Here is a 111349-nt window from a genome sequence, read left to right as displayed (position 1 = left end):
GTCGGCGCGGGCGTTGATCATCTGCTTGTCGTCGACCTCGATACGCGCCGCTCCCATCTCGAGTTCCTCGAGACCGGCTGCCACGTCGAGCTCCTCGAGCGACTTGCGGGCCCGCGCCAGGCGGTCGCTTTCAGCCACCTTGTAGCTGCCGCTGCTCTCCTTCACTTCCTCGACCGGGGCAGGCGCGGGCTGAGGCTTGACGGCGGGGGCCGGCGCGGCCTTGGCCGGCTGCTCGGCAACGGAAGTCTCGTCCTCGTGGAATTCGTCCCAGTTCAGCATGGCGTCACCTAATCTTGGCGAGATCCGGGTATCGTCGGATCAGAAAAAATGTTCTCGCTGCGTACGAAGCCGAGCGCAGCCAGCTTGTTAACCTACTGGCAGGCCTCGCAGCCCAGGTCGTCTATCTCACTGGCACTCGGCGCGCGAGAGCCGCTGCCCGCCTTGCCGGTGAGGAAATCCTCAACGCCGCGGGGCTCGCGTGTCGTTGGGGCGGGTTGCGCCTGGGGTGCAGGCGCACCGCCTGATGCCTGGTTACTCACCGCGTTGAGCGTGCCGCGGTCGACGGTGGACTTTTCCACCGAAGTGGCACCCAGGGCGCGCAGGTAGTAGGTGGTCTTGAGCCCGCGGAACCACGCCATGCGATAGGTCACGTCGAGCTTCTTGCCGGACACGCCCTTGATGTAGAGGTTCAGCGACTGGGCCTGGTCGATCCACTTCTGGCGCCGTGCGGCGGCCTCCACCAGCCACTTCGGCTCTGTCTCGAAGGCGGTGGCATACTTTGCCCGGAGGTCTTCCGGCACCCGCTCGATGGGCTGCACGCTGCCGTCGTAGTACTTGAGGTCGTTGATCATTACCTCGTCCCACAGGCCGCGAGCCTTCAGGTCGTGGACCAGGTAGGCATTGACCACGGTGAATTCGCCGGAGAGGTTCGACTTCACGTAGAGGTTCTGATAAGTCGGCTCGATCGACTGCGATATACCGCAAATGTTGGAGATCGTTGCGGTGGGGGCGATGGCCATCACGTTGGAGTTGCGCATGCCCTGGTCGGCGATCTTCCGGCGGATGCGCTGCCAGTCCTGAGTGGCAGAAGTATCGACCTCGATGTACTTCTCGCCGCGCTCGGTCTTCAGCTTCTCGATGGAGTCGATGGGCAGCACGCCCTGGCTCCACAGCGAGCCCTCGAAGCTCTGGTAGCGGCCGCGTTCGGCGGCCAGGTCGCTGGAGGCCTCAATGGCGTGGTAACTGACCAGTTCCATCGAGCGATCGGCGAACGCCACCGCCTCTTCGGAGGCGTAGGCGATATCCTGGGCGTAGAGCGCATCCTGGAAGCCCATGATGCCGAGCCCCACCGGGCGATGCTTGAAGTTGGAGTTCCTGGCCTGGGGCACCGCGTAGTAGTTGATGTCAATGACGTTGTCGAGCATGCGCACGGCGGTGCGCACGGTCTTCTTCAGCTTGTCGTCGTCGAGCTTGCCGTCGGTCACGTGCTGGGCCAGGTTGACCGAACCCAAGTTGCACACCGCGATTTCATCGACGCTGGTGTTGAGCGTGATCTCGGTGCACAGGTTGGAGGAGTGCACCACGCCGGCGTGCTGCTGTGGGCTACGCAGGTTGCACGGATCCTTGAAGGTGATCCACGGGTGGCCGGTCTCGAACAGCATCGAGAGCATCTTGCGCCACAGGTCCTTGGCGCGTACGCGCTTGAACAGCTTGAGCTGCCCAGAGCGGGTCATCGCTTCGTACTCCTCGTAGCGCTTCTCGAAGGCGGCGCCGTAGAGGTCGTGCAGGTCGGGACAGGTGGCGGGCGAGAAAAGCGTCCACTCCTTGTCATCGAATACGCGCTTCATGAACAGGTCGGGCACCCAGTTGGCGGTGTTCATGTCATGGGTGCGGCGGCGGTCGTCGCCGGTGTTCTTGCGCAGCTCGAAGAATTCCTCGACATCGAGGTGCCAGGTCTCGAGATAGGCGCACACCGCCCCCTTGCGCTTGCCGCCCTGGTTCACCGCCACCGCGGTATCGTTGACCACCTTGAGGAACGGCACCACACCCTGGCTCTTGCCATTGGTGCCCTTGATGTAGGAGCCCAGCGCGCGTACCGGGGTCCAGTCGTTGCCAAGGCCCCCGGCCCACTTGGAGAGCAGGGCGTTATCGCGGATGGCACTGTAGATACCGTCGAGCTCGTCGGGCACGGTGGTGAGATAGCAGCTGGAAAGCTGGCTGCGCACGGTGCCGGAATTGAACAGCGTCGGCGTAGAAGCCATGTAGTCGAAGCTGGAGAGCAGCTCATAGAACTCGATGGCTCGCGCCTCACGGTCGTCCTCGTTCAATGCCAGGCCCATGGCCACGCGCATGAACATGACCTGGGGCAGCTCGTAACGCACGTCGTCGCGGTGGATGAAGTAGCGGTCGTAGAGCGTCTGCAGGCCCAGGTAGGTGAAGGCGTTGTCACGGGAATGATCGAGGGCGTCGCCCAGCCGCTCAAGGTCGAACTCGGCGAGTACCGGATCGAGCTGTTCGAATTCGATACCCTTGGCCACATAGGCCTGGAAGGCCGGTTTGTAGAATTCGGCCATATCGCCGAAGGTGGCCTCCTCGGCGATGCCGAGGAACGTCAGCGCCTCGCGGCGCAGGCTGTCCTGCAGCAGGCGGGCGGTGACGTAGGTGTAGTTGGGTTCCTTCTCCACCAGGGTGCGCGCGGTCATCGTCAGCGCCTGGGAGACGCCATCCACCGAGACGCCGTCGTAGAGATTCTTCAGCGATTCCTCGACGATACGGTTGGGGTCGACGTTCTCGAGTTCCGCGCAGGCATCGAATACCAGCGTCTCGATGCGGCCGAGATCCAGCGGGCGGCGGCTACCGTCGGCCAGGGTAACGTTGAGCGTGGGGTGCGGCTTCTCGATCTCGGCACCGGCCGCGGCGCGAGCACGCGCGTGCTCCTCGCGGTAAAGTACGTAGGCGCGGGCGACCTTCTGCTCGCCGGCGCGCATCAGCGCCAGCTCTACCTGATCCTGGATGTCCTCGATGTGGACGGTGCCGCCGTCCGGCATGCGGCGCAGGAAGGCACGAGCGATGGCCTGGCTGGCCTGTTCCACGAAGTCGCGGACCCGCGAGGAGGCACTGACGTTGTCGCCCTCCACGGCAATGAAGGCCTTGCGCATGGCGACGGCGATCTTGCCGGCGTCGAAGGGCGCCACATCACCGTTGCGCTTGATGACGCGCAGGGCTTGCGGAGCCGTTAGCGACAGGTCGGTCGGGTCGGGGGTCTGGAGTTCCATGTGCCGGTAATCCCTTCTGCGTGGGGATGATGTCGGGAGCGACGAAGGCATTGACAGCCGAAGTAAGGCTTGGTAAATGCACATCATCTTGTGTCTTTCTCTTTTGAGAACACAAGATAGTGTGCTTTGCCGCCGCCTTCAAGTGGATAACCTGTGGGTGAGCTGTGACTCGTCGGGGGGCATCTTTTGGGTTGTTGCGTAAGTCCGGGCTATGCTTCGCTGGCAAGCTGCAAGGACTCGAAATGTATGAAAGGCAGGCGAAAGAACCTATTTCGGGTATCCTTGGTCTGTAATTTGGCGGGACAGGGTGTCCCGAGTGATAACCAAGCCCAGCACGGGGATGACTAGGATGGATGACAACCTGGAAAGCAGCGACATGGAACACGTGCTGATTATCGAGGATGACGTGCGCCTGGCCGAGCTCACCCGCGATTATCTCGAATCCAACGGATTCAAGGTCACGGTGGAGGCCGAAGGCTCACGAGGCGTCGAACAGATACTGACACTGCAGCCGGACCTGGTGATCCTCGATCTGATGCTGCCCGGAGAGGATGGATTGTCGATCTGTCGCCGGGCCAGGCCCGACTATGCAGGGCCGATCCTGATGCTGACCGCCCGCACCGATGACATGGACCAGGTGCTGGGTCTGGAAATGGGGGCCGACGACTACGTGCCCAAGCCGGTCCAGCCCCGGGTGCTGCTGGCACGCATGCGAGCGTTGCTGAGGCGAGCGGAGAACGCCGAGCACTCCGGTGAGGCCCGACTCGCGTTCGGCAACCTCGAGATCGACAGCGCCACTCGTGAAGCCTGGTTGCAAGGTGAACGCATCGACCTGACCAGCGCCGAGTTCGATCTGCTGTGGCTATTGGCCAGCAACGCCGGCCGGGTACTCACACGTGAGGAGATCTTCAGCGATCTGCGCGGCATCAAGTACGACGGCCAGGACCGTTCCATCGATGTCCGGGTCTCACGGATTCGCCCCAAGATCGGCGACGACCCCAATCATCCGCACCGGATAAAAACGGTACGCAGCAAGGGCTACCTGTTCGTCAAGGATGCCTGAGTCATGCAGCGGTTGCTGGCCGATGGCTCCTTCCTGCGTGTCTATCTGGCCTTGGCCCTGGCGCTGCTGCTGACTTTCGGCCTGGCCCTGATGGGCCTGGCTCTGGTCGACCGGGTGCGGATCGAACAGTATCGCGAACAACTGGCCGAAGCCCCGCTAAAGCTGCTCACCTGGCGGGTGGCGGCTTTGCCTGCCCACGAGCGTGGCGGTTGGCTGACCCAGCAATCGGATCTGCTCAACATCCGCTTGTCGCTGCGTGAGCCGGCGGACACCGAGCTTGGCTGGTTCGATCGGCGGCGGCTGGAGCGTGGCCGAGTGCTGGTAAAGGTGCACGAAGAGGAGGGCTGGCGGCTCTACCGGCGCCTGCCGCGCGAGGAGCGCATCCTGGAGGCTCGCCTCTCGGGACTCAACGAGCGTCAGCTGCGCGGCCTGGCCCAGATGCTGGGGGATTGGCTGGCCAAAGTGGATGGCGATAGTCGCCGTCGGCGCCTCGAGGGCGTGGCCAGCGAGGCCTTGCCGGTACGCCTCAATGATCTGGCTCCCGAAGGACTCGACAGCCATCAGCTCACCCGCCTGCGCGACGGTGAACTGGTGATTCGACTGATGCCGGGGCACTGGGCGCTGACCATTCACCTTGCCGTACCGGCTGCCGACGACTCCCGCCAATGGCTGTCGATCGGCCCTGTCTCGGCGCTGAAACCCACCCCCATTTCGCTGCTGCTGCTGGTGCTGGTGATCATGCTCGGTGTGCTGGCCGCCATCATCTACCTGATCGTGCGTGGCGTGGAGGCGCGTCTGGCGCGGCTCGAGCTGGCCGCAGGGCGCATTGCCAGCGGTCGCCTCGATACCCGAGTCAAGGTCGATGCGGGAGGTTTCATCGGCCGCGTGGGCATGGCCTTCAACGCCATGGCGGCCCAAGTGCAGTCGCTGCTGCGCTCGCAGCAGGAGATGATCCGTGCGGTCTCCCATGAGTTGCGCACGCCGGTGGCGCGCATACGCTTCGCTATGCAAATGGTCGAGGACATGACCGACGACCCTGCCGTTCACCGCCAACTGCATGGCATCGACAGCGATATCGAGGAACTCGACCAGCTCATCGACGAGATCCTGACCTATGCGCGGCTCGACAGCGGAATCGTCAACGGGGCCGAGCTGGAGCGCACCCAGGTCGATTGCCGCGCCGTCGCCGAGCGGGTCATCGAGACGCTGACACCGCTGCACGCCCACCTGCGCCTGGAGCTGGCACCGGGACCCGAGGTGGAAGTGCAGGCCGACCCACGCTACTTGCAGCGAGCGCTGCAGAACCTGGTGGCCAATGCCTGTCGCCATGCCCAGTCGCGGGTACAGGTGCGGCTCTCGCTCGAGTCTCGCCTGGTCCGCCTGGATATCGAGGATGACGGCCCCGGCGTGCCGGCTGGCGAACGCCAGGCCATCTTCAAACCTTTCGCCCGGCTTGACGACAGCCGCACCCGGCGCAGCGGGGGCTATGGGTTGGGGCTCTCCATCGTGCAGAAGATCATGACCTGGCACGGCGGCAGCGTAGTGGTCGACGACAGCCAGGAGCTGGGCGGTGCGCGCTTCTCGTTGCTGCTGCCGCGGGGCTTGCCGGCCAGCAAGGCCAAGCTGCCGGTCAAGCCGGCTTGATGCCCTCAAGCACGGCGAAGGATGTCTCGCGGGCCGTGCGCAGGAAGTCCTCCATCCACGGCTGTTCCCGGCTCTCGTCGCGAATGGCCGCGTAGAGCGTGCTCCACATGCCCGTCTCGCCTAGACCAACCGCCTTCACGTAATCGCGCTCCAGATACTCCGTCAGTGCCCAGTTGGGTAGCGCGCAGACGCCTCGGCCGCTGGCCACCAACTGCATCATCATGATCGTGAGTTCGGCGGTACGTATCTCGCGAGGGCGTACGCCAGCGGGGTCGAGGAACTGGGTGAAGACGTCCAGGCGCGCCCGCTCCACGGGGTAGGTGATCAGGGTTTCCTCGGCCAGCTCCTCGGGCTCGATGAAGGCGTGGTCCGCCAGGTGGTGCTGGCGAGCGACGGCCAGCAGGCCTTCATAGCGGAACAGCGGCTCGTAGTAGACGCCGGCCAGCGGCTGCGGATCGGCGGTGATGACGAGGTCGAGCTGCTCGCGGGCCAGTGCCGGCAGAGGATCGAAGTGATGTCCACCGGGAATGTCGATCTCTACTTCCGGCCAGTGATCGCGGAAGTAGTCGATGGTCGGCATCAGCCACTGGAAGCAGCTGTGGCACTCGATCGCCATGTGCAGCCGCCCCGGCTCGTGGCCGATCAGTCGGGCCACGTCGCGCTCGGCCATGCGCACCAGCGGCAGAACCTGCTCGGCCAGGGTGAGCAGGCGCTGGCCGGCACGGGTGAATTCCACCGGTCGCGACTTGCGCACGAACAGTGCGGTCCCCAGCCGTTCTTCGAGGTCCTTGATCTGGTGCGACAAGGCCGACTGGGTCAGGTGAACCCGCTCGGCGGCTTCCACCAGCGAGCCGGCATCGCGCAGGGCTACCAGGGTCCGCAGATGACGAAGTTCTATCATGAGATTTATTCAAGTTTGAAGTTAATATATTTAGTTTGATTCACGACCGGGCGGCGGCGAGACTCTGCGACATCATTCATGCGTAGAGGGACTTATCATGACATTAGCTCATGTGCTTGGCTATCCGCGAATCGGCGCCGCCCGCGAACTGAAGCATGCCGTCGAAGCCTACTGGCGCGGCGAACTCGACCGCGACGGCCTCGAGGCCTGCGGCCGCGAGCTGCGCGCGAGCCACTGGCAGGCACAGCGCCAAGCCGGCCTCGACCTGGTCACCGTGGGGGATTTCGCCTTCTACGATCAGGTGCTCAACGTCACCACCCTGGTGGGTGCCGTGCCGTCGCGTTTCGCTGCCGGGAAGGAGGTTGCCTGCGGCGAGGTCGATCTCGATACCCAGTTCCGCATGGCCCGCGGACGTGCCCCCAGTGGCGCGTCGGCCGCCGCCTGCGAGATGACCAAGTATTTCGATACCAACTATCATTACCTGGTCCCGGAACTGCACGAAGGGCAGCAGTTCAACCTTGCCAGCTCGCGATTGTTCGACGAGGTGGCCGAGGCGCGTGCGGCGGGGCATCCGGTCAAGGTGGCGCTCACCGGGCCGCTGACCTGGCTGTGGCTGGGCAAGGGGCGCGAGGCCGAGTTCGACCGCCTGAGCCTGCTCGAGGCGCTGCTGCCGGTTTATGCCGAGATCCTGGCGCGCCTGGCCAAGCAAGGCGTGGAGTGGGTCCAGCTCGACGAGCCGGCGCTGGTGCAGGACCTGCCGGCGGAGTGGCGCAACGCCTTCGAATTCGCCTACAACGCCCTGCGTTCGGCACCGGTCAAGCTGCTGTTGGCCACCTACTTCGGTGAGTTGGGGGACAACCTGCAACTGGCCGTGAGCCTGCCGGTGGATGGCCTGCATATCGACACCGTGCGCGCCCCCGAACAGTTGACCTCGGTACTCGACAATCTGCCCGGCTACAAGGTGCTGTCGGTAGGTGCCATCGATGGGCGCAACGTCTGGCGTGCCGATCTGGGCGCCCTGCACGAACGTCTGGCCAACGCCCGTATGCGTCTCGGCGAACGGCTGTGGATAGCACCCTCCTGCTCGTTGCTCCACGTACCGGTAGATCTAGATGCCGAGAATAAGCTCGACGAGGTGCTCAAGAGTTGGTTCTCCTTCGCGCGCCAGAAGCTCGACGAGACGGTCACCCTGGCGCGGCTGCTGGATAACCGTGGCCTGGACGAGGATCGCGCTCGGGTTGCCGCCGCTACGGCAGCGCTGGACGCCCGGCGTGCCTCGCCATGGCTGCACCGACCCGAGGTAGCCCAGCGCCTGGCCAGCATCGGTGACGCCGAACAGTCCCGCGACAATCCCTACCCGGTCAGGGCTCGGGCTCAGCATCGTTCCCTGGATTTGCCGTTGTTTCCTACCACCACCATTGGCTCCTTCCCGCAGACCTCGGAGATTCGTGCCGCCCGCCGCGCACACAAGAGCGGTGAGCTGGGGCGCGATGCCTACGAGGCGCAGATGCGCGACGAGATCGCCGCTGCTGTTCGCCGCCAGGAGGCGCTGGGGCTCGACATGCTGGTGCACGGAGAGGCCGAGCGCAACGACATGGTCGAGTACTTTGGCGAGCAGCTCGACGGCTACGTCTTTACCCGCAATGGCTGGGTGCAGAGCTACGGTTCACGCTGCGTCAAGCCGCCGGTCATCGTCGGCGACGTGATTCGGCCGGCGGCGATGACGGTGGCCTGGAGCCGCTATGCCCAGTCGCTGACCGAGCGACCGATGAAGGGAATGCTCACCGGGCCCGTGACCATGCTGCAGTGGTCCTTCGTGCGCGACGACCAACCGCGGGAAGTGACCTGCCGGCAGATTGCCTTGGCCCTGCGCGACGAGGTTGCCGATCTAGAGGCAGCCGGCATCCCGGCGATCCAGATCGACGAGCCGGCGCTACGCGAGGGATTGCCGCTGCGCCAGGGCGAGTGGCAGCGCTATCTCGACTGGGCCGTGGAGTGCTTTCGCCTGACCGCTTCGGTGGCTCGCGACGCTACCCAGGTCCACACACACATGTGCTACTCGGAGTTCAACGACATCATCGCGGCCATCGCGGCGCTGGATGCCGATGTTATCACCATCGAAACCTCACGCTCGAACATGGAACTGCTCGACGCCTTCCAGGACTTCGCCTATCCCAATGAGATCGGCCCGGGCGTCTATGACATTCATTCGCCCAACGTACCCGAGGTGGCATGGATGGTACAGCTGATGGAGAAGGCCTCCGAGCGCATTCCCGTCGAACGGCTGTGGGTCAACCCGGATTGCGGCCTCAAGACCCGCGGCTGGGCCGAAGTGGAGCCGGCCCTGGCCAACATGGCCGAGGCAGCACGGGAGCTGCGCCGCCGCTACGGTTGAGGCCGATGGTGGGCTGCGCTCGCGGCGCGTGTAACGGGCACCGGGCCGGGAGGCGCCGGTGCCTGATATGCTGTGGCCGTTCGAACACTTCAAGGAACCACCATGTCGCTTCGCTTCCTCTCTACTTTCCGCCCGACGCTGCTCGTCGCCGGCTCTTTGCTACTGAGCGGTTGTGCCACGGCAACGCTCGACGGGGCGCGGCCCGACGCCGACAAGCTTGCCAGCGCGGCGCCGCTGCTACCTTCGAAGCTGTTTCCCGGTGGCGCCGAACGCTTCGAGGCCTGGCGCTGCACGCCGCAGCAGGATCTGGTCACCGCCTTCGGCGAGCGCGAGCTGCGGTTGTGGTCGGCCCACGGCGCCTACCGCCTGTCGCCAGCGGTGGTAGCCAGTGGTGCCCGTTACCAACAGGGCGATCTCAGTTTCTGGAACAAGGGCGGGGAGGCCGTGGTGGAGAGCGCCAACGGCCAGCTGGATTGCAGCGCCGCCATGGCTCGCCCGGCGCTGACTCGCGAGCAGCGCCCCGGTGTGATGTTCCATGGCCGCGGTAATGAGCCGGGCTGGAACGTCAACCTGGCCCACGACGCGCCCAAGCTGACCTTGGTGCTCGATTACGGCGCACGAGAAATGACGCTGCCCTATCGCGTTACCGGGATGGACAATGCCAATGGTCGAGTGATGCTTGCCAGCGCGCAAACCGCTCAGCCCTTCGAGCTGCGCCTGGAGGCGCGCGCCTGCTTCGACGATATGAGCGGCGAACCGTTCCCGGCCCGGGTAACGCTGACAATAGACGGGCAGACCTATAACGGCTGCGGACAGGGTATCGCTCCCTAGAGCCTAACCCTTGTCGATGCGGTAGACGCAGCGTCGCGCGCCGGCTAGCACATGGTCGGTGCGCTCGACGTGGACGTCATCTCCCAGTACGGCGCGAAAGACCTCCAGCTCGGCACGGCAGAAGTCCGGACAGGTGCGGGCGGCCTGGCAGATCGGGCAGTGGTTCTCGATCAGCAGCAGGCTGCCGTCCTCCTCGCGTTGCCACTCCGCCATGTAGCCCTCACGGGTGCGGATCTCGGCCAGGCGTTCGACGCGAACCTCGAGGCTCGTGGCGTCGGCCAAGGCCTGACGATACAGCGCCAGCGTTTCGCCCTGGCGCGCTTCGACCAGTCGCGCCAGCGCCTCATCGCCCAGCGTGTCGCGTACGCTGAGGATCAGCCGTGATGCCAGTTCGGCATGGCCATCGGGAAAGCGGGCATGGCCGGCTTCGCTGAGACGCCACTCGATCACTGGCCGGCCCACGCCACCCGGTAGTGGGCGCTGGGTCACCAGCCCCTGCCGGGCCAGTTTCTTGAGCTGCTGGCGGGCATTCTCACCGCTGGTGCCGAGCCACTCGCCCAGGGCAGCGGCGGAGTGAGGGCCACGCGTCTTGAGCAGGTGCAGCAGCTTTTCGGCGCTATCCGCTGGGCTGCCGGCGGCTTTTCCATCGCTATTGCTTGACATAAGGGTGGCTGGAATTAATCTAGTGGTTTCTTGGAAAATAGCGGCGGGACACTCACAAGGCAAGTCGGGAGCCATCGGATCTGTCTTGAACGAGCCCCGCCACCTCACCGTGAAGAGCAAGGAGCCACAATAATGGCCTTCGAACTGCCGGCACTGCCGTACGAAAAAAACGCCCTCGAGCCGCACATCTCCGCCGAGACCCTGGAATATCATTACGGCAAGCACCACCAGGCCTACGTCAACAAGCTCAATGAGTTGACCGAAGGTAGCGACGACGCCAACAAGTCCCTTGAGGAGATCATCCAGTCCTCCTCCGGCGGCCTGTTCAACCAGGCGGCGCAGGTGTGGAACCACACCTTCTACTGGCACTGCCTGGCGCCCAACGGCGGCGGAGAGCCCACGGGCGCACTGGCCGAGGCGATCAATGCCAAGTTCGGCTCCTTCGCCAAGTTCAAGGAGACCTTCAACGCCAACGCCGTGGCCAACTTCGGCTCCGGCTGGACCTGGCTGATCAAGACCGCCGACGGCGGCGTCGACATCGTCAATACCAGCAACGCCGATACGCCCATTGCCCACGGCCAGACTCCGCTGCTGACCATCGACGTATGGGAGCATGCCTACTACATCGACTACCGCAACGCGCGCCCGAAGTATCTCGAGAACGTGTGGAACGTGCTGAACTGGGACTTCGTCGCCCAGAATTTCGCCTGACCGAGAAGGCTGCGATACCGGCCCCGCCATTAGGCGGGGCTTTTTTGTTGCGACTATTTTCGTTTTTACCGAAAGATAAGCGCGAAACTATGCGCTTTTAGTGTGAAAAAATACACGTAACATGGCGAACATACACCAGACCCAACCAGGGAGAACGTCATGGCTACTCGTATTCTTCTCATTACTTCATCCATTCTCGGCGAGCACGGCCAATCCAATGCCTTGGCCAGCCATCTGCGCGAGCGCATAGAGACACTTGACGACTTGATCTTGACTCACCGCGACCTGGCCGTCGACTCGTTGCCGCACCTGGGAATCGAGGAGCTTTCCAGCTGGCAGGTCGCGGCTGACGAACGTTCCGCCGAGCAGCAGATCCTGGCCGAGCGCTCCGACAGCCTGATCGAGGAGCTGCAGTCCCACGACGTGCTGGTATTGGCGGTGCCGATGTACAACTTCGGCATTCCCTCCCAGCTCAAGGCCTGGTTCGACCGGGTGATGCGAGCTGGCACGACCTTCCGCTACACCGAGCAGGGACCCGAGGGGCTGGTGAAGGGCAAGCGGGCGGTGATCCTGGCAGCCCGTGGCGGGCAGTATGCCGGCACCGAGCTCGACAGCCAGACGCCGCACCTGAAGGCCATGCTGGGGATGATCGGCATCAGCAACGTATCGGTAGTGTTTGCCGAAGGACTTGCCATGGGCGAAGGGCGGCGCGACGCTGCGCTAAAGGAGGCCCGGCAAGCCATCGACACGCTAGTCGCCAAGCTCTGACGCTCGGCTCGCCTGCCCTCAGCAGACGGGAGGCACCGCTTCGACCCAGCTCTTGGCAGCGAAGTCACTGGTGCATAGCGGCGTCTCGGGATTGAGGATTCTGGCTCCCAGCCGACCCAGGGTCCCCAGATCGGCGCGGGAGCCGTCAGCTACCAACTCGGTGACTTCCAGCGGCTGCCACGTCTCACCCTCGCGAATTGCCAATGCATAGCTGAAGGCGAAGAAACCCGGGAAGCCCAGCCGCAGATCGGTGGCAACCAGGGTGTCCCGGCCGTTCAGTTCGCGGCTCTCATAGCGCAGATACGGCCCGGCGAACCAATCCAGGCGCCGGCCTTTTTCGAGCGACAAGGCCAGTGGCTCGTACTCGGCACCGCGCTGGTAGGTTTCCAGCAGTGGCCGAGTATCGCCATCCAGCAGGCCCACCAGGATTTCATGGTGACGGTCGCCATCGATCACAGTCGCCCGCCACAGCAGTGTATTGAACGGGGCGGGCTGAACCAGTCGCGGCGCGTCCTCGAGCCCATTGTCGGCCAGCACCGGAGCCAGCCGCTGCTCTACCACGCCCTTCGCGGCCATGGCGAAGACCAGGTAGGTACAGGAGAGTGCCAGGCCCCAGACGGGGCCACGGGAGCCGTTGCCGGTAACCAGTGCGAAACCGACGCCCACCAGCAGCGGCAGCGTGTAGAGCGGGTCGATGATGAACACCACCGGCCAGGCGCTGGGTCGCCCGCCGAGTGGCCACCAGAGCTGTGTACCGTAGGTAGTCAGCGCGTCGAGCAGTGGATGGGTGACGAGGCACAGCAGGAAGAAGGCCCACCAGCGGCCGAGGGTGATGCCGCGGGCCGGGGCGAATCGTCTGACGAGCAAGGCCAGCAGCGTCCCCAGCCCGGTCAGCACTAACAGCGAGTGACTGAAGCCGCGATGTTCGGTGACGTTGGCCACGGCATCGCCATAGTCGAGAAATACGTCGAGATCGGGCAGGGTGCCCAGCGCCGCGCCGATCAACACCGCCTTGCGCCCCAGGCGACGGCCCAGCACCGTGCCGCCCACCGCTGCGCCCAGCGCTGCCTGCGTCAGGGTATCCATGCGCTTGATCTCCTTGCGCCGATGAACGGGCTTTCAGGCCGAGCGCCAAGCGGGGCGACAGGCGAGAATGCGCTGATGGACCGGACAGTCGTCGCGGTGGGCACCTGGCAGGTAGCCGGTGCTCATCAGGAACTCGCCTACGATTTCGGGGCCGGTGAAGCGAAAGGTCCGGCGGAACAGCTTGACCCAGTCGGCCAACGGCAACGGATGGTGGTAGTCGAGCCAGCCGGCGAAGCTGCCGTGCTGATCGCGCAGCGCCTGGATCACGCCGGCGTTGTGAATCGTCGCCTCGACCTTGAGCCGGTTGCGGATGATGCCGGCGTCGTCCAGCAGGCTGGCGCGCTCCGCATCGCCGAAAGCCGCGACCCGGTCGATAGCGAAACCGGCGAAGGCGTGGCGAAACGCGTCTCGCTTCTTCAGCACGGTCAGCCACGAGAGGCCGGCCTGGTTGATCTCCAGCACGAGGCGCTCGAACAGCGCCGTGTCGTCTTCAACCGGGAAGCCGTACTCATCCTCGTGGTAGGGTCCATGCCAAGGATGGCCTGGGGCAATATCGCAATAGTGCGCCATTTCTGCTCTCTTTTCCTTGTGTGAGGTCTTGGCAAGCCAATGGCGGCTTGTCAAGATCCCATCCATTATGGCGTCGCAACGCATCAGGAGCCGTTGATATGAAGATCCTACCCGCAATACGCAAGGCCCGAAAGAAGACGCTGCTCTCCACCCTGGGGGGAGGGTTGCTGGCCACTTATGCCATCGTGGCCTCTATCACTGCTTCGCAGGCCGCGCCCCTGGTCGAAATGTACCAGGACCCCAATTGCGGCTGCTGCTCGGCCTGGGCCGAACATCTCGAGGAAGAGGGCTTCGAGGTGCGCCAGCACCAGACCAGCGACATGCGCGCGGTAAAGATCGAGCACGGCATTACGCCGGAACTCGCTTCCTGCCACACGGCGCTGGTCGAAGGCTACGTGATCGAGGGTCACGTGCCCGCCGCCGATATCAAGCGGCTGCTCGAGGAAAAGCCCGATGTGGCGGGACTGACCGTGCCTGGAATGCCTCACGGCTCGCCGGGCATGGAGACAGGCCGCTACGATGATTACTCGGTGCTGACCTGGCGCCATGAGGACAGGACGCCGAACATTTTCAACGAATATACTCACGACTGACTTCGCCAGAAGACAAGGAGAGGTTCATGCAGTATCTGCACACCATGGTGCGCGTCAGCGATCTGGACGCATCGCTGCGCTTCTATTGCGATCTGCTGGGGCTGGTGGAGGTTCGCCGCAAGGAGAACGAGAAGGGCCGCTTTACCCTGGTCTTCCTGGCCGCGACAGAGGACGCGCCGCGCTCCGAGCGACTCAAGGCGCCCGAGCTCGAGCTGACCTGGAACTGGGATCCGGAGGAGTACAGCGGCGGACGCAGCTTCGGACACCTGGCCTATCGCGTCGACGATATCTATGCGCTATGCGAGCGCCTGCAGGCGGCTGGGGTGACCATTAACCGGCCGCCACGCGACGGCCATATGGCTTTCGTACGCAGCCCCGATGGCATATCCATCGAGCTGCTGCAGAAAGGGGAGCCGTTGCCGGCCCGGGAGCCTTGGGCCTCGATGGAAAATACCGGCTCTTGGTAGAAGGTGTTTACATACGATTGCGCCTGGCCGTACGGCGTGAACTCAGCCTTATAGAGAAGTAGAAAGTCCATGAAGATGACGCTTGTGGCCCGCCTGGGCCTGATGTTGGCGACCGCGGCCCTGCTGGCGGCTTGCGGGAGCCAGCCCTCCGGGCCGATACGCGATGACGGCCCTCGTGTCTCCAGTGACCATCCCGTGGTGGGGCAGCGCTGGAACCTGCTGTTGGTGGGTACCGACGAACGGCTTTCCATGCCCGAGACGCCACATTTCGTGGTTTCACCCGATGGCCGCGTGACGGGCAGCGATGGCTGCAACGAACTCAATGGTCGGGTGAGCCTCGATACCGGAAACCGCATAAACTTCGATGAACTGGCCGCCACTCGCCGGGGCTGTCCGAAGCTCGACGATGCCCGGCGCATCAGCGGGATGATGGAGAACGCCTACCGTTTCCTCATCGACCACGACCGGCTGGTGTTCTTCGGACCGGATCAGCGCGTGTTGGGCGGTTGGCGCAGAGCGAACTAGGTCTGAGCCAAGGCTACTGCATGTACCAACCGTGACTGACCACCACCGACTGGCCGGTCAGGGCCGCCGTGGGGAAAGCGGCCAGGTGCAGCGCCACTTCGGCGCTGTCCTCCAGCGTGGTGAACTCGCCGTCGACGGTGTCCTTGAGCATCACGTCGCGCACCACGGCTTCCTCGGTCATTCCCAGCGCCTCGGCCTGCTCGGGGATCTGCCGATCCACCAGCGGCGTGCGCACGAACCCGGGGCAGATCACGTTGGCGCGCACCCGGTGCGCCGCGCCCTCCTTGGCAACGGTGCGGCACAGGCCCAGCAGGCCGTGCTTGGCCGCCACATAGGGAGCCTTGAGCGGCGAGGCAAGTTTGCTGTGCACCGAGCCCATGTAAATCAGACTGCCGCCGTTCTCCTGGCGATACATCTGACGCAGGGCGGCACCGGTGACCAGGAAGGCGCCGTCCAGGTGTACCGCCATCACGCGGCGCCAGCGGCTCCAGGTCGTCGAACACGATGAAGGCCACCGCGCCGTTGACCCGGCCGTTGGTGGGGTCGTGCAGCGGCAGTCGCGTGACCACCAACTGACGGGACTGGTACTCCATGATGTCGAGCAAAATGGGACGCCCGCTGCGCACTACCTCGGGCATGCGGGTATGGGGAATCACCTGGTTGACCGGGCGACCGATGACGCTGGTGGGATCGTCGATGCCCAGCAGCCGACAGTAGCAGGCATTGATCCAGACCAGCCGGCTCGTCTCGTCGACCAGGATCGCCCCGGCGCTGTTTCGCTCGAGCAGCGGGAACAGCGGCCGGATCGCCTTGAGGGTCAAGCCTTGGCTATGGCTGGCCATGGTGCTGTCTTCTCAAGGCATTCACATCGTCTCCTGGCGGCGGTGTCGGGCCGCTAAATCGGCCCGCGGCGGCTTGGGCCGCTGATCCGGTCGTGGCGGTTTCGGGCCGCTGATCCGGACGCGGCGGCTTCGGGCCGCTGATCAGAGCGCAGCGATCTTGTCGCGCTGTTCGACCAGCAGGGTGCGGGCCGCCTGGTACTCCTTGAGCTTGCCGCGCTCCTTCTCGACCACCGCCTCCGGCGCCTTGGCGACGAAGCTCTCGTTACCGAGCTTCTTCTCGATGCCGCCGATCAGCTTGTCCTGCTTGTCGATCTCCTTGGCCAGGCGGGCGAGTTCCGCCTCCTTGTCGATCAGGTCGGCCATGGGTACCAGCACCTCCATGTCGCCGACCAATTGAGTGGCCGAGAGCGGCGCCTCGCTCGGGTCGTCGAGCCAGGTGGCGCTCTCCAACTTGGCCAGCTTGGCCAGGAACGGGCGGTTGGCCTCGAGACGCTCACGGTCGGTGTCGCTGCCCTTGGTCAGCAGCACCTCCAGCGGCTTGCCCGGAGCGATGTTCATCTCGGCGCGAATGTTGCGCACCGCGACGATCACGCCCTTGAGCCACTCGATGTCGCGGGTCGCCTGCTCGTCGATCTTGTCGTGCTCCGGCTGCGGCCAGGGCTGGTTCATGATCGATGCGGAGCCTTCTGCCGCAGCCTTGCCCGCCAGCGGCGCCACGCGCTGCCAGATCTCCTCGGAGATGAACGGCATCATCGGGTGGGCCAGGCGCAGGATGGCTTCCAGCACGCGCACCAGGGTGCGGCGGGTGCCGCGCTTGGCAGCAGGCGAGGCGTTGTCGTCCCACAGCACCGGCTTGGAGAGCTCCAGGTACCAGTCGCAGTATTCGTTCCAGACGAACTCGTAAAGCGCTTGGGAGGCGTGGTCGAAGCGGTACTCCTCCATGGCCTTGGTGACCTGGGCCTCGGTCTGCTGCAGGCGCGAGACGATCCAGCGGTCGGCCAGCGACAGCTCGACGTCGCCGCCCTGACCTTCGAGAGAGGCTCCGCAGTCCTCGCCCTCGGCGTTCATCAGCACGTAGCGCGAGGCGTTCCACAGCTTGTTGCAGAAGTTGCGGTAGCCGTCGAGGCGGCCCATGTCGAACTTGATGTCGCGTCCGGTAGTGGCCTGGGAGAGGAAGGTGAAGCGCAGCGCGTCGGTGCCGTGGGGCTCGATGCCCTCGGGGAACTCGTCGCGGGTGGCCTTGGCGATCGCCTTGGCCTTCTGCGGCTGCATCATGTTGCCGGTGCGTTTCTCCAGCAGCGTGTCGAGCTGAATGCCATCGATCAGGTCGATGGGGTCGAGCACGTTACCCTTGGACTTGGACATCTTCTGGCCCTGGCCGTCGCGCACCAGGCCGTGGACGTAGACGGTCTTGAACGGCACCTCGTCCATGAACTTCAGGGTCAGCATGATCATCCGCGCGACCCAGAAGAAGATGATGTCGAAGCCGGTGACCAGCACGCTGGAGGGGTGGAAGGTCGCCAGCTCCGGGGTCTTTTCCGGCCAGCCCAGGGTGCCGAAGGTCCACAGGCCCGAACTGAACCAGGTGTCGAGCACGTCCTCGTCTTGAGTCAGGGGCACGTCGGCAGCGAGGCCGTGCTTCTCACGCGCCTCGGCCTCGCTGCGGGCGACATAGACGTTGCCCTCACTGTCGTACCACGCGGGTATGCGATGGCCCCACCACAGCTGGCGCGAGATGCACCAGTCCTGCAGGTCGCGCATCCACGAGAAGTACATGTTCTCGTAGTTCTTGGGCACGAACTGGATGTCGCCGTTCTCCACTGCCTCGATGGCGGGCTTGGCCAGGCTCTCCACGGCGACGAACCACTGGTCCGTGAGCAGCGGCTCGATGACGTCGCCGCTGCGGTCGCCATAGGGCAGGGTGTTGTTGACCGTCTCGATCTGTTCGAGCAGGCCGGCGGCCTCCATGTCGGCGACGATCTGCTTGCGCGCCTCGAAGCGGTCGAGCCCGGCGTACGCTTCGGGCAGGCTGGGGTCGATCTCCGGCAACGGACGGCCTTGGATGTCGAAGGCCTCGGCCTTCGGCAGGATCGCCGCGTCCTGGGTGAAGACGTTGATCAGCGGCAGGCCCTGGCGGCGGCCGACTTCGTAATCGTTGAAATCGTGGGCCGGGGTGATCTTCACGCAGCCGGAGCCCTTCTCCATGTCGGCGTGTTCATCGGCGACGATGGGGATGCGCCGGCCGACCAGCGGCAGTTCGACGAACTTGCCGATCAGCGAGGCGTAGCGTGCATCATCGGGGTTGACCGCCACGCCGGTGTCGCCGAGCAGGGTTTCGGGGCGGGTGGTGGCGACGACCAGATAGTCGAGGCCGGCATCGGTCTTGACGCCGTCGGCCAGCGGGTAGCGGAAGTGCCAGAACTGGCCCTGCTGGTCGCGGTTCTCCACTTCGAGATCGGAGATGGCGGTGTGCAGGGTCGGGTCCCAGTTGACCAGGCGCTTGCCGCGATAGATCAGGGCCTCTTCATAGAGCCGCACGAAGACTTCCTGCACCGCCTTGTAGAAACCGTCGTCCATGGTGAAGCGTTCGCGGGACCAGTCGACGCTGGCGCCCATGCGACGCAGCTGGCGGGTGATATGGCCGCCGGACTCGTGCTTCCACTCCCACACCTTGTCGATGAACGCCTCGCGGCCCAGGTCGTGGCGCGTCTTGCCTTCCTCGGTGGCGACCTTGCGTTCCACCAGCATTTGCGTCGCGATGCCGGCGTGGTCGGTGCCCACCTGCCACAGGGTGTTGTTGCCCTGCATGCGCTTCCAGCGGATCAGCGTGTCCATGATGGTGTCCTGGAACGCGTGGCCCATGTGCAGGCTGCCGGTCACGTTGGGCGGCGGGATCATGATCGAATAGGGTTCGCCCTTGCCCGAGGGGGCGAAGCGGCCGTCGGCCTCCCAGCGCTCGTACCAGCGGGATTCGATCTGCTCGGGTTGGTAGGTCTTGTCCATGGGGCGTTCCGGGTCCAGAAATGAGCGCCGCCGGATCGTGTCGCCGGGCGGCAGGAAAATCGTCGAAGCGGTCGAAAAATGGGCTCGATTATAGCGCGAGTAGAGAGTTGGCGTCAGCCGCGCAGCTGATGTGCTTTGACGGGATAACCGCGCTGCTTGTAGGTCTGCCAGCATTCGCGCTTGGCGACGAGCACATGTTGGTGCTGGTTGATGATCTCGGCGACGCGCTCGAAGCGCGAGAACCACTCGGGAATGCCCGGATCGAGGTTGAGCAGCGCCATGGGCGCTTCCGGGCTCGGCTCGGGAGGCTGCTGCCAGCCGATGGTCACCGCCACACTGTCGGCCATATCGCTACCGAGCAGGGCGTGGGGCAGGTAGGCGTCGGGGCGGAAGGTCCACAGCCGCTCGTCGAGATCGGTAGCCATGGCCTCATCTTCGACGTGCAGGTGCAGCCGGAACCCCTTGCCGGCGATGGTCTCGGCCAGCCGGCAGGCGAAATCGAGCCGTGCCTCGAGGGTAGTATCCGGGAGGATGTAAAAATCGACTTGGGTCATCTGGAATCTGCCTGGGGGCTTTCCCGCAGGACAGGCCGTCGCGGAGGCGCTGTGAATACTTCCCTGTACGCTACCGACGCCATCCCTGGCGTAGGACCTCCGCGTCGGCCTGCCCTCCGGCGCCCCCGCCACGATGGCAGGGGCCGCGGGTCCAGGTGGACGTCATTTGTCCACCACTGGGCTTCTGAGATCACACCAGGCGGGTCAACCAACCATGCGTATCCTCGGCGCGACCGTACTGCAGGTCGAGCAGCTTGGCGCGCAGGCGCTTGGCCACCTCGTTGCCTTCGTCGGGCATGCGGATGGTGTCGTCCTCGCTGATCAACTGGCCCACCGGGGTGATCACCGCGGCGGTACCGCAGGCGAAGACTTCGGTGATCTCGCCGGAGGCCACGCCTTCACGCCATTCGTCGATGCTGATGGCGCGCTCTTCCGGGGTGAAGCCTTCGTCGCGGCCGAGGGTCAGTACCGAGTCGCGGGTCACTCCCTCGAGGATGGTGTCGGTCAGGCGCGGAGTGACCAGGCGACCGTCCTTGTAGACGAAGAACAGGTTCATGCCGCCCAGTTCCTCGATCCACTTGTTCTCGGCGGCGTCGAGGAAGGCGACCTGGCCGCAGCCGTGCTTCTCGGCTTCCTTCTGGGCGGCCAACGATGCGGCGTAGTTGCCGCCGCACTTGGCGAAGCCGGTGCCGCCGGGGGCGGCGCGCTTGTAGTGAGAGGAGAGCCAGATCGATACCGGGGCGATGCCGCCCTTGAAGTAGGCGCCGGCGGGAGACGCGATGACGTAGTAGTCGACTTCCTTGGCCGGGCGCACGCCGAGGAATTTCTCGCTGGCGATCATGAACGGGCGCAGGTAGAGGCTCGATTCGTCGGCCTCGCTGCTGGGCGTCGGCACCCAGGTGTGGTCCTGGGCGAGCAGGGCCTTGAGCGAGCCGATGAAGTCTTCGTCGCTGAGTTCGGGCAGCGCCAGGCGACGTGCGCTGCGGCGGAAGCGCTCGGCGTTCTTCTCCGGGCGGAACGACCACACCGAGCCGTCGGCATGGCGATAGGCCTTGATGCCCTCGAAGATTTCCTGGCCGTAGTGCAGTACGGCGGCTGCCGGGTCTAAGGTCAGCGGCCCGTAGGGGCGCACCTCGTGGCCGTGCCAGCCGGACTCGGACGTCCAGCGCACGTGGGCCATATGATCGCTGAAGTACTGGCCGAAGCCGGGGCTGGCGAGGATGTCGTCGCGAATGTTGGCTGCCACAGGTGTAGCGTTGGGCAGCGTCTCGAAGGTAGCGTTGGGCACGGCAAAAGGGTCTCCGCTATGCCGGGATTCCGGCGTTTTCTTGGGCTTCTACGGCGCACCGGGTCGACCGACCCGGTGCGCGCAATGCGTCAGATGTAACGGTTGTCGCCTGCGTTGGCAACCTTGGCAACGTCAGTCGTCGTTCTCGACCTGGCGCGTCTCTTCCTCGCGGTCAAGCAGGTACTGGGTCAGCAGGCCCACCGGACGGCCGCTGGCGCCTTTCTGCTTGCCCGAGGTCCAGGCGGTACCGGCGATGTCCAGGTGCGCCCAGGGGAACTTTTCGGCGAAGCGCGAGAGGAAGCACGCGGCGGTGATGGTGCCGGCCGGGCGACCGCCGATATTGGCCATGTCGGCGAAATTGGAGTCGAGCTGTTCCCTGTACTCGTCCCACAGCGGCAGGTGCCAGGCGCGGTCCCAGGCGGCTTCGCCGGCGTCGAGCAGGTCCAGCGCCAGGTCGTCGTCATTGGAGAGCAGGCCGGTGGCATGATGGCCCAGGGCGATGATCGCCGCCCCTGTGAGGGTGGCGATGTCGACCACGCTGGCGGGCTCGAAGCGCTCGGCATAGGTCAGCGCGTCGCACAGTACCAGGCGCCCTTCGGCGTCGGTGTTGAGCACCTCCACAGTGAGCCCCTTGAGCGTCTTGATGATGTCGCCGGGCTTGGTGGCGCGGCCGTCGGGCATGTTCTCGGCGGCGGCGGCAATGAACACCAGGTTCAGCTTGGGGCGGATGCCGAGTACCGCCTTGGCGGTGCCGAACACGCTGGCGGCGCCGCACATGTCGAACTTCATCTCGTCCATCGCCTCGCCGGGCTTGAGCGAGATGCCGCCGGTATCGAAGGTGATGCCCTTGCCTACCAGTACGTGGGGCGCCTCGTCGGCACTCACTGCGCCTTGATACTTCATGACGATCAGCCGCGAAGGCTGCTCGCTGCCACGGCCAACCGAGAGCAGGCTGTGGGCGCCGAGCTCTTCCAGCGCCGCTTCGTCGAGGATCTCGACCTCGAGCGCGCCGCCCGACTCGCGGCCCAGCTGTTCGGCCTGCTCGGCCAGATAGCTCGGCGTGCAAATGTTGCCCGGCAGGTTGCCCAGGGTGCGGGTATAGGCAACGCCCTGGCCGATGGCGTTACCGATGCGCGCACCCTCACGGGCCTCGTCGGCAGTATCGCCGTCGCTGAGCAGCAGGGTGACGTTCTCAAGCCGCGGACGCGGGGCCTTCTCCGACTTGAATTCGTCGAAAAGATAGACGGCTCGCTGTGCTGCCTCCGCGGTCATGCGGGCCTTCCAGGCGACGCTGCGCTCGGGTACCGGCACGTCGGTGAAGGCTACGGCGACGTCCTCGGCCGGCAGCCCGGCGACGGCGGTGAAAGCGGCATCCAGGGCCTTGATGAAGGCGCGCTCCTGACACTTCTCGCGCGTGCCCAGCCCCACCAGCATCAGGCGATCGGCACTCAGGCCGGGGGCGAAGGGGACGAGTTGTACATTACCCAGTTTGGCGTCGAAGTCGCCGCGCTCGATCAGCTGGCCGATCAGCCGCTCGCTGGCGTCGTCGAGCTTGGCGGCGGCGGGCAGCAGGTCGCCGTCCTTGAAAACCGGGACCACGAGGCAGGCCGATTCGGCCTTGGCGGGATTGGCCGTCTGAACTGGGAATTCCATGGTGACTCCACAAGACAAGCGATGGGGGATTCTGGATAATGCCGGCACGGCTCCAGGCCACTGCCGAATCACCCAAGTGTACTCAAGGCATGGCGCCATTGCATGGAAGACCGCTGCATGATCATTTTTCGATACCTTACCCGCGAGATCCTGCTCACCATGGCCGCCGTTGCCGGCGTGCTGCTGCTGGTCATCATGGGCAGTCGCTTCATCCGCTATTTCACCGAGGCCGCGGAGGGCGACATTCCCGCCACCATCCTCGGCAGTTTGATGCTCTTTCACCTGCCCGGCTTTCTCGAGCTGATCCTGCCGCTGGCCTTCTTTCTCGGCATTCTGCTGGCATACGGTCAGCTCTATCTCAACAGTGAGATCACCGTGCTGGTGGCCTGCGGTATCAGCCCCGCCCGGCTGTTTCAGGTCAGCCTGGTGCCGGCGACCCTGGTGGCGGTAGTGGTGGGGCTGTGCAGTCTGTGGCTGACCCCGGCCGGCGCACTGCACAATGCCGTAATGCTCGAGGAGCAGAGCAGCCAGATTGACTTCACCGCCCTGGCTCCGGGACGCTTCCAGGACTTCGGCGGCGGTCGCACCGCCTATACCGAATCTTTCAGCGACGATGGCAGCCGCATGCAGGAAGTCTTCATCAGCGAGCGCCAGCGCCGCCGCGACGGCTCGCCCGAGACTGCCGTGACGCGTGCCGGTAGCGGCTATCAGACCGTCGATCACGAGACCGGCAGCCGCTTTCTGGTTCTGGCCGATGGCGAGCGCTACAGCGTCGAGCCGGGGCGCTTCGAAGCCGAGCGGCTAAAATTCGAGACCTATGCCGTGCGTCTTTCTCTCGCCGCTGAGCAGCGAGAGCTGGAGTCGGCCGAGTACGCTACCACTGCCGAGCTGTTCGGCGACGACTCCGAGCGAGCCCACGCCCAGTTGCAGTGGCGACTCTCGCTACCGCTGATGGTCTTTATCCTGACCTTGATGGCGATGCCGCTCTCGCGGGTCAATCCGCGCCAGGGCCGTTTCGCCAAGCTGTTGCCGGCGATCTTTCTGCACATTTGCTACCTCAGCCTGCTGTTGGCAGCGCTGGATGCCATCGGTCGCGGATCGCTGTCGCCGATGATCGGCATGTGGCCGATCCATCTCGTGTTCCTGGCGCTTGGCCTTGGGCTGCTGATGCATAACCAGCGCAGGGGGATGCGTTGATGCTGACGGACCGTCTCGACCGCTATATTGCGCGCAACGTGCTGGGGGCGATCCTCGTCGTTCAGGTCGTCCTGCTTGGCCTCGACCTGGTGATCACTTACATCAACGACCTGGGCGACGTCGAAGGCAACTATGGGGCTCTCCAGGTGCTGCTCTTCCTGCTGATGCGCCTGCCCTGGCGCTTCTACCAGTATGCGCCGGTAGGCGTGCTTATCGGGGCGCTGATCGGCCTGGGCAGCATGGCCTCGAGCAACGAGCTGACGGTGATGCGAGCGGCCGGGCGCTCATTGGCCCGCATCCTGTGGGGCGTGATGAAGCCGATCATTCTGGTGGTGGCCATCCTGCTCTTGATTGCCGAATTCGTCAGCCCGCGCACCGAACAGTACGCTAGCGCCTGGCGCCTGGAGCAGATGCAAGGAGAGGGTGCATTGCTGACGCAGAGTGGCGGTTGGCAGCGCGAGGGGGATAGCATCTACCGGTTCGGTGCCATCCGTGCCGATGACACGGTTCTCGACCTGACCCGCTACGTCTTCGACGACAGGAGGCTGCGCGAAGCCGTGCAAGCGTCGCGTGCGTCCTGGGAAGGCGATCGCTGGATGCTCGAAGAAGTGAAGATCACGCGCTTCGGCGACGACCGTACCGAGGCCGAGACGCACGAACGACTGAGATGGGATACGTCCCTGACTCCCGACCAGCTCAACCGTTTGCTCCGCGATATCGACAGCCAAGCCCCGAGCGAGCTATGGGCCTACTCGCGCTATTTGTTGTCCCAGGGGCAGCAGGCCACCCAACCGCTGCTCTATTTCTGGCAGAAGATGTTGATGCCACTGACCATGGCCTCGCTGGTGCTGGTCGCGGCGTCATTCGTGTTCGGTCCGCTGCGCACCGTGGCCGCCGGCACGCGGGTGTTCTACGGCGTGATCGTCGGGTTGTCGTTCAAGTACCTGCAGGACCTGCTGGCGCCGGCCTCCACCGTATTCGGCTTCTCACCGGTGTGGGCGGTGCTGGCGCCTACGCTGCTCTGCGCCGCCTTGGGCTTTTATCTGCTGCGTCGCTCGGGCTAGCGGCGCGCTCGGCATGGACCTGAAACAAGGGACGATAATGCAACGACGATTCGATCAGCTCGACGATGTGTGGCCCGCCGGCCTGGGGCGGCGTCTGGGCGCCATGCTCTACGATGCCCTGCTGGTCCTGGCGATCTGGATCTTGATCGCCGTGCTGCACGTGGCCTTCGTACGCCTGGTCCTGGGGCTGGATGCCGAGCTGGTGGGACAGGGCGCGCCACAGCGCCTGACCCTGCAATTGGCGTTGCTGGTAGGGGCGTTCGTGTTCTTCGCCTTTTCCTGGATGCGCGGCGGCATGACCCTGGGCATGCAAGCCTGGCGCCTGCGCGTACAGACTCGCAGTGGCCACTCGATCACCCTGCACCAGAGCCTGGTGCGCTATTTGGTTGCCTGGCTTTCACTGGCCGCCTTCGGGCTCGGTTATTTCTGGGTGCTGTTCGACAGCGAACGCCGCAGCTGGCCAGATATCGCTTCGGGCACGCGTATCGTGGTCATTCCCAAGGCGAGCCGTCGCTAGTGCCAGGCTGACCTGGATCAAAAAAACGTCGCTTTCCTCTTGCGATAGCCTATGCGAATCATTTACATTGCCTCTTGTAAGCACAGCGAGGTGAATGTCGATGTACGTATGTCTTTGCAAGGGCGTATCGGACCGCAAGATTCGTGAGAGCGTCGAAGGCGGTGCCCGTAGCTGGCGTGAGGTTCAGCAGGAAACCGGCTGCGGTACTCAGTGCGGCAAGTGCGCCTGTGTCGGCAAGACCATCACCCGCGAAGCCGTCAAGGCCGAATTGATGGCCTCGGCCAGCGATCTCGCCTACGCCGTGTAGTGTTTTCAGCCGCTGCCAGCGGCTGTCGTTGCCAATCTCTCTCATTCTTGTTGCCATTAATCCAACCGACTGTCTCGGTTGGATTTTTTGCGCGTTTGTGCTGATACTGCCTATTATGATTCGCTGAGCGTGACGCAACGCCAAGACAGGCCCAAGGCCGAGACGAAGAGAAGGGAGAAAGGCAATGAAAGGCGATGCCAAGGTCATCGAATACCTCAACAAGTCCCTCGGCAATGAGCTGGTGGCAATCAACCAGTACTTCCTGCATGCCAAGATGTACAAGGACTGGGGGCTCAAGGCACTGGCCAAGTGGGAGTACGATGAGTCGATCGACGAAATGAAGCATGCCGACAAGCTGATCGAGCGCATCCTGTTCCTCGAGGGCGTGCCCAACTTGCAGGACCTCGGCAAGCTGCACATCGGCGAGAACGTGCGCGAGATGCTCGAGAGCGATCTCAAGATCGAGCACGAGGGGCGTAACGACTACATCGAGGCCATCGCCTACTGCGAGCAGGTCAAGGACTACGTATCCCGTGATCTGTTCCGCCATATCCTCGCCGACGAGGAGGAGCACATCGATCATATCGAGACCGAACTCGGCCTGATCGACAAGGTCGGCATCGAGAATTACATGCTGCGCCAGATGCAGGAAGCCGGCGACGAGTGACGTTGCGGTCGCTTATGATCTCTCCGGCGCCTCAGGGCGCCGGTTTCGTTTGTGAGCCCTTGGCTAGAAAGCCTTTTCAAGATCGAAGCGCGGTACCGGTTCGCCGCGTACCTCGACGGTCTCGGTGAACATCTCCAAGGGCCGCACCCACAGGCCGTAGTCGCCATACAGCGCGCGATAGACCACTAGCAGCTCCTCGGTCTCGCTGTGGTGGGCGACACCGAGAACCTCGTAGCGATTGCCCTTGTAGTGGCTGTAGATCCCCGGGACGGGGAGGGGCTGGGACATCGCGTGGACTCCAGTCAGGGGGCTATGTCGTTGTTGGCGGCCGCCTTGGCCAGCCGTGCAAGAACCCGCGAGGCGGCAACGAAGCCGAAGCCGCCGGTGACGAAGGTGGCCGCACCCACTCCTGAGGCGCAGTCTAGCCGGGTCGACTCGCCGCTTGCGGGCTTCTGCAGGCAGACCTCGCCACCCGGGCCCGGATAAACCAGTTGCTCGTCAGAATAGACGCATTCGACGGAGAAGCGCCGCTTTGGGTTGCGTGAAAAGCCATGGTCGCGGCGCAGACGTGCACGAACCTTGGCCAGCAGAGGATCATGTTCGGTGCGCGAAAGGTCGGCCACCTTGATACGCGTGGGGTCTGTCTGGCCGCCGGCGGCGCCGGCGACGACGATGGGCAGCTTGCGCCGCCGGCACCAGTGGATCAGCGCGGCCTTGGCCACCACGCTGTCGATGGCATCGATCACATGGTCGGCGTCGTCCGGGATGCGCTGGGCCAGGTTGGTCGGGGTGACGAAGGCGGTATCGGCCACGACCTCGATGCCGGGCTGTATCGCCCGGCAGCGCTCGGCCAGAACTTCCACCTTGGGGCGGCCGATGGTGCCGTCCAGTGCGGGCAACTGGCGATTGACATTGGAGACGCAGACGTCGTCGAGGTCGATCAGCGTAAGGCGGCCGATACCCGAGCGTGCCAGCGCTTCCACTGCCCAACTGCCGACGCCGCCTACCCCGACCACCACCACATGGGCACTGCGAAAGCGTTCGAGAGCACGGGCGCCGTAGAGGCGCCTGATGCCACCGAAGCGGAAGTCATAATCATCCTGAGCTGGCGGGGCGGCATCGTGTGGGCGTAGCGAGGCGGTCATGGTGGCGTATCGAATCTCCGGCTCAGGCGGTGTCAGGTTGTGGTGGACGGTGCAATGTCGAGGCGGCAGGCGCTATCGACAGGCAGATGACCGGCCCAGCCAAAGTGCTGGAACAGAGCCGTCATGGTGGCATCCAGCGCACAGCTCAATGCCAGCCCATGCTCGCCCACAGGGTGATCGAAGCTCAAGCCAACCGCCGCCAGCAACAGCCGCGGGCAGCCCAGGCGTTCGGCGAAAAAACGATTGTGGTTACCCTTGCCATGCTTGGCATCGCCGATGATCGGATAGCCCCGCCGCGACAGGTGTCGGCGAATCTGATGGCGGCGACCGGTCAGCGGACGCACATCCATCAGCGAGTAGCGGCTGGCAGGATAGCGATCCACTTGAACCGGCAGCTCCACGCCATCCAGTCGCCTGATCTCGGTCAGCGCCTCCAGCGGCGGCATCTCCGCCTTGGGACGGCTGCCATCCTCCTCGCGCAGGGCATAGTCCAGCCATTCGTGCTCTGGACCGGTACCGCGCACCACGGCGAGGTAGCGCTTGGTGACCCGGCGCTGGGTGAAGGTTTCCCCCAGACGGGCCGCGCTGGCCGGATCCAGGGCAAAGATCATCACGCCCGAGGTAGGGCGATCGAGCCGATGGACCGGGTAGACGCGTTGGCCCAACTGGTTGCGCAGGCGTTGCAGCAAGAACTCGCTCACCCCGCCTGCCAGCTTGGAGCGGTGCACCAGCAATCCCGCTGGCTTGTGTACCGCGACCAGTTGCTCGTCCCGATAAAGAATAGTCAGGGGTTCCGTCATTGCGACCCGAATCTGCTTGCGAGGGGGCGTTATTGTCACCCCCACCGTGGGTCTTGTCACCTTACCGGGCGCCGGGAGCGCGCTCACTCACTATCCTGGCAGTTGCCACGTAGCTGAATGGCCCTTGAGATATGCTCGATGCCCTGGCGATAGGCGGCCTTGCGATAGGAGATATCCTCTCGCTCGGCGCGCTCGAAGACGAGCCGGCTCTGCCGTTCCAGCCGCTTGGCCAGGCGCGAGTTGACCTCTTCCTCGGTCCAGCGCTCTCCGCTGCGGTTCTGTACCCATTCGTAGTAGCTGACGATCACGCCGCCGGTATTGGCCAGCACGTCGGGCAGCACCGGCACGCCGCGCTCTTCGAGTCGTGCATCGGCACGGCTGGTAACCGGGCCGTTGGCGATCTCGAGCAGCGCGCCGGCCTTGACCTGGTCGACGTTGTCCTCGTGAACCTGGTTCTCCAGCGCCGCCAGCACCAGCACGTCCGCCTCCAGGGTCAACAGTTCGTCACGCTCGATCGGTTCCGCATCTTCGGCGATGCACACCGAGTCGTCGCAGTAGACCATGTCGTGCAGGCGCTGGTTCTGGGTCTTCTGCTCCATGATGGAGTCGGGGTCCAGGCCCTGGCGGCTGTAGATGGCGCCCTTCGAGTCGGAGACCGCGATGATGCGATAACCCCGCTCATGGGCCAGGCGGGCGAAATGGTAGGCGGCGTTGCCGAAGCCCTGGATGGCCAGGGTGGTCTCCTCGGGCCGGCGCTGCTCACGGGCGGCCCACAGGTCGAGTACGTGCAGAGCGCCACGGCCGGTGGCGGCAACGCGGCCCAGCGAGCCGCCCAGCTCGGGTGGCTTGCCGGTGATGGCGGCAGGCACCTTGCCGCGAGCGAGATGATCGAATTCGTCGGCCATCCAGCCCATCACCATGGAGTTGGTATTCACGTCGGGAGCGGGGATGTCTCGGTCGGGCCCCATGATGTCGACAATGGCACGTACGTAGCTGCGCGCGAGCCGTTCCAGCTCCAGCTTGGACAACGTCTTGGGATCGACTCTGACACCGCCCTTTCCGCCACCGTAGGGCAGGTCGACCACGGCACATTTTACCGACATCCAGAAGCTCAGCGTGGTCACTTCATCCTGGTTGACGTCGGGGTGAAAGCGGATGCCTCCCTTGGCCGGCCCCAAGGTATTGTTGTACTGCACGCGCCAGCCGGGGAAGACCTTGAGACTGCCGTCATCCATACGCACGGGCACGCTAACCCGCATCACCAGGTTGGGCTGCATCAGGCGCTCCCTGGCATCACCGTGAACGTTGATGGCGGCGAATACTTCCTCCAAGCGCGAGAGCGCGTCCTCGAACAGGTTGGCATGTTCCTTTTGCCGAGACATCGGTTTCCTCCTGATACGCATGTTCATTCGTTGCCAAGTTCAGCGTAGCAGCCCATGGCCGCGGGCGACCGGGCAGGAGGGTGCGGAGGCGCCAAGCGTGCCGTTTGAAGAGGGAGGTGGCGTTGCTCAGCGGTCAACTGAGCGATGGGAAGGGGAGAAGTGCGAAGCGTGATGGGGTCGGGTGTTGACCCAAGGGAGGGGCGGCTGTGCGCTGCCCCTCATTGCGGCCTTAGCCGGGTTCAGCTCACTCGCGGTGCAGCTGCAGCGTATAGCTTCCGCTTTCGCTATTGCCATAGGCGCGGGCGGTGGCACGATAGCTGCCTGGTTCCAGATGGGCGCTGATACGAGAATTCAGCCCACCGGCGCCGTCGTCGTCGCGCAGATACTGGCCCTGGCCATCGAGTTCGAGATAGGCGTCGAAATCGTCCGAAAGTAGGTCGAGGCGATAGCGGCCGGCTTCCTCGACTTCCAGCTCGTAGTAATCGCGAACGCCCGGCTCCAGCCTGGCATTCACTGGACTATTGACTTCCAACTGTCCGTTGCTGGGTAGCTCGTCGATCGCGGTTGCGCTGGCGCGCAGCTCGAATAGACCGCTGCCGCTGCCGCTGCCGCCATGGCTACGCGCAGTCACGCGGTAGCTACCGGCTTCGAGGGGGGAGTAGAGCCGGGCGTTGAGCTCGCCGCCACCGTCGTCGTCACTGACGAAGACGTTGTCGCCATGAAGTTCGAGATAGGCGTCGAAATCGGACGAGACCATGTCGATGGTCACGGCGGCAGGCTCATCCAGGGTGAACTCGTACGTCAGCGTCTCGCCGCTGAACCAGCCGTGCAGCGGTTCGTCCATTGCCAGCGTACCGCTGTTGCGCAGCGTCTCGTCGCTGGCCAGCTCATGGGAGCCCAGTTCCAGGGAGTAGAGGCCGCCTTCCTGTTCGTAGGCAGAGCGTGCAATGAGCTGATATTCCCCGGGTTCGAGGAAGTCGGCAATGCGAGCGTTCAGGTTGCCTGCGCTGTCGTCGTCCTCGCGCCGGTAGCCATTGGGGCCTTCCAGCACCAGATAGGCATCCACGTCGCTGGAACTCATCTCGAACCGGTACAGGCCGCTTTCCTCGATCGTCACGCTGTAGGTGTCGCCATCGTCTTGCAACCAGCCATCGGCACGCGAGGGCATCTCGAGCGTATCGCTGGTGGTGAGCTCCATCAGACGGCTGGTCACCGTGAAGGGGCCATAGCTATGCATGTCCTGGCCACTGACCACCACCATGTAGTCGCCGCTCTCGTCGATACGACGGCGCAGCGAGGCGGCTGCCGGGGTGTCGTAATAGGCCGGATTGGCACTCGAAGCGAGCAACTGCTCATCGGCATCATAAAGTGAAAGGGTGCCCTGCAGGGGCCCGTCGAGTTCGATCTCGACGAGCGCCTCTTCCTCGAGTGCCAGGGTGAAACGTTCGAAGCGGCTACCATCCTTGCCGTTGAGCTCGCTGGCCGAGGTGATCTCGCCGCGCACGCGCTCGTCCAGTTGCAGCGAAGGCAACGAGGCGCTGTCGGTTTCCGTTTCGGCTTCAGCCGCTTCGATGATCGGTGCGGCGGTCGTGGTGGTGTCGGGCAGTTGCCAGCCGACGATCAGGCCGACAGCAGCGCCACCCAGGGCGGCGAAGGTAACAGTTGAGGCGTGATTGGCCATGAAAGCATCCTTGTTCGATGGCAGGCATCGGTGAGGGTAAACCAAAGCGGGCAATTACATTGCGTAACCATTATATGCCGCTCGTTACGTTGATGGAAATGTGCCGAATCGGCACTTGCACTTCCCGAGTCGGCCACCAAACTGAAGGGCATCCGTCATTTGAGATAAAGGAGTAGTCATGGCATCCAGGGTATTGGTCACCGGAGCCAATCGTGGCATCGGTCTGGCATTGGCCCGCCACTACAAGGGAGAGGGCTGGCAGGTGATCGGCGTGTGTCGTACCGCTTCGGCGGAACTCGCCGAGGTCGCCGATCAGCTGATCGAGGGCATCGACGTGGCTTGGGACGAGGACGTTGCGAGACTGTCCGAGGCCGTTCGTGGGCAGCGCCTGGACCTATTGATCAACAATGCCGGCCTGATGCACGACGAATCGCTGGGCTCGCTCGACTTCGACACCATTCGCGAGCAGATGGAAGTCAACGCCTACGGCCCGCTGCGGGTGACCGAGGCGCTGCTCGACAACCTGGGCGCTGGCAGCAAGGTGGCCAACGTCACCAGCCGCATGGGGTCCATCGCCGACAACGACTCCGGCGGGCGCTACGGCTACCGGGCATCGAAGGCAGCGCTGAACGCCTTCGGCAAGTCGCTGGCCATCGATCTCAAGCCCAAGGGGATCGCCGTAGCCCAGCTGCATCCGGGCTACGTGCAGACCCGCATGGTCAACTTCGGTGGCCTGATCCCTACCGAAGAGGCGGCTGCCGGCATCGCCGCTCGCATCGCAGCGTTGACGCTGGAAACCAGTGGCGGCTTTTGGCATAGCAATGGTGAGGCACTGCCCTGGTAACATCAGCCTGCCAGGTAGAGGCTGGCCAGGGCGAACACGTAGCCGATGGCGGCACCGGCAGCCACGTCGCTGATGTAATGCAGGCCGAGCCCGACCCGCGACATTGCGATGAGTAGCGCCAGCGGCACCAGCAGTGGCAGTAACCAGGGAGCATGAGCGGCGGTCAGTACGCAGAACATCACCGCATGCATGGTATGCCCGCTGGGGAAGCTGTAGCGGTCGCGGGCCGGCTCGCCACACTGGATGATGTTGACGAAGGTGATGAAGGGGCGCTCCCGGCACAGGCGGGTCTTGATCAGGCGGTAGACGGCAACGGCGATGAGGCCAGTCGTAGCGTACTGCAGAAAATGAGCGAGCCCAGCCTGGGGTTGGAGCAGCGGCTGAGCGGCGATCAGCAGCACCCACACAGGCCAGTCGCCCACTCGGCTGGCCAGGCGCAGGGTGGCAAGCCACGGGACGTACAGGCTGAGGCTGGCGAAGCGCTGGCAGAGGCGCCACTCGAGCAGGTCGAGTCGATCAAATACCGCAAGGGTGCGTGGACGCACGGTTCACCTCCCGGGCTCGCTCGAGAATGGAGAGAAAGATATCGGCAATGGCCGGCCAACGGCATGTCTGGCAGCGCAGGCGCGCTGCACGGCCCATCTGGGCGTAACGCGCCGGCTGCTGGCACAGCGTCACGGCGGCCTCGCGAAACGCCTCGGCATCACCGGCGGGTACTGTCACGCCGTTGATGCCGCTGTCGATCAGTTCGGCAGCGGCGGCGTGACGGTAGGCCACCACGGCAAGGCCGCTGGCCATGGCTTCCGGCACCACGTTGCCCCAGGTTTCCGAGAGTGAAGGGAACAGAAACAGATCGGCACTGGCGAAGTGTCGGGCTAGCGCTTCCGGCGAGATGAAGCCGGTAAAGCGCACCTCAGGCAGTGCTTTTTCGAGCGAACGGCGCGCCGGCCCGTCGCCGACGATGACTTGGGCCATGTCGGGGCGTGCACTGCGCATGGCATGGAAGGTCTCGCGTAACAGGGCGAGGTTCTTCTCCGCTGCCAGTCGACCGACGTGCAGCGCCACCGGACGGTGTTCGTCGACGCCCCAGCTCCGGCGCAGCTCGGCACAGCGCAGTGCAGGATCGAGCCGCCGGTGGTCGATGCCTCGGCCCATTACCTCGAGCCGCTGAAAGCCCTGGCGGGCGAGCGCATCCGCCTGCTGGCGAGTGGGCACCAACGTGGCCCGGCAGCCGTTGTGAAAGTGGCGCAGCCCGCGCATCAGCGTCGGAGCCAGCCAGGGTACCCGGTAGTCGCTGCAATAGTGATCAAAGTTGGTGTGCCAGCCTGCCACCAGTGGAATGCCCATGCGCCTGGCCACATGCCGCGCCGACCAACCCAGCGGGCCTTGAGTGGCCAGGTAGACCACAACGGGGCGCTGTTTCTGCCACATTCGCCGAATACGCCGTTTCGCCGGCATGCCGATGCGCACGGCGTGGTAGCCGGGTATCGCCATGCCCGGTACCCGTAGTTCGGCCTGCATGTCCGGCGTGCGCCGCGGGGCATTGGCGTCGGCCGGGTGTGGGCGGATGAGCTGCAGCGACATGCCCCGTGCCAACAGCTCCTGGCTCAACTGCGTGAGGGTGTGGGCGACCCCGTTGATATCGGGCGTCCAGGTCTCGCTGACAAGACAGATTCGCATGGCATCCTCGCTGCCTGGGAGCTTGAGAGCGAGAATGCCAGCCGTGGATGACGGCCCGGCGACAGCTCGATGATGAAAGAGTGACGACGGTCGTGTCGTTGAACTACAGCGCGCCCCACCATGGTCGGCTCGCGCTGTCGGCGAGAATTAGCGAAGCTGGGGGCTTACGCTGCCCGGAGTCCGCCATGAAGCATTCCCCCGCCTACCGCCTCGCCGCCACCATCCTGCATGGTTTCGACGAGTACCGTACCCGCTTCAAGGAGATCACCGCGGATGCCAGCCGGCGCTTTCGCGATGCCGCCTGGCGCGAGGCTCAGCAGGCCTCGGCCGAGCGCATCAATCTCTACGAGGAGAAGGTCGGCGAGACCTTGGGGCGGTTACAGCGCGCGCTGGACGAGGACGATCTGACGCACTGCGAATGCTGGCGCGAGGCGCGCAACCACTATGCTGAACTGATCAGCGAGCGGCTCGACTACGAACTGGCCGAGACCTATTTCAACTCACTGTTCTGCTCGATCTTTCACCATCGTCACATCCGCAACGACTGGATGTTCGTCTACAGCTCGCGGGACGCCGCAGCCCACCATTCGGGTCTCGAGCCCTGCCACCGCATGCCCGTCGAGGGTGACTGGGAGGCGGCGGTTCGCTGGGCGCTGACCGAGGCACCCTTCGAGACCCCCTTCGACGATCTGGAGCGGGACGTACGGCTGGGCGGCGAGTTCCTGAGCGGCCATCTGCCCCCGGCGATCCTCGCGGCGCCGGACGCCGAGATCGAGCTGCTCAAGAGCGTGTTCTACCGCAACAAGGGGGCCTACCTGGTGGGGCGGGTCCGTGGCGATGGCGAACAGGTGCCGCTGGTGCTGCCGATCCTGCACGAGCAGGGCGAAGGGCTACACCTGGATACTGTGCTGATCGAATCGGACGAGGTCTCGATCATCTTCTCCTTCACCCGCGCCTACTTTCAGGTCGAGGTACAGGTGCCGGGCGAGTTCGTCGATTACCTGCAGCAGCTGATGCCCGACAAACCGGAGGGCGAACTCTACTCGGCGATCGGCTTCTTCAAGCATGGCAAGACCGAATTCTTCCGCGCGCTCAACCGCCAGGTGGCCAAGCGCGAGGACAAGTTCATCATTGCCCCGGGCGTGCGCGGCATGGTCATGGCGGTATTCGTGCTGCCTTCGTTTCGCACCGTGTTCAAGATCATCAAGGACCGCTTCGATCCCTCCAAGGAGATGAGCCACGACACCGTACGCGAGAAGTACCGGCTGGTGAAGCGCCACGACCGGGTCGGGCGCATGGCCGATACCCAGGAGTTTTCCAACTTCATCGCACGCCAGGATCATTTCTCGCCCGAATGCCTCGAACACCTGCTGGAGGTGGCGCCTTCCACGGTATATCTCAGGGGGGACAAGGTGATCATCAAGCACTGCTATACCGAGCGCATGATGACGCCGCTCAATCTCTATCTGGAGCAGATCGGCGAGGAGGAGAGCCGCGCGGTGCTCAAGGACTATGGCAACGCCATCAAGCAGATGGCCGCGGCCAACATCTTCCCCGGCGACATGCTGCTGAAGAACTTCGGTGTCACCCGCCATGGGCGGGTGATCTTCTACGACTACGATGAGGTGTGCTATCTCACCGAGTGCAACTTCCGTCACATTCCCGAGCCGATGTATCCGGAGCAGGAGCTGTCCGGTGAGCCTTGGTACTCGGTGGGACCCAATGATATTTTCCCCGAGGAGTTCGGACCGTTCCTGTTCGCCGACCTCAAATTGCGCAAGCTCTTCTACCAGCTGCATCCGGAGCTGTTCGATGCCGACTACTGGAAGGGGCTGCAGCAGGCGATCGTCGACGGGCGCGTGATCGACGTCTATCCCTATCGTAACAAGCAGCGCTTCAGCGCCAGCGAGGAGAACGGTCTGGTCTACTAGCGCCGGGGCCAGTGCGACGACGTGAGGAGATGTATGGCAGACGACAGGCGACCCCACCTGGTGGTTTTCACCGGCTCGGGCATCAGCGCCGAAAGCGGCATCCAGACCTTTCGCGCCGGCGATGGCCTATGGGCCGAGCACCCCATCGAGGAGGTCGCCACGCCCGCAGCGTGGCGGCGCGATCCCGCCCGCGTGCTGCAGTTCTACAACCTGCGCCGCGAGCAGGTGCGCCGGGCGCGCCCCAACGCCGCCCACAAGGCGTTGGCGGCGCTGGAGCAGCAGGGCTTTCGCGTCAGTATCATCACCCAGAACATCGATGACCTGCACGAGCGCGCCGGCTCGCGCAGCGTGCTGCACTTGCATGGCGAAATCCTCAAGGCACGCTCCACGGTGGATGCTCGCATGCAGTACCCGCTGCCACGCGGCGGGATCGCGCTGGGTGACATTTGCGACAAGGGCAGCCAGTTGCGCCCCGACGTGGTGTGGTTCGGTGAAAGCGTGCCGCATTTCCCTGACGCCTGCGAGATCGTCGGCGGGGCAGACCTGTTGCTGGTGGTGGGGACTTCGCTGGCGGTGATGCCGGCCGCCTCGCTGCTCGAGCACACGCCGCTGGACGCGCCCAGCGTACTGGTGGATCCCGAAGCCGAAGCGCTGGCACCGCCGGGGGTGACCCGCATCAGCCTGCCTGCCGGCAAGGGAGTGCCGGCCCTGGTGCGGCACTGGCAGCGGGCAGGGAGGCTATGGGTGCCGCAAACCCTGGTTGGCTGACGGCTAGGGCGTGCTAGAATATGGCCCCTCGCCGCCCCTGGATACGTGAACATGCTGGACGAGCCTTGCCAGGCCGACCTTTCCGAGCGCGACCCTGCGACAGGGCATCCCCGCCCGCCGCGACGCGAGTTCAAGGCGCGGGGCAGCTTCACCGAGCGCTGCCCGGGCTGCCAACTGCCGGTATTGAACTGTCTCTGTCCCTACCAGGCCAGCGCCGAGAGCGAGGCGCGCGTGTGGCTGATCACCCACCCGCTCGAGCACTTCAAGCCGACCAATACCGGGCGCTTGATCTGCGACGTGCTGCCGGCGACCGAGGTCTTCACCTGGTATCGTACGGCGCCGGATCCACGATTGCTGGCGCTGCTCGACGACCCGCGCTTTGCCCCCTTCGTGGTCTTCCCCGACGATCAGCCCGACTACGCCGACCGGGTGGTGGGCATTGAGGCCGTTGGTGAGGTCAAGGCCAGCGGCAGAATACCTGTGTTCATTCTGCTCGATGGCACTTGGCGTCAGGCGCGGCGCATCTTTCGCAAGAGCCCCTATCTCGATCGGTTACCGGTGCTGCCGCTGGCCACTTCACGTGTGACCCGTTACCGACTGCGCAAGCCGGCGTCGCAGGCTCACCTATGTACCGCTGAAGTGGCCGTCGAGCTGTTGCGCCAGAGCGGCGACCTCGAGGCGGCCCTCGTACTGGACGACTACTTCGACGCTTTCAACGTCAGTTACGACGCCAGCCGCCGCTATGAAAAGATCGAACAGCCGACCTCGGCGATGCGCCGCTTAATGGCATATCGCACCGAGTAGAGTGCAGTCACTCGTCGGCTTCCTGGGTTCGCACGCAGGCACGCCCTGCTCGCTTGGCGCGATACATGGCATGATCGGCGCGTTGCACCAGCTTCCTGGAGGTGTCTCCGGGCTGATGGACGGCAACACCGAAGCTGGCGGTGACTTGCCCCACGGGCTCGATGCGGCAATGGGTGAAGTCGTGACACAATCGGCAGGCCAGTTCTTGTGCCTGGGCCAGGTCGCAGCCGGGAACGATGACGACGAACTCCTCGCCGCCCCAGCGGCCCAGGTGATCGCTGTCGCGCAGCCGTGACTGAGTTTCCTGGGCGACTCGGCGTAGCACTCGATCGCCCACTTCATGGCCATGGGTATCGTTGATCACTTTGAAGTGATCTACATCGAGCAACAGCAGTGCCAAGGGGCTGGCGTTCCGACTGGCTATCGCCAGCTCGGCTTCGAGCACCTGTTCGATGCGATGACGGTTTGCCACCTGGGTCAACGGATCGGTGTAGGCCAGCCACTGCAGCCTAGTATTGCGTTCGTGCAGCAGGCGGTGACGATGCCGAGTCTCGCGCTTCTCGTGGAGCAACGCTTCGCGCAGCGCGGCCAGTTGGACAAGCTGCAGCAATTGTTGCCGCCGCGGCGGGGCGAGATGACATGGCTGGCGATCCCGACATATTACCTGGCACCGGCTTGGCGTCGTCTCGCCGAGGTCGAGGATCAGCGCCGCGCGGGCCTGCCGGCCGGTCAGCCAGGTGCGTAGCAAAGGCGGTGGCAGGCACAGAGGGCAGCGCGACAGGTCCGGAAGAGGGCCTGGCATCGCGAGTAGCTCGATCGGTTCCGCCTGGCTGTCGATTAGCATCAGCGGTGCGCTGACGCAGCGGCTCACTTCGCTGGGAAAAGGTTCGTGAAGCGTACCTTCCTGGCCCAGCCGTATGCTGCGTCCGCCATACTCATGGCTATAGAGAGTGCAAGATTCGAAACCGGTCAGCGCATGCAGTGCCCGTAGCAATAGGTCGTAGAGTTCGTTGACGCTGCTGGCCCGGGCGATACGCATCCCCCAGGCGTAGCCGAGCCCCGGCAGATCATGGCCTTTCCCCTCCTGGGGCTCCACTTCGAGGATCACATGAGCTTCTGCCACATGCGTGGAGACGTAGAGATGCCGCGCGGAGACATCCGCCTGGCGAGAAAGGATAGTCATGCCGGGAAGTCCCTTAGCCAGTGTCATCGCCAGGCTCGTGACGGTATCGACACCCAGCACCTCTTCGGGCGGTTGCCCAAGGGCTGCGGCGGGCGACATGCCGAAGAAGCGAGAAAGATTGGCGCTGGCCAGGCACACACCTTGCCAGTCGCTGTCCAGAGCAATGAGGCAGCCATGCGGCTGCACCGCATCAAAGAGGGGCGGTGCAGACGGGCAGATGCTCGCATCGAGTTCCCTATCAAGCGAGTCCGGCATGGTGTTTCCCTGTTGTGTTTAGCCGGCAGCTGGAGTGGCTGCCGTCCCCCTTCTGCGTGTCTGCCAATCAGGATGGTCGGCATGGTGCGCGAGGGCTTCCGACATGATGAGAGTAAACCATTTGTTGTCGATTCATATCAACCTAGGTTTAACCGCAAGTTCGGTATGCACGGCACATTCCTTCCATGAATGAGAAATCTGCCTTTGCCGAGCGGCTGGCCGACGCCATGCGCGCTGCCGGCTACGAACCGCGCCCTGCCGTACTCGAGCGGGAATTCAACCTGCGCTATTGGGGAAAACCCGTGACGTTGCAAGGCGTTCGGCGATGGCTATGCGGGGAGACCCTGCCGCAGCAGGAGAAGCTGCAGGTGCTGGCCGAATGGCTCGGGGTCGAGCCCCAGACGCTGCGCTTCGGTGAAGGCGGCGGCTATCGAGTGAGCGAGCCGCGCGGCACCTGGGACGCTTCGGTCAGCGCCGAGGAACGCCGCGTGCTGCAGCGCTATCTAGCCCTGCCGGTAGAGCGGCGCAAGGTGGTGGCCCAGGTCATCGAGGCCTTCTCCCGGGCCGAACGAAGCGACCCGGGGGAAGGTCAGGCCGGCGAGGAGGCTTGAGCCTAGGCGGTGCTCCCCAGCAATGCTCCGGCGATACGGAAGCCGGCGATCCAGGTACCCGCGGCGGAGCCCAGGGTGGCGAACAGGAACACCAGCAGCGTGCGCGAGACTCGGTTGCGCCACCACCCCTTCAACTCGGTGACGTCGTGGCGCAGCATCGAGAAATCTCGCACCTTGGGCTTGCGCAGCCATAGCTCGACCCCGGCGGCAACGAAACCGGCACCGATGGTGGGATTGAGCGAGGTGAGCGGGGCGGCGAACATGGTCGCCACGACGGTGATCGGGTGGGCCAAGGCGATGAGCGTGGCTAGACCCGACAGCAAGCCATTGATCAGGAACCACTCGACGACCAGTTGCCAGCCGAGGTCGGTATTGCGCGAGAAGCCGATGGCGAAACCGATCAGCACCAGCGCCGTGATCAGCCAGGGTAGCGCGCGCCACAGTTTCGAAGGCGGCGGGGTGGTTTCCAGGCGTTGGCGCTCGACTTCGGGTTCGGCGGGCAGAGGGGCGCTGAAATGCTCGACCATGCCTTTCATGTGCCCGGCGCCGATCACCACCAGTACGTTACGGTAGCGTCCGGGAGGGGCCTGCTCCGCCAGGCGCAGCACCATGTAGCGATCGCGCTCCGAGATGAGCGGCGTATAGAGCGTCTCGGACTCGGCAGCGAACTCGCTGAACGTCGACTCCAGCACATCGCCTTCCTTGAGGCGCTCGATCTCCTCCGGCTTGATCTCCTGGCGCGACATCACGCTGCCCAGCAGGCCGGTGAACAGGGACATACGTTGCCACCACGGCACGTTGCTGTAGATGCGCTTGAGCGTGACCCCCACGTCACGGTCGATCAGTAACAGCGGCAGGTCGTGGTGGCGCGCCTCCTCCAGGGCGGCACGCATCTCGGCGCCGGGCTCGATGCCGGACTGCTCGGCAACTCGCTGCTGGAACGCCCCCAGTGCCAGGTTGGCCGCGACCATGCCGGCCTTGCCCCGACGGAATATCTCGAACAGGTCCTGCTGGGCCAAGGCATCGGGGTTACTGAGATTATGGTGGCGTGCGTCGCACAGTTCGATGGCCACGGCGTCGAATTCACCGGAGCGAATCAGGCGGCGTACGTCGTCGGCGCTCTCGGCCGAGACGTGAGCGGTGCCCAGCAGGGTGTAGCGGGTCTCGCCCACCTCAACGACTTGATGGGGGCCGCTGAAAGTGCCGTCCTGGAGGCGCGCTGTCACGGAGTCCTGGGAGTCGGTCATGAACGCTCGGGTTGCAAGGGGTGAAGAGCCGATTATCCACGAAGCCGGGCGGTGCACCAAACCCGGCGATAGCCGGCATCATTTTTTCCAGAAGGCGGGGGTGAACAGCACCAGTACGGTAAAGATCTCCAGGCGGCCGAGCAGCATCGCCACCACCAGGATCCATTTGCTGAGCTGGGGGAGTTCGCCATAGTTCTGTGAAGCCTCGCCGAGGGCGGGGCCCAGATTGTTGAGTGACGAGGCCACCGTCGACCAGGCGGTGACCTGGTCGACCCCAGTGGCCATCACCCCCACCAGCATCAGGAAGAACAGCATCAGGTAGGCCGAGAAGAAGCCCCATACCGCCTGGGCGATGCCGTCGGGCACGCTCACCTTGCCCACTTTCACCGCAATCACCGCGCTGGGATGGATCAGGCGCATCACTTCGCGCATGCCCTGCTTGAGGATCAAGATGATACGGATCACCTTCATGCCGCCGCCGGTGGAGCCGGAGCAGCCGCCGATGAAGGCAGCCATGAACAACAGGAAGGGCAGTGCACCCGGCCAGGCCGAGAAATCGTCCACGGCGAAGCCGGCGGTGGTGGCGACCGAGACGGCCTGGAACAGCCCGTGGCGTAACCCGAATTCAGTATTGTGGGTGCCGGTCAGCCACAGCGAGACCACGGTGATGATGGCGAGCCCGGACAGGAATATCAGCAGGAAGCGCGCCTCGGGGTCATGCAGGTAGTGGCTGAGCTGCCTGCCACGCCAGGCCAGGAAGTGCAGGCTGAAACTCATTGCCGAGATGACCAGGAAGAACACGCAGATCAGTTCGATCAGGACACTATCGAAGTGGCCGATGCTGGCGTCGTAGGTGGAGAAGCCGCCGATGGCCACGGTGGAGTAGCTGTGGCCCAGGGCATCGAACCAGTTCATCCCTGCGGCCATGTAGGCCAGGAAGCAGGTCAGCGTCAGCGCGGCATAGATGTACCACAGTGCCTTGGCCGTCTCGGTGATGCGCGGGGTCAGCTTGGAGTCCTTCAGCGGTCCGGGTATCTCGGTGCGGTAGAGCGCCATGCCGCCGACCCCGAGGGTCGGCAGGATCGCCACCGCCAGCACCACGATCCCCATGCCGCCGAGCCACTGCAGTTGCTGGCGATAATAGAGAACCGATTCGGGCAGGAATTCGATGCCGGTGATCACGGTGGCGCCGGTGGTGGTCAGCCCCGAGAACGACTCGAATACCGCGTCGGTGGGCATTAGCGCGGCATCTCCGGTGAGCATCAACGGCAGCGAGCCGAACAGCCCGAGAACGCTCCAGAACAGCGCGGCGATGAGGAAGCCGTCGCGGGTACGCAGTTCCTTGTGGGCGCGGCGGTTGGGCAGGTACATCACCACGCCGGTCGCCACGGTAATGGCGATGGCGATGCTGAAGGCTTCCCACTGGCCGTCACCGAACAGCAGCGAAACCAGAATCGGCGGCATCATGGTCAGGCTGAACATCATCAGCAACAGGCCAAGGATGCGAAGGATGACGCGCAGGCTCATCGGGCGGCGTTCCCTGCGTCGCGGAATGGCATCGAGCCCGCCATCAGAAGAACGTCAGCCCGACCTGGAACAGACGCTCGACCTCGCGGATGCGGCGCTTGTCGATGACGAACAGGATCAAGTGATCGCCGGACGCCACCACCACGTCGTCATGGGCGATCAATACCTCCTTGCCGCGCACAATGGCGCCAATGGTGGTGCCGCGGGGCAGGTCGATTTCGCCGATGGCCCGCCCCACCACCTTGGACGACTGGGTGTCGCCGTGGGCAATCGCCTCGATCGCCTCCGCCGCTCCACGGCGCAGCGAATGCACGTTGACGATGTCGCCGCGACGCACGTGGGTCAACAGGCTGCCGATGGTGGCCTGCTGCGGCGAGATCGCGATGTCGATCTCGCCACCCTGCACCAGGTCGACGTAGGCGGCGTTGTTGATCAGCGTCAGCACCTTCTTGGCACCCATGCGCTTGGCCAGCATCGACGACATGATGTTGACCTCGTCGTCGTTGGTCAGGGCACAGAAGATATCGCAATCCTCGATGTTCTCCTCTTCCAGCAGGCGCTTGTTGGTGGCGCTGCCGTGCAGTACCACGGTGCGATTGAGGCGCTCGGAGAGCACGGTGCAGCGCTCGAGCCCATGCTCGATGATCTTGACCTGGTGGCTGTGCTCGAGGTGCTCGGCGAGGCGCTCGCCGATGTTGCCGCCGCCGGCGATCATCACCCGGCGAAAGTCGCGGTCGACCCGGCGCAGCTCGCTCATCACCGCGCGAATGTCGCGCCGGGCGGCGATGAAGAACACCTCGTCGTCGGCCTCGATCACGGTGTCGCCGCGGGGAATGATCGGGCGGTTACGACGGTAGATGGCCGCCACCCGGGTGTCGACGCTGGGCATGTGTCGACGCAGGAAGCCGAGATCCTGGCCCACCAGCGGACCACCGTAGTAGGCCTTGACCGCCACCAGCTGCACCAGGCCGCCGGCGAACTCGAGTACCTGCAGCGCGCCCGGATGCTCGATCAGGCGGCGAATATGGTCGGTGACCACCTGCTCGGGGCTGATCAGTACGTCGATGGGCACCGCCTCGTGGGCGAACAGCCCCTTGCGGGTGAGGTAGGCGGTGGCGCGTACGCGGGCGATCTTCGTCGGCGTGCGGAACAGGGTGTGGGCGACCTGGCAGGCGATCATGTTGACCTCGTCCTGGCTGGTCACCGCGATCAGCATGTCGGCGTCTTCACAGCCGGCCTGACGCAGTACCACAGGATAGGAGGCGGGACCCACCACGGTGCGGATGTCGAGCCGAGTATGCAGCTCGCGCAGCCGTTCGCCGTCGGTGTCCACCACCGTGATGTCATTCTCCTCGCGGGCCAGATGCTCGGCCAACGTTCCGCCGACCTGGCCGGCGCCCAGAATGATGATCTTCATAAGCTGTCTGGCCCATCAAACGACTCTGCGACGCCGTTATGGCGCCGCAGCATCCGTGGCTAGGATAAACCAGCCGAAGGTGATGTAACAGGCTCGTGTGTCAATGGCCGAGTCAGTCCAGGGTGAAGCCCACCTTGAGCGTGACCTGCCAGTGTCCGACACGGCCGTTCTCGATATGTCCGCGGGTGTCCAGGACCTCGAACCAGCGCATGCCGTGTAGGGATTGCGAGGCCTTGTCGAGCGCGCGCTGGATGGCGTCCTCGATGCTCTTCTCGGAAGAACCGGTCAGCTCGATATGCTTGTAGACATGATCGCTCATGGATGCTCCTTGCTCATACAAACAATGGCGGGGTCGGGTTCAACCCCGTTTCTTCAGTCTGGCATAAAAGAAGCCGTCATGGCTCTCGTGCTGTGGCAGTAGCTGACGCCCGGGGCCGGCTGAGCGCCCCCAGCTCACTCCCTCCGGTGTGGTGATGTCCGCGTCGGAGGTGCGCTCGAGGAAGGCGCGGATCTGATCGTCGTTCTCCTCACGCAGCACCGAGCAGGTGGCATACAGCAGTGCACCGCCCGGACGCAGCAGCGGCCACAGGTTGTCGAGCAGGCGTGCCTGCAATTCGGCCAGCTTGGTGATGTCGGAAGGGCGCCGCAGCCGCTTGATGTCGGGGTGGCGACGAATCACGCCGGTACCGGAGCAGGGCGCGTCGAGCAGGATGGCATCGAAGAGCGTGCCGTCCCACCAGTCGCGAGCGGTGGCGTCGGCATGTACCAGCGTGGCCGAGAGCCCGAGCCGCTCCAGAGTTTCCTCGACCCGGGCCAGGCGTACGGCATCGCTGTCGAGCGCCAGCAGTTCGATGTCGAACAACTCGAGCAAATGGGCCGTCTTGCCGCCGGGGGCGCAGCAGGCATCCAGTACGCGGCCGCCGGGGCGTGGTGCCAGTGCCGGCCCGAGCAGTTCGGCGGCGAGCTGTGCAGCCTCGTCCTGCACGCTGACGTCGCCCTCGGTGAAGCCGGGCAGTGCCTGCACGTCGCAGGGCTTGTCCAGCGTCAGACCATCGGGCGAGTGCGTGCATAGCCGTGCCTCGCTGCCGCTCTCCAGCAACCTGGCCAGATAGGCCTCACGGTCGCCGTGGCGACGATTGATGCGCAGCGTCATCGGCCCGGGTTGGTTGTTGGCCTCGGCGATGGAGCGCCAGTCGTCGGGCCAGGCCTGGCGCAGCGCCTTGAGTAGCCAGCGGGGGTGCAGCAGCGCCACGGCAGGATCCTGGTCGACTTCGGCCTGTAGCGCCGCGGATTCCCGGGTCAGCCGGCGCAAACAGCCGTTCAATACGCGCGTCGCCCACTCCTTGCCCAACTGGCGCGCGGCCCCCGCGGTTTCGCCCACGGCGGCATGCGCCGGTATGCGCAGGTAGAGCAACTGGTAGATGCCCAGCAGCAGCAGTGCCTGAACGTCGGCATCGCGTGCCTTGAACGGAGTCTGCAGCAAGCGCTCGGCCAGCGCCTCGAGGCGCGGCAAGGTGCGGCACACGCCGTAGCACATCGCCTTGAACAGCGCCCGGTCGCGCATCACCACCTGATGATCGTCCAGTTCGTTGAGCGACCCCTTAGCGGTGATCACGGGCACCAGGGCGCGGGCAGCACAGGCGCGCACCGCCTGGCCGCCGTTCTGAACGTCCTTGCCGGCGCGGGAAGAGGGGGTGGAGCGATGCATCAGGCGCTCTCCTTGTTCGCATTGCCCAGTCGACGCCCGGGGCGCAGCCGCTCGTCACGTGCATTCAGCAGATCGCGGGCCGCCAGTGGCTTGCCGCCCGGTAGCTGGGCCCGAGTGATGCGCAGTACTTCATCGCCCCGCAGGCCGCAGGCGATGCGCAGGGCGTCGGCATCGGGCGCGAGCAGGGTGCCTGGCGCCGCTGTCGGCTCGCCATCATTGAGATTGGCCGCTTCGGCCATCAGCAGCCGCAGCCGCTCCTCGCCGCAAATAGACCAGGCCACTGGCCAGGGGTTAAAGGCGCGCACCTTGGCGGCAAGCTCAAGGGCGGGGCGGGAAAAATCGAGTTCGGCCTCGGCCTTGGAGAGCTTGGCGGCATAGGTCACGCCCGCTTCCGGCTGCGGGGTGGCCGCAAGCCCCTCATCCGCCAGCGCGTCCAGTACCTCGACGAGTGCCTCGCCGCCCAGGATGGCCAGGGTGTCGTGCAGTTCGCCGCCGGTGGTGGTCGCCGTAATCGGTGTGCGTCGCGTGAGCAGCATGGCGCCGGTATCGAGCCCGGCGTCCATTTGCATGATGGTGACGCCGCTTTCGCTGTCACCGGCCTCGATGGCGCGCTGGATCGGTGCGGCACCGCGCCAACGCGGCAGCAGCGAGGCGTGAACGTTGAGGCAGCCGAGCCGGGGGATGTCGAGTACCGCCTGGGGCAGGATCAGGCCGTAGGCGACCACCAGCATAATGTCCGCCTCGAAGTCGGCGAGCTCGCCCTGTACCTCGACGAGCTTGAGGGTTTCGGGTTGGCGAACGGGCAGGTCGTGCTCGAGCGCCAGCGACTTGACGGGGCTGGCGGTCAGCTTGCGACCGCGGCCGGCCGGGCGGTCGGGCTGGGTGTACACAGCCACCACCCTGTGCTGGCTGTGCAGCAGCGCGGCGAGGCTGGCGGCGGCGAAGTCGGGGGTGCCGGCGAAGATGACGCGCAATGAACGGGACATGAGTCGAGCCTTGCCAGTGAACGGTTGCCCTCATCTTAACGGAGGCAGGCCTAAACGACGAAGGCCGACGTGGAATGCGTCGGCCTTCGCTGAATGCATCGAGGGATCAGGCGGTCTGCGTCAGCTTGTGGCGCTTCTGCATCTTCTTCAGGACGCGGTCGCGCTTGAGCGCTGACAGGTAATCGACGAACAGGACGCCTTCGAGATGGTCTTGTTCGTGCTGGATGCAGTGAGCCAACAGACCCTCGGCCTCGAGCTCGTAGGGCTTGCCGTCACGGTCCAGCGCCTTGAGGTTAACCTTGAGCGCGCGCGGTACCTCGGCGTAGTACTCGGGTATCGATAGGCAGCCCTCGGACATCAGCTCGCGCTCTTCGCCGATGGGCGTGTACTCGGGGTTGATCAGCACCAGGGGATTGGCACGATCGTCGCTGACGTCCATCACGATCACGCGGCGATGTACGTCCACCTGAGTGGCGGCAAGCCCGATGCCGGAAGCGTCGTACATGGTCTCGAGCATGTCGTCGACCAGCCGGCGCACCTCGTCATCAACCGTCTCGACCGGCGCAGCCTTGGTGCGCAGCCGCTCGTCGGGAAATTCGAGGATCGTCAATTTGGCCATGGCGTTGGAACCACCGTTATGCTGTCATTCGGGAATTGCCCCTATTCTAGGGGGCGGCAGGCCTGGGGGAAACCACCGGCGCGCATATCAATTCAATAGCATTGGACTATAGCACGGCACGCCGGTTCCCCGGCGTGTGGGGGGGCCGCGAGTCGGGCCGGGAGCGTTTGGGGCATGGGAGTGACAGGATGGACGTGAAAGCGAAGCGATGGCAGGACGGCCCGCTGAGGTGGGCTTGGGGCACGGGTATCGCGCTGCTGCTGACGGCAACGCTGGCCCAGGCCCAGGGGCTCAGTTGGGAGCAGGGGCTGCGCAGCGACGCGCCGGATCGCTATACAGTGGTCCGCGGCGATACCCTCTGGCACATCTCGGGCCGCTTCCTGCGCCACCCTTGGCAGTGGCCGGAAGTGTGGCAGGTCAACCCGCAGATTCGCAATCCGCATCTGATCTATCCTGGGGACGTGGTCTATCTCTATGACTGCAACGGTCGCCCGTGCCTGGGGCTCGAGCGCGGCCAGGGCCAAGTGAGACTCTCGCCGGAGGTGCGCCGCATTCCCGTACGTGAGGCGATCGAACCGATTCCGCTGGACACGGTACGGCATTTCCTGCGCGATCACCGCGTGATCGACGACCCCGAATCCCTGGATGAGCTGGCCTACGTGGTGGCCGGCAATGACCGACGCATCATCAGCGGTGCCGGTGACCGTATCTATGCCCGCGGTGAGCTGGAGAACGGACAGCGCTACGGCATCTACCGCGTGGGCGAGCGCTACAGCGATGCTGCGACCGGCGAGACGCTGGGTCTGGAGCTGATCAGCATCGGGCGCGCCAGGGCCGGGCGCAGCGAGGATGGAATCGCGCTCATGGAGGTTCTCTCCGCCAGCCAGGAAGTGCGCAACGAGGACATCGTACTGCCGTTGGAAGAGCGCGAGCTGATCAGCGAGTTCGAGCCCCGTGCCCCGGAGAGCGATGTCGACGGTACCATTCTTGCGGTGCCGGGAGGTGTGCGCTTCATCGGCCGGCTGCAGGTGGTGGCGTTGGACAGGGGACGCCAAGACGGGCTCGAAACGGGCCATGTCCTTCAGGTCGAGCAGCAGGGCGAGCGCGTCGTCGACCCTCGCACCGGTGAGTCGCTGCGTCTGCCCGGGACGGATGCCGGGCTGGTCATGGTGTTCCGACCCTATGAAAGGATGAGCTATGGCCTGGTCATGCAGGCGACCCGCTCCCTGGAAGTCGGCGATCGCCTTCACAACCCCCGCCGCGGGGTGGGGGTGGCACAGCGGTGAGCGAAGCGCAACGTACACCGAGCCAACGCGACTGGCTGGCGCTGATGCGGCTGCCCGGAATGGGCGCCTCGCGATTGGCGGAGATCGTGTCCGTCGCCCCGGATTGGCCCGCGGGATGGCTGGCCCGCTTGCCGCACCAGGCCGCCACCGCGCTGCGGCTATGGCTCGACCATCCAGCCCGCAGTCCGCTGACCCAGACGGTCGATGCCGACCTGAGCTGGCTGACGGTTGCGCCAGGCCGCCACCTGCTGCATCCGGGACACCCCGCGTGGCCGGTTCTGCTGGAGCAGATCGGCGATCCGCCGCCGGTACTCTGGGGACTGGGCGACTTGGCCGCGCTGAAGCCGCCCAGGCTGGCCATCGTCGGTTCGCGCCGACCCACCCGCGAAGGCCTGACCAACGCCGCGGCCTTCGGGCGTGAGTTGGCCAGCCGCGACTGGTGCGTCGTCAGCGGCCTGGCACTGGGCGTCGACGGGGCCGCCCAGCAGGCCGCGCTGGAAGCCGGCGGGCGCAGCGTGGCGGTGCTGGGCTGCAGCGTCGACGTGATCTATCCGCCGCGTCATGCGCGACTCTACCAGCAGTTGCTCGACCAAGGCGGGCTGATTCTCTCCGAGCACCCTCCCGGCACACCGGCGCGGCCGGCCTTCTTCCCTAGACGCAACCGTATCGTGACCGGTCTCTCTCTGGGCGTGCTGGTGGTGGAGGCAGCCGAGAAGAGCGGCTCGCTGGTCAGCGCCAGGCTCGCCATCGAGCAGAACCGCGAGGTCTTCGCGCTGCCCGGCTCGATTCACAACCCCCAAGCGCGCGGCTGTTTGCGGCTGATTCGCCAAGGGGCCGTGCTGGTGCGCCACGTCGACGACATTCTCGAGGAGCTGACCCAGTGGGCAGCATCGAGCCCCGCCCTGGCCCGTCCTCAGGAGACCGGCTCGCAGGATGCGGCCGGCGGCGACCCGCTGCTGCGCTGGCTCAGCGATGCCCCGTCACCGCTCGATGCCCTGGTGAACTTGACCGGTCTGGCCGTGCCCGATTGCCAGCGGCGGCTGCTTGAGCTCGAACTCGAGGGGCGCGCCGCCCAGGCGCCAGGGGGCTGGGTGCGCCTGCCTGAGAACGCCTAGGCGTGCTAACATGAGCCCTTTCATCAGGACCGTCGTGGCGATTCGTCGGCGGTCGATGTGCTGAATTCCTGTCAGGAGACCATGACCGTGGCCGAATCACTCGATGCCGCCGTTACCGCACTGCGCGCCGGCGGCGTGATTGCCTACCCCACCGAGGGTGTGTGGGGTTTGGGCTGCGACCCCGACAATGACGAGGCCGTGGCCCACTTGCTGCGGCTCAAGGAGCGCGACCCGGCCAAGGGGCTGATTCTGGTGGCGGCCTCCATCGCTCAGTTCGCCCCCTGGCTCGAGGGCCTGGCGCCGGAGCTGCACGCCCCGCTGGTCGCCAGCTGGCCCGGCCCCAATACCTGGCTTGTGCCCCACAATGGGCGCAGCCATGCGCTGGTACGCGGTGCTCACGATTGTGTAGCGCTGCGGGTCAGCGCCCATCCTGGAGTGGCGGCGCTATGCCAGGCCTTCGGTGGTCCGCTCGTCTCGACCTCTGCCAACAAGGCCAGCGAACCCTCGGCCATGAGCGCGGCCGAGGTACGCCAGTTCTTCGGCGGCGAGCTCGATGCCATCGTCGAGGGCGAGCTGGGTGGGCTCGATCGCCCCAGCATCATCCGTGACCTGCGCAGTGGTCGGGTACTGCGCGCTTGATATCGTCACGCTAACGATCTCGACGGGAGGCGACATGGCGCGAGCCAATCTCGAAACTGTGAAGAGCTACCTGCTCGACCTGCAGGACCGGCTCTGCCAAGGTCTTGCCGCCGAAGACGGTGGCGCCGGCTTTCGCGAGGAGAGTTGGCAGCGCGAGGACGGTGGCGGTGGCCGCTCGCGGGTGATCGAGAATGGCCGAGCCTTCGAGAAGGGCGGGGTCAACTTTTCCCATGTTCATGGCGACCAGTTGCCGCCCTCGGCCACGGCCGCCAGGCCACAGCTCGCCGGACGGAGCTTCCATGCGGTGGGTGTCTCCTGGGTACTGCACCCCGAGAACCCACACGTGCCCACCAGCCATGGCAACGTGCGCTTCTTCATTGCCGAGAAAGCGGGTGAAGTGCCGGTTTGGTGGTTCGGTGGGGGCTTCGACCTGACCCCCTATTATCCGGTGCGCGAGGACGTGTTGCACTGGCATCGGGTGGCTCGCGATGCCTGCGCGCCCTTCGGCGCCGAGGTCTATCCGCGCTTCAAGGCGTGGTGCGATGACTATTTCTATCTGAAGCACCGCGACGAGACCCGTGGTGTCGGCGGGCTGTTCTTCGACGACTTCAACGAGTGGAACTTCGAGACCAGCTTCGCCTTCCAGCGCGCCGTGGGTGACGCCTTTCTCGACGCCTATCTGCCCATCGTGCGGCGCCGCCGCGACACGCCCTGGAACGAGCGCGAACGCGACTTCCAGCTCTACCGCCGCGGACGCTACGTGGAATTCAACCTGGTATGGGATCGCGGCACCCTGTTCGGCTTGCAGAGCGGCGGGCGTACCGAATCGATCCTGATGTCGATGCCGCCCCTGGCGCGCTGGGAGTATGGCTGGCAGCCGCAGCCGGGCAGCCCTGAGGCGCGGCTGTACGAGGACTATCTGCGTCCGCGAGACTGGCTTGGAGAAGAGGAAGCTTCATGACTGACCGCTACTGTGTCTTCGGCAACCCCATTTCGCACTCGAAGTCGCCGGCAATCCACACCGCTTTCGCCCAGCAGACCGGTGAAGATATCGAATACGTCGCCATCGTGGCGCCGCTGGACGATTTCGCTGGCGCCTGGCGCGGTTTCACGGCCGAAGGGGGGCGTGGGGCCAATGTCACCGTGCCGTTCAAGGAAGAAGCGTTTCGTCTATGCGACGTGCTCAGCGAGCGGGCGCGGCGAGCCGGTGCGGTGAACACGCTGTTGCTGGGCAAGAACGGCCTCAGCCACGATTTCAAGGTCTATGGCGACACCACCGACGGAGTCGGGCTGGTGCGCGATCTGCAGTATCACAAGGTGGCCTTGGGCGGAGCCCGCATTCTGGTACTGGGCGCCGGCGGGGCGGTACGTGGGGTGCTGGAGCCGCTGCTGGCCGCTGGCCCGGCGAGCCTCACGATCGCCAACCGCACCGCTAGCAAGGCCGAGGCGCTTGCCGCTGACTTCAGCGATATGGGCGCGATTAGCGGCGGCGGCTTCGACACCGTAACCGGCCCCTTCGATCTGGTGATCAACGGCACCAGCGCCAGCCTGGCCGGCGATTTGCCGCCGTTGCCCGATGACCTCTTCGCCGCTGGAGCGACTGCCTACGACATGATGTACGGCGCCGAATCCACCGTCTTCCTGCGCTGGGCCTCTGAGCGTGGTGCATGCCCCCTCGATGGTTTGGGCATGCTGGTGGAGCAGGCCGCCGAGTCGTTCTTCCAGTGGCGCAGCAAGCGCCCCGACACCGTCCCGGTGCGGGAGGCTCTGAGGCGATCCCTGTGAGTCTCAGCGCCGCTTGACGTACAGCCCAACCATGCACATTACCATACCGACCAGCGACAGCAGCATGCCGCCATTGACCAGCCAGGGCTGACGCTCGACCCAAGGAGCGAAGGGCTGGGGCGTTTCACGGCATACGCTATCCAGGTAGTCCCAGTGGCCGCCCTGGACCAGGGTACATTCCCGCACGTCGTTGAGCTCCCAGAAATAGACTCCCATCAGCACGAAGATGGGCAGAATCAACAGCAGCAATCCAAGTCGTAACATCAGCTTTCCAAAGTGAGGCGGGGCTCAGCGTTTCCTTACGGGCGCGGGCAGTTAGGCTGCCGCCCCGCCTGGCGTGCCTGCTCGTAGCGGGCCAGGGCGTCGTTCATTTCGGCCTGCAGGCCCTGCATGCGATCACCATGGCTGGGGTGGGTGGACATCCACTCCGGCGGGCGGGCTCCGCCCTGGGCGCTCATGTTCTGCCACAGTGCGACGCTGGCGCGCGGGTCGAAGCCGGCATCGGCCATCAAGCGCAGACCGATCACGTCGGCCTCGCTCTCGTGGCGGCGCGAGAACGGCAACAAGATCCCATACTGGGCGCCGAGGCCAAGCGCACCCATCAGTTGCTCTCCTCCCGGGCCCTGCAAGCCGGCGGCCGATGACAGCACCGACAAGGCGAGTTGGGTCGAGGTTTGGGTCGAAACGCGCTCGTTGGCGTGGCGCGCCAGCACGTGGCCTATCTCGTGGCCGATCACGGAAGCGAGCTGATCCTGGTTCTCGGCGATATCGAGCAGGCCGGTATTGACACCCATGTAGCCGCCGGGCAGGGCAAAGGCGTTGGCCTGCTCCGCTTCGAACACGCGGATCTGCCAGTCCTGGTTGCGCTCCTGCTCCGGCAGTACGGCGACGATGGCTCCGGCTACGCACTGGGCGTAGCGCTGCTGGGCCTGGCCGGCCGGAGGCAGATCCTGCTGGTACTGGGCGAAGGCTTCCTGGCCCATCTGGTTGAGCTGAGCATCCGACATCAGCGTGAGCTGCTGGCGTCCGGTCGGCGAAGTGGTACAGGCGGTAATGGTCAGGGCCAGCGTGGCCACGGCAGCACAGCGAATCCAGCGCATGTTCGATACCTCGTTCGTTCAGATCCCTTGAGACCCCTGGACGGGGGCGGCGGTTCGCCACAAGATACCCCGAACCGTCACAAGGTCAACCGCAAACCGTGGAAGTCCCAAGGAGATGCCGATGGATGCCGAGCTGAGCCGACGCCTGAACCGCCTGCTGGACCACGTGGAACACTGGCTGCCACCCGCCCCGCTGGAGGTCGACTGGACGCACGATGTCGCCGCGCTATGGCAACGCCATGTGCTGGGCGGCCGGTTGCTGCCGGTGCCGCCTCGCGATGCCCTGTCGCTCGACGACCTGCTGGGCATCGAACGTCAGAAATTGGCGCTGGTCGACAATACCCGCGCCTTTCTGCAGGGGCTGCCGGCCAATCATGCTCTGCTGTGGGGCTCGCGCGGCAGCGGCAAGTCGTCGCTGATCCGTGCCCTGCTCAACAGCCTGGCCACGGAAGGGTTGCGCCTGGTGCAGGTCGACCGCCATGACCTGGCCGGGCTGCCCATGCTGGTCGAGCAGCTGCGCCGGCAGCCACATCGCTTCGTGGTCTACTGCGACGACCTCTCCTTCGAGGGACACGACGATGCCTACAAGGCGCTCAAGAGCGTGCTGGATGGCGCGCTGACCGGTCCGCCGGAGAACGTGCTGCTGTATGCCACCTCGAACCGTCGCCATCTGCTGCCAGAATCGCTGTCGGACAATGCCGATACCCGGCTGGTGGGAGAAGAGCTGCACCATGGCGATGCGGTGGAGGAGAAGATCTCGCTCTCCGACCGTTTCGGCCTGTGGCTCGGCTTCTATCCCTTCAATCAGGACACCTATCTCGAAACCTGTTGTCACTGGGTCACGCAATTGGGCAGTGCCAAGGACTGGAATGCCGAGGCCCGCGCCGAGGCGATCCGCTACGCCACCCTGCGCGGTGGCCGCAGCGGACGGGGCGCCTGGCAGTTCGCCAGCCAATGGGTCGGCCAGCGTCGGCTACACGAGACCTAGCGCAAGACGCCAGGGTCAACGCTGCGGGGTCAGCTCCCCGTCCTGGCCCACGGCGAAGCGCAGGGTCGGCGTCCACAGCCCGGCCGGCAGCGTCATGCCCAGGCCGCGCAGGCTACCTGGCGTGATGGCCAGCTCGCTGCCTGTCGGCAGTTCGCCCTGGCTAGCCAACTGGGTGGCGAGTTCCACCATGGGCGCCAGGCGGCGAGTGTCGGTGGCCAGCACGTCGAAGGCCACCGGCAGGCGCAGTTTGGTGTCATCGGTGGAGGTCAGCGTCACGTCCTGCTGATAGTTGCCGCTGACCGGCTCGGCGCCGGGCACGTCCAGGGTCCAGCGAAAACCGGACATTTCCACTGCCGGCATGCCCACGGGCAGCGACAGCCCCATGGCCACGGTGGCCTGTACCGGCAGGCTGCCCATGCCCAGGCTCGAGGCCACCAGCGAGGCGATGTCGCTGGTATCGAGGCCGGCCTGGATCGAGTAGGGGCCGATGCGGACATCCTCGATGCCGAGCGAGGTCACCGCCAGGCGGAAGGCGAACAGCCCGGTCTGGGGGAGGGCCAGGCAGCCGGTGAGCAGCATGGCCAGGCTCAGCGGGACAAGCAGGTGGCAGCGACGACTCGGCAGGAAGCGCGACAGCAAGCGACTCAGGAGCATTGGGTTCCTCCAAAGGGAGAAGCGGGTCAAGGGGAGGGGGGGTGTAGCCGAGCGACCGGAAGGAGAAGGGCTAGACCCGACCTTTGCGGCCGGGCATCTTGGACAGGGGTCAGCGGCGTTTGTTGCGGGCGGCGCGGGTGCGCCCCAGTTCACGCTGCTTGGCTTTCTCCCGGTCGCTGGCGCCGGCCAGCGGATCGAACGGGTTGCTGCCGGAACGGAACTCGAAGCGAATCGGCGTACCGCGCACCTTGAGTACCTTGCGGAAGGTGTTGATCAGGAAGCGCTTGTAGGCTTCGGGCAAAGCCTCCGTCTGGTTGCCGTGCACCACGATGATCGGCGGATTGCTGCCGCCCTGGTGGGCCATGCGCAGCTTGATCCGGCGACCATGCACCAGCGGCGGTGGATGCTGGCTGACGGCATCCTGCAGCAGGGTCGTGAGTCGGTTGGTCGACCAGTGGCTGTTGGCCGAGGCGAAGGCGCGCTCGATGGAGGGGTAGAGGTCACCCACGGCAGTGCCGTGCAGCGCCGAGATGAAGTGCAGTTCGGCGTAGTCGGCAAAGCCCAGGCGGCGCTTGATCTCGGCGCGCATCTTCTCCTTGGCTTCCTGCTCCAGGCCGTCCCACTTGTTCACTGCCAGCACCAGGGCACGACCGGTCGTCAGCACGTAATCGAGCAGATGCAGGTCCTGCTCGACGAGGCCGCTGCGCGCATCGAGCACCATAACCGCGACATGGCACTCCTTGATCGCTTCCAGTGTCTTGATGATCGAGAACTTCTCGGCGATTTCGCTGACGTTCTTGCGTCGCCGCACGCCAGCGGTATCGATCAGAACGTAGGGCTTGCCGCGCCGCTCGAAGGGTATCTCGATGGCGTCGCGAGTGGTGCCGGCTTCGTCGAAGACCACCACCCGCTCCTCACCGAGCAGGCGGTTGACCAGCGTCGACTTGCCCACATTGGGGCGGCCGATGACGCCAATGCGGATGCCCTTGGTGCCGGTATCCGCCGGAATGCTCAGGTCGCGCTCGGGAAAGGGCTCGAGCACTTCCTCGATCAGCGTAGTGACATTACGCCCATGGGCGGCGGCGATGGGCCGGGGATCGCCCAGCCCCAGTTTCCAGAAGTCGGCCATGGCCGAGTGCTCTTCCAGGCCATCGGTCTTGTTGACCACCAGCCAGGTCTTCTTCTGGTTGACCCGCAGATGGTTGGCGATGGCCTCGTCGGCCACCTGCAGACCGGCCCTGGCGTCGACCATGAACAGCACGATGTCGGCCTCGTCGATGGCCGCCAGCGACTGCTCGGCCATGGCGGCATCGATGCCCTCCTCGTCGCCGCTGATGCCGCCGGTATCGATCACCGTGTAGGCCTTGTCGCCGAGCATGCCGTTACCGTACTTGCGGTCGCGGGTGAGCCCGGGGAAGTCCGCCACCAGAGCGTCGCGCGAGCGGGTCAGACGGTTGAAGAGGGTCGACTTGCCCACGTTGGGGCGGCCGACCAAGGCAATCACGGGTGTCATCGATTGATTTCCAGGGCCTCGAGACGGCCATCGTTGGCCAGCACGTAGATGCGGCGGGAATCGGTGATCGGGCGAAGGCTGATACCGGAACCGTCGACTTTCGTCCGCGCGGTGAAGCTGCCGTCCTGTACGTCGACCAGATGCAGATAGCCCTCGAAATCGCCCACTACGATGTTGCCGTCGGCGAAGGCGGGCGAGGTCAGCCAGCGACCCTCGAGATCGCGGTTACGCCACAGCTCCTCGCCGCTGCGCGCATCGAAGGCAATCAGATGGCTGGCTTCGTTGACGGTGAACAGGCGGTCGCCCACCAGCACCGGGGTCTGGAAGCTGGAGTGTTCGCGCTCCCACAGGACTTCGCCACTGGGCGCTTCCAGAGCCACCAGGCGGCCGTTGTAACTGGTCACGAACAGCCGGCCGTCAGGCGTCAGCACCGGCTGGCCACCCAGGTCGACCATGCGATCGATCTCGCTGCGCCCGCGAGGCACGGCGATGCGCCGCTCCCACAGCGGTTGTCCGTTGCGGTTGTCCAGCGTGACCAGGCGGCCGTTGGCGAAACCGGCGAAGGTCACCGGATCGATCACCGTGGGCGTGCCTGTGCCGCGCAGGGTGAGGGCGGGTTCGGTAGTGGTGTGGACCCAGCGCTCACGACCTGTAAGCCGGTCCAGCGCCGTGACGGTGCCATCGACGCTCTGCACGATGAGCAGTTCGTTGTTGGGCTGCGGCGGGGCGAGTACCTCGCTGGAGACGCGTGCGCGCCAGCTCACGTCGCCATTGGATTGGCTCAGCGCCAGTACCTCTCCGTTGCGAGTGCCGAGATACACCTGCCCGGCCACGGCGGTCAGGCCGCTGGAAACGCCGACCTCAAGGTCAGTCTGCCAGCGGCGTTCACCGCTCTGGGTATCAATAGCCATGACCCGACCGCGTTCGTCGGCGCCATAGATCACGCCATTGTCAAGCGACGGCGAGATGGGATAGGTGGCGCGGCCGAGCCCCTTGCCGACCTGCTCGCGCCAATCGGTATCGAGCTCGGCGCTGGCCTCGAAGCGCTGCAGCTCCTTGGGGCTGTAGCGCGGCTCGGCCTTGTTGGCACAGCCGGCCAGCAGCCCTAGGGCGAGGGTGGCCACCAGGGCCAGGGATGACTTGCGAGCCAGGCGTGACTGGCGAGTGTATGTCGTCTTCATAGCATGGCCTCTTCGGCACCCAGGTCGTCGAGCTTCAGCTGGACGCCATAGATCGGCTGGTTTCGTTGTTCGGCGACCGCCAGGGCTTCCTGCCAGGCCTGGCGGGCTTCGTCGTCACGGCCCAGGGCATGCAGGGCATCACCACGCACGTCTGCCTGTTGCGCGGTCAGGGCGGCCGGGACGTCACGTGCCAGGGTATCGAGCGCGGCTTCGGCATCATTGGTAGCGACCTGTAGCCGAGCCAGCCGCAGCCTTGCCAGCCCTTGGACATACTCGCGCTTGCTGGAGGCGATTACGCCGTCGAGAATCTCTCGTGCCTTGTCCAGCTCGCCCTCGTCCACGGCGAGGCGGGCGTCGATCAGACGCGCCAGGTCGGCATACAGCGTGCCTCCGTGGTCATCGGTAATCTCGGCGATAAGGCCGCGGGCCTCATCGGTCTCTTCGCTGTCGACCAGGTTGACCACCTGTTGGTAGCGCATCGAGGCCGCCTGCGCCTGGTTGTCCTGGTAGCTCTGCCAGGCATTCCAGCCCACCACGCCGGCGATCGCGATGGCCACACCGGCGATCAGCGAGGTGCCGTTTTCCTTCCACCAGCGCTTGATGGCTTCAAGCTGCTCTTCTTCGGTTCTCAGCTCCGCCACGGGCGGTCTCCTTTCACATCAAAATGCGGTTCGGTCAGGCGCGCTTGCCGTCCATCAGCGTGGCGAGGGTCTCGGCCAGGGCATCCTGGGCCAGGCTCAGCTGCTCGCGCTCCTCGCGCAGGAATTTCAGCGTGGCGCGGCCCTGGGCCAGTTCGTCCTCGCCCAGCAGCAGTGCCAATCGGGCACCGCTGCGGTCGGCCTTCTTGATGCGGCTCTTGAAGCTGCCACCGCCACAGTGCAGCTGCACGTGCAGCTGGGGCAGTTCGCTGCGGACCCGTTCGGCAAGCAGCATGGCGCGGGCGGTGGCGCCATCATCCATGGGCAGCACGTAGAGGTCCAGCTCGCCCAGGGCAGCCTCGGGGACCAGCTCCAGGGTCTCGAGCAGCAGGACCAGACGCTCGATACCCATGGCGAAGCCCACCGCCGGCGTCGGCTTGCCGCCGAGCTGCTCGACCAGGCCGTCGTAGCGGCCGCCGGCACACACCGTGCCCTGGCTACCCAGTGCCGTGGTGGTCCACTCGAACACGGTGCGGCAGTAGTAGTCGAGGCCGCGTACCAGACGCGGATTGATCACGTAGTCGATGCCGGCGGCTTCGAGCAGCCCGGTGAGCTGCTCGAAGTGCGCACGGGATTCGTCGTCCAGGTGATCCATCAGCCTTGGTGCGTCGGCCAGCATCGACGCCATGTCCGGATTCTTGGAGTCGAGGATGCGCAGCGGGTTGCTTCCGAGGCGGCGCAGGGAGTCCTCATCGAGCTGTTCGCGATGCTGCTCGAAGTAGGCCACCAACTTGTCGCGATAGGCGGCACGAGCCTCGTTGGAACCCAGCGAGTTGAGCTCGAGGGTGACGTGATCGTAGAGGCCGAGTTCCTGCCACAGACGGGCGGAGAGCAGGATCACCTCGGCGTCGATATCCGGACCCTCCAGGCCGAAGGCCTCCAGGCCGACCTGGTGGAACTGCCGATAACGCCCTTTCTGTGGGCGCTCGTGGCGGAACATCGGACCCTGGTACCACAGCCGCTGGGTCTGGTTGTGCAGCAGGCCGTGCTCCATGGCGGCACGTACGCAGCTCGCCGTACCCTCGGGACGCAGGGTCAGGCTGTCGCCATTGCGATCGTCGAAGGTATACATCTCCTTCTCGACGATGTCGGTGACCTCGCCGATGGAGCGCGCGAACAGGGCGGTCTGCTCGACGATGGGCGTACGAATCTCGGCGTAGCCGTAGCGCTGCATCAGCGCCTGAACGGTGCCTTCGAAATACTGCCACAGGGCGGACTGGCCCGGCAGCAGATCGTTCATGCCACGAATGGCCTGGATCTTTTTCTGGCTGGACGCGCTCGTACTCGATTGGGACTTGCTCAACGGTGGCTCCTTGATGGTCGAAGGCCGCTCAGGCCTCGCGTGCGATCACGTTCTGTTCGGCCTGTTCTTTTTCGCGCACCTTCTCGCGGATCAAGGCTTCGAGATCGTCGACCAGATCTTCATTGCGCAACTTGGATGCGGGCTTGCCGTCGATGTAGACGAGATTGGCTGGGCTGCCACCGGTAAGGCCGATGTCGCTCTCCTTGGCCTCGCCGGGGCCGTTGACGATACAGCCGATCACCGAGACGTCGAGAGGCGTCATGACGTCCTCGAGGCGCTCTTCGAGAGCGTTCATGGTGCCGATTACGTCGAAGTTCTGGCGTGAGCAGCTGGGGCAGGCGATGAAATTGATGCCCTTGCTGCGCAGGCGCAGGCTCTTGAGCATGTCGTAACCGACCTTGATCTCCTCCACCGGGTCGGCGGCAAGCGAAACGCGAATGGTGTCGCCGATGCCGTCCATCAACAGCATGCCCAGGCCGATGGAGGACTTCACGGTGCCCGAACGCAGCCCGCCGGCTTCGGTGATGCCGAGGTGCAGCGGCTGCTCGATCAGCTTGGCCAACTGGCGGTAGGCGGCCACGGCCATGAATACGTCGCTGGCCTTGACGCTGACCTTGTACTCCTGGAAATCGAGGCGGTCCAGGTGGTCGATATGGCGCATGGCCGATTCCACCAGCGCTTCCGGCGTGGGTTCGCCGTACTTGCGCTGCAGCTCCTTCTCCAGCGACCCGGCGTTGACGCCGATGCGGATCGGGATGCCATTGTCGCGGGCGGCGCTGACCACGGCGCGTACCCGCTCCTCCTTGCCGATGTTGCCTGGGTTGATACGCAGACAGTCGACGCCGAGCTCGGCAACGCGCAGGGCAATCTTGTGGTCGAAATGGATGTCGGCCACCAGTGGCACGTTGACCCGCTGCTTGATGCGGCCGAAGGCCTCGGCGGCGTCCATGGAGGGTACCGAGACGCGTACGATATCGGCGCCGGCTGCCTCCAGGCGCTCGATCTGGGCGACGGTGGCGTCCACGTCCAGGGTGTCGGTGTTGGTCATGCTCTGCACCGAGATCGGGGCATCACCCCCGACCGGCACCTTGCCGACGTGGATCTGGCGCGACTTGCGGCGAACGATGGGCGATGGGGAATGCATAGGCATCACTCTCCCAGGGTGAATCGGGCGACGTTGTTGGCCCCGGCGCGGGCGCTCAGGTCGACACGCTCTCCGGCCCAGCTCAACTCGACGCCGGTGGCGTTGCCGATGGTCATGCGAAACGGGGGTTCCCCTTCGACGGTGGCCGTAGTGCCGGGTTCCTGAAGGCCGACGAAAACGCGCTGACCGTTGACGTCGAAGATTTCGGTCCAGGACTGTTCGTTGAAGGTCAGCTGCAGCACGGTGCGGTCGCCGGAGGACGTCGTCTCGACGGGCTCGGACTCCTCCTCAGTGACGCTGTCCTGTGCTGAAGCTGCCTCGTCGGTGGCGGAAGCTTCCTCGGTTGAGGTCGTTCCGTCTGTTGAAGTGGTTCCGTCGGTTGAGGTGGCTTCGCCCGCGTCGGGCTGCGCCACCACTGCCTGGGCGCCGGTGGGGTCGATTTCACCGGGCGGCGTCACGGCCCCCTCGGCGAGCGGGTCGACGCCCTCCTCGGGTAGCGGCGGCAGGGCCTCTTCGACCTCGGGCTGCGGTTCCTCTTCGATGGTGGTGGTGCCATCCAGCGTCTCGACCGAGACCGGGCCGGTCGAGTCGACGGCGGGTGGCTCGTTGCCGTCGCGGCTCTGCCACCACACCAGGGTCAGGCCAATCAGGCCGGCAATGACCAGCAGGGTCACCAGCTTGAACAGCCAGGCGCCGATACGCGACGGTGGCTTCGTGACCTGAACCGGGGCGACGCGCTGTTCGCTCTCCTGGTTGCTGAAGCGATCCGCATAGGCCTGCAGCACGGGCCTGTCCTCCATGCCCAGCAGTCGGGCGTAGGCGCGCAGGTAGCCGCGGCGATAGGCGGCGACCGGCACCTGATCGTAGCTGTCCTCCTCCATGCCGGTGACGACGGCAGGGCGCAGGTTCAATGCCGTGGCGACTTCCTCGCGGGACAGGCCCTGGTTCTCACGCTCACGGCGAAGCAACTCCCCAGGGGAGGCCGGGGACGAGAGGCCGACGGCATCGATATCTTGGTTGTCGCTCATGGCTGAGCATCCTTCGTCTTGGAGTCGTTGATCAAGGTGCGTCACGCTGGGTATCGGTGCCGGGGGTGACGGTCATGTTCTGTGCGTTGGCAGCGGCAATCTGCTGCGCCAGTGTCCGAGCATCCGGCGTCATGCCGGCAAGCCCGACGAAAATCTCCAGCTGCTGCCGGGCAAGGTCGGGGTTGCCCTGGGCCAGTTCCAGCGCAGCCAGGGTGAAATAGCTTCTCGGATTGCGCGGGTCGAGGCTGCGGGCGCGCTCCAGGCTATGTCTCGCTTCCCCGATCTCACCGATATCCCACTGGCATTGTCCCAGGTTGGCGAACAACTGGGCCCGGTTGGCATAGCGCGTGTCGCGTGAAGCCAGCTCGAGTTGCTCACAGGCGCGCCGTACCTGGCCGTACTCATAGAGGAAAGCGGCATAATTGTTGCGTGCGCGGCTGTTGTCCGAGTCGACAGCGAGGGCCCGCTGGAACATCTTGTCTGCCTGCTCTCGCTCGCCCTGGCGCTGGTAGACGATGGCCATGGCCTGCAGCGCCTCGGGGTCGTCGGGGTCGCGCTCGAGGGCTCGATTGAGTGCCGCCATGGCGCGCGGCAGGTTGCCTCGCTGGAGGTATGCCATGCCCAGCTCGGTAAAAGCCTCGGTCGGGCCAGCCTCGTCCTGCTGCTCGGCCAGGCTGGCGCAGCCGGATAACCACAACGTGACGACCACCATCGCTACCAGCGGCATGCGTCGGCTTGGCAGATAGGGGGGGCGCGTCATGGCATCCTCGTGGTCGGGCCTGTCGGGCTGTCGATGTCTAGCATGCCTGGCGCCCGAATGGCGCTCGCCAGGTCGAAAAAAGCCTGTCCATCAAAGCGCCGTGACGTGTTGAAGTCAAGGCAGCACCCCGCTTCAGTCGGCGTCGATCTGGATCGAGCGGATATAGCGCTCGTGGCGGCGAGTACGATCCTTGACGCGACCTACCAGCTGGCCGCAGGCGGCATCGATGTCGTCGCCGCGGGTACTGCGGATAGGCGCCGTGTAGCCCAGCTCATAGAGCCATTGCTGGAAGCGCATCACCTGGTTGCGCGACGGTTTCTCGTAACCCGAATGGGGGAACGGGTTGAACGGGATCAGGTTGATCTTGCACGGCAACTCGCGCAACAGCTCGGCCAGCTGCGTCGCGTGCTCCTGCTGGTCGTTGACGTCCTTTATCACCGTGTATTCGATGGTGACCATGCGCGTGTCGTCGCATTTGGCCAGGTAGCGGTGACAGGCGTCCAGCAGGGTGCGGATGTTGTACTTGCGGTTGAGCGGTACCAGCTCGCTGCGCAACTCGTCTGTGGCGGCGTGCAGCGAGATGGCCAGGCTCACGTCGAGTTCGTCGCCGAGCCTGTCGAGCATCGGCACCACCCCGGAGGTGGACAGGGTGACACGCCGCTTGGAGAGCCCGTAGCCGTTGTCGTCGAGCATCAGCTTCATCGCCGGCACGACATTGTCGTAGTTCATCAACGGCTCGCCCATGCCCATCATCACCACATTGGTGACAGGACGATTGGCGGTATCCTTGCGCGGGCCCACGCTCCGCTGTGCGACCCACACCTGGCCGATGATCTCGGCGGCGGTGAGGTTACGCTGAAAGCCCTGCTTGCCGGTGGAGCAGAAGCTGCAGTCGAGCGAACAGCCCACCTGGGACGACACGCACAGGGTACGGCGCTTGCCGTTGTCGGCAGGGATCAGCACCGTTTCCACGTAGCTGCCATCCTCCACCTCCAGTACCCACTTGCGGGTTCCGTCGCTGGAGGTGCCTTCGTAGACCACGCCGGGACCGCGAATTTCGGCCACCTCGGCGAGCCGCTGACGCAGCGCCTTGGAGAGGTTGGTCATGGACTCGAAGTCGTCACAGCCCTCGTGATGGATCCACTTCATCACCTGGGCGGCCCGGAACTTCTTCTCGCCGATGGAGAGGAAGAAAGCTTCCATCTCCTCGCGAGTCATGCCGAGCAGGTTGGTACGTTGGGCGGTGGTGGCGGTCATGGCATCACGTAGGTCGGGGCGGGACGAGAGCGGGGGCTGGTGCGCCCCCGCGAAATGCTCGGCTGGACGGAGTGGCTCAGCGCGGGCAGATTTCGTCGCTGTTGAAGAAATAAGCCACTTCGCGCTCGGCGGAAGCCGGCGAATCGGAACCGTGCACGGCGTTGGCGTCGATGGTCTCGGCGAAGTCGGCGCGAATGGTGCCCGGCGCAGCTTCCTTGGGGTTGGTGGCACCCATCAGGTCGCGGTTCTTGGCAATGGCGTCGTCGCCTTCCAGCACCTGGACGACGACCGGGCCGGAGGTCATGAAGCCCACCAGATCCTTGAAGAAGGGACGCTCCTTGTGCTCGGCGTAGAACCCGCCGGCCTGCTCTTCGGAGAGATGCAGCATCTTGGCGGCGACGACCTTGAGGCCGGCCTTTTCGAAGCGGGAGATGATCTCGCCGATGGCATTCTTGGCGACGGCGTCGGGCTTGATGATGGAAAGGGTACGTTCGGTTGCCATGTGGGCCTGTCTCCATTGAGATTCGGATGGGGATAGCGCCGCGCCGTACCAACCCGGATGGGGTGGCATGGCGCGGCGCTACGGATTCTGAATGCGTTCGTCCCCGCGTACCGAGATGCTGCACGTGGCGAGTCAGCGCGAGAAAACTTTGGGCGCAGAGTATACCGCTGCCAGAGGGCGTTGAACAATCGTCACTCTGGTGCAGATCAGACGGTGAAGCTCTCCCCGCACCCGCACTGATCCTTGACGTTGGGGTTGTTGAAGCGGAAGAAGCGATTGAGCCCCTCCGAGACATAGTCGACCTCGCTGCCGTCCAGCATCTCCAGCGCCTCGGGGGCGACGAAGACGGTGACGCCGTGCTCTTCGAAAACCGCGTCGTCATTGGCGGCCTCGTCGGCGAAGTCGAGCACGTAGCTATAACCGGAACAGCCGCTGGGCTTGACCGTGACACGCAGGCCCAGGCCCTGCCCGCGCTCTTCGAGCACCCGCTGGATCTGCTCGGCGGCGTTGGTGGTAATCGATAGATGCGCCATGTTCATTCTCCTGCAGCGAAAATGGGTGGGCGACGACTAGCGTCGCAGGCCCGGAAGGGCATGGCGAAGGGCCCCGAGAGCCGCGTCGATATCGGCATCGGTAGTGAAGCGACCGAAGCTGAAACGCAGCGAAGCCAGGGCCAGCGATCGGGGCACGCCGATACCCTTCAATACATAGGATGGCTCGACGCTGGCGGAATTGCATGCCGACCCGGTCGACAGGGCAATGCTGCGCAGCGCCATCAGCAGCGACTCCCCATCTACGCCCTCGAAGGCCAGGTTGAGAATGTTGGGTACCGCCACATCGAGCACGGTATTGCAATGAATGCCGTCCAGGTCGGACAGCCCGTCGAGCAGGCGGTTCCGTAGTGCCAGGATGCGCGTCTGATCGGCTTCGCCCTCGGCGACGGCCAGGCTGAAGGCTTCGCCCATGCCGGCGATCTGGTGGGTAGCCAGAGTGCCGGAGCGCATGCCGCGCTCGTGGCCGCCGCCATGGATCAACGGTTCGATGCGCAGATCCGGGCTGCGCCGCACGTAGAGCGCGCCAATGCCCTTGGGGCCGTAGGCCTTGTGGCCCGAGAGAGACAGCAGGTCGATGCCCAGGCGGCTCACGTCGAGGTCGATGCGGCCCACGCCTTGGGCGGCGTCGACGTGGAAAACGGCGCCGCCCGAATGGGCCACTTCGGCGAGGGCTGCCAAATCGTGGATGCTGCCCAGTTCGTTGTTCACTGCCATCAGCGACACCAGGAGGGTGTCGGGGCGCATGGCCTCGGACAGCTGCTCGGGCGTGACACGGCCATCGCGCCCCGGTGTCAGCCAGGTGACGTCGAAGCCCTCGTTCTCCAGTGCGGTGGCAGTATCCACCACCGCCTTGTGCTCGATGACCGAGGTCACCAGGTGGCGGCCGCGCTCACGATTGGCGCGCATGAAGCCGATCAGCGCCAGGTTGTCGGCCTCGGTGGCGCCGCTGGTCCAGACGATTTCGCGCGGGTCGGCCGCGATCAGGTCGGCGACCTGGCGACGCGCGCTCTCCACCGCCTGTTCCGCCTGCCAGCCGAGCATGTGGCTGCGTGAGGCGGGGTTGGCGAAGGTGCCGTCGAGAGTGAGATGACGCTGCATTACCTCGGCGACACGGGGGTCGACCGGAGTGGTGGCGGCGTAGTCGAGATATACGAGGGCGCTCATGATCTCGCGGAATCTCCAGTCTGTACCTCGGCCGGAGCGATCAGGGCGAGGAGGTCAGTATGGTGTTGTCGTCGTGACGACTGCGCTGGCGGGCAGCGATGCGGCGCACGTCGCCGTGCTCGACCAACTGGCCGAGCGTGATGCCGTCGAGGAAACCACGGATCTGCTCAGAGAGGTCACACCACAGGTGGTGGGTCAGGCAGGTATCGCCCTGCTGGCAATCCGACAGGCCCTGGCAGCGCGTGGCGTCGACCGATTCGTCGACGGCGTCGATCACCCGCGACACCGATATCTCGGCCGCAGTCATCGCCAGCAGGTAGCCGCCTCCGGGGCCGCGTACGCTGTTGACCAGCCCGGCGCGACGCAGGCGGGCGAAGAGCTGCTCCAGATAGGGCAGTGAGATTTCCTGGCGGCGCGAGATATCGGCCAGGCAAGTGGGTCCCTTGTCTGCGTTCAGGGCCAGGTCGAGCATGGCGGTGACGGCGTAGCGTCCCTTAGTTGTCAAACGCATGGCGGGCTCTTCAGGCGCATCGGAAAGCGTACCTCGGCCCGTGGCCGGGACCGCAAGGTCAGCGAGCGCTCGCCGCTGACGGCGAGCCGTTAATCAATACGCCATTATGGTAAAGCCTGAGTGCGAAGGTCAACCATTCCCCCGCGAGGGGTCCTGTCCGCCTTGATCTACGTCATGTCCGTCGCCGGAATCGCCGGTGGGGCCACAGCAGGAGTCGACATCGGAGAGGATGTCGGCGAAGTCCTCGTCGCGCAGCGCCGGCAGCTTGCCCTCGCGATAGCTGGCGTCGAGCTTGCGCAGGGTGCCGCACATGAGCTCGACGCGTTCGTCCACAGCATGCATGTGATCGAGCATGGCCTGGATCGAGCGCGCCACCGGGTCGGGCATGTCCTCGCTCACGCCGTAGGCATCGAAGCCGAACTTGCGCCGCATCGCCTCGCGGCGCGCGGGGTCGACCTCCAGTGCCTCGGCAATGTCCGGCTCGGTACGCTTGACGATCTTGCCGGGGATGCCGACTACCGTGGCTCCGGCGGGCACTTCCTTGGTCACCACCGCATTGGAGCCGACCTTGGCCCCGGCGCCGACAATGAAGGGGCCGAGAATCTTGGCGCCTGCACCGACGATGACGCCATCGCCCAAGGTCGGATGACGCTTGCCCTTGTGCCAACTGGTGCCGCCCAGCGTCACGCCCTGGTAGAGCGTGACGTCGTCGCCGACCTCGGCGGTTTCGCCGATCACCACGCCCATGCCGTGGTCGATGAAGAAGCGCCGGCCAATCTTCGCTCCGGGGTGGATCTCAATGCCGGTGAGCCAGCGCGCGAAAGTCGACAGGGTACGCGCCAGCCACTTGAGCTGCTTGCGCCACAGCCAATGGGCGAGGCGGTGGAGCAGCAGTGCGTGAAGGCCTGGATAGTTAGTGAGCACTTCCAGGAAGTTGCGCGCCGCCGGGTCACGGGCGAATACGCTATTGATGTCCTCGCGCAGTCGTTGAAACATGCAGCGGTCCTTGGTGGCGGTGAGGCGGCCTGGGCAGCGAAAAAGCGGTATGTGACAGTCCATCAATGGGGGCGCAGCGGCTCGCGTTCAAGACATCTGCCGTGCGAAGCCCGAAAGTGCTGTGTCTGCGCTCGTTTCGTCGACGCTACACGCCTTCGCTGCGGCGCTCATTCAGCTTTCGTCGCTCTTTTCCGGGGCGCACTTCTCGGTGGCGGAAAGAATGCCACGCAGGATATTGAGTTCCATGCGCTCGGGGCGCGCACGCAGGGTGAAGCGCCGCAGCCGAGCCATCAGCTGGCGCGGCATGGCCGGGTCGTGGAAGCCGATGGCGATCAGGGTGCGCTCGAGGTGAGAGAAATAGTTTTCGAGCTCCTCATGGCTGGCCAGCGGCTGGTGCGCCTCCTGTTCCTGCTCGCCCGCGGCGCTGTCGGCTTCGAGCCAGGCCAGGCGGCACTCGTAAGCCATCACCTGCACCGCGGCGGCCAGGTTGAGCGAGCTGAAGTCCGGGTTGGTGGGGATGTGCACGTGGGCATGGCAGCGCTGCAGTTCAGTGTTGGAGAGTCCGCTGTCCTCGCGGCCGAACACCAGCGCGACACGCGTCTCGGGGGCACCGAGCTCTTGCGGCAGGCGGCTGCCCAGCGCGCGCGGCGTGACCATCGGCCACGGCAGGGTGCGTGAGCGGGCGCTGGCACCCACTGCCAGGGTGCAGTCGGCGACGGCTTCTTCGAGTGACTCGACACGGCGCGCAGCGTGAACGATATGATCGGCCCCGGAGGCTCGAGAGATGCTCTCGCTGGTCAGCGGCTCGCAGCGCGGTGCGACCAGAGCGAGGTCGGCGAGCCCCATGTTGTGCATGGCGCGGGCAACAGCGCCGATGTTGCCGGGATGGCTGGTGCCGATCAGCACGATGCGAATGCGGTCGAGCATGCAGGACTGCCTCTGCCGTTGACGTGGTAACAAGACGGTTAACCCAGGGGAGGGCCAAGTCTACCATGCTCGCCAAGGGCAATGGCGGACGTGGAGCGATTCTGCTAGGATGCGCGCCACGCGTTCGACCCCGTACGCCGCGTTCGACTCGACCTACGCGTTCGAACTAGCCTGTTCTTTAACATCACCGACGCTCCAAGGCCCGATCATGCATCCGATGGTCCAATTCGCCCTGCGCGCCACGCGCAGCGCCGCCGAACAGTTCCTGCGCATTCGTGAGCGCATCGAGAACGCTCATGAGGAACACAACCTCGAGCGCCTGCTCGAGGACACCGCACGCAATGCCGAAACACTGATCGTGCGTCAGCTCAACCGCGGTTATCCCCAGCACGGGGTCAGCGGCCGTTTTACTCCTCATCGCGCCGGCGAAGGTGAAGGCGGGGATACCGAATGGCGCATCGAGCCCTTTCACGGCTACTCCAGCCTGGGTGTGGCCGGCAATGGCTTTGCCCTGTCGGTGGTGTGCCTGGTGAAGGGTCGCCCGGAGCATGCAGTGGTGATCTGCCCCTTCAGCGACGACGAGTACCTGACCAGCCGTGGCCGCGGTTCGCAGCACAACGGTAAGCGTATTCGTGTACCCAAGACCAATGCTATTCTCGGTACCCGGATGGCCATGAGCCTGCCCGAAAGCTGGCAGCGTTCGCGCCACCTTCCCGCCTACCTGACCCTGATCCAACAGCTCGGCCCGCAAATCGAGGCCCAAGTGGCTACCGGCAGCGGCCTGCTGGACATGGCCGAACTTGCCGCGGGCCGTGCCGATATTGCCTTTGTGCTGGGGTTGGAGGAGCAGGATCGCCTGGTCGGCAGCCTGTTGCTCAAGGAAGCCGGAGCCCTGATGGGCACGCCCGACGGCCAGCCCGGCATAGAGGCCGAGGGTCAGTTGATGGCCGCCGGTCCGCGCCTGTACAAGGCCCTGGTGCAGCAGCTCAAACCGCATTTCTAGGCTCGCGTGCCCGCAACGCAAACCGCCCCCGCAGCAGCGCTGCGGGGGCGGTTTCGTTTCAGAGCACCGTTGCGCCCAATATATCCGAGCGCAGCAGGCCATGGTGCCTTTCCTAGGGCAACTGCTCTTCCTCTGCGTCCACCTCTTTCTTAGGCGGTATCAGGTCCTTGCGCTCCAGGTGCACGGTCAACAACAGGGCAGCGGCCACGTAGATGGAGGAGAAGGTGCCGACCACGATGCCGACGATCAAGGCGATGGAGAAGTAGTGGATCATGTCACCGCCGAGCACCAGCAGTGCCAGCAGCACCAGTAATGTGGTGCCGGAGGTGGCCAGCGTGCGCGACAGGGTCAGGTTGATGGCTTCGTTGAAGATCGCCGGCATGTCGTCGATGCGCGAGGTGCGGATGCTCTCGCGGATACGGTCGTAGACGACGATGGTGTCGTTGAGCGAATAGCCGATCACCGCCAGCAGTGCGGCCAGCACCGTCAGGTCGAACTCCAGCTGGAACAGCGAGAAGACGCCGACCACGACGATGACGTCGTGCATCAGCGCCAGCAGTGCGCCGATGGCGAACTTGTACTGGAAGCGGAAGGCGACGTAGAGCATCACCACGCCCAGCGCCACCAGCAGGCCGAGGCCGCTCTGGTCGCGCAGCTGCTCGCCGACCTGGGCGCCGACGAACTCGGCACGCACCAGCTCGACCGTGCTGCCTTCGTCGCGTAGCAGGCCTACCACCTGCTCGCCGACGTCGGGATCGAAGGCCTGTTGCAGGCGAATGAGCACTTCGGTGGAGGCACCGAAGGTCTGCACGGAGACATCACGGAAGCCGGCGCCTTCCAGGATCTGGCGCACCGCATCCAGCGAGGGGGCCACGGAGTAGCGCACCTCGACCAGCGTACCGCCGGTGAAATCCAGCCCCAGATTGAGCTGCTGGAACAGCAGCGAGGCGATCGACACCAGGATCATCAGGCCGGAGAGCGCGAAGGCGATCCGGCGCTTGCCCATGAAGTCGAGCTGACGGTTGACGAGGGTTTTCATAACCACCTCAAGTTGATGAGCCTTAGATCCAGAGCTTCTTGACCGGCTTGCCGCCGTAGGTCAGGTTCACCATCGCGCGGGTCACCATCAGGGCGGTGAACAGCGACGTGAGGATCCCCAGCGACAGGGTCACGGCGAAGCCCTTGACCGGGCCGGTACCGATCGAGAACAGAATGATCGCCACCAGCAGTGTGGTGAGGTTGGCATCGACGATCGAGCTGAAGGCGCGCTCGTAGCCGGCATGGATCGCCTGCTGGACCGATAGGCCGCCTCGCAGCTCCTCACGTATGCGTTCGAAGATCAGCACGTTGGCATCCACTGCCATGCCCAGCGTCAGTACGATACCGGCGATGCCGGGCAGCGTCAGGGTGGCGCCGAGCAGTGACATCGCCGCGATCACCAAGGTCAGGTTCAAGGCCAGCGCCAGGTTGGCGAAGACGCCGAACACCTTGTAACGGATCAGCATGAACAGCACCACCAGCAGCAGGCCGATCTGTACTGACATCAAGCCGCGCTCGATGTTTTCGGCGCCGAGGCTCGGGCCGATGGTGCGCTCCTGAACGAAGTAGATCGGTGCCGCCAGCGAGCCGGATCGCAGCAGTAGAGCCAGTTCCGACGCCTCGGTGGGTGAATCGAGCCCGGTAATGCGGAAGCTGTTGCCCAGCGCGCTCTGTATGGTGGCCAGACTGATCAGGCCGCGCTCGGTGTAGGGTTCGCGAACCGTCACCTCCTCGCCGTCTTCCATCACTACCCGATCACGAGACTTGTGCTCGATGAACAGCACCGCCATGTTGCGCCCGATATTGGTACGCGTCGCGCGGTTCATCAGCGTGCCGCCGGTACCGTCCAGGTTGATATTGACCTGAGGGCGGCCGTTCTCGTCGAAGCTGTGGTTGGCGCTGGAGACGCTGTCGCCGGTGATGATCACGTCGCGCATCAGGTCGGCGGTGCGATTGGGACTGTTGCGGAAGGCGAAGGTTTCGGTCTCAGCGTCCGGCGTGTCCGGGCGCGCTTCGAGGCGGAACTCCAGGTTGGCGGTGGCACCCACCACGCGCTTGGCGGCGACGGTGTCCTGCACCCCGGGGAGTTCGACCACGATGCGATCCGGGCCCTGGCGCTGCACCAGTGGCTCCGCTACGCCCAGCTCATTCACACGGTTGCGCAGGGTGGTGAGGTTCTGGTTGATGGCATAGTCCTGGATCTCGGTCACTGCCTGCTCGGTCAGTGTCATCACCAGCAGCGAAGCGCGGCCCTCCTGCTCGCTGGCATAATCGAAATCGCGGAATTCACGGCCGATCAGCTGGCGTGCGCTATCGCGATCCTCTTCGCTGGCGAAGGTGATGGACAGGGTGCGTTCATCGATGTCGGTGCCACGGTAGCGGATGCGCTCGCTGCGCAGTTGTTCACGTATGGCGCTGGCGTTGACCTCGAGGCGCTGGGTAACCGCCGCTTCCATGTCGACCTCGAGCAGGAAATGCACGCCGCCGCGCAGGTCCAGGCCCAGCGTCATGGGTGAGGCGGCAAGACCCTGCAGCCAGGCGGGGGTGGATTCGGCGAGGTTGAGAGCGACCACGAAGTCATCGCCGAGATGCTCGGCGACCATGTCGCGGGTACGCAGCTGTTGGTCGGGGTCGTCGAGGCGAATCAGCACGCTGGTTTCTTCGCGCTCGATGGCCTTGATCTCGATGCCGGCTTCACGAAGGGACTGCTGGACGCGCTCGAGCTGTGTCTCATCGAGAGTGGAGTCGCCCTGGGCGCTGCTGATCTGAACCGCCGGATCTTCGGGGTAGAGGTTGGGCAGCGAGTAGACCAGGCCGACGAGTAGCACGATGAGTATCAGCAGATACTTCCACAAGGGGTAACGGTTGAGCATGGGAGCCCTGCCTAGGTTGCGTAAATAAGGCTACTGAACGGCAGCGCGGCCGAGCGCCCGATCCGTGAGGAGGGAAGGCAACTCGGCCGCCATGCGACCCTCGCCGTCACCTGGCTCGGGGAGGAGCCATCGGCAAGGGCGAGGAGCATAGACGTCAGATGGACTTGATGGTGCCCTTGGGGAGCACGTTGGCCACGGCGCTCTTCTGTACGTTGACCTCGGTGTTGTCGGCAATCTCCAGGGTGAGGAACTCATCGCCCACCTTGGTGATGCGACCCACCAGGCCGCCGCCGATCACTACCTCGTCGCCCTTGGACAGGCCGCCGACCAGCTCGCGGTGCTGCTTGGCACGCTTGGACTGAGGGCGCCACAGCAGGAAGTAGAAGATCAGCACGAAGCCGACCAGCATGACGATCTGGGCGATGCCGCCGCCTGCGGCACCGGCGTCCTGGGCCATGGCCGGGGAGATGAAGAAGTCCAGCATGAGAAGCGTATCTCCTGAGAAGGTAAGTTGGGTCGCGAATGAGTAAGTCACTGATGACGGCCGGTGGCGCCTGGCCTGGCGCAACCGGCCGGCTGTCAATCTGGTGCGTCGGGTACCGGCAGCCCCCGCTGCGCATAGTAGCCTTCCACGAAGTCAGCCAATGTACCCGCTTCGATGGCACCGCGCAAACCGGCCATCAGGCGCTGATAATAGCGCAAGTTGTGGATCGTATTGAGCATCGAGCCGAGCATTTCGCCGCATCGGTCGAGGTGATGGAGGTACCCTCGCGAGAAGTGCCGACAGGTGTAGCAGTCGCAATCCTCCTCCAGCGGTCGGGTGTCGTGGCGGTGCTTGGCGTTACGGATCTTGATCGTGCCTTCGGCGGTGAAGAGGTGGCCGTTACGGGCGTTGCGGGTCGGCATGACGCAGTCGAACATATCGACGCCACGGCGCACGCCTTCCACCAAGTCCTCCGGCTTGCCCACGCCCATCAGGTAGCGTGGGGTCTCCTCGGGCATCCATTGCGGCAGATAGTCGAGCACACGGATCATTTCCTCCTTGGGCTCGCCCACCGATAGGCCGCCGATGGCCAGGCCGTCGAAGCCGATCTCGAGCAGGCCCTCCAGCGAGCGTCGGCGCAATTCGGGGTACATGCCGCCCTGGATGATGCCGAACAGCGCCGAGGGGGATTCACCATGGGCATCGCGGGAGCGCTGGGCCCAGCGCAGCGAGCGCTCCATGGAGAGCTCGGCTTCTTTCTCGGTGGCCGGGTAGGGGGTGCATTCGTCGAAGATCATCACCACGTCGGACCCCAGCGAGCGCTGCACCGCCATCGACTCTTCGGGGCCCATGAATACCTTGGCGCCGTCAACCGGCGAGCGGAAATGCACGCCCTGTTCGGTGATCTTGCGCATCTCCCCCAGCGAGAAGACCTGGAAGCCGCCGGAGTCGGTGAGGATCGGCTTGTGCCACTGGGAGAAGTCGTGGAGGTCGCCGTGGGCCTCGATTACCTCAGTGCCGGGGCGTAGCCACAGGTGGAAGGTGTTGCCGAGAATGATCTCGGCGCCGATCTCCTCCACCGAAGCGGGCGTCATGCCCTTGACCGTACCGTAGGTGCCCACCGGCATGAAAGCCGGGGTTTCCACCGTGCCGCGGGGGAAGGTGAGGCGACCGCGGCGGGCCCGGCCGTCGCTGGCCAGTCGCTCGAAGGACATGAAGCATTCGTTTCGCATGGATATCTCGTCTTTACTGCAAGGCGTCGGAACGGAGGATGCCTTGCGGGTCAGGGATTTCTTGGGTTCAGGAGCGCTTGCGTGTCAGGAACATGGCGTCGCCATAGCTGAAGAACGCATAGTGCTCGGCCACGGCATCGCGATAGGCCGCCATGGTGGTCTCATACCCGGCGAAGGAGGACACCAGCATCAGCAGGGTCGACTCGGGTAGGTGGAAGTTGGTGATCAACGCGTCCACGCAGCGCCACTCGTAGCCGGGATAGATGAAGATGTCGGTCTCGCCGCTGAACGGGGCGATCTCGCCGTTCGAGCTCTTCATGCAGGCGCTCTCCAGGCAGCGCACGCTGGTGGTGCCCACCGCGATCACGCGGCGTCCCGTGGCCCGGGCGGTACGCACCTTGTCGCAGGCCGTTTCGCTCACCTCGATCCATTCGCTGTGCATCTGGTGCTCGCGGATATCGTCGGCGCGCACCGGCTGGAAGGTGCCGGCGCCCACGTGCAGGGTGACGAAGGCGCTTTCGACGCCTTTCGCCGCCAGGCGTTCCAGCAGCGGCTGGTCGAAATGCAGTCCCGCGGTGGGGGCGGCCACGGCGCCGTCGCGGCGAGCATAGACGGTCTGGTAGCGGTCGCGGTCGGTGAGCTCGTCGGCGCGGTCGATGTAGGGCGGCAGCGGCATATGGCCGTGACGTTCCAGCAGCTCGATCAGCGGAGTTTCGCCGAGGAAGCGCAGCTCGAACAGCGCCTCGCGGCGACCCTCGACCACGGCGCGTACGTCTCCTTCGAAGATCAGCTCGGTGCCGGGCTTGGGCGACTTGCTGGAGCGGAGGTGGGCCAGCCCGCAGTGGGCGTCCAGCGGCCGCTCCAGAAGCATCTCCACCTTGCCGCCGCTGGCCTTGTGGCCGTGTAGCCGCGCCGGGATCACTCGGGTGTCGTTGAACACCAGCAGGTCGCCGGGCTCGAGCAGCTCCACCAGGTCGGTGAAGCGGCGATGGGTAAGCTCGCCGCCTTCGCCGTTCACGCACAGCAGGCGGCAGTCGCTGCGCCGCTCGGAGGGATAGCGGGCGATCAGCTCTTCGGGGAGCTCGTAATGGAAGTCGGCGCGCTGCATGCAGGTCGGGTCCGCATTGGTAAGTCGAGAGGGTTCGTTCGCGGCGGCTGTCGGGCAGCCGGAAACAGCCGGCAAGGATACCGAAAATCGCGCTGCACGTCAGGTCTGGCGATTGACCTGCGGCGCCGGCCACGTATAATGCTCGGCGCTGCCGGCGTGGCGGAATTGGTAGACGCAGCGGATTCAAAATCCGCCGCACGCAAGTGCTTGTCGGTTCGAGTCCGACCGCCGGTACCACTTAAAACAGTGGTTTAGCTTCCTTCCTTGTAGTTTTTTGTGGCATGACCTAGCATCCAATAACATATTTTATGTTGGTAGGGATGTTGGTAAGGCACCATGCCAAAGAAAGCCCGTCCATTATCCGCCCTTGAGGTGAAGCGACTCACGACCCCTGGCTATCATGCCGTGGGCGACGTTGCCGGTTTGCTGCTGCGTGTCGATAAGAGCGGCGCCCGTTCATGGATACTGCGATACACCACGGGCGAGACGCGCCTGGCCGCGAGCGGTAAGCCCTATAAGGTGCGCCGCGATCATGGATTAGGCGGCTACCCTGATACGTCGCTGGCACAAGCCCGCGAGAAGGCCCGCAAGGTGCGGGAGATGCTGGCTGATGGCATCGACCCCTTGGCAGAGCGTAAGGCTGCCAAGCAGGCCCGTCTTGCTGCCGAGCTCCGCCGATTGACATTCACCCAAGCGGCAGAGGCCGTAATCAAGGTGAAGCAGGCCGAAGCCAGCAACCCGAAGCACGCCCGCCAATGGCGCCAAAGCCTGGAGGTATACGCCTACCCAACATTGGGTGCGATGAGTGTGGCCGATATAGAGCTGGTCCACGTCAAGCAAGCTTTAGAGCCTATCTGGCAGAAAAAGCCCACCACCGCTGCTCGTGTGCGCCAGCGTATCGAGTCCGTTCTGTCATGGGCAGCTGTTCACGGGCACCGTGAAGGGCCCAATCCCGCTGCCTGGAAAGGTAATTTGGAAGCGGTACTGCCGGCCCCAGCCAAGATAAAGAAGAAAGCCCACCACCGCGCCATGCCCATCGACGCAATGCCCGCGTTCTGGTCGCGGTTGCGTGCGCGCGACGATATACCGGCCAAGGCGCTGGCCTTCACCATTCTAACCGGCTGTCGCTCCGGCGAGGTCTTGGGCGCGCGTTGGGAGGAAGTCGATTTGGCTGGCGCTGTCTGGACGATACCCAGCGAGCGCACCAAAGGCCGTCGGGAGCATCGCGTACCGCTGGCGCCGGCTGCCGTTGAACTATTACGTTCGCTGGCCCAGGCCGATGGGGGGCTGATCTTTACCCGTGACAATGGCCGCAAGCTGGCAGACCGGGCAATGTCCGACCTGCTAGCTGCCATGGGCGAAAAAGAGCGGGCTACCGTTCATGGTATGAGGTCTACGTTTCGTGACTGGATGGCAGAGCGCACAGCGACACCACATGATGTGGCGGAGATGGCATTAGGCCACGCGATAGCCAACCAAGCCGAGGCTGCATATAGACGCGGCTATTTGCTGGAGAAGCGAGCCCGTGTCATGAGGCAGTGGGCCAATTTTCTGGCCACCCCCACACGCGCCAGCGACAAGCAAGTGACGGCGATTCGCAAGGTGGGCACCGAATAACCGATCTGGCTGACTAGGGTCGTATACTCGTAAGTATTTCAATTCAAATGGATTTTACGGACCACGTTAATGGAGAGAACAAAGAGGAAATTTCATGGCACTTTCCCCATGGCACGTTTCACCCCGACTCAGCTTTGATGACGTAGCGGCTCTGTTAGCGGGATTCGACATATCGCTAGCAAAGACAGAAAACGTGCATGATCACGAAATCAAGGAGTATGAAGAGTGGTGTCGAGTAATTATTCATGCCGCGAAGGATGGGGAGCTCGCACCTATTCAGGTTGAGATTTATACCGAAGATGCTGTTCCAGATCCTCAGATTGAAGGCAACCTTGTTTTAGGTTTTGATTGGGTACCCTGCATTGATGAAAAATGGCGCTGTTTCCCCGATCAGGCTATCCGGATGAACTTGGAACGAGGAGAGGTCTACCGTTGGCTGAAGTCGAAAGGAGCTGCCGACGAGGACATACCCGAGGCACTGCGAATGATGCCGAAGGCCGAGTCACAAGAGATAAAGCAGCCGGAGGCTGACGGGAAAAAAAAGACTCACCTTGAAAGCAGCCAGGACGGCTTGGGGGAAGCTCAAATTTTTGCCAAGCATGAATCAGATGGATTGCGCCTCGTTGCTGATGTCATTCGAGAGTTTTGGTCAACATACGATCCTGATGAACCCGCCACCGCACCGAGCTCGGCTGAGGTGAAAAACCACCTTATTGAGCAGGGTGCTTCCGCACGTTTGGCTGAAGCCGTAGACCGCGTATGCAGGCCATCTGGCTTGCAAAAGGCAGGGTTAAAACAATACCGGGGTGCCGGACGGTAACGCTTTTATAATCAGCTGTTTATAGCCGTCATGGGGAATGGAGAGCTCCGTTCTAGTCACCGGACGGGAACCTTGCCTGCTATAACGGATGCCACGCCATGCTGCCCGTGAATCCACAGCACGAGGCATCACTACATGGTAACCGTGACCCACCCCGACACCTTAGCGACCCCCCAGGGCGCCAGCGATGCCTGGTTGTCCGTGAAGCAATTGTCAGATCGATACAGCGCCCATGAAGCTACTATCTGGCGCTGGGCGCGTGAAGGGCGTTTCCCCCAGCCTGTAAAGCTGGCCGGCAATCTTACCCGCTGGTCGCTGAACGACGTTGAAGGCTGGGAGCAAACTCAGCGGGGGGCGTCCGAATGAACACTGTCGAACTTACTATTTATAGCACCGACGCCAAGGATCTCGCTCGGATTCTGCGTATCATCGCGCGTCGGATTTATGTCAATTGCGAGGAGCATGGCAGCGCGTGCTTACCAACCCGCGGTTCTGCAAGACTTATCCATATCAATGGCCAGTTAGTAGCAGAGTTACAGGTGCGCAGACAGCCCAGCCTGGAGGATATCGCTAACCTAGCAAGCGCTGAACGAATGGGTAACATCAAAACCATGGCGGGTGCCAGCGATGCCCTTTCGGCGATTCTATCGCTGCTTCGCCAAGAGAGATCCCCTCTGGAGCGTTACGGCCTGCTGATTGGCGCCGAGATCGTTACCGCCTGGCTATCAGAGCGAGCCGACTTCCTGCGCATTATGCAGGAGGAGGACGCGGAATGAAGTTCGGACCGAGGGCAGTCCGTACCGTAGAGAGGGGCCGGACCCCCACTGAGACGCCTCCCAAACATACCACTATCGAAGCGGCCTTGGCCGATGCCTTGGCCCGGCATGGCGTGTCGATCACGCCTGGGGCATGGGGCCAGTTTCATCGCTTTGATACGCCTGACAAGCCGAAGGGTAATGCCAACGGCTGGTACATCATCCACTCGTCTCGGGCCGCAAGCTTTGGCATGTGGCACCTGGACATGACCGAGACCGTGACCCTCGATGGCCCCTGCGACCCTGTAGTCGCCGCCCAGGCTCGGCTGGAAGTAATGCGCGAGCGTGTGCGCCACGAGCGGGAGCGTCAGGTGCGCGAGGCCCACGCGGCCGAGCAGGCACGCTGCTGGTGGACACAGGCCAGGCCAGCCGATCCCAGTCACCCCTACCTGGCTCGCAAGCGATTGCCGGGCTACAACCTGCGTCAGCGTGGCGACATGCTGCTGGTGCCGATGTATCACGGCGGGGAGCTGGTCAACTTGGAGTGCATCTTTCCGAACGGCAGTAAGCGCACCCTACCCGATGGCCGAGTGAAGGGCGCCGCGAGCCTGGTAGGCCGCCTTGCTGGCGCCGAGCGCGTTTTGGTGACCGAGGGGTGGTCTACCGCCGCTGCCTTGCACGAAGCGATGGGCTATCCGGTCGTGATCGCACGCAATGCCGACAACCTGGAGCCGGTCGCCAGGCGCCTGCGCCAGCGACTGCCAATGGATGTCGGCATCACCCTCAGCGGTGACGATGATCGCCACCTCGCCGCCAAGGGAGAGCCCAACAAGGGGCGCATCGCTGCCCGCCACGCTGCGCTGGCCATCAACGCCAAGCTCATGATGCCGAGCTTCTGTGAGAGCTGCGAAACCTGCACCGACTTTGCCGACGTGCGCCTCTGCCGGCTGGGAGGTGGTGAATGAGCGACCTCAATCCTACCAACGAGGTGAACCTGGTCGGCGGGACTCGCGCGGGTAGTGATCACCCCGCCCCTAGCGACACCGAGGGAACAGGGGGAACGCAGGGAACGGCCACCGAAAAGCCTGCGCGGAACAGCGACTTGGGCAGCGATGTGCCAACTGCTCCGTCGGGGAACCTGCGGGGTACTCAGGGCACCTATCTCCCGCTGCTGGGCGAGGAGACCGACCCGCGCCAGGGAGAGCCGCTGCCCGCCAAGGTCGAGCGGCCAGGCTTTGCCGTCCACCACACCGATTTCGTGCTGGAGGACGGCATAGCGCGCCCTGCGGGGCTCTGGTGGCATGGCACCCGCCAGCGGGGCGGCGAGCTGATCCAGGAAGATATTCGGGTTGCCGACCCCATTGAGGTCATGGCCATCAGCCGAGACGAGCACGGCAGCAACTTCGGCCGGCAACTGCGCTTCATGAATGCAGAAGGAGAGTATCGCCGGCGTGTCCTGCCGATGCGCCTGCTCAGTGAGGGTGGGGCGGACCTGCGTCGCGAGCTGCTCGATATGGGCCATACCCACAGCCTCCAGCACCGCAACAAGCTGGCCGACTTCATCATGGAGAGTCGTCCCGAGGCCAGGATCGTGGCCGCGACCACGACCGGGTGGCATGACAACGCGCGAGCCTTCGTGCTGCCGCACCGCACGCTGGGCAACCAGGACTATAGCTTCAGCGCCGACGCCATGCGTCATTCCTACTTCGAGATGAGGGGCTCCCTTGAGGGGTGGCGCGCGGAGGTTGCGGGCCGAGCCAAGGGCAATCCCATCCTGATCTTCTGCCTGTGCGTGGCGCTGGCGGGGCCGCTGATCTGGCCAGCCAGACAGCAGGCAGCCGGCGGGCTTGGCTTCAACCTGCGCGGCGCCTCCAGTAAGGGCAAAACCACCGGGCTGCAAGCGGCGGCGAGCGTCTGGGGCAGCCCGCAATTTCTTCGCCCCTGGAGCGCAACCGGCAACGGCCTCGAAGCGCTGACCGCCAGCCAGAACGACACCTGCCTGGTGCTCGACGAGCTGAGCCAGGCCAGTCCGTTTGAGGCCGGCAACATGGTCTACATGGTGGCCAACGGCGTCGGCAAGCAGCGGGCTGCGCGCACGGGCGGCATCCGAGATGCCCAGCGCTGGCGACTCATGATGTTGTCGAGCGGCGAGCGTACTCTGGCATCTCATCTGAGCGAGGCCGGCAAGGCCACCAAGGCCGGGCAGGATGCACGACTCCTCGACATCCCCGCGACGGGGCGGCGCTATGGCGCGTTCGATGACCCTCAGGGCATGGTACCCAGCGACTTTGCCAACGCAATCAAGAGCGCTACGGCAGAGCACTACGGCCATGCCGGTATCGCCTTCATCGAGCACCTGCTGATGTACGGTCATGAGCTTCCTGGTCTGTACAACAAACTAATGCAGACTCCTCCTTTTAGCGCGGAGAGCGATGGCGTGGCCAGCCGCGCGGCCGGGGCCTTCGGGCTCCTGGCCATGGCCGGTGAACTTGCTACCGAGGCCGGCATCACCGGCTGGAGCGAAGGAGAGGCAATGGATGCTGTAAGCACTTGCTTCGGGTTATGGAAGACCGAGCGCGGCAGTCTGCCCCCGGAAGAGGCGGCGATCCTCGAAGGGGTCAACGACTTCATACAGCGCCATGGCGATGCTCGCTTTGGCTCCCTCTACCCCGATACCAACGAGTCCAGGCGCACCAATGACCGGGCCGGCTTCTGGTGCGATACCCAGGCAGGGCGCGTTTTCTACTTCAACAGCGCGGCGCTGCGGGAAGCGGCCAAGGGCTACGACATCCGGACGATAGCCGTCGCACTGGAGTCAGCTGGCTGGCTCTACGAGAAGGAGAGCGGCAAGCGTTCGATCAACAAGAAGGTACAGGGCAGCGTCCAGCGGCTGTATGCCGTGCTGCCCCAGGAGGTAGGAGCATGAGCCTTAGCACGCTGTTGCAGCGGCGGAAGGCGGCGACGGTTCCCGCCGTTCCCTGTTTATCGTCAGGCGAGGGAACCAAGAAAACCACCACAGAACAACCGGGTACTCCCGGTTCCCCTGATTCCACGGCAGGGATGGTGTGTCGGGTAGAGCGAGAGCAAGAGCCGATCATCGCCGATTCGGGGGCGCCCGCCCCCGAAACCGACATCGATTGGCTGCTGCATAACCTGCGCTTCGATTATACCGGGGCACCGCTGCACGAAATCGACGATGGCCTGGCCGGCCTGATCCGGCGGGCCATGCTCCCGCTGGACAAGCGAGCGCGCGCCGAGCTGGCCACGTTGATCGACGATCAACTGGCTCACACTGATGCCCATGAAGCCGTTCAGGCGCTGCTGAAGGAGCGCATCGAGGTCCAGGAGCCGCGCTCGTGGCTGGACTGGGTCCGGGCAGAATGCTCACTTGGCGAAGGCGATACCATCTTCGTCGGCATCGCCCTGGAGCGGCTCATGCTGGACGAGCAGGAACAGGCAGCACGCCGCTATGTGGCTGCCTGGCGAGCCGCTGCCGAGGCCGAAGCGCAACCCCACCGCAAGACCAACGCGGGCCGAAGAGCGGCAAACAAGACGCTTCTGCCGGCACGCGAGCACCCCATGGCCACCAGCGCTGTACGCCAGCCAGTGACTGCTACCGCACCGCCCCGACTTTCTAATGGGATCAGAATGGCGCATCGGGCGCGCGTTGATGACAAGCGCCTGGTACTGGCCGGGGTTCCTTACACCCGACAGCAGGCACAGAGCGCCGTCGAGGCTCGCTGGCCTGGCGCTGATGTGGAGGTGGTGAGTGATGCGGACTGAAACCGTCAGACGCGAGGCAGCCCACCTGCTGGAGGATCTGCGCCGTCTGCAAGCTGAGGGCGCCGTAGCCGAGCTTTTGTTATGTGCGCTCGACCATGAACCTATTCACCACGTTACGGGCTTCATCTGGGAAACGCTGGAGTGGCTCGACACGGCGTTGCTAGTAACTGCCAGGGCCGAGGCCGCCCGGCGCCGTCTTCGCAGCGTGGCCAGCCTGTTTGAGGCGCTGGGCTCAGACGAGCTGCGATACGGCATATGAGCCATCGTAAGCGTCGGCTTTTTTTAGAGCATGCGAGTCTCAGAATTCCGCCTCGGCACAATAGCTGTGAAACGAGGTGAAACGAGGTGAAACGGATGAAACGCTATATCGGCATTGCACGAGCGTTTCAGTTTGCAATAATTCGACCGAAAGTCCTTGCTAGGCTCCCTCCACACGCAATTGGAGCGGTACGGACTGGAGTCGGCCGGGGCTTCCTGTTTTGTGACCCGCTAAATCCCTTCTACTTCGATGCCATGCCGCGCAAGCCAGGCCCTGCGCTGCTCATAGTCCGGCATCGCACGCTCCAGGCGGCGCCAGAAGGTGGGGGTGTGGTGGGGCTCGTGCAGATGGACGAGCTCGTGGATGACCACGTACTCAGCGATGTGGCGGGGCAGCAGGATGGTCTTCCAGTGGAAGTAGACCCGGTTGCCTTTGCCGCAGGAGCCCCAGCGGTAGCCCAGGTCTTGGACCTTCACGCCGGCGGGCTCTACCCCCATTCGCCGGGCGTGCTCATTCACCCTGACGTTGAGCCAGTCGCTGGCGCGGGCGCTGTACCAGCGAACGAAGTGCTCTCGGGCATCGGCCAAGGCATCCTCCCGCAGCTGGAAGCGCCCGGCGACGAGCTTGAGCGGGGCGTCCTGGGCGTCCGAGGGCACGCGCTTGAGCCGGTAGCTGCGCCCCAGGTAGAGAAAGCCCTCACCGTTGACGTACTCCTTTTGCGGCAGCCGGCGGCGGCGCTCGGCCTTCTCGGCCAGTTTCCGGTAGATCCACAGCCGCTTTTCGATGATGAAGTCGCGGAGGAGCTGCTCGTCGGTGCCGGTGGGCGCCGCGATGACCAGCTCGCCGTCGCGGTCCACGGTGATCTCCAGGGTCTTGCGGCGCGAGCTCTCGCGCACCTCGAGGGTCAGATCGTCCACGGCGAGCAAAGTCATGCGTTCACTAGCTTGTCGTGATTACTGCGGGCGAGGTCGAGCAGCCGCTGGGCCACCTCGCTGGCCTGATCGAAGGGCACCAGGCGCTTCATCATCAGTGTGGTGAAGAGGTGCTGGCGCAGGGCCTCCTGGTCCGGGATGTGGGAGGGCTTCCAGAAGTCGGGGATGGCGATCTCCTGCTGGATCAACCCGACCAGCTCCTCGGTGGCCTCGAGCAGCTTGTGGGTGCTGGCTTCGTCCAGCTCCACCACTGACAGCTCGCTGCTGGCCAACAGCTCCCGCCAGAAGGGCTCGGCGTGGGCCGGCAGCTCGGGGATCTCCTCCCCCTCCACCCGGGCGCCGTCGCGCAGCTGCTTGATCAGCGTCTTGAGCGCCTCCACCTGTTCGGCCCACTGGCCATCGAGCTGCTCCAGCAACTCCTCCAGGCGCTCGCTGAGCCGGCCGTATTTCACCGGGTCCTCGTCCAGGTGCTTGCGGACGTGGGAGCGTACCGCGTGCTCCATCTCCGAGGCCTTGGCCCGGTCGCCCACCTGGCGTCCCAGGTGCTCGTCGAACTCGGCGTCGGTGAGCTGCACCGGCGGGATGCGCGGGTCGATGCCGAGCGAGATCACGTAGTCGTCGATCAGCTTGCGCACCTTGTTGCCGATGTCGCGGCCGAGCTCCGGGGTGTCCTTGTAGCGGTTGCGGGCCAGGGCATGGATATAGGCCAGCCGCTTGGCATCGTTGACGAACTCGAGCCCCTCGGGACGCGGCAGCACGTCATCCAGGCCGCGGTTGAACTCCTTTAGCTTGACCATGAACTCGGCACGCACCCGCTCATCGGCCAGCGCCTGCACCGTCTCTTCTGTATCGTCCAGATCATCCACCCCTTGGCCGCGCAGCACGTCGATTACCCGCAGGTGGCGGTCGCGCAGCAGGGGAATCTCGTCCTTGAGGCTTTGCAAGGCGCCCTCGATGTCCTCCTCGCTATAGGCGGCCAGGGCCTCCTTGAGGTGGTTGGCCACGCCGAAGTAGTCCACCACGATGCCGTGGCTCTTGCCGTGGCCGGTGCGGTTGACCCGGGCGATGGCCTGCAGCAGCTCCGCCTCGCGCAATGAGCGATCCAGGTACATCACCCCCTCGATAGGGGCGTCGAAGCCAGTGAGCAGCATGCTTTTGACGATCAGGAAGGCCAGCGGGTCGTGCTTGGCTGGGTCCTTGGGCACTGTCCCGTCCAGCGGCGGCAGCGGCTTCTTGAAGCGCTTGATATGGCTCTCGACGGCGGCGCGGTCGCTCCACCGAGCCCAGGCCGAATCATCATTATTGCCGCTGCTGAACACCACGGCGAACTCCAGCTCGCGCAGCACCTTGCGGTAGCGCCAGGCCTGGATCGCCGCCACGACCCGGGGCGGGCGCATCAGTAGCTGGGTGTCGTCCAGGGCCTTGTCCTCGGGGGAGAGCGCCAGTGCCTCCTCCAGCAGCTCGGCTCGTGCCGTCTCCAGGGCCTCGTAATAACGCAGGGCCGCCCGGCGGCTGTAGGCCACCAGTTGGGCCTTGTAGCCGTTGGGCAGGATATTCGTGGCGTAGTGGCGCAGGATATCCTGAGCCTTCTCCTGGATCAGCTGCGGCGCCTCGAAGATCTGCCCCTTGGTGGCGTACTTCTTCTTGATCGCCTCCAGCTCCTCCTTGCTGTGGTCGCGGAACAGGTCCTCGAACAGGCCGTCGAGGCTGGCGCCGTCCTTGATCGCTCCCTTAGCAGTGCGCCCCTCGTAGAGGATCGGCACCGTGGCGCCGTCCTGCTCAGCCTCCTTGATGGTGTAGCGGTCGATGTACTCGCCGAAGATTTCATGGGTGCGCTTCTTGTCGCCCATGATGATCGGCGTGCCGGTGAAGCCGATGCGGGCGGCGTTGGGCAGGGCGCGCATCATGTTGGCGTGCAGGTCGCCGGCCTGGGTACGGTGGGCCTCGTCCACCAGGATCAGGATATCCTCGCTGGTGTTGAGCACCTCGAAGGGCTCGCTGAGAGAGGGCTTCTTCGGCGTGCTTGAGGAAGCTGAGGTACCCCGTTCGGCAGCGTCACGGCGACCGCTATCGAGTCCATTATCGTCGCGAACATACGTCTCACCGGCTTCGTTCTCATCCTCGGCGTCCGGGTCGCGGTACTTCTGGATGGTACCGAACACCAGGCCGGGTCCCTCACGCGCCAGCAGTTTCTTGAGCTGGGGGGTATTGCCTGCCTTTTCGACGCTCTCGCCGGTGAGCTCGGCGGTGGCGGAGAGCTGGGCCTGGAGGTCCTTCCGGTCGGTGATCACCACCACTTTGAAGCGGCGCAGCGTCGGGTCGGTGCGCAGCTTGCGCACCAGGAACACCATGGAGAGGCTCTTGCCGCTGCCCTGGGTGTGCCAGACGATACCGCCTCGGCGGTCGGCCTCGCCGTCCTGGCGGCGGGTCTTGCCGCTCTTCAGGCGCTCGACGGCCCGGGTGACGCCGCGGAACTGCTGGTAGCGGCACACCAGCTTGATGGTCTGGCCGCCGAGGTTCATGAACAGGGTGTAGTGGCGCACGATATCGAGCAGGTTGGCCCGAGTGAGCATGCCGGCGATCAGGCGCTGCTGGGCTGAAAGATCCGCCACCCCCAGGTCGATGGCCACCTCCGCCTCGCGCATCGGTGCTACCGTCTTCCAGCTCAGGTAGTGGGCGAAACGGGCGCCGATGGTGCCTACCCGGGCCTCGTCGAAATTGCTGGCCACCAGGAACTGGCTGGTGGCGAACAGTGCCGGGGCGCCCTCGTGCTCGCCGACCTCGCCCTCCAGGAAGCGCTGGTCGTGGTAGCGGCGCAGCTGATCCACCGCCTGGCTGATCCCCTCCGGCACGCTGCGGCTCTTGCACTCCACCACTACCAGCGGGATGCCGTTGACGAACAGCACTAGATCCGGGATCACGTGGCCCTTGGCGCCATCGTGGCCTGGCGGGCACTTAACCTTGAACTGGTTGACCACCGTGAAGACGTTGTTAGTGGGCTCGTCCCAGTCGATGTAGCGCAGGGTCTGGCCGCGGCCGCCGTCCCAGCCCTCCAGCCCCTCCACCGGCAGGCCATTCATTAGCAGCTCGGTGGCTTGCTGATTCGCCTCGAGCACCTTGCTGGCCGGCAGCCGGGTGATGGCGGCGACTGCCTGATCCAGGCGCGCCTCATCGAGCCAAGGCTCGCCGTCGCGCAGGTTGATCCGGCGCAGCCGCTCGCGCAGCAAGGGCTCCATCACTACCTGGGCGAAGCTATCCCGGTGGGTGGCGCCGGGATCGTCTACCGACCCGGCCAGGAATTCCCAGCCCTGATCCACCAGTTGGTCGATAAACGGCTTCTCGACCTCTGCGTACTCAGGTCCCGCCATATCACGGCATCCTTACTTTTTATTGGGCTAGCAGGCCTGCGACAGGCTAAAGGCTTATATTCACATAGCGTGAACGATCCTGTCCGCATGATACGGAGTGGGTGTGCCCACTTCATTAGTAGATAGTTTTTTTGAAGGAGGTGTAGCTGGTGATTTTCTCGATATCCGTGAAAAGGGCTTCAACACCGTGATTCAGCGGGTTGCCTTCTACCAAGCGACTCTCAGCCCAAGTTAGCCATTCCGCCAAAGTCATATCACCAACGCTTGTATCCCTATTTATCTCGAGCCGTGTCAGGGCTGCCAGAAAATGGCGAGCCTGTTCGTGTTGCTGCCATGCGTCTGCCAGCTCGAGGAAACGCTGCCATCGATTATCGTCGCGTTTGCGGGCCTGCTCTGCCAGGTAACGCTCATGAGCGGCGATCTCGGCGAGTCGTTGCCGCTCCAGCCTTTCCTGTGTCTGCTGAGCCAGTATCGGTGCCACCTGCTTCAAGATATCGAAGATCTCCGGGAGGAGTTCTTCCATGGGCGTCTCGTCCGTTTCTAGCCACTGTCGCTTGAAGCCTGAGGGCAGGTAGTGCTTTATCTCGAAGATCAGCTTGCCGCTAGGCTGAAGCTCCTGCCGCCACTCTTTGTCTCCGGGCCGGTGCCAACGCCTCTCGCTTTCGGTCAAAGGACGGCGGACCTGTCTCTGCTTCTCACGAAGTTGGAAGGGGATTTTTTCCCCATCAAGTTCAATGGCGATGGCTTTGCGCTCCTCCTCTATGGCCTTGCCCCCAACTTTCTCGATAGCCTTAAAGAGGGTGTTCAGGATGCGATAGCGACGACGATCCATAGCTGTAAGCGGGGCAGGCGCGAAGCCTACACCTCCCCATCGGTACTTCTTTGCCTCTTCAGTTTGTCGCTTATGTTCCTCCTGCCAGCCTGAGATTATCGGGTGTGCTCGTCCCAGCTTGGCTGGAACCTCCAAGTCAGGGCCAGACCTAACCCCTCTCTTTTTCTGTTTCGGTCTTGCTGCTGGTGATAGCTCTAGCCCCTGATCTGTACCATGCGCATTGCCGGATGGTGCCGGCGCCCTCATGCGAGGGGTATACGGAGCAATTGCTAGTAAACTGTTCTCTGGGGGCGCATCAGGTAGAGGTGGCTGGGATACTTTTTTACCAGCAGCGATACGCTGCCAATGACCCGGTGCGGGCGTGGGTATTCCTGCCTTGTCGCACACCTCCTTCAGTTTCTGGCTCGGAAGGCCATACTCCTTCGCCAAGTGGCTCATCGGACGCGACCATACCAGTTCATAAAGGCGTACACGTTCGATATGTGTGGGCGACATTTGCTATCTCCAGTCATGCGCAAAGCCGGGTCTTGAGCAGCGACAGCGGAAAGAAGGCCTCTGCTTATAGAGCGGTGGATATTACCTGCGTTGTCGGTGACCCTTCTCTCAGCCGCTCCAATGCCAGCGCAATGAGGCGATCCGAGAACAGCCGCAGCTTGCGCTGGCCGGCAATGTCATCGGGCCAATGTCGCAGGCCCTCCTTGATGGCTTCGACGGTCGGTTCGACATGCTCCTGGCTGATGAGCCAGTCCAGCGTCGCCAACACCTCCATTCCCAGCGGTGACTGGAAGCCGTCGATCAGTGCATCGACTTCTTCGAGTACACCGGCGTAGGGGTGTGCTTCGGCGCTGCGCAGGTAGACATGCAACCGATCCCGTCGCGATTCATCGAACCATACGACTTCCTCAGGAGTGGCATCGTTAATGCGTTTCTCGCTATGCAGGTAGCTGCCGTCCAGGCCATTGAGCAGATGGCGAAGCCGATCGGAGTATGGGCCATAGCGATGCGGCTGAAATTCGAGCTTGAGTGGATTCTCAAGGCCATGGGCAATGATGCGCTGCTCCATCAGCCAGGCCAGTTTTTGGACCTCTAGCAGTGAGCACTCGATGCCTAACACCCAATAGCGGCGCACCAGTTCGGCAATCATGGCGCGTGCGGGGGTAAGCTTCTCCACGCCGCTACGCTTGGCGACGTTTTGATACTCGACGGTGGGCCCGAAAACCAGCACGCGGACGTTATCCAGCTCGGCTAAGGCGGCCTCGATTCGCGGGCGCACCATGGCCCAATCGAGCCCCCCGTTGCCGCAGCCCAGCGGTGGCAAAGCGATGGAGCGAATGCCCTTTTCGCGGATTACCCGCTTGAGATCCTCCAGACCGGACTCGATCCATTCCACTCGCGTCTTGGCGCGCCAATGCTGCTTAGTCGGGAAGTTGATGATCCAGCGTGGCCCCAACAGGGCATCCCGCTCGGTGATGAACATACGGCCGGTCACCACCTGCTGATGCTTGCAGGCGGCTTCGTAGGCGGCGAAGTTCTCGGGGAACGCCTCCTTGAACATCAGGGCAATGCCCTTGCCCATCACGCCGACGGTGTTGACGGTGTTGACCAGTGCCTCTACATCGGCCTCGAGGAGATTGCCACGGGTATACTCAATCATTGAAAGAACCAGTTGGGTCGTGTAACCACCTTCAGCGAAAGCTGCTGTGCCGCCACCTGAGCTCTGACGGCGACTCGCACCTCGTCAGTATACGTGCCAATGCCAAGCAGTGCAGAGGCCGGCAGATGATGATGAATCAGAGCCTCGGCCTGATAGCGGTCCGTCTTATCGGGGTTCTCGAGGTCGCGCTTGAAATCCTTGGCCTGCAGCAGCCCCCAAGGCACGAAGTCGGCCAGATCCTCCAGCCGGTCGCTGAACTCGGCATTGGCCAGGTAGGCATGCCGATCGCTGAATAGAAAGGGCAGGCCGAGCTGCTCCAGGCGGGGAAGCGAACTCACCATCACAACGATGTCCTCCCGGCGCTGTTGCTGAACGCCATGGCCGGTCACGATGTTGAAGAGCATCATCGACGCCGGTGTGAAGTAGAAAGGTATGTAGTCGCTCAGCACGCCACCCGGCGGCACCGGCACCACTCGCGTTGCCCGTTTGTCAATCAGATCCTGCTTGCCGATGGTGATAAATCTCGGGGCCTGCTCCGCTGCCGAGGGGCAATACAAGCCATTCGCCAACAACCATGGCAGATTGTCTCGGTGCGTAATCCGAAAGATCAACGCCTTTCTGGGGTTCAGGCTGCGAGAGAGATCGGTCGCCATAGTTCAGTCTTCCAATTCCTCATCGGCACCTACCAACGGCTTCTTGCCCATGGCCTTCTCGATGATTTTGAGTAGCCGTTGCTTGCGCTGCTGGTAGAAGGCGTCGAAGTTGTCGGCGCGCAGAGCATCAGTGGGGATGCGGTGCCCCTCGAGGATGGCATTCATCGCCTCATCGTTGAGCTGGACCTGTCGATGATCCTGCAGGCGGGCCAGGTAAACCGAGGGGGCATCACCGCCAATCATGCGGTTGGCTTTAAAGGAGATCGGCGTCTTGTTGATAATGGAATCGTAAACCCTAGGTGGGATGCCCTGAGCTTCGCACCAGGCACGGGGGAAGATATGGTGGATATCGAGTTCGACCCCTTGGTTATCTAGCTCCTGGATGTTTCCCTTCCAGAAGAAATCTTCAGCGCCCTCGCGCAGGATCAGTACATTGACACCCTTGTAGGCAGCACTGAGGCGGCTCCTCAGGGATTCTAGGCGGGTGGGATCGAAGGAGGCATCGATCACGGTGCGAGGCAGCTCGGCGTCGCCCTCAAACCAGTGCATAAGCTCCTCGAGGTCGAGGGCGATGCGGGTCTCCACGGCGCCGCCATAGAGTTCGCCCAGCACCCCGCTCCAGTACCAGCGGGAGAGCTTGGCGTGGATGCGCGGCTCGCGCCAGCGATTGCCGAGCAGAGTGAGCACCGCGGCGAGGGGCACCAGCTGGGTGGCGTAGGGTAGCTCGCGGCGGCTGTAGAAGCACTCTCCCTTGAGGAAGTACGCCGCCTCGACGAAGCCCTTCTCCACGGCATCGGCCCAGCGCTTGTACGCTTCGAGGGGGAGGTCCAGCACCGAGGCGCGCTTGGCGCTGACTGGGCGCACCTGTTTGCCCGTCTTGCCGGCCTTGAGGTCCTCCAGCTTGCGCTCGCGGGTGTGCAGCAGGGTGATGGCCTGGAGCAGGTCGGTGCTCTGCACGTCTTTGAGCAGCTCGTGCTCCTCGAAGCGCGCCTTGCGGGAGGGCACGTCGCGGATATCGGAGCCGAACCAGTCGTCGCGCAGGTTGTAGCCCTCCGCGGCGTAGCTGGCGGTGATCAGCTCGAACACTGAGAGCTGCACCCCGCCGGTGTTGACCTTCTCGAACACCAGGCAGACCGCCTCTTTGGAGGTCTCCTTCTTCAGTTCGATCACCGGCAACTGGTAGGCAGAGAAGGCGCTGAGGATTCGCTTCTGAAACTCCAGAAAGTCACCCATGGCCTCCTGGTTGTAGCGGAACAGATCCTGCAACCATTCAGAGGAGTCGAGGATTTTATCGCAGGGGAAATGAAGCTGTTCGCACTCTAGCTGGCGGGTGGAGAGATCCAAGTCCACCTTGCGGCCGAAATCGCTGCGCTTCTGGCGGGTCTCGTCCACCGCCACTACGGCATCCTCCAGCCGATCCTCGCCTTCCAGGGCGGTACGGATGTCGAAATAGTAGTGGCGCTTGATGGCCTTGCCCTTGGCGGTACGTGTATCTACCGGGGTATCCAGGCCCACCGCCTGCGTCAGGCTGGTGAGGCGCTGCTGGCCGTCGAGGATCAACTGGTCCGGATCCTTGGTGACGCTGTCCGGATCGATGCCCTCCACCGGGCGGGTCTCGAAGCGCACCTCCCCGCCGGTTTCCATCAGCATCACCGCTCCTACCGGGAAGGAGCGGGCGATACTGACCAGCAGACTCTGCACGTGGTCGTCGTCCCACACCCAGCCGCGCTGGAAGTCGGGGAGCTGGATCTTGCCGGTGGTGATGTCCTTGAGCAGCTCGGGGAGCGAGCGCTTGGTGCTGTCGAAGGTGGTCATGGCGGTTCCCAGTGCGATGTGATCCTGATGTTGTTGTAAGAGCCCGGTCTATGCCGGCGTGGTGGCCTGGGCCTGGTCGAGCAGCGGGGTGACGCGGACGCGGCCGGTGAGGAGGTCATCCATCAGACCGGACTTATCCTTTTTCAGCTTTTTTGTTAAATCTCGTTCATAATTTATGCGCTCTTCTATTTTTTTAAGAGCTGTTGAAATCTTGTATTGTTCGAATTTCCTTGGCAGGGCCACCTCATAGGAAGAAAAAAACTTATAATCCAAGCTCTCCACGGTAGTCCCTGCCTTGACAGACTTCATAAGGATTCGATCTGCATTGCCCTGAAGCAGGTATTTTACAAACTCCTCAGCAATGCCGTCAGAAGGAATCAGGGCTTTTAGGTCTTGGTTGACGGTAAAGTCCTTTCCGGCCCTTACGACCGGCAGTCGCTTCCTCAAAATCCCGCTTCTGAAAACCACTAGAACTGATCCAGCGGGAAAAATAAAAAGATTTGAAGATTGAGCAGCCCGTTCAGAGATTTTATCTTCGGTTTCGTGAATTTCATCACTGACTAGATCTTTGGGAGAAACCCAAAGGATTCCTGACTCTGGCCAAAAGCCGGGGTTCGACTTTGATGGAGTGCTACCACCCTTCCATGAGCCAAGGCCACCAACTGTACATAGTTCCCACTCCCTCGGGATCAACCCCAGCGGTGACTCCTTATAGAGCTCCGGCGCCTGCTCGGGGCTGGGGCGGAGCCGACCGTTCTCATCGATCCCGCGGGTCAGCAGGTCGTGGAGCAAGCCCTCCTTAACCTTCTCTAGTTTGGCGATCAATGCCTCGGTCTTCTGGATCTGGGTGTCGAGGGCGTCGAGGATGCGGGCAATGAGCCGCTGCTCATCAACTTTGGGGAAGTGCAGTTTCATTCCTAAGAAGCTAGACTTAGGAAGATTTTTCATGCTTCCGCTCGTGCCTGTAGCATGAGCACCAAGAAAGCGTCGATAGCCCTCGGTCTGTAGCTGATACGACAGCCACCTCATATCCAAGGCGCATCCATTTTTCTTCTTGGCTTGCCATATTCGATCAGGGAGAAAAAGGTCCGGGTGCGGGTACTTGACATAACAAGCAATACCCACTAATTCTGGTGTGTTCATCCTGCTGACAAGAATTGTATCTCCAGACACCGGCTCTGCCACAAGCCGCTTCTCTGCGGGCAATACGGCTTTGTTCTCATTGGCATTGAATACACTGCCAGATAAGGCGCTGGTTTTCAGAACACCTACTTCACCTGCCCCATGGGGCCGATCTTCGGAATTGACGCTTACTCCAGCATCCAGCCTTTGGATGAACTCACTCAGTGGCAAAAGGGGCCATTCAGTAGCTGACTCTTCAAACATACCCCAGCCCCTCCAGATACTGCTGCAGCTCCCTGGCGGCGGCATCCCGCTCAGTCTCGATGTCGGCCAGCGTCACCCGATACTTGTCCCACCAGGTCTCGAAGGCGGCGATCACCTGCTGGCGCTGCTGGCGGATATAGCGCTCGAGGATGCCCTTGAGGTCGTTATGCAAAATGGTGCCCACCAGCTCGGCGGCGGCGGTGTCGTCCAGAGCGTCCACGGCGGAGTTAAGATGCTCCTCGAAGCTGGCCACCTTGACCTTGTGCTGCTTACGCACCTGGGTGCGCTGGCTCTTCCAGGCCTTGATCTGCTCCGGCGTCGGGGCGTCGTCATCCTCACCGTCGCTCGATTCCGCTTCGTCGCCGTCATCGCCCTCGGGCTTGGCCTCTGCGGCCTTGATCTGGGCGTCCAGCTCCGCCTTGCGGGCCGCGAGCTCTTCCAGCTCGGCGACGTACTCCTCCAGCAGGAAGTGGACCAGGCGATGGTCTAGCGGGTTGGCCTTACTCTGCTCGTCCTCCAGGAGGCTCACGATGCTGGTGCGCCAGGCGTCCACCACGCCCAGGCAGCCGCGAGCCTGCAGGGTGCGGAACTCGTTCTTGTTGTCGAACCAGAAGCCCGCGATGATGCCGCGCACCGCGAAGCGGTCGAGCATGGCGGTGGGCTCCAGAGCCGCCGTGAAGCTGCCCAGCAGCTCGTCGCGCAGCCGGGTGAGGCGACCGCCGTTGCCGGTCAGCCCGGTGATGCTCCCGCCGTGCTCGGCCCACCAGGCCTCGAAGGCGGCCATCACGCTGGCTTCCTTCTGCTGCAGGCCGGTATCTCCCTCGATGGCGGGCTTGAGATCGCGCTTCTCGCTCAGGTGCTCGGCGAAGTCCACATAGTCGGGGTCGTTCGTCCTGGGGATAAAGAGCGCCATGGGGTCGAGGCCCTGGGCGTCGAAGAGCGGGCGCCTGGCATCGATCTCGGCCACCGGCACGCCGCCCTTGAGGTGGGCGCGCACGTCCTGGGGCTCCGGCGGCGGGGTGTTGTCGGCGTAGCGGCGGATGTTGAGGTTGTAGTCGTTGTCGCGCAGCTCCGCGAGGGGCACCACCCGGGCGAAGCCGGGTACGTCCTCGAAGGCGTCATAGGTGCTGGCGATCTTCTCGATGTGCTCGGGCAGCAGGTGGTTCTGGGCGCGGCCCTCGAAGAACTCCCGGTCGGCGTTGATGAACAGCACCCGGCCCTTTCGCTCCTCGGGCTTGGCGCCCTTGGCGCGCAGCACCAGGATGCTCGCCGGGATGCCGGTGCCGTAGAAGAGGTTGGGGGCCAGGCCGATCACCGCCTCCACCAGGTCGTCCTGGAGCATGCCGGCGCGGATGCGCTTCTCGTCGCCGCCGCGGAAGAGCACGCCGTGGGGCATGACGGTGGCCAGGCGGCCGTCGGACTTGAGGCAGGCGACCATGTGCTGCAGAAACATCAGGTCGGCCTTCTTGGCCCCCTCCGGCACGCTGCCGTAGTGGAAGCGCTCCGGGAAGTGCTGGCTCGGCGTGTAGCCGATGGAGAAGGGCGGGTTGGTGAGGATGCGGTCGAAGTGCTTGAGCTCGCCGCCTTCGACGTGCTGCGGGTCGGTGAGGGTGTCGTCGTTTTGCAGGTCGGCACTACTCACCCCGTGCAGCAGCATATTCATCTTGGCGATGGCCCACACCGAGCCGGAGGCTTCCTGACCGAAGAGATTGAGCCGGCGCGGGTCGCCGCCCTGCTCCTCCAGGTACTCCTTGGCGAGAATCAGCATACCGCCCGACCCCATGCAGGGGTCGTAGACGCTGTGGTCCTCCTGGGGGTCCATCAGCCGAACCATCATGCGAACTACCGGGCGCGGGGTATAGAACTCGCCGCCTTTCTTGCCGGCGGAGTCGGCGAAGTCGCGGATCAGGTACTCGTAGGCGGCGCCGAGCAGGTCGGGGAACTCGAAGTCCTCGTTGCGCAGCCGGTACTCGCTGAAGTGGACGATCAGGTCCCGGAGCTTCTTGTCCGGCAGGGTGGTGGAGCCCACCTTGCGCGTGAAGTCGATATGCTCCAGCACCCCGTTAAGGCTTTGATTATGCTCCTCCAGGCCGGCCAGCGCCTTGTTCAGCGCATTGCCGACACCCTGATGAGCCTCCTTCAGCAGGTGCGACCAGCGCGACTGCGGCGGTACATAGAAGGTGGCGCGATACCAGTCGGGGAATTCAACCTGATGGGCCATATCGATCTCGCCCGCCCCGGCCTGCTTGAGCTGCTCGCGGACCTCCTCCCGGCGCTGCTCAAAGACGTCCGAGCAGCGCTTCAGGAAGAGCATGCCGAAGATGTACTCCTTGAACTCCGAGGCGTCCATGCGACCGCGCAAGATGTCCGCGGCCTTGAACAGGTGCCGCTCCAGCTGGTTGAGGGTGAGGATCATGTACTGCGGTTCCCTGAGTCGATGTGCCGGCTGTATCAGACAGCCGTAATAATTGGTGCCTATCACATCAAACTTGGGGAAGGAAAGCCATGCCCACATTGGGTAGGGAGTGGAGCAGTTCGGCGTGGCATGGCGTAGCAGCCAAGCGCATCATATTATGTTGGTGGGGTTGTTGGTAAATAACATAATTGTATCGTAAGTGATTGATGTTTAAATTACAGTGGCGGATTCAAAATCCGCCGGGTGCAAGCCCTTGTCGGTTCGAGTCCGACCGCCGGTACCACTTAAAACAGCAACTTATCTTCCTTCCTTATGGTTTGACGTGGCATGACCTAGCATCCAGTAACATATTTGATGTTGGTAGAAACCATACCCAGAAAAGCCCGCCCCCTTTTCTGCCCTTGAGGTGAAGCGACTCACCACCCCCCCCCCCCCCGGCTTTGATGCCGTGGGCGATGTTGCCGGCTTGCTGCTGCGTGTCGATAAGAGCGGCAGCCGCTCATGGATTCTGCGCTACACCACCGGCGAGACGCGCCTGGCTGCGAGTGGCAAGCCCTATAAGGTGCGCCGGGACCATGGATTAGGCGGCTACCCCGATACGTCTCTAGCAATGGCCCGCGAAAAAGCCTGCAAGGTCCGCAATATGTTGACTGAAGGCATCGCCCCTGGCAGAGCGCAAGGCAGCCAAGCAAGATAGGTTAGCGGCTGAGCTGGCGCGGCTGACGTTTTCTGAGGCAGACGAGGCCAGCAACCTGAAGCATGCCCAGCAATGGCGGCAAAGCCTAGAGGCATGCGCCCTACCAACATTGGGCGCCTACTGCCCGTGAATCCACAACGCGAGGTAGTACCCCATGGCGGACCTCAGTCGCGCCGTCACGGCGCCTTCGGCCTTCTAAACCACCTAGCCCGATAGGCGTGCCTTTACCGATCACCTGATAGCGAGGTGACGCGCCATGAGCAGATATTGGCCAATGTGTCCGGCTTCATTGAGCGACACGGTGATGCCCATTTTAGCAACATGAATATCGAACCGGCCCATACCGCATGGTTCACAGTCGCGCTGGTTGGTGGCGCGATGATACCCAGGGCCGAACCTACCTGATCAACGACGAGGGCTTGAGCGAGGCGCTGGGCGGCTTCGACTTGAAGCGCGGCATCGAAGCTCTGGTGGCGATATACCCAACTAGAAAAAGGCATTGAACTGGAGACGCTACCGGCTATCGACATGGACATCCTGTCGGCGCTCGACCTGGCACCGCCGACTATTGACCTGGCCCAAGAGACCGGAGAGGAGGGCGAACGAGGAGCAAGCGGCTGGAAAGAAGCGGCTAGCCGGCTCATAATGAATATGACCTTAGGTAAAATTAATATTCCTAAAATGCATAGTTAGCGTAGGCTAATTTGCGTTGACCTGAGAGGTAAAAGCGTGAATCTCCTCGATACTGTAGTGATGCGGGGTCTTGTTCGGCAGGGGGCGCTAACGCCTGAAGACAAGGCGTTGTTGCTGGGTCTCGAACTCGAGACCAGGCGCGTGTCAGCTAGTGAGGTTCTGTGGTATGAGGACACGGATGCGGACCTGTTCTGCGTGCTCAAGGAGGGTTGGGCATATTCTTATCGCCATCTGGAAAATGGCTCGAAGCAGATCCTCAAGCTCTATCTTCCTGGCGACATTATTGGCTTACGCGATTTTGGATTCTCCCGTCGCCTGGCCGGCGTAGCGATGATTAACGAAGGTGTAGTATGCCCCTTCTCCTATCAGCAGCTGCTTGAGCTTTTTGGACGTTCAGCCTTGGCCGTGGGGCTAATGGCTACGGCGGTGCGTCAGCAGGCACTACTCACCGAACGGCTGGTCTATCTTGGCCGGCATGACGCCCAAGAACGATTAGCACATTTTCTCTACGAGCTTTACCTGCGACTCAAGCGGATCGGGGCCGTGGAGGACAATAGCTTCTTGATGCCGTTATCTCAGGAGCAGATTGGTGACGCGCTGGGGTTAAGCCCGGTTCATGTCAGCCGGACCTTCTCGATGCTGCGTGATGATGGACTGGTGACCCGCGACCGTCAGCAAATAACGCTGCCGGACCCCGAAGCGTTAGCGCAGCTAGTCGAGTTTGACGACAACTATATTAACGAATCCCTACCCACCGACCTCTCTGTCCTATCAATAGCTAGTTTAGCAGTCGATAATCGTAAGGAACCTGGAGTCCACTCAACCGTGGACAAATGAATTACCATGCTACACCTAGGCCGCTAAGGAATGACACTATGCCGGCATCAGGTGTTTTCTGACCCGATAAGGCCAGAAAGCTTGAAAAGCAATCAGCGAATATCTATGGCGCCTCGGGCTGGGCGCCTTTTCTGTGTAGGCGTCTGTTGATTTTCGAACCAATAAGGCACGTGCCGTTTCTAAAGTGGCTGAGATTAAAAAATGCCAGCGCAAGGTGGATGCGAGCGTTAGGGAAGCCATCCATGGCCAAGCTACTAAGCAGTGTCCATCCGTGGCCAAGCTGCCTCGCAGTGCTCCGTTTGACACACTCGGCGACCGAGCCGACGACCGAAGGTGCTCTTGCATCTAAACAAAAATTTACATTCCAAGTTAGACGGTTTTGCTCAGCTTGTACGTATTGGAATCCTCGCCCTCTCCACCAAGGTTCCTAGTGCCTGGCAAGTTTTGGCGGGTCGCAGTCAGCGACACTTTCTTGACCACGGCGCGGAGACCCCGGCCAGCGGCATTTTTTCGTGCTTGTATGTGCTCTACACCACTTGGCTTAAGCCAAGTGGTTGCTGGGGGAAGGTCACCCGCTCCGGGATCCTACCCGAACCACCTTGCCAGCGTGGCCTTGGCCTGCTCACGATGCTTGTCGTTGATGCGGGCAGCGACGATGGCAAGTGCGCCGGCCAGCACGCCCATGTCGTCGGTGTAGCCGAGAAAGGGAGTGAGATCGGGGATGGCGTCGAGGGGCGAGATGAAATAGCCCAGCGCACCATAGATGGTCGTTTTCGCCCACAGTGGCGTGTTGGGGTCCTGGGCGGAATAGTACATCTTCAGTGCTGGTGCGAGGGTCTTCCTGCCTGCCCGGCGGGCATTGTAAGACACCTTGTCCCAGAAGCCCTCTTCGGAATAATGGGCCTTGTTCTCCTCGAGGGTGCCCAGGATGGCGTCCGACCCGACATCGTCACGGTGAGTGTCGTGTGGCTTCATGCGAGATCGATCCTATGGTTCCTTGCCTTTCGCTTTGACAGCGTGGCTTGCCGGCACGTTCGCGCTTTTTCCGCCACGTCTTGGTGTGCAGGTAATGCTACTTGCCGTTTTCTTGATGTACCTCTCCTTCCGCTGCATGCTGAGTGGCAGAATCTAGAGAGGTGGCGATATGAGTGTAAAGCGGTTTGCCTGGGCGCTCGGCGTCCTGGGTGTGGTGCTGGCGCTGTTCGGCTGGCAGCAGCAAAGCCCGGGCGCTTTCGTCGGCGTTGCGCTGGTCGCGCTGGCCGGCGTGCTGTTGGTGACTTTGCGGCGTCGACCGAACAGCTAGCAGGTAGTCGGCAGGCCTGACATTCCCCAGGCTTGGGCTTATGATAGTGAGAGCCACAGTCCTTCTCCCCGTCGGGGCGAAGGGCTGTTTTCGTTGCACGGCCAGCAGCACGCTTCGCTGCCGGTGCCAAGGAGGTCGTATGCCACCCCGTCCCCCCATTCTCATCAACCGCCTGGATGCGGAGCGGCTGCAGCGATTGATCGACAACGCCGACGGCAAGGATCGCTTCGTCGCCGACTGCCTGGAAGAGGAGCTGGAGCGCGGCGAGGTGATCGATCCGCAAGAGATCCCGGCGGACGTGGTCAGCATGAATAGCCAGGTACAGTTCACCGATCTGACACGCAACCGACAGATGATACGGACCTTGGTCTATCCCCACTCGCTGGCTGCCACCGAGGACGGTATTTCGGTGATGGCGCCCATCGGCGCCGGGCTTATCGGCCTGCGCATTGGCGACGAGATCGACTGGCCGTTACCCGAAGGTGGCGAGACACGTCTGCGCATCGATGCGATCCTATGGCAGCCCGAGAGGGAAGGGCAGTTCCACCGTTGAACTGACGCATCGCAGTAATCGAAGAGGAACAGGTAATGCCGCTTTCACTCTGGATATCGCTGGTGGCCGTGTGCGCCATGGGTGCGATGTCGCCGGGGCCAAGCCTGGCCCTGGTGCTGCGCCATACGCTTGGCGGCGGACGGACGCCCGGTATCGTGGCGGCACTCTCCCATGCCTTGGGCGTAGGTTTCTATGCCCTGCTCACGGTGCTGGGACTGGGGGCACTGATCGTGCGCTTTCCCACGCTGTTCCAGCTCATCACCTGGGGTGGGGCGGCTTACCTGGCCTGGCTCGGCGTCAAGGCGCTGCGTGCCGGCAGTGCGGCAGCGCTGGAAGCGGCCGGCGTGGCCACCACCCGGCGCCAGGCAGCCCGCGAAGGCATGCTGGTGGCACTGGGCAACCCCAAGTTGATTCTTTTCTTCGTCGCGCTGCTCAGCCAGTTCGTCACGCCGGAGATGTCACTGGCGGCCAAGGCGGTCATCGTTGCCACGGCCATGGTCATCGACGGCGGCTGGTACGTGCTGGTGGCAGTGTCATTGACCCATTCTCGCGTCCTGCCCTGGCTGCAGGCACGCGCGCACTGGATTCATCGCATTACCGGCGTGATGCTGCTGGCGCTTGCGTTGCGGGTGGTAATCGGCCCCCTCGGCTGAGGGGCAAGCGTTGACAATCGAGCCGGCTGGTCGTCAGGGATGATGTTAGCCTCAGGATAATTCGAGAGCGGGATCCCCTGATGAACCTTTCCACGGAATACGAAGAAGAAGAGCGAGCCCTGGCCCTGGTGCTCGACGAGGATCCCGACGTGGTGGCGATCTTGTCGCTACAGCTGCATGTGCTGGGGCTGGAGAGCCGCTGTTATCGGCGCGCCGATGCGCTGCTGGCGGAGCTCGACGAGTGTGCGCCGCAACTTGTGATCATGGGGCTCGAGTTCGGCGCTCCGGATGGCATCGAGCTGCTGCGACTACTGGCGGAGCAGCGCTTCGCCGGTTGGGTGCTGCTGCTGGGCGGGGTCGAGCGCAAGATATCGCGCATCGCCGAGCGGGTGGGGCAGACCCTGGGGCTGCAGATGCTCGGCTCGCTGGACAAGCCGATGCGGTTGGCCGAACTCAGGCAGCGCCTGGACCGGCTGCGCCCCGGCTGCAAGCCGGCCATCGTGCCCGAGGACAGCCCCTTCTTTTCTGCCGAGGAGCTCGAGTCGGCGCTCCAGCACCGCGAGCTCACCGTGCACTACCAGCCGCAGTTCGAGTTGACCAGTGGACGCCTGAGCGGTGTGGAAGCGCTGGTGCGCTGGGCGCATCCCGAGATCGGCCTGATCGGCCCGGCCAGTTTCCTGCCCATGCTCACTGCCGGACAGAGCCGGCGTCTGACTTGCCACGTGCTCGAGCAGGCACTGGCCGATGCCCAGCGTTGGCGCGAGCAGGGCGTGCTGCTGTCGCTGTCGGTCAACGTCACCGCCGATGACCTGATGGCGTCGCAATTGCCGGCGCTGACTCGTCAGTTGGCGCCGGACGACTCGCCGCTGGTGATACTCGAGATTACCGAGACGGCGGCCATGGATGACGAGCTGCTGGGCTCAGAGATTGCCGCACGGTTGCACCTGAGCGGCATGGAGGTGGCGGTGGACGATTTCGGCGTCGGCTTCTCGTCGCTCTCGCGGCTGCAGATGCTTCCCATCAGCGAACTCAAGATCGACCGCAGCTTCGTACGCCATGTCCAGCAGGAGAGCCAGGACGCGGCGATCGTCGAGGCCATCGCGCTGCTTGGCCGCCGCCTGGGTATCCGGGTAGTGGCCGAAGGTGTCGAGGAGCTCGACTGCCTGCCCACCCTGGCCCGCTTCGGCTGTACCCACGTCCAAGGCTTCGGCCTTTCGCGGCCGGTGCCGGCCGACGAGATTCCGCTGCTGGCCTCGGGTCAGTCGCCGATCCGTGCCAGTATCCCCCCCAGCGGCGAACCTGCCGGCAGCACACCGTAGGCCGGGCTGGCCTCGACGCCGAGGCGCGAACGACAGAAGGTCTCGGCCACCTCGTGTGGGCCATGTCGCAGCAGCAGTGCCGCCTGCAGGCTCTGGGTCAGGCGCTGGGCCAGCCAGCGTGCGCGCGACTCGAGCTCCTCGGCGGGAAGTGCCAGGTCGCGCTCCAGGCCGGCCAGTGCCAGGTCGAGATCCTGCTGCACGCCCTGAGCGGCACCGAGCTCCTCGCGCAGGGCGGCGATCGACTCGGGGTGGCGTGACAGCACCCGCAGCAGGTCGAGGCAGATCACGTTGCCCGAACCCTCCCAGATCGAGTTCACCGGCGCTTCGCGATAGAGTCGCGCCAGCGGTGTCTCCTCCACGTAGCCGATACCTCCCAGGCACTCCATGGCCTCGGCCATGAAACCCGGCCCGCGTTTGTTGTGCCAGTACTTGGCCAGGGTGGGCAGCACTCGCGCCAGGGCGGTCTCGTGGGCTTCGCCGCGGGCGTCGCCGTCGAAGGCGCGAGCGGTGCGCAGGGTTAGTGCCAGGCCGGCTTCTACCTCCAGCGCCAGGTCGGCGATCACTGCTCGCATCAGCGGCTGCTCGGCGAGCGAACGACCGAAGGCTTGTCGCTGGAGCACGTGTCGCCACGCTTCGACCAGTGCCTGGCGCATCATGCCTACCGGGGCGGTGGCGGCATCCAGCCGGGTCTGCTGGACCATGTCGATGATGGTGGCCACACCGCGGCCGGGCTCGCCGACCAGGGCCGCCCAGGCCTCGCGGTACTCGATCTCTGCCGAGGCGTTGGCGCGGTTGCCGCACTTCTCCTTGAGCCGCTGGATCTCGATGGCGTTGCGCTCGCCGTCGGGGGTGAAGCGTGGCGCCAGGAAGCAGGAGAGACCGGCGTCGGTCTGCGCCAGCGTGAGGAAAGCATCCGACATCGGCGCGCTGCAGAACCACTTGTGACCGGTGAGGCGCCAACCTTCGCCGTCGCGCTCGGCGCGGGTGGTGTTGCTGCGCACGTCGCTGCCGCCCTGCTTCTCGGTCATCGCCATGCCGAAGGTGAGGCCGCGCTTGTCGCCGGCGGGAAGCGGGCGCGGATCGTAGGCGCTGGCCAGCAGGCCTGGCGCCCATTCTGCCTCCAATTTCGGGCTGCGGCGCAGCACCGGCATGGCGGCGTGGGTCATGGTCACCGGGCAGCAGAATCCCGGCTCGGCCTGGGTCAGCAGGTAGAGGGCCGCGACATGCGCCTGGTGCCCGCCGCGCCCCTCCTCCCGCCAGGCCACGGCATGCCAGCCGCCTTCCAGCGCCAGGCCCATCAATTCGTGATAGGCAGGGTGGTAGCGCACCTCGTCCAGTCGCCGGCCATGGCGGTCGAACAGGCGCAGCTCCGGTGGGTGGCGGTTGGCGATCTCGCCCAGCTCCTGCACGCGCGCGCTGCCCATCTCGCGGCCCAGTGGCGCCAGGCGTTCGGCCACCCAGGCCGGGGCTTCACGCTCCAGCGCCTCGCGCAGTGGCAAGTCGGTGGCGAGGAGGTCGCGGTCGCCGGATGGCTCGGGCTGGTTGACCACCTCATGGGTGGCCAGGCAACTGCGGGGAGCATTGTCGCGCATGGCACCTGTCCTCGGAGCAAGTCGTGTGGCTGTTCATTCCAGCATGGCCAGTCGCCTGGAGGCGGTCAACGCGCACCAGGCGTGACGGCGCGGCCGCTTCTCGGTAGGCTTGGAGTGAGCGTGCAAAGAAAGCCTGGCTTGGGTTGGCCCCAGGAAAGGTTGCCTCGGTGCGCATAGTGGTGCTACGTGTAAAACGTGGCGTGGTGAGAGGACAGCGAGGCAAGCGAGACATGGCCATCCACGAGCACGAATGCCGCACCTTCCGCGGTGAGCCCTTCAACCTGCGGGCTTTGCAGGGGCAGGTGCTGTTGGTCGTGAACGTGGCCAGCCGCTGCGGTTTCACGCCCCAGCTCGGTGAGCTGGAGCGTCTCTATCGTCGCCACCGCGACCGCGGCTTCACCGTGCTGGCCTTTCCCTGCAATCAGTTCGCGCGCCAGTCGCCGGAGTCGGCGCTGGATTTCTGTGCCTTCGGCACGAGCCAGTACGGCGTGACGTTCCCGCTCATGGAAAAGGTTCGGGTGAACGGTACCGGGGCACATCCGCTGTTCGTCGAACTCAAGCGTGAGGCGCCAGGTGTGATGCGTACCAGGATGATCAAGTGGAACTTCACCAAGTTCCTGGTGGCGCGTGACGGCAGGGTGATCCGGCGCTTCTCGCCGCGCGCCAGCGGCCAGGAACTGGAGCGGGCATTGGAAGATGCGCTCGACGAGAAGTTCCAGCTCTAGGTTTTGGCAGAACGACGGTAGGTAGCGTTCTTGTCAACGCAGCCGGTTCAGGAGGGAGGCGACTCCCCACGTGCCATTATCACCCGGGCCATCAGCTCGTTCCAGCGATGCCGGGTCATCATCGTGGTCAGTCCCGAGAACAGCGCCCAGGTCTTGCGCCGCCACCCTTTGAGCCGCAGGTTGTGAGCCACCAATTGCTGCATCAGCCGATAGTCGTCAAAATCGCGCCAGTTGCTGGCGATCGACACCTGGTGGCGCGCCAACACCGGAGCAAGCTCCAGGCGAAAGATCCACTCCAACTGGTGCAGGGTCACGTCGTGGCGCTGGACCACCTCCACCATGTGCGCGTAATCGCGTTCGCTGGGTTCGCGGTCCAGCCATAGCGGAGCCAGCGCCAGCCACAGCTCGCCGCGTTCGTCCACTAGCGCCTGTGCATTCATACCCACCTCCTGCCATGGCATTGCCGGGGTTGCATCGTGCCCCAGGTACCATCGTCGCTCAAGTGCGGACAGACGCAAGTGTGGCCGCTAGAATGTCGCCACTGCCCATTCGTATCGATCCGGCGTCCGGCGCGGCGCTGCACCACCAATAACGAGGTCTGTCGTGATCATCAAACCCAAGGTTCGCGGTTTCATCTGTACCACCACTCACCCGGTCGGCTGCGAGAAGAACGTGCTCGAGCAGATCGAGGCGACCCGTATGCGCCAGCTCGACAAGGCCAACGGGCCGAAAAAGGTGCTGGTGGTGGGTGCCTCCAGCGGTTACGGCCTGGCGGCGCGCATCACCGCGGCGTTCGGCTACGGCGCCGATACTTTGGGCGTGTTCTTCGAGAAGCCCGGCAGCGAGAAGAAGCCCGGCACCGCGGGCTGGTACAACGCCGCCGCCTTCGACAAATTTGCCAAGGCTGAGGGGCTATACAGCAAGTCGATCAACGGCGACGCCTTCTCCCACGAGGCGCGCGAGAAGGCCATCGAGCTGATAAAGCAGGACATGGGCCAGATCGACCTGGTGGTCTATTCGCTGGCCTCGCCGGTGCGCAAGCTGCCCGACAGCGGCGAACTCAAGCGCTCCGCGCTCAAGCCGATCGGTGAAACCTACCGCGCCACCGCCATCGACACCAACAAGGACGCCATTATCGAGGCCGAGGTCGAGCCCGCCACCGAGCAGGAGATCGAGGACACCAAGGCGGTGATGGGCGGTGAGGACTGGGAGCTGTGGATCGATTCGCTGGACAAGGCCGGCGTGCTGGCTCCAGGTGCGCGCAGCGTGGCGTTCAGCTACATCGGCACTGAGATCACCTGGCCGATCTACTGGCACGGTGCGCTGGGCAAGGCGAAAGAGGATCTCGACCGCGCTGCCGGCGAGATCGATGCGAAGCTCAAGGCCAGTGGCGGCGGCGCCAACGTGGCGGTGCTCAAGTCGGTGGTGACCCAGGCCAGCGCCGCCATTCCGGTCATGCCGCTGTATATCGCCATGGTCTACAAGGTGATGAAGGAGAAGGGCCTGCACGAGGGCACCATCGACCAGCTCAACCGTCTGTTCGGCGAACGGCTTTATTCATCTCAAGGGCAGGGTGGGGAAATGAGGACCGACGAAGCCGGCCGTCTGCGCCTGGACGACTGGGAGCTGCGCGATGACGTGCAGCAAGCTTGCAAGGATCTGTGGCCCCAGGTGACCAGCGAGAACCTGTTCCAGATCACCGACTATGCTGGTTACAAGCACGACTTCCTGAAGCTGTTCGGGTTCGAGCGCGACGATGTCGACTATGAGGCCGACGTGAACCCGGACGTCAACTTCGATGTCGTGATGTTATAGGCCCGCCGTAACGGGCGAGTGTCCTCGGCGGGCGAATCCAGCGTCAAAGGAGATGCCCCATGGATACCCGGGAGAGCAAGACGCCAGAGGAAAAGAAGCAACACCTCAAGGAGGAGAAGCTGCCCGAGGACTTCTCGCACCCCGAGCCCGATGCTGAGCAGCCAGAAGCCAAGCGTTCGCCCAAGGGGGCTCACTGGTTGGTGCTGGGGGTGGCGATCCTGGTGGCGGGTTTCCTGCTCTTCGTGTTGCTCCCTAAGATCGTGGGCTGACTCGACCTCATCGGTTCGTCCAGGCTTCTTCGCCGGGGCGAACCGAGTACATGGTATGGCCAACGCTGCCGATCGAGTACCATTTCAGCTTCGTTCGGCAATGGCGTTGAGACATGCCCGATACATCCACCATCGCTTCCCGTGAGCCCCCGACCCGCTGGGTCGGGGTGCTGGCGCTGCCGGGCTTCTCGCTATTGGCGCAGGCGTGTGCGCTTGAGCCGCTGATGGTAGTCAATCAGTTGGCTGGCAGGCGGCTCTATCGGCTACAGGCCTTCGCGCCCGAAGGGCGTGAGATCGTCAGTATGGCCGACATCAGCCAGGCGGGCTGCACCCCCTTCGAACTGGCCTCGACCGAGCTGGACATGCTGGTCGTCTGTGCGCCCAGCCCGCTGCCCGCCATGCACGAGAGCCCGTTGCCCGGCCGGTTGCGTCTGCTGGGGCGCAGCGGTGTGGTGCTGGTCGGCGTCGGTGGCGGTACCGAGCTACTGGCCCGCGCCGGCGTGCTGGACGGCTACCGGGCCACGCTGCCGTGGCAACGCTTCGCGGCCTTCACCCGCGATTTTCCCCGCGTGCGCCTGACCCAGCAGCTGTTCGAGATCGACCGCGACCGCCTCACCTGTGGCGGCGGTACCGCAGCGATGGACATGATGATGACCCTGATCGCCACTCATCATGGCAACGAACTGGCCGAACGGGTCTCAGAGCACTTCGTGCTGGAGCGGGTGCGCATGGCCGACGAACCTCAGCAGGTGCCGCTACGTGCCCGGCTGGGGCATGCTCCGGCGTCGTTGATGGATGCCGTGATGCTGATGGAAGCCAACATCGAGGAGCCGCTGACCACTCACGAGCTGGCCGAGCACCTCGGCATCTCGCGGCGTCAGCTCGAGCGCTTGTTCAAAAAATATCTGCAGGCCGTGCCCGGGCGCTACTACCTCGACTTGCGCCTGAAGGAGGCCCGGCGCCTGCTACGAGACAGCGACCTTCCTGTCGGCGAGATCGCCATGAAGACGGGGTTCTCGTCGCCCGCACACTTCTCCACTGCCTACCGCAACCACTTCGGCGTAACCCCGCGCGAGGAGCGCCTCTAGGCGTTTCGGCAACCTTTGCTGCAGCCCTTTTATACAAATCGGGGTCCCATAGCTGAAAGCCGCCGGCGTCCAGGCTCTTTATACTCGGATGACATCATTGCGTTGTTGATCCCCCTTGCAGTTATGGAGACCGAGATGAGCCATACCCCGACCCGCGCCGACTTCGACCATTACATGGTGCCGAACTACTCTCCCCAGAAGGTCATTCCGGTACGCGGCGAGGGCAGCCGTCTGTGGGACCAGGAAGGGCGCGAGTACATCGACTTCGCCGGCGGTATCGCCGTGAACTCCCTCGGTCACTGCCATCCGGTGCTGGTCGAGGCGCTTACCGAGCAGGCGGGCAAGCTCTGGCATCTGTCCAACGTCTACACCAACGAGCCGGCGCTGAAGCTGGCGAAATCCCTGGTCGAGCGTACCTTCTCCGACAAGGTCTACTTCTGTTCTTCCGGCGGCGAAGCCAACGAGGCGGCGCTCAAGCTGGCGCGGCGCTGGGCTCACGACAACTTCGGCGAGCACAAGCATCGCATCGTTTCGTTCCAGCAATCCTTCCACGGCCGCACTTTCTTCACCGTCAGCGTCGGCGGCCAGCCCAAGTACTCCCAGGGCTTCGGCCCGGTGCCGGGCGGCATCGTGCACGGCGAATTCAATGATCTCGACAGCGTGCGCGAGCTGATCGACGATGACACCTGCGCGGTGATGGTCGAGCCGATGCAGGGCGAAGGTGGCATCGTGCCGGCCACCCAGGAATTCCTGCAGGGACTGCGCGACCTGTGCGACGCCCACGATGCGTTGCTGATCTTCGACGAGGTACAGACTGGCGTCGGTCGTACCGGCTCATTGTTCGCCTACATGGAGTACGGCATCGAGCCCGACATCCTCACCAGCGCCAAGGCACTGGGTGGCGGCTTCCCCATCGGCGCCATGCTGACCACCGACCGCGTCGCTCCGGCCATGGCCATCGGCACCCACGGCTCTACCTACGGCGGTAACGCCCTGGCCTGCGCCGTTGCCCTTGCCGCGGTGGCGCACATCGACACACGCGAAGTGCTGGACGGCGTCAAGCAGCGCCACGACCTGTTCCGCGAGCACCTCGAGACGATCAATCGCAAGCACGGCGTGTTCAGCGAGATCCGCGGCATGGGGCTGCTGATCGGCGCCCAGATGGCTCCCGAGTACGAGGGCCGGGCCAAGGACATCCTGCCGCTGGCCATCGAGGAGGGTCTGATGGCGCTGATCGCCGGACCCAACGTGCTGCGCATGGCGCCCTCGCTGGTGATTCCCGAGACCGATATCGCCGAGGGCATGGCGCGACTCGAACGCGCCGTGGCGCGCCTGGTGGCGGCCAAGTGAAGGCAGGCCGAGCCATGCAGGACACCACCGCCAACCGACCTGGAGATCCCGCCATGATGGTCGTACGCCCCGTCAGGCAGGCCGACCTGCCGGCGCTCGAGCGGTTGGCGGGCTTGGCCACGCCGAGCCTGACCAACTTGCCGGCCCATCGCGATCGTCTCGAGGAGCGTATCGCCCGCTCGCGGCAATCGTTCGGGCGCGAGGTGGACTTCCCCGGCGACGAGCATTACACCTTCGTGCTCGAGGATCTCGAGCGCGACGAGGTGGTGGGTACCGCCACGCTGCGCGCCGAGGCCGGCGCGCGCGAGGCCTACTACACCTACCGCCAGGAAACCCTGATCCACGCTTCGCAGCAGCTCAACGTACGCCGCGAGGTGCAGACCCTCTCGCTCTCCCACGAGGTTTCCGAAACCACCCAGCTATGTGCGCTGTCGCTCGACCCGCGCTATCGCGGCACCAGCGCCGAGAGCCTGCTGCGCCGCGCGCGGCTGATGTTCATCGCCCAGTACCCGGAGCGCTTCGCCGAGGTGCTGGCGATGGCGTTCCCGGGCTATCTCGACGAGCAGGGTGAGTCGCCGTTCTGGAACAGCGTGGGGCGCCACTTTTTCGTGCGCGACTACCACGACATCAACTACCTCGCCGGTGTGCGCTCGAAGAGCTTCATCGCCGAGGTGATGCCGCAGTTCCCGCTCTACCTGGCGCTGCTCACGCCCCAGGCGCGCGCCGCCATCGGCCGCGAGCATCCCGCCCATGAGGCGGCCATGACCGAGATGCTGGCCGAGGGGTTCATGCGCTCGCGCCACGTCGACCTGTTCGACGCCGGCCCGGTGATCAAAGGCGAGCGCGACCGCCTGCAGACCTTCCGACGTGCCGCCTGGCACCCGGTACGGGTGCGCCCGGCCCACGCCCTGCCCGATGCCGAACCGGCGATGATCGCCAACCAGCGGCTGGTCGACTTTCGCTGTGTGGTGGCGCGCTACGCGCTGTCGCCTACCGGTCAGTTGATGCTCTCGCCGGAGCATGCCGAACTGCTCGGCGTGGAGGAGGGCCGGGCGGTGCTGGCCGCACCGTTGACGCTGTCGGCGGCGGGCGAGGATGAACTGGGCTTCGACGAGGGGGAGCTGTGATGCGTATTCGACCGATTGCCGAGGGCGACCTGGGCGAACTGCAGAAGATCGCTCGCGAGACCGGTGTCGGCTTCACCTCGCTGCCCGACAACCGGGAATTCCTGACGGCAAAGATCGCCGCTGCCGTCGCCGCCTTCGAGCAGCGCACGCCGGTCGATCGGCGCAACTACTTCTTCGTGCTCGAGGACGAGGAGAGCGGTGAGCTGGCAGGTTGCTGCGCCATCGAGGGCCAGGTGGGCCGCGAAGTACCGTTCTACCACTACCGCCTGGGTACGCTGGCCCACTCATCGGTGCAGCTCGATCTGCACCGCACCATCGATACCTTGTTCCTCAGCTCCGACCACACCGGCGACGCCGAGGTGGCCTCGCTGTTCCTGCGTCCCGGTTTTCGCGGCAAGGAGCGCCAGCACCAGCGCAACGGTGCGCTGCTGTCGATGATGCGCTGGCTGTTCATGGCCGAATTCCGCGACCAGTTCCCCGACAAGGTGCTGGCCGAGATGCGCGGCGTTTTTGACGAGTGTGGCAAGAGCCCGTTCTGGGAGTGCTTGGGCAGCCACTTCTTTCCGTTGGATTTCGACGAGGCCGACCGTCTCACCGGGCTGGGCCAGAAGAGCTTCATCGGCGAGTTGATGCCCAAGTTTCCGATCTATACGCCGTTCCTCTCCGACGAGGCACGAGCCTGCATCGGCCAGGTGCATCACCACACCCGCCCGGCGCTGGCCATGCTCAAGAAGGAGGGCCTGCGCTGGGAAGGCTTCATCGACATCTTCGACGGCGGGCCGACGGTGGAAGCGTATATCGACGACGTGCGCGCGGTGCGCAAGTCGCGCCGTTGCCGGGTCGAAATCCGCAGCGGTAGCGAAGCGCCATCCGCCCGCCCACGCTGGCTGGCGGCGAGTACCGTGATGGCCGATTTCCGTTCCGCCTGGGTGGCCCACGGCCCCGACGAGGAGGGCACCCTCACTCTGAGCGAAGCGGAGGCGCAGCGCCTGGGCGTGGCGGCCGGCGACTCCCTGCGCGTACTGGATACCGAGGAGACTTCATGAAAGCGATGCAACAGCTGATGATCGGCGGCCGCTGGCAGCCGGGCGAGGCAACGACATTCACCAAGTGCGACCCGGTCTCCGGCGAGACCCTGTGGCAGGGTGCGGCGGCCAGTGACAGCCAGGTGGCGGCAGCGGTCGAGGCCGCCCGCGGTGCCTTCCCGGGCTGGGCCCGTCTCGCCTTCGCCGAGCGCCTGAACGTGGTGGAGCGCTTTCGCGAGAAGCTCGAGGCGCACCGCGAGGACCTGGCCCGCGCCATCGCCAGCGAAACCGGCAAGCCTCTGTGGGAAGCGCGTACCGAAGTAGGTGCCATGATCGGCAAGGTGGCGATCTCGGTGCGCGCCTACCAGGAGCGCACCGGCGAGCGCAGCCGCGACGTCGGTGACACCACCGCCGTGCTGCGCCATCGCCCGCATGGGGTGATGGCGGTGTTTGGCCCCTACAATTTCCCCGGCCACCTGCCCAACGGCCACATGGTGCCGGCGCTGCTGGCCGGCAATAGCGTGGTTTTCAAGCCCAGCGAGCAGACCCCGCTGAGCGCCGACCTGACCCTGCAGTGCTGGCACGAGGCGGGCCTGCCCGCAGGCGTGATCAATCTGGTGCAGGGCGCCGCCCCGGTGGGCCAGGCGCTGTCGTCGCACCCCGGCATCGACGGTTTGCTGTTTACCGGCAGCGCCCGGGTCGGGGGCCTGCTCAACCGCCAGTTCGCCGACCAAATGGAGAAGATCCTGGCGCTGGAGCTGGGCGGCAACAACCCGCTGGTGATCAAGGACGTGCACGACCAGGACGCCGCGGTTCTCGCCATCCTGCAATCGGCGTTCCTCTCCGGCGGCCAGCGCTGCACCTGTGCGCGCCGGCTGATCGTGCCCGAGGGTCAGGTCGGCGATCACCTGCTCGACGCACTGGTCGATGCCATCGCCCGCCTGCGGGTGGCGGGGCAGTTCGCGGAGCCGGCGCCGTTCTACGGCGGCCTGGTCAG

At 64.2% G+C, this 111349-nt stretch carries 109 protein-coding genes and 2 tRNA genes (2 of these 111 running past the window's edge); 52 read left to right on the top strand and 59 right to left on the bottom strand.

The genetic code is table 11. From position 1 onward, the window contains the following. On the bottom strand, positions 1 to 279 hold the 5' portion of the coding sequence (locus HNO52_RS17840; protein WP_197566567.1) for a ribonucleotide-diphosphate reductase subunit beta. Its footprint begins 969 nt before the window's first position; the window shows 279 of its 1248 coding nt (coding positions 1–279); it begins with the start codon at positions 277 to 279; its stop codon lies off the left edge, out of view. 92 nt (positions 280 to 371) lie between these two features. Continuing rightward, on the bottom strand, positions 372 to 3275 hold the full coding sequence (locus HNO52_RS17835) for a ribonucleoside-diphosphate reductase subunit alpha (protein WP_197566566.1): 2904 nt from the start codon (positions 3273 to 3275) through the stop codon (positions 372 to 374). A 349-nt stretch (positions 3276 to 3624) separates the two neighbouring features. On the opposite strand from HNO52_RS17835, the gene HNO52_RS17830 reads away from it, so the two are divergent. Continuing rightward, on the top strand, positions 3625 to 4338 hold the full coding sequence (locus HNO52_RS17830; protein ID WP_197566565.1) for a winged helix-turn-helix domain-containing protein: 714 nt from the start codon (positions 3625 to 3627) through the stop codon (positions 4336 to 4338). Between the two features lie 3 nt (positions 4339 to 4341). Beyond that, the gene (locus HNO52_RS17825; RefSeq protein WP_197566564.1) at positions 4342 to 5982 is read left to right on the top strand and encodes an ATP-binding protein; all 1641 of its coding nucleotides are present in this window, start codon (positions 4342 to 4344) and stop codon (positions 5980 to 5982) included. Here the strand turns inward: HNO52_RS17825 and HNO52_RS17820 are convergent. Continuing rightward, on the bottom strand, positions 5969 to 6883 hold the full coding sequence (locus HNO52_RS17820; protein WP_197566563.1) for a LysR family transcriptional regulator: 915 nt from the start codon (positions 6881 to 6883) through the stop codon (positions 5969 to 5971). The genes HNO52_RS17825 and HNO52_RS17820 overlap by 14 nt on opposite strands. Positions 6884 to 6980: 97 nt before the next feature. On the opposite strand from HNO52_RS17820, the gene metE reads away from it, so the two are divergent. After that, on the top strand, positions 6981 to 9278 hold the full coding sequence (gene metE / locus HNO52_RS17815; protein ID WP_197566562.1) for a 5-methyltetrahydropteroyltriglutamate--homocysteine S-methyltransferase: 2298 nt from the start codon (positions 6981 to 6983) through the stop codon (positions 9276 to 9278). A 102-nt stretch (positions 9279 to 9380) separates the two neighbouring features. Beyond that, positions 9381 to 10109, top strand: coding sequence for an MliC family protein (locus HNO52_RS17810; RefSeq protein ID WP_197566561.1), 729 nt, complete (start codon positions 9381 to 9383; stop codon positions 10107 to 10109). Positions 10110 to 10112: 3 nt separating this feature from the next. Here the strand turns inward: HNO52_RS17810 and HNO52_RS17805 are convergent, their stop codons facing one another. Beyond that, the gene (locus HNO52_RS17805; RefSeq protein ID WP_197566560.1) at positions 10113 to 10772 is read right to left on the bottom strand and encodes a helix-turn-helix transcriptional regulator; all 660 of its coding nucleotides are present in this window, start codon (positions 10770 to 10772) and stop codon (positions 10113 to 10115) included. A gap of 132 nt (positions 10773 to 10904) precedes the next feature. On the opposite strand from HNO52_RS17805, the gene HNO52_RS17800 reads away from it, so the two are divergent. Together HNO52_RS17800 and HNO52_RS17795 are read left to right on the top strand one after the other, a co-directional pair. Beyond that, a complete protein-coding gene (locus HNO52_RS17800; RefSeq protein WP_197566559.1) occupies positions 10905 to 11483 on the top strand; it encodes a superoxide dismutase in 579 nt (192 codons plus the stop codon). 159 nt (positions 11484 to 11642) lie between these two features. Beyond that, positions 11643 to 12251, top strand: a complete 609-nt coding sequence (locus HNO52_RS17795) for an FMN-dependent NADH-azoreductase (protein WP_197566558.1) — start codon at positions 11643 to 11645, stop codon at positions 12249 to 12251. Between the two features lie 18 nt (positions 12252 to 12269). Here the strand turns inward: HNO52_RS17795 and HNO52_RS17790 are convergent, their stop codons facing one another. Then, the gene (locus HNO52_RS17790) at positions 12270 to 13337 is read right to left on the bottom strand and encodes a metal-dependent hydrolase (RefSeq protein ID WP_197566557.1); all 1068 of its coding nucleotides are present in this window, start codon (positions 13335 to 13337) and stop codon (positions 12270 to 12272) included. A 33-nt stretch (positions 13338 to 13370) separates the two neighbouring features. Beyond that, positions 13371 to 13907, bottom strand: coding sequence for a DNA-3-methyladenine glycosylase I (locus HNO52_RS17785; RefSeq protein WP_197566556.1), 537 nt, complete (start codon positions 13905 to 13907; stop codon positions 13371 to 13373). Positions 13908 to 14005: 98 nt separating this feature from the next. Here HNO52_RS17785 and HNO52_RS17780 point away from each other — a divergent pair, with 98 nt between their 5' ends. From HNO52_RS17780 to HNO52_RS17770, 3 genes are all read left to right on the top strand, one after another. Continuing rightward, positions 14006 to 14500: a DUF411 domain-containing protein gene (locus tag HNO52_RS17780; RefSeq protein WP_197566555.1), complete on the top strand. Its 495-nt coding sequence runs from the start codon at positions 14006 to 14008 to the stop codon at positions 14498 to 14500. A 26-nt stretch (positions 14501 to 14526) separates the two neighbouring features. Continuing rightward, complete coding sequence (gene gloA, locus HNO52_RS17775) at positions 14527 to 14967, top strand: lactoylglutathione lyase (RefSeq protein ID WP_197566554.1); 441 nt, start codon at positions 14527 to 14529, stop codon at positions 14965 to 14967. Between the two features lie 69 nt (positions 14968 to 15036). Next, positions 15037 to 15492 carry an META domain-containing protein gene (locus HNO52_RS17770; protein ID WP_197566553.1) on the top strand — a complete coding sequence of 152 codons (456 nt, stop codon included), beginning with the start codon at positions 15037 to 15039 and terminating at the stop codon, positions 15490 to 15492. A gap of 13 nt (positions 15493 to 15505) precedes the next feature. Here the strand turns inward: HNO52_RS17770 and HNO52_RS17765 are convergent, their stop codons facing one another. Next, positions 15506 to 15961: an SDR family oxidoreductase gene (locus HNO52_RS17765; RefSeq protein ID WP_232090381.1), complete on the bottom strand. Its 456-nt coding sequence runs from the start codon at positions 15959 to 15961 to the stop codon at positions 15506 to 15508. A gap of 122 nt (positions 15962 to 16083) precedes the next feature. Between HNO52_RS17765 and HNO52_RS21270 the strand changes: the two genes are divergently transcribed. Continuing rightward, positions 16084 to 16209 (top strand): hypothetical protein, encoded by a 126-nt coding sequence (locus HNO52_RS21270; RefSeq protein WP_269476066.1) that lies wholly within the window; start codon positions 16084 to 16086, stop codon positions 16207 to 16209. 266 nt (positions 16210 to 16475) lie between these two features. Here HNO52_RS21270 and HNO52_RS17760 read toward each other — a convergent pair whose 3' ends face one another. From HNO52_RS17760 to HNO52_RS17745, 4 genes are all read right to left on the bottom strand, one after another. Then, complete coding sequence (locus HNO52_RS17760; protein ID WP_197566552.1) at positions 16476 to 19337, bottom strand: valine--tRNA ligase; 2862 nt, start codon at positions 19335 to 19337, stop codon at positions 16476 to 16478. Positions 19338 to 19450: 113 nt separating this feature from the next. Further along, positions 19451 to 19891, bottom strand: a complete 441-nt coding sequence (locus tag HNO52_RS17755) for a DNA polymerase III subunit chi (RefSeq protein ID WP_197566551.1) — start codon at positions 19889 to 19891, stop codon at positions 19451 to 19453. A 190-nt stretch (positions 19892 to 20081) separates the two neighbouring features. After that, a complete protein-coding gene (locus HNO52_RS17750; RefSeq protein ID WP_197566550.1) occupies positions 20082 to 21179 on the bottom strand; it encodes a branched-chain amino acid aminotransferase in 1098 nt (365 codons plus the stop codon). 132 nt (positions 21180 to 21311) lie between these two features. Continuing rightward, positions 21312 to 22832: a leucyl aminopeptidase gene (locus tag HNO52_RS17745; protein WP_197566549.1), complete on the bottom strand. Its 1521-nt coding sequence runs from the start codon at positions 22830 to 22832 to the stop codon at positions 21312 to 21314. A 117-nt stretch (positions 22833 to 22949) separates the two neighbouring features. Between HNO52_RS17745 and lptF the strand changes: the two genes are divergently transcribed. From lptF to bfr, 5 genes are all read left to right on the top strand, one after another. Beyond that, complete coding sequence (lptF, locus tag HNO52_RS17740; protein ID WP_197566548.1) at positions 22950 to 24029, top strand: LPS export ABC transporter permease LptF; 1080 nt, start codon at positions 22950 to 22952, stop codon at positions 24027 to 24029. Beyond that, entirely contained in the window at positions 24029 to 25093 is a 1065-nt protein-coding gene (gene lptG, locus HNO52_RS17735; protein WP_197566547.1) for an LPS export ABC transporter permease LptG, read from the top strand. The genes lptF and lptG overlap by 1 nt, the downstream gene beginning before the upstream one ends. A 37-nt stretch (positions 25094 to 25130) precedes the next feature. Further along, positions 25131 to 25610, top strand: coding sequence for an RDD family protein (locus tag HNO52_RS17730; RefSeq protein ID WP_197566546.1), 480 nt, complete (start codon positions 25131 to 25133; stop codon positions 25608 to 25610). Between the two features lie 100 nt (positions 25611 to 25710). Continuing rightward, a complete protein-coding gene (locus HNO52_RS17725; RefSeq protein ID WP_197566545.1) occupies positions 25711 to 25917 on the top strand; it encodes a (2Fe-2S)-binding protein in 207 nt (68 codons plus the stop codon). A 184-nt stretch (positions 25918 to 26101) separates the two neighbouring features. After that, positions 26102 to 26584, top strand: coding sequence for a bacterioferritin (gene bfr / locus HNO52_RS17720; protein ID WP_197566544.1), 483 nt, complete (start codon positions 26102 to 26104; stop codon positions 26582 to 26584). 63 nt (positions 26585 to 26647) lie between these two features. Here the strand turns inward: bfr and HNO52_RS17715 are convergent, their stop codons facing one another. From HNO52_RS17715 to HNO52_RS17695, 5 genes are all read right to left on the bottom strand, one after another. Beyond that, positions 26648 to 26872, bottom strand: coding sequence for a DUF1653 domain-containing protein (locus HNO52_RS17715; protein ID WP_197566543.1), 225 nt, complete (start codon positions 26870 to 26872; stop codon positions 26648 to 26650). 14 nt (positions 26873 to 26886) lie between these two features. Further along, complete coding sequence (gene tcdA / locus HNO52_RS17710) at positions 26887 to 27729, bottom strand: tRNA cyclic N6-threonylcarbamoyladenosine(37) synthase TcdA (protein ID WP_197566542.1); 843 nt, start codon at positions 27727 to 27729, stop codon at positions 26887 to 26889. A 32-nt stretch (positions 27730 to 27761) separates the two neighbouring features. Next, on the bottom strand, positions 27762 to 28529 hold the full coding sequence (locus tag HNO52_RS17705; RefSeq protein WP_197566541.1) for a pseudouridine synthase: 768 nt from the start codon (positions 28527 to 28529) through the stop codon (positions 27762 to 27764). An 83-nt stretch (positions 28530 to 28612) separates the two neighbouring features. Further along, on the bottom strand, positions 28613 to 29911 hold the full coding sequence (locus HNO52_RS17700; protein WP_197566540.1) for a Glu/Leu/Phe/Val family dehydrogenase: 1299 nt from the start codon (positions 29909 to 29911) through the stop codon (positions 28613 to 28615). A 244-nt stretch (positions 29912 to 30155) separates the two neighbouring features. Continuing rightward, the gene (locus tag HNO52_RS17695) at positions 30156 to 31592 is read right to left on the bottom strand and encodes a hypothetical protein (protein WP_197566539.1); all 1437 of its coding nucleotides are present in this window, start codon (positions 31590 to 31592) and stop codon (positions 30156 to 30158) included. A 178-nt stretch (positions 31593 to 31770) separates the two neighbouring features. Between HNO52_RS17695 and HNO52_RS17690 the strand changes: the two genes are divergently transcribed. Next, positions 31771 to 32436: an SDR family oxidoreductase gene (locus HNO52_RS17690; RefSeq protein WP_197566538.1), complete on the top strand. Its 666-nt coding sequence runs from the start codon at positions 31771 to 31773 to the stop codon at positions 32434 to 32436. Positions 32437 to 32438: 2 nt separating this feature from the next. Here HNO52_RS17690 and HNO52_RS17685 read toward each other — a convergent pair whose 3' ends face one another. Continuing rightward, positions 32439 to 32981 (bottom strand): phosphatase PAP2 family protein, encoded by a 543-nt coding sequence (locus HNO52_RS17685; RefSeq protein WP_197566537.1) that lies wholly within the window; start codon positions 32979 to 32981, stop codon positions 32439 to 32441. Next, on the bottom strand, positions 32953 to 34116 hold the full coding sequence (locus HNO52_RS17680; protein WP_197566536.1) for a glycosyltransferase family 4 protein: 1164 nt from the start codon (positions 34114 to 34116) through the stop codon (positions 32953 to 32955). The genes HNO52_RS17685 and HNO52_RS17680 overlap by 29 nt, the downstream gene beginning before the upstream one ends. Positions 34117 to 34301: 185 nt before the next feature. On the opposite strand from HNO52_RS17680, the gene aceK reads away from it, so the two are divergent. Genes aceK through HNO52_RS17665 form a run of 3 tightly spaced genes read left to right on the top strand, consistent with a single transcriptional unit; the run spans position 34302 to position 37619 of the window. Next, positions 34302 to 36047 carry a bifunctional isocitrate dehydrogenase kinase/phosphatase gene (gene aceK / locus HNO52_RS17675; RefSeq protein ID WP_197566535.1) on the top strand — a complete coding sequence of 582 codons (1746 nt, stop codon included), beginning with the start codon at positions 34302 to 34304 and terminating at the stop codon, positions 36045 to 36047. A gap of 33 nt (positions 36048 to 36080) precedes the next feature. Further along, positions 36081 to 36815, top strand: coding sequence for an SIR2 family NAD-dependent protein deacylase (locus HNO52_RS17670; protein WP_197566534.1), 735 nt, complete (start codon positions 36081 to 36083; stop codon positions 36813 to 36815). 51 nt (positions 36816 to 36866) lie between these two features. After that, positions 36867 to 37619 carry a tRNA-uridine aminocarboxypropyltransferase gene (locus tag HNO52_RS17665; RefSeq protein WP_197566533.1) on the top strand — a complete coding sequence of 251 codons (753 nt, stop codon included), beginning with the start codon at positions 36867 to 36869 and terminating at the stop codon, positions 37617 to 37619. 7 nt (positions 37620 to 37626) lie between these two features. Here HNO52_RS17665 and HNO52_RS17660 read toward each other — a convergent pair whose 3' ends face one another. Beyond that, a complete protein-coding gene (locus HNO52_RS17660) occupies positions 37627 to 39057 on the bottom strand; it encodes a GGDEF domain-containing protein (protein WP_197566532.1) in 1431 nt (476 codons plus the stop codon). A 185-nt stretch (positions 39058 to 39242) separates the two neighbouring features. Here HNO52_RS17660 and HNO52_RS17655 point away from each other — a divergent pair, with 185 nt between their 5' ends. Then, a complete protein-coding gene (locus HNO52_RS17655; RefSeq protein ID WP_197566531.1) occupies positions 39243 to 39668 on the top strand; it encodes a transcriptional regulator in 426 nt (141 codons plus the stop codon). 2 nt (positions 39669 to 39670) lie between these two features. Here HNO52_RS17655 and HNO52_RS17650 read toward each other — a convergent pair whose 3' ends face one another. The 7 genes from HNO52_RS17650 to def all read right to left on the bottom strand — a co-directional run bounded on the left by HNO52_RS17650 (position 39671) and on the right by def (position 47172). Beyond that, positions 39671 to 40915 carry a TraB/GumN family protein gene (locus HNO52_RS17650; RefSeq protein WP_197566530.1) on the bottom strand — a complete coding sequence of 415 codons (1245 nt, stop codon included), beginning with the start codon at positions 40913 to 40915 and terminating at the stop codon, positions 39671 to 39673. Positions 40916 to 40993: 78 nt separating this feature from the next. Next, positions 40994 to 42442, bottom strand: a complete 1449-nt coding sequence (locus HNO52_RS17645) for a TrkH family potassium uptake protein (RefSeq protein ID WP_197566529.1) — start codon at positions 42440 to 42442, stop codon at positions 40994 to 40996. A gap of 43 nt (positions 42443 to 42485) precedes the next feature. After that, positions 42486 to 43859: a Trk system potassium transporter TrkA gene (gene trkA / locus HNO52_RS17640; RefSeq protein WP_197566528.1), complete on the bottom strand. Its 1374-nt coding sequence runs from the start codon at positions 43857 to 43859 to the stop codon at positions 42486 to 42488. A gap of 112 nt (positions 43860 to 43971) precedes the next feature. Continuing rightward, positions 43972 to 44178: a dodecin gene (locus HNO52_RS17635; protein WP_197566527.1), complete on the bottom strand. Its 207-nt coding sequence runs from the start codon at positions 44176 to 44178 to the stop codon at positions 43972 to 43974. Positions 44179 to 44217: 39 nt separating this feature from the next. After that, positions 44218 to 45567, bottom strand: a complete 1350-nt coding sequence (gene rsmB, locus HNO52_RS17630) for a 16S rRNA (cytosine(967)-C(5))-methyltransferase RsmB (RefSeq protein ID WP_197566526.1) — start codon at positions 45565 to 45567, stop codon at positions 44218 to 44220. Beyond that, positions 45567 to 46553 carry a methionyl-tRNA formyltransferase gene (gene fmt / locus HNO52_RS17625; protein ID WP_197566525.1) on the bottom strand — a complete coding sequence of 329 codons (987 nt, stop codon included), beginning with the start codon at positions 46551 to 46553 and terminating at the stop codon, positions 45567 to 45569. Before fmt ends, rsmB begins: the two co-directional genes overlap by 1 nt. A gap of 106 nt (positions 46554 to 46659) precedes the next feature. Further along, the gene (gene def / locus HNO52_RS17620) at positions 46660 to 47172 is read right to left on the bottom strand and encodes a peptide deformylase (RefSeq protein ID WP_197566524.1); all 513 of its coding nucleotides are present in this window, start codon (positions 47170 to 47172) and stop codon (positions 46660 to 46662) included. 188 nt (positions 47173 to 47360) lie between these two features. Here def and HNO52_RS17615 point away from each other — a divergent pair, with 188 nt between their 5' ends. The 5 genes from HNO52_RS17615 to aroE all read left to right on the top strand — a co-directional run bounded on the left by HNO52_RS17615 (position 47361) and on the right by aroE (position 51997). Continuing rightward, positions 47361 to 48458 (top strand): LysM peptidoglycan-binding domain-containing protein, encoded by a 1098-nt coding sequence (locus tag HNO52_RS17615; protein WP_197566523.1) that lies wholly within the window; start codon positions 47361 to 47363, stop codon positions 48456 to 48458. Positions 48459 to 48502: 44 nt separating this feature from the next. Then, positions 48503 to 49573 carry a DNA-processing protein DprA gene (dprA, locus tag HNO52_RS17610; RefSeq protein WP_197569288.1) on the top strand — a complete coding sequence of 357 codons (1071 nt, stop codon included), beginning with the start codon at positions 48503 to 48505 and terminating at the stop codon, positions 49571 to 49573. An 81-nt stretch (positions 49574 to 49654) separates the two neighbouring features. After that, a complete protein-coding gene (gene tsaC / locus HNO52_RS17605) occupies positions 49655 to 50212 on the top strand; it encodes an L-threonylcarbamoyladenylate synthase type 1 TsaC (protein ID WP_197566522.1) in 558 nt (185 codons plus the stop codon). Between the two features lie 34 nt (positions 50213 to 50246). After that, positions 50247 to 51173 (top strand): oxygen-dependent coproporphyrinogen oxidase, encoded by a 927-nt coding sequence (gene hemF / locus HNO52_RS17600; protein WP_197566521.1) that lies wholly within the window; start codon positions 50247 to 50249, stop codon positions 51171 to 51173. Next, complete coding sequence (gene aroE / locus HNO52_RS17595) at positions 51170 to 51997, top strand: shikimate dehydrogenase (protein ID WP_197566520.1); 828 nt, start codon at positions 51170 to 51172, stop codon at positions 51995 to 51997. The genes hemF and aroE overlap by 4 nt, the downstream gene beginning before the upstream one ends. A 3-nt stretch (positions 51998 to 52000) precedes the next feature. On the opposite strand, the gene HNO52_RS17590 is transcribed toward aroE, so the two are convergent. Both HNO52_RS17590 and HNO52_RS17585 read right to left on the bottom strand, forming a co-directional pair. Next, positions 52001 to 52261, bottom strand: a complete 261-nt coding sequence (locus tag HNO52_RS17590) for a hypothetical protein (protein WP_197566519.1) — start codon at positions 52259 to 52261, stop codon at positions 52001 to 52003. A gap of 35 nt (positions 52262 to 52296) precedes the next feature. Next, entirely contained in the window at positions 52297 to 53097 is an 801-nt protein-coding gene (locus HNO52_RS17585) for a M48 family metallopeptidase (protein ID WP_197566518.1), read from the bottom strand. A 121-nt stretch (positions 53098 to 53218) separates the two neighbouring features. On the opposite strand from HNO52_RS17585, the gene HNO52_RS17580 reads away from it, so the two are divergent. Continuing rightward, positions 53219 to 54085: an ATP-binding protein gene (locus HNO52_RS17580; RefSeq protein WP_197566517.1), complete on the top strand. Its 867-nt coding sequence runs from the start codon at positions 53219 to 53221 to the stop codon at positions 54083 to 54085. 15 nt (positions 54086 to 54100) lie between these two features. On the opposite strand, the gene HNO52_RS17575 is transcribed toward HNO52_RS17580, so the two are convergent. From HNO52_RS17575 to trmJ, 15 genes are all read right to left on the bottom strand, one after another. Next, the gene (locus tag HNO52_RS17575) at positions 54101 to 54739 is read right to left on the bottom strand and encodes a hypothetical protein (RefSeq protein WP_232090380.1); all 639 of its coding nucleotides are present in this window, start codon (positions 54737 to 54739) and stop codon (positions 54101 to 54103) included. A gap of 109 nt (positions 54740 to 54848) precedes the next feature. After that, positions 54849 to 56252 carry a ribosome biogenesis GTPase Der gene (gene der / locus HNO52_RS17570; protein ID WP_197566516.1) on the bottom strand — a complete coding sequence of 468 codons (1404 nt, stop codon included), beginning with the start codon at positions 56250 to 56252 and terminating at the stop codon, positions 54849 to 54851. Then, positions 56249 to 57433 carry an outer membrane protein assembly factor BamB gene (gene bamB, locus HNO52_RS17565; RefSeq protein ID WP_197566515.1) on the bottom strand — a complete coding sequence of 395 codons (1185 nt, stop codon included), beginning with the start codon at positions 57431 to 57433 and terminating at the stop codon, positions 56249 to 56251. Before bamB ends, der begins: the two co-directional genes overlap by 4 nt. Then, positions 57430 to 58074 carry a YfgM family protein gene (locus HNO52_RS17560; RefSeq protein WP_197566514.1) on the bottom strand — a complete coding sequence of 215 codons (645 nt, stop codon included), beginning with the start codon at positions 58072 to 58074 and terminating at the stop codon, positions 57430 to 57432. The genes bamB and HNO52_RS17560 overlap by 4 nt, the downstream gene beginning before the upstream one ends. Before the next feature lie 34 nt (positions 58075 to 58108). Next, on the bottom strand, positions 58109 to 59434 hold the full coding sequence (gene hisS / locus HNO52_RS17555) for a histidine--tRNA ligase (RefSeq protein WP_269476065.1): 1326 nt from the start codon (positions 59432 to 59434) through the stop codon (positions 58109 to 58111). A 28-nt stretch (positions 59435 to 59462) separates the two neighbouring features. Continuing rightward, a complete protein-coding gene (gene ispG / locus HNO52_RS17550; protein WP_197566513.1) occupies positions 59463 to 60578 on the bottom strand; it encodes a flavodoxin-dependent (E)-4-hydroxy-3-methylbut-2-enyl-diphosphate synthase in 1116 nt (371 codons plus the stop codon). 5 nt (positions 60579 to 60583) lie between these two features. After that, the gene (locus tag HNO52_RS17545; RefSeq protein WP_197566512.1) at positions 60584 to 61606 is read right to left on the bottom strand and encodes a RodZ domain-containing protein; all 1023 of its coding nucleotides are present in this window, start codon (positions 61604 to 61606) and stop codon (positions 60584 to 60586) included. A 31-nt stretch (positions 61607 to 61637) separates the two neighbouring features. Then, complete coding sequence (pilW, locus tag HNO52_RS17540) at positions 61638 to 62366, bottom strand: type IV pilus biogenesis/stability protein PilW (RefSeq protein WP_197566511.1); 729 nt, start codon at positions 62364 to 62366, stop codon at positions 61638 to 61640. Positions 62367 to 62498: 132 nt separating this feature from the next. Further along, positions 62499 to 63623, bottom strand: coding sequence for a dual-specificity RNA methyltransferase RlmN (rlmN, locus tag HNO52_RS17535; protein WP_197566510.1), 1125 nt, complete (start codon positions 63621 to 63623; stop codon positions 62499 to 62501). Between the two features lie 76 nt (positions 63624 to 63699). Beyond that, on the bottom strand, positions 63700 to 64125 hold the full coding sequence (gene ndk, locus HNO52_RS17530) for a nucleoside-diphosphate kinase (RefSeq protein ID WP_197566509.1): 426 nt from the start codon (positions 64123 to 64125) through the stop codon (positions 63700 to 63702). A gap of 206 nt (positions 64126 to 64331) precedes the next feature. Further along, entirely contained in the window at positions 64332 to 64658 is a 327-nt protein-coding gene (locus tag HNO52_RS17525) for a HesB/IscA family protein (protein ID WP_197566508.1), read from the bottom strand. 36 nt (positions 64659 to 64694) lie between these two features. Continuing rightward, positions 64695 to 65843: an aminotransferase class V-fold PLP-dependent enzyme gene (locus HNO52_RS17520; protein ID WP_197566507.1), complete on the bottom strand. Its 1149-nt coding sequence runs from the start codon at positions 65841 to 65843 to the stop codon at positions 64695 to 64697. A gap of 40 nt (positions 65844 to 65883) precedes the next feature. After that, entirely contained in the window at positions 65884 to 66354 is a 471-nt protein-coding gene (gene iscR / locus HNO52_RS17515; RefSeq protein WP_197566506.1) for a Fe-S cluster assembly transcriptional regulator IscR, read from the bottom strand. A gap of 129 nt (positions 66355 to 66483) precedes the next feature. After that, positions 66484 to 67350, bottom strand: a complete 867-nt coding sequence (gene cysE, locus HNO52_RS17510) for a serine O-acetyltransferase (RefSeq protein ID WP_197566505.1) — start codon at positions 67348 to 67350, stop codon at positions 66484 to 66486. Between the two features lie 171 nt (positions 67351 to 67521). Continuing rightward, a complete protein-coding gene (trmJ, locus tag HNO52_RS17505) occupies positions 67522 to 68277 on the bottom strand; it encodes a tRNA (cytosine(32)/uridine(32)-2'-O)-methyltransferase TrmJ (protein WP_197566504.1) in 756 nt (251 codons plus the stop codon). Between the two features lie 208 nt (positions 68278 to 68485). Between trmJ and HNO52_RS17500 the strand changes: the two genes are divergently transcribed. Beyond that, positions 68486 to 69280: an inositol monophosphatase family protein gene (locus HNO52_RS17500; RefSeq protein ID WP_197566503.1), complete on the top strand. Its 795-nt coding sequence runs from the start codon at positions 68486 to 68488 to the stop codon at positions 69278 to 69280. Positions 69281 to 69392: 112 nt separating this feature from the next. On the opposite strand, the gene secF is transcribed toward HNO52_RS17500, so the two are convergent. The 5 genes from secF to queA form a co-directional block, all read right to left on the bottom strand. Next, a complete protein-coding gene (gene secF, locus HNO52_RS17495) occupies positions 69393 to 70319 on the bottom strand; it encodes a protein translocase subunit SecF (RefSeq protein WP_197566502.1) in 927 nt (308 codons plus the stop codon). A 22-nt stretch (positions 70320 to 70341) separates the two neighbouring features. Further along, positions 70342 to 72192, bottom strand: coding sequence for a protein translocase subunit SecD (gene secD / locus HNO52_RS17490; protein ID WP_197566501.1), 1851 nt, complete (start codon positions 72190 to 72192; stop codon positions 70342 to 70344). Between the two features lie 154 nt (positions 72193 to 72346). Beyond that, positions 72347 to 72676, bottom strand: coding sequence for a preprotein translocase subunit YajC (gene yajC / locus HNO52_RS17485; protein WP_167113705.1), 330 nt, complete (start codon positions 72674 to 72676; stop codon positions 72347 to 72349). Positions 72677 to 72771: 95 nt separating this feature from the next. Then, positions 72772 to 73890: a tRNA guanosine(34) transglycosylase Tgt gene (gene tgt, locus HNO52_RS17480; RefSeq protein ID WP_197569285.1), complete on the bottom strand. Its 1119-nt coding sequence runs from the start codon at positions 73888 to 73890 to the stop codon at positions 72772 to 72774. Positions 73891 to 73975: 85 nt separating this feature from the next. Beyond that, positions 73976 to 75016: a tRNA preQ1(34) S-adenosylmethionine ribosyltransferase-isomerase QueA gene (queA, locus tag HNO52_RS17475; protein WP_197566500.1), complete on the bottom strand. Its 1041-nt coding sequence runs from the start codon at positions 75014 to 75016 to the stop codon at positions 73976 to 73978. Between the two features lie 150 nt (positions 75017 to 75166). On the opposite strand from queA, the gene HNO52_RS17470 reads away from it, so the two are divergent. The 9 genes from HNO52_RS17470 (at position 75167) to HNO52_RS17430 (ending at position 82250) form a co-directional block, all read left to right on the top strand. Further along, positions 75167 to 75253, top strand: a tRNA-Leu gene (locus HNO52_RS17470). Positions 75254 to 75352: 99 nt separating this feature from the next. Beyond that, positions 75353 to 76633, top strand: coding sequence for a tyrosine-type recombinase/integrase (locus HNO52_RS17465; RefSeq protein ID WP_197566499.1), 1281 nt, complete (start codon positions 75353 to 75355; stop codon positions 76631 to 76633). Positions 76634 to 76727: 94 nt separating this feature from the next. Then, entirely contained in the window at positions 76728 to 77453 is a 726-nt protein-coding gene (locus tag HNO52_RS17460) for a hypothetical protein (RefSeq protein ID WP_197566498.1), read from the top strand. Positions 77454 to 77588: 135 nt separating this feature from the next. Beyond that, on the top strand, positions 77589 to 77819 hold the full coding sequence (locus tag HNO52_RS17455) for a helix-turn-helix transcriptional regulator (RefSeq protein WP_197566497.1): 231 nt from the start codon (positions 77589 to 77591) through the stop codon (positions 77817 to 77819). After that, complete coding sequence (locus tag HNO52_RS17450; protein WP_197566496.1) at positions 77816 to 78229, top strand: hypothetical protein; 414 nt, start codon at positions 77816 to 77818, stop codon at positions 78227 to 78229. The genes HNO52_RS17455 and HNO52_RS17450 overlap by 4 nt, the downstream gene beginning before the upstream one ends. 86 nt (positions 78230 to 78315) lie before the next feature. Next, positions 78316 to 79173 carry a primase/helicase family protein gene (locus HNO52_RS17445; protein ID WP_197566495.1) on the top strand — a complete coding sequence of 286 codons (858 nt, stop codon included), beginning with the start codon at positions 78316 to 78318 and terminating at the stop codon, positions 79171 to 79173. Further along, the gene (locus HNO52_RS17440) at positions 79170 to 81134 is read left to right on the top strand and encodes a DUF927 domain-containing protein (RefSeq protein ID WP_197566494.1); all 1965 of its coding nucleotides are present in this window, start codon (positions 79170 to 79172) and stop codon (positions 81132 to 81134) included. Before HNO52_RS17445 ends, HNO52_RS17440 begins: the two co-directional genes overlap by 4 nt. Further along, the gene (locus HNO52_RS17435) at positions 81131 to 81991 is read left to right on the top strand and encodes a hypothetical protein (protein ID WP_197566493.1); all 861 of its coding nucleotides are present in this window, start codon (positions 81131 to 81133) and stop codon (positions 81989 to 81991) included. Before HNO52_RS17440 ends, HNO52_RS17435 begins: the two co-directional genes overlap by 4 nt. Beyond that, the gene (locus HNO52_RS17430) at positions 81981 to 82250 is read left to right on the top strand and encodes a hypothetical protein (RefSeq protein ID WP_197566492.1); all 270 of its coding nucleotides are present in this window, start codon (positions 81981 to 81983) and stop codon (positions 82248 to 82250) included. Before HNO52_RS17435 ends, HNO52_RS17430 begins: the two co-directional genes overlap by 11 nt. 230 nt (positions 82251 to 82480) lie before the next feature. Here HNO52_RS17430 and HNO52_RS17425 read toward each other — a convergent pair whose 3' ends face one another. From HNO52_RS17425 to HNO52_RS17390, 8 genes are all read right to left on the bottom strand, one after another. Beyond that, positions 82481 to 83182: a M48 family metallopeptidase gene (locus tag HNO52_RS17425; protein ID WP_197566491.1), complete on the bottom strand. Its 702-nt coding sequence runs from the start codon at positions 83180 to 83182 to the stop codon at positions 82481 to 82483. Continuing rightward, complete coding sequence (locus HNO52_RS21265) at positions 83179 to 86550, bottom strand: type I restriction endonuclease subunit R (RefSeq protein ID WP_197566490.1); 3372 nt, start codon at positions 86548 to 86550, stop codon at positions 83179 to 83181. The genes HNO52_RS17425 and HNO52_RS21265 overlap by 4 nt, the downstream gene beginning before the upstream one ends. Positions 86551 to 86665: 115 nt before the next feature. Continuing rightward, positions 86666 to 87877: a hypothetical protein gene (locus HNO52_RS17415; RefSeq protein ID WP_197566489.1), complete on the bottom strand. Its 1212-nt coding sequence runs from the start codon at positions 87875 to 87877 to the stop codon at positions 86666 to 86668. Between the two features lie 64 nt (positions 87878 to 87941). After that, entirely contained in the window at positions 87942 to 89036 is a 1095-nt protein-coding gene (darG, locus tag HNO52_RS17410) for a type II toxin-antitoxin system antitoxin DNA ADP-ribosyl glycohydrolase DarG (RefSeq protein ID WP_197566488.1), read from the bottom strand. Next, on the bottom strand, positions 89033 to 89689 hold the full coding sequence (gene darT, locus HNO52_RS17405; protein ID WP_197566487.1) for a type II toxin-antitoxin system toxin DNA ADP-ribosyl transferase DarT: 657 nt from the start codon (positions 89687 to 89689) through the stop codon (positions 89033 to 89035). The genes darG and darT overlap by 4 nt, the downstream gene beginning before the upstream one ends. Before the next feature lie 3 nt (positions 89690 to 89692). After that, positions 89693 to 91504, bottom strand: a complete 1812-nt coding sequence (locus tag HNO52_RS17400) for a GmrSD restriction endonuclease domain-containing protein (protein ID WP_197566486.1) — start codon at positions 91502 to 91504, stop codon at positions 89693 to 89695. Between the two features lie 48 nt (positions 91505 to 91552). Beyond that, positions 91553 to 92890 (bottom strand): restriction endonuclease subunit S, encoded by a 1338-nt coding sequence (locus HNO52_RS17395; protein ID WP_197566485.1) that lies wholly within the window; start codon positions 92888 to 92890, stop codon positions 91553 to 91555. Then, positions 92883 to 95306: a type I restriction-modification system subunit M gene (locus tag HNO52_RS17390; RefSeq protein WP_197566484.1), complete on the bottom strand. Its 2424-nt coding sequence runs from the start codon at positions 95304 to 95306 to the stop codon at positions 92883 to 92885. The genes HNO52_RS17395 and HNO52_RS17390 overlap by 8 nt, the downstream gene beginning before the upstream one ends. Positions 95307 to 95433: 127 nt before the next feature. On the opposite strand from HNO52_RS17390, the gene HNO52_RS17385 reads away from it, so the two are divergent. The 4 genes from HNO52_RS17385 to HNO52_RS17370 all read left to right on the top strand — a co-directional run bounded on the left by HNO52_RS17385 (position 95434) and on the right by HNO52_RS17370 (position 97533). Beyond that, a tRNA-Leu gene (locus HNO52_RS17385) sits at positions 95434 to 95589 on the top strand. Positions 95590 to 95712: 123 nt separating this feature from the next. Continuing rightward, positions 95713 to 96003, top strand: a complete 291-nt coding sequence (locus HNO52_RS21510) for an Arm DNA-binding domain-containing protein (RefSeq protein WP_197566483.1) — start codon at positions 95713 to 95715, stop codon at positions 96001 to 96003. A gap of 347 nt (positions 96004 to 96350) precedes the next feature. Next, on the top strand, positions 96351 to 96506 hold the full coding sequence (locus tag HNO52_RS17375; protein ID WP_197566482.1) for a hypothetical protein: 156 nt from the start codon (positions 96351 to 96353) through the stop codon (positions 96504 to 96506). 226 nt (positions 96507 to 96732) lie between these two features. After that, the gene (locus HNO52_RS17370) at positions 96733 to 97533 is read left to right on the top strand and encodes a Crp/Fnr family transcriptional regulator (RefSeq protein WP_232090378.1); all 801 of its coding nucleotides are present in this window, start codon (positions 96733 to 96735) and stop codon (positions 97531 to 97533) included. A gap of 585 nt (positions 97534 to 98118) precedes the next feature. Here the strand turns inward: HNO52_RS17370 and HNO52_RS17365 are convergent. Beyond that, the gene (locus HNO52_RS17365; RefSeq protein ID WP_197566481.1) at positions 98119 to 98508 is read right to left on the bottom strand and encodes a YkvA family protein; all 390 of its coding nucleotides are present in this window, start codon (positions 98506 to 98508) and stop codon (positions 98119 to 98121) included. A gap of 169 nt (positions 98509 to 98677) precedes the next feature. Between HNO52_RS17365 and HNO52_RS17360 the strand changes: the two genes are divergently transcribed. The 4 genes from HNO52_RS17360 to HNO52_RS17345 all read left to right on the top strand — a co-directional run bounded on the left by HNO52_RS17360 (position 98678) and on the right by HNO52_RS17345 (position 101361). Beyond that, positions 98678 to 98836: a hypothetical protein gene (locus HNO52_RS17360; RefSeq protein WP_197566480.1), complete on the top strand. Its 159-nt coding sequence runs from the start codon at positions 98678 to 98680 to the stop codon at positions 98834 to 98836. Positions 98837 to 98975: 139 nt separating this feature from the next. Beyond that, entirely contained in the window at positions 98976 to 99389 is a 414-nt protein-coding gene (gene rnk / locus HNO52_RS17355; protein ID WP_197566479.1) for a nucleoside diphosphate kinase regulator, read from the top strand. 35 nt (positions 99390 to 99424) lie between these two features. Beyond that, entirely contained in the window at positions 99425 to 100042 is a 618-nt protein-coding gene (locus HNO52_RS17350; protein WP_167113658.1) for a LysE family translocator, read from the top strand. 80 nt (positions 100043 to 100122) lie between these two features. Continuing rightward, entirely contained in the window at positions 100123 to 101361 is a 1239-nt protein-coding gene (locus tag HNO52_RS17345; protein WP_197566478.1) for an EAL domain-containing response regulator, read from the top strand. On the opposite strand, the gene HNO52_RS17340 is transcribed toward HNO52_RS17345, so the two are convergent. Further along, the gene (locus HNO52_RS17340; protein ID WP_197566477.1) at positions 101301 to 102953 is read right to left on the bottom strand and encodes an isovaleryl-CoA dehydrogenase; all 1653 of its coding nucleotides are present in this window, start codon (positions 102951 to 102953) and stop codon (positions 101301 to 101303) included. The two genes, HNO52_RS17345 and HNO52_RS17340, sit on opposite strands and share 61 nt — an antisense overlap. Positions 102954 to 103183: 230 nt before the next feature. On the opposite strand from HNO52_RS17340, the gene HNO52_RS17335 reads away from it, so the two are divergent. Beyond that, positions 103184 to 103678 (top strand): glutathione peroxidase, encoded by a 495-nt coding sequence (locus HNO52_RS17335; RefSeq protein WP_197566476.1) that lies wholly within the window; start codon positions 103184 to 103186, stop codon positions 103676 to 103678. A 47-nt stretch (positions 103679 to 103725) separates the two neighbouring features. On the opposite strand, the gene HNO52_RS17330 is transcribed toward HNO52_RS17335, so the two are convergent. Further along, entirely contained in the window at positions 103726 to 104118 is a 393-nt protein-coding gene (locus HNO52_RS17330) for a DUF7079 family protein (protein ID WP_197566475.1), read from the bottom strand. Positions 104119 to 104281: 163 nt separating this feature from the next. Between HNO52_RS17330 and fabV the strand changes: the two genes are divergently transcribed. The 7 genes from fabV to astD all read left to right on the top strand — a co-directional run. Continuing rightward, a complete protein-coding gene (fabV, locus tag HNO52_RS17325) occupies positions 104282 to 105493 on the top strand; it encodes an enoyl-ACP reductase FabV (protein ID WP_197566474.1) in 1212 nt (403 codons plus the stop codon). Between the two features lie 59 nt (positions 105494 to 105552). Further along, positions 105553 to 105762, top strand: a complete 210-nt coding sequence (locus tag HNO52_RS17320; protein ID WP_197566473.1) for a hypothetical protein — start codon at positions 105553 to 105555, stop codon at positions 105760 to 105762. A gap of 113 nt (positions 105763 to 105875) precedes the next feature. Continuing rightward, positions 105876 to 106850: a GlxA family transcriptional regulator gene (locus HNO52_RS17315; protein WP_197566472.1), complete on the top strand. Its 975-nt coding sequence runs from the start codon at positions 105876 to 105878 to the stop codon at positions 106848 to 106850. Between the two features lie 135 nt (positions 106851 to 106985). Then, entirely contained in the window at positions 106986 to 108200 is a 1215-nt protein-coding gene (locus HNO52_RS17310) for an aspartate aminotransferase family protein (protein ID WP_197566471.1), read from the top strand. A gap of 53 nt (positions 108201 to 108253) precedes the next feature. After that, positions 108254 to 109327, top strand: a complete 1074-nt coding sequence (locus tag HNO52_RS17305; RefSeq protein ID WP_197566470.1) for an arginine N-succinyltransferase — start codon at positions 108254 to 108256, stop codon at positions 109325 to 109327. Beyond that, complete coding sequence (gene astA, locus HNO52_RS17300; RefSeq protein WP_197566469.1) at positions 109327 to 110373, top strand: arginine N-succinyltransferase; 1047 nt, start codon at positions 109327 to 109329, stop codon at positions 110371 to 110373. The genes HNO52_RS17305 and astA overlap by 1 nt, the downstream gene beginning before the upstream one ends. Continuing rightward, positions 110370 to 111349 carry the 5' portion of a succinylglutamate-semialdehyde dehydrogenase gene (gene astD, locus HNO52_RS17295; protein ID WP_197566468.1) on the top strand. It continues 490 nt past the right edge of the window, so 980 of the gene's 1470 nt are visible here — the first part of the coding sequence; it begins with the start codon at positions 110370 to 110372; its stop codon lies beyond the right edge, outside the window. Before astA ends, astD begins: the two co-directional genes overlap by 4 nt.

It is taken from the genome of Halomonas sp. MCCC 1A13316 (assembly GCF_014931605.1).
Taxonomy (GTDB): Bacteria; Pseudomonadota; Gammaproteobacteria; order Pseudomonadales; family Halomonadaceae; genus Halomonas.
Note: the sequence above shows the minus strand (reverse complement) of the source record. Positions and strands in the feature narration are given on the sequence as shown.

What these genes read in the sequence shown, in the direction of transcription:
- HNO52_RS17700 (WP_197566540.1), bottom strand. Translation starts at nt 29,911, where the DNA reads ATGTCTCGGCAAAAGGAACATGCCAACCTGTTCGAGGACGCGCTCTCG.
- pilW (WP_197566511.1), bottom strand. Translation starts at nt 62,366, where the DNA reads ATGACGCGCCCCCCCTATCTGCCAAGCCGACGCATGCCGCTGGTAGCG.
- cysE (WP_197566505.1), bottom strand. Translation starts at nt 67,350, where the DNA reads ATGTTTCAACGACTGCGCGAGGACATCAATAGCGTATTCGCCCGTGAC.
- HNO52_RS17785 (WP_197566556.1), bottom strand. Translation starts at nt 13,907, where the DNA reads ATGGCGCACTATTGCGATATTGCCCCAGGCCATCCTTGGCATGGACCC.
- HNO52_RS17655 (WP_197566531.1), top strand. Translation starts at nt 39,243, where the DNA reads ATGAATGAGAAATCTGCCTTTGCCGAGCGGCTGGCCGACGCCATGCGC.
- HNO52_RS17390 (WP_197566484.1), bottom strand. Translation starts at nt 95,306, where the DNA reads ATGATCCTCACCCTCAACCAGCTGGAGCGGCACCTGTTCAAGGCCGCG.
- HNO52_RS17425 (WP_197566491.1), bottom strand. Translation starts at nt 83,182, where the DNA reads ATGACTTTGCTCGCCGTGGACGATCTGACCCTCGAGGTGCGCGAGAGC.
- HNO52_RS17615 (WP_197566523.1), top strand. Translation starts at nt 47,361, where the DNA reads ATGGACGTGAAAGCGAAGCGATGGCAGGACGGCCCGCTGAGGTGGGCT.
- HNO52_RS17810 (WP_197566561.1), top strand. Translation starts at nt 9,381, where the DNA reads ATGTCGCTTCGCTTCCTCTCTACTTTCCGCCCGACGCTGCTCGTCGCC.
- HNO52_RS17725 (WP_197566545.1), top strand. Translation starts at nt 25,711, where the DNA reads ATGTACGTATGTCTTTGCAAGGGCGTATCGGACCGCAAGATTCGTGAG.
- HNO52_RS17820 (WP_197566563.1), bottom strand. Translation starts at nt 6,883, where the DNA reads ATGATAGAACTTCGTCATCTGCGGACCCTGGTAGCCCTGCGCGATGCC.
- HNO52_RS21265 (WP_197566490.1), bottom strand. Translation starts at nt 86,550, where the DNA reads ATGGCGGGACCTGAGTACGCAGAGGTCGAGAAGCCGTTTATCGACCAA.
- HNO52_RS17460 (WP_197566498.1), top strand. Translation starts at nt 76,728, where the DNA reads ATGGCACTTTCCCCATGGCACGTTTCACCCCGACTCAGCTTTGATGAC.
- HNO52_RS17525 (WP_197566508.1), bottom strand. Translation starts at nt 64,658, where the DNA reads ATGGCGCATCTATCGATTACCACCAACGCCGCCGAGCAGATCCAGCGG.
- HNO52_RS17800 (WP_197566559.1), top strand. Translation starts at nt 10,905, where the DNA reads ATGGCCTTCGAACTGCCGGCACTGCCGTACGAAAAAAACGCCCTCGAG.
- bamB (WP_197566515.1), bottom strand. Translation starts at nt 57,433, where the DNA reads ATGAAGACGACATACACTCGCCAGTCACGCCTGGCTCGCAAGTCATCC.
- HNO52_RS17760 (WP_197566552.1), bottom strand. Translation starts at nt 19,337, where the DNA reads ATGGACAAGACCTACCAACCCGAGCAGATCGAATCCCGCTGGTACGAG.
- tgt (WP_197569285.1), bottom strand. Translation starts at nt 73,890, where the DNA reads ATGTCCTTCGAGCGACTGGCCAGCGACGGCCGGGCCCGCCGCGGTCGC.
- HNO52_RS17745 (WP_197566549.1), bottom strand. Translation starts at nt 22,832, where the DNA reads ATGGAATTCCCAGTTCAGACGGCCAATCCCGCCAAGGCCGAATCGGCC.
- ndk (WP_197566509.1), bottom strand. Translation starts at nt 64,125, where the DNA reads ATGGCAACCGAACGTACCCTTTCCATCATCAAGCCCGACGCCGTCGCC.
- HNO52_RS17660 (WP_197566532.1), bottom strand. Translation starts at nt 39,057, where the DNA reads ATGCCGGACTCGCTTGATAGGGAACTCGATGCGAGCATCTGCCCGTCT.
- secD (WP_197566501.1), bottom strand. Translation starts at nt 72,192, where the DNA reads ATGCTCAACCGTTACCCCTTGTGGAAGTATCTGCTGATACTCATCGTG.
- HNO52_RS17830 (WP_197566565.1), top strand. Translation starts at nt 3,625, where the DNA reads ATGGATGACAACCTGGAAAGCAGCGACATGGAACACGTGCTGATTATC.
- rnk (WP_197566479.1), top strand. Translation starts at nt 98,976, where the DNA reads ATGCCACCCCGTCCCCCCATTCTCATCAACCGCCTGGATGCGGAGCGG.
- HNO52_RS17835 (WP_197566566.1), bottom strand. Translation starts at nt 3,275, where the DNA reads ATGGAACTCCAGACCCCCGACCCGACCGACCTGTCGCTAACGGCTCCG.
- HNO52_RS17350 (WP_167113658.1), top strand. Translation starts at nt 99,425, where the DNA reads ATGCCGCTTTCACTCTGGATATCGCTGGTGGCCGTGTGCGCCATGGGT.
- HNO52_RS17790 (WP_197566557.1), bottom strand. Translation starts at nt 13,337, where the DNA reads ATGGATACCCTGACGCAGGCAGCGCTGGGCGCAGCGGTGGGCGGCACG.
- aroE (WP_197566520.1), top strand. Translation starts at nt 51,170, where the DNA reads ATGACTGACCGCTACTGTGTCTTCGGCAACCCCATTTCGCACTCGAAG.
- HNO52_RS17680 (WP_197566536.1), bottom strand. Translation starts at nt 34,116, where the DNA reads ATGCGAATCTGTCTTGTCAGCGAGACCTGGACGCCCGATATCAACGGG.
- HNO52_RS17320 (WP_197566473.1), top strand. Translation starts at nt 105,553, where the DNA reads ATGGATACCCGGGAGAGCAAGACGCCAGAGGAAAAGAAGCAACACCTC.
- lptF (WP_197566548.1), top strand. Translation starts at nt 22,950, where the DNA reads ATGATCATTTTTCGATACCTTACCCGCGAGATCCTGCTCACCATGGCC.
- darT (WP_197566487.1), bottom strand. Translation starts at nt 89,689, where the DNA reads ATGGCGACCGATCTCTCTCGCAGCCTGAACCCCAGAAAGGCGTTGATC.
- HNO52_RS17345 (WP_197566478.1), top strand. Translation starts at nt 100,123, where the DNA reads ATGAACCTTTCCACGGAATACGAAGAAGAAGAGCGAGCCCTGGCCCTG.
- HNO52_RS17670 (WP_197566534.1), top strand. Translation starts at nt 36,081, where the DNA reads ATGGCAGACGACAGGCGACCCCACCTGGTGGTTTTCACCGGCTCGGGC.
- trkA (WP_197566528.1), bottom strand. Translation starts at nt 43,859, where the DNA reads ATGAAGATCATCATTCTGGGCGCCGGCCAGGTCGGCGGAACGTTGGCC.
- trmJ (WP_197566504.1), bottom strand. Translation starts at nt 68,277, where the DNA reads ATGCTCGACCGCATTCGCATCGTGCTGATCGGCACCAGCCATCCCGGC.
- fmt (WP_197566525.1), bottom strand. Translation starts at nt 46,553, where the DNA reads ATGTCCCGTTCATTGCGCGTCATCTTCGCCGGCACCCCCGACTTCGCC.
- HNO52_RS17310 (WP_197566471.1), top strand. Translation starts at nt 106,986, where the DNA reads ATGAGCCATACCCCGACCCGCGCCGACTTCGACCATTACATGGTGCCG.
- aceK (WP_197566535.1), top strand. Translation starts at nt 34,302, where the DNA reads ATGAAGCATTCCCCCGCCTACCGCCTCGCCGCCACCATCCTGCATGGT.
- HNO52_RS17465 (WP_197566499.1), top strand. Translation starts at nt 75,353, where the DNA reads ATGCCAAAGAAAGCCCGTCCATTATCCGCCCTTGAGGTGAAGCGACTC.
- HNO52_RS17780 (WP_197566555.1), top strand. Translation starts at nt 14,006, where the DNA reads ATGAAGATCCTACCCGCAATACGCAAGGCCCGAAAGAAGACGCTGCTC.
- yajC (WP_167113705.1), bottom strand. Translation starts at nt 72,676, where the DNA reads ATGCTGGACTTCTTCATCTCCCCGGCCATGGCCCAGGACGCCGGTGCC.
- HNO52_RS17305 (WP_197566470.1), top strand. Translation starts at nt 108,254, where the DNA reads ATGATGGTCGTACGCCCCGTCAGGCAGGCCGACCTGCCGGCGCTCGAG.
- HNO52_RS17395 (WP_197566485.1), bottom strand. Translation starts at nt 92,890, where the DNA reads ATGTTTGAAGAGTCAGCTACTGAATGGCCCCTTTTGCCACTGAGTGAG.
- HNO52_RS17755 (WP_197566551.1), bottom strand. Translation starts at nt 19,891, where the DNA reads ATGACCCAAGTCGATTTTTACATCCTCCCGGATACTACCCTCGAGGCA.
- HNO52_RS17455 (WP_197566497.1), top strand. Translation starts at nt 77,589, where the DNA reads ATGGTAACCGTGACCCACCCCGACACCTTAGCGACCCCCCAGGGCGCC.
- HNO52_RS17340 (WP_197566477.1), bottom strand. Translation starts at nt 102,953, where the DNA reads ATGCGCGACAATGCTCCCCGCAGTTGCCTGGCCACCCATGAGGTGGTC.
- HNO52_RS17415 (WP_197566489.1), bottom strand. Translation starts at nt 87,877, where the DNA reads ATGTCGCCCACACATATCGAACGTGTACGCCTTTATGAACTGGTATGG.
- HNO52_RS17590 (WP_197566519.1), bottom strand. Translation starts at nt 52,261, where the DNA reads ATGTTACGACTTGGATTGCTGCTGTTGATTCTGCCCATCTTCGTGCTG.
- iscR (WP_197566506.1), bottom strand. Translation starts at nt 66,354, where the DNA reads ATGCGTTTGACAACTAAGGGACGCTACGCCGTCACCGCCATGCTCGAC.
- HNO52_RS21270 (WP_269476066.1), top strand. Translation starts at nt 16,084, where the DNA reads ATGATGTCGAGCAAAATGGGACGCCCGCTGCGCACTACCTCGGGCATG.
- HNO52_RS17435 (WP_197566493.1), top strand. Translation starts at nt 81,131, where the DNA reads ATGAGCCTTAGCACGCTGTTGCAGCGGCGGAAGGCGGCGACGGTTCCC.
- HNO52_RS17450 (WP_197566496.1), top strand. Translation starts at nt 77,816, where the DNA reads ATGAACACTGTCGAACTTACTATTTATAGCACCGACGCCAAGGATCTC.
- HNO52_RS17770 (WP_197566553.1), top strand. Translation starts at nt 15,037, where the DNA reads ATGAAGATGACGCTTGTGGCCCGCCTGGGCCTGATGTTGGCGACCGCG.
- HNO52_RS17585 (WP_197566518.1), bottom strand. Translation starts at nt 53,097, where the DNA reads ATGCGCTGGATTCGCTGTGCTGCCGTGGCCACGCTGGCCCTGACCATT.
- HNO52_RS17695 (WP_197566539.1), bottom strand. Translation starts at nt 31,592, where the DNA reads ATGGCCAATCACGCCTCAACTGTTACCTTCGCCGCCCTGGGTGGCGCT.
- HNO52_RS17430 (WP_197566492.1), top strand. Translation starts at nt 81,981, where the DNA reads ATGCGGACTGAAACCGTCAGACGCGAGGCAGCCCACCTGCTGGAGGAT.
- lptG (WP_197566547.1), top strand. Translation starts at nt 24,029, where the DNA reads ATGCTGACGGACCGTCTCGACCGCTATATTGCGCGCAACGTGCTGGGG.
- HNO52_RS17805 (WP_197566560.1), bottom strand. Translation starts at nt 10,772, where the DNA reads ATGTCAAGCAATAGCGATGGAAAAGCCGCCGGCAGCCCAGCGGATAGC.
- HNO52_RS17575 (WP_232090380.1), bottom strand. Translation starts at nt 54,739, where the DNA reads ATGCTCCTGAGTCGCTTGCTGTCGCGCTTCCTGCCGAGTCGTCGCTGC.
- HNO52_RS17375 (WP_197566482.1), top strand. Translation starts at nt 96,351, where the DNA reads ATGGTTCACAGTCGCGCTGGTTGGTGGCGCGATGATACCCAGGGCCGA.
- HNO52_RS17400 (WP_197566486.1), bottom strand. Translation starts at nt 91,504, where the DNA reads ATGACCACCTTCGACAGCACCAAGCGCTCGCTCCCCGAGCTGCTCAAG.
- HNO52_RS17645 (WP_197566529.1), bottom strand. Translation starts at nt 42,442, where the DNA reads ATGAGCCTGCGCGTCATCCTTCGCATCCTTGGCCTGTTGCTGATGATG.
- tcdA (WP_197566542.1), bottom strand. Translation starts at nt 27,729, where the DNA reads ATGACCGCCTCGCTACGCCCACACGATGCCGCCCCGCCAGCTCAGGAT.
- HNO52_RS17330 (WP_197566475.1), bottom strand. Translation starts at nt 104,118, where the DNA reads ATGAATGCACAGGCGCTAGTGGACGAACGCGGCGAGCTGTGGCTGGCG.
- der (WP_197566516.1), bottom strand. Translation starts at nt 56,252, where the DNA reads ATGACACCCGTGATTGCCTTGGTCGGCCGCCCCAACGTGGGCAAGTCG.
- darG (WP_197566488.1), bottom strand. Translation starts at nt 89,036, where the DNA reads ATGATTGAGTATACCCGTGGCAATCTCCTCGAGGCCGATGTAGAGGCA.
- rlmN (WP_197566510.1), bottom strand. Translation starts at nt 63,623, where the DNA reads ATGACCGCCACCACCGCCCAACGTACCAACCTGCTCGGCATGACTCGC.
- HNO52_RS17715 (WP_197566543.1), bottom strand. Translation starts at nt 26,872, where the DNA reads ATGTCCCAGCCCCTCCCCGTCCCGGGGATCTACAGCCACTACAAGGGC.
- HNO52_RS17650 (WP_197566530.1), bottom strand. Translation starts at nt 40,915, where the DNA reads ATGACCGACTCCCAGGACTCCGTGACAGCGCGCCTCCAGGACGGCACT.
- def (WP_197566524.1), bottom strand. Translation starts at nt 47,172, where the DNA reads ATGGCCAAATTGACGATCCTCGAATTTCCCGACGAGCGGCTGCGCACC.
- HNO52_RS17665 (WP_197566533.1), top strand. Translation starts at nt 36,867, where the DNA reads ATGCTGGACGAGCCTTGCCAGGCCGACCTTTCCGAGCGCGACCCTGCG.
- HNO52_RS17580 (WP_197566517.1), top strand. Translation starts at nt 53,219, where the DNA reads ATGGATGCCGAGCTGAGCCGACGCCTGAACCGCCTGCTGGACCACGTG.
- secF (WP_197566502.1), bottom strand. Translation starts at nt 70,319, where the DNA reads ATGAAAACCCTCGTCAACCGTCAGCTCGACTTCATGGGCAAGCGCCGG.
- HNO52_RS17795 (WP_197566558.1), top strand. Translation starts at nt 11,643, where the DNA reads ATGGCTACTCGTATTCTTCTCATTACTTCATCCATTCTCGGCGAGCAC.
- bfr (WP_197566544.1), top strand. Translation starts at nt 26,102, where the DNA reads ATGAAAGGCGATGCCAAGGTCATCGAATACCTCAACAAGTCCCTCGGC.
- hemF (WP_197566521.1), top strand. Translation starts at nt 50,247, where the DNA reads ATGGCGCGAGCCAATCTCGAAACTGTGAAGAGCTACCTGCTCGACCTG.
- HNO52_RS17545 (WP_197566512.1), bottom strand. Translation starts at nt 61,606, where the DNA reads ATGAGCGACAACCAAGATATCGATGCCGTCGGCCTCTCGTCCCCGGCC.
- HNO52_RS17315 (WP_197566472.1), top strand. Translation starts at nt 105,876, where the DNA reads ATGCCCGATACATCCACCATCGCTTCCCGTGAGCCCCCGACCCGCTGG.
- HNO52_RS17360 (WP_197566480.1), top strand. Translation starts at nt 98,678, where the DNA reads ATGAGTGTAAAGCGGTTTGCCTGGGCGCTCGGCGTCCTGGGTGTGGTG.
- HNO52_RS17365 (WP_197566481.1), bottom strand. Translation starts at nt 98,508, where the DNA reads ATGAAGCCACACGACACTCACCGTGACGATGTCGGGTCGGACGCCATC.
- metE (WP_197566562.1), top strand. Translation starts at nt 6,981, where the DNA reads ATGACATTAGCTCATGTGCTTGGCTATCCGCGAATCGGCGCCGCCCGC.
- HNO52_RS17500 (WP_197566503.1), top strand. Translation starts at nt 68,486, where the DNA reads ATGCATCCGATGGTCCAATTCGCCCTGCGCGCCACGCGCAGCGCCGCC.
- HNO52_RS17335 (WP_197566476.1), top strand. Translation starts at nt 103,184, where the DNA reads ATGGCCATCCACGAGCACGAATGCCGCACCTTCCGCGGTGAGCCCTTC.
- HNO52_RS17635 (WP_197566527.1), bottom strand. Translation starts at nt 44,178, where the DNA reads ATGAGCGATCATGTCTACAAGCATATCGAGCTGACCGGTTCTTCCGAG.
- dprA (WP_197569288.1), top strand. Translation starts at nt 48,503, where the DNA reads ATGCGGCTGCCCGGAATGGGCGCCTCGCGATTGGCGGAGATCGTGTCC.
- queA (WP_197566500.1), bottom strand. Translation starts at nt 75,016, where the DNA reads ATGCAGCGCGCCGACTTCCATTACGAGCTCCCCGAAGAGCTGATCGCC.
- HNO52_RS17825 (WP_197566564.1), top strand. Translation starts at nt 4,342, where the DNA reads ATGCAGCGGTTGCTGGCCGATGGCTCCTTCCTGCGTGTCTATCTGGCC.
- HNO52_RS17690 (WP_197566538.1), top strand. Translation starts at nt 31,771, where the DNA reads ATGGCATCCAGGGTATTGGTCACCGGAGCCAATCGTGGCATCGGTCTG.
- HNO52_RS17765 (WP_232090381.1), bottom strand. Translation starts at nt 15,961, where the DNA reads ATGGCGGTACACCTGGACGGCGCCTTCCTGGTCACCGGTGCCGCCCTG.
- gloA (WP_197566554.1), top strand. Translation starts at nt 14,527, where the DNA reads ATGCAGTATCTGCACACCATGGTGCGCGTCAGCGATCTGGACGCATCG.
- HNO52_RS17730 (WP_197566546.1), top strand. Translation starts at nt 25,131, where the DNA reads ATGCAACGACGATTCGATCAGCTCGACGATGTGTGGCCCGCCGGCCTG.
- tsaC (WP_197566522.1), top strand. Translation starts at nt 49,655, where the DNA reads ATGACCGTGGCCGAATCACTCGATGCCGCCGTTACCGCACTGCGCGCC.
- rsmB (WP_197566526.1), bottom strand. Translation starts at nt 45,567, where the DNA reads ATGCATCGCTCCACCCCCTCTTCCCGCGCCGGCAAGGACGTTCAGAAC.
- HNO52_RS17705 (WP_197566541.1), bottom strand. Translation starts at nt 28,529, where the DNA reads ATGACGGAACCCCTGACTATTCTTTATCGGGACGAGCAACTGGTCGCG.
- astA (WP_197566469.1), top strand. Translation starts at nt 109,327, where the DNA reads ATGCGTATTCGACCGATTGCCGAGGGCGACCTGGGCGAACTGCAGAAG.
- HNO52_RS17440 (WP_197566494.1), top strand. Translation starts at nt 79,170, where the DNA reads ATGAGCGACCTCAATCCTACCAACGAGGTGAACCTGGTCGGCGGGACT.
- ispG (WP_197566513.1), bottom strand. Translation starts at nt 60,578, where the DNA reads ATGCATTCCCCATCGCCCATCGTTCGCCGCAAGTCGCGCCAGATCCAC.
- HNO52_RS17520 (WP_197566507.1), bottom strand. Translation starts at nt 65,843, where the DNA reads ATGAGCGCCCTCGTATATCTCGACTACGCCGCCACCACTCCGGTCGAC.